At 58.9% G+C, this 112,416-nt stretch carries 108 protein-coding genes and 3 pseudogenes (2 of these 111 running past the window's edge); 50 read left to right on the forward strand and 61 right to left on the reverse strand.

What is annotated here, in order from left to right; translation table 11 throughout:
- Together ACYZTZ_RS16825 and ACYZTZ_RS16830 are read left to right on the forward strand one after the other, a co-directional pair.
- Positions 1-478: the 3' portion of a carbon-nitrogen hydrolase family protein gene (locus tag ACYZTZ_RS16825; RefSeq protein WP_461999056.1), read on the forward strand. Its footprint begins 464 nt before the window's first position; only the last 478 of its 942 coding nucleotides appear in the window; its start codon lies beyond the left edge, outside the window; the stop codon is at positions 476-478.
- Positions 479-520: 42 nt separating this feature from the next.
- The gene (locus ACYZTZ_RS16830; RefSeq protein WP_056743824.1) at positions 521-955 is read left to right on the forward strand and encodes a GFA family protein; all 435 of its coding nucleotides are present in this window, start codon (positions 521-523) and stop codon (positions 953-955) included.
- 50 nt (positions 956-1,005) lie between these two features.
- Here ACYZTZ_RS16830 and ACYZTZ_RS16835 read toward each other — a convergent pair whose 3' ends face one another.
- Both ACYZTZ_RS16835 and ACYZTZ_RS16840 read right to left on the reverse strand, forming a co-directional pair.
- Entirely contained in the window at positions 1,006-1,467 is a 462-nt protein-coding gene (locus ACYZTZ_RS16835) for an anti-virulence regulator CigR family protein (protein ID WP_461999057.1), read from the reverse strand.
- A gap of 114 nt (positions 1,468-1,581) precedes the next feature.
- Positions 1,582-1,731, reverse strand: a complete 150-nt coding sequence (locus tag ACYZTZ_RS16840; RefSeq protein ID WP_462000736.1) for a hypothetical protein — start codon at positions 1,729-1,731, stop codon at positions 1,582-1,584.
- Positions 1,732-2,061: 330 nt separating this feature from the next.
- On the opposite strand from ACYZTZ_RS16840, the gene ACYZTZ_RS16845 reads away from it, so the two are divergent.
- The 3 genes from ACYZTZ_RS16845 (at position 2,062) to ACYZTZ_RS16855 (ending at position 4,285) form a co-directional block, all read left to right on the forward strand.
- Positions 2,062-2,871, forward strand: coding sequence for a glycosyltransferase (locus ACYZTZ_RS16845; protein ID WP_461999058.1), 810 nt, complete (start codon positions 2,062-2,064; stop codon positions 2,869-2,871).
- Positions 2,872-2,954: 83 nt separating this feature from the next.
- On the forward strand, positions 2,955-3,758 hold the full coding sequence (locus ACYZTZ_RS16850; RefSeq protein WP_462000687.1) for a 2OG-Fe(II) oxygenase: 804 nt from the start codon (positions 2,955-2,957) through the stop codon (positions 3,756-3,758).
- Between the two features lie 41 nt (positions 3,759-3,799).
- Positions 3,800-4,285 (forward strand): GNAT family N-acetyltransferase, encoded by a 486-nt coding sequence (locus ACYZTZ_RS16855; RefSeq protein ID WP_461999059.1) that lies wholly within the window; start codon positions 3,800-3,802, stop codon positions 4,283-4,285.
- Positions 4,286-4,307: 22 nt separating this feature from the next.
- Here ACYZTZ_RS16855 and ACYZTZ_RS16860 read toward each other — a convergent pair whose 3' ends face one another.
- Positions 4,308-4,616, reverse strand: a complete 309-nt coding sequence (locus tag ACYZTZ_RS16860) for a panthothenate synthetase (RefSeq protein ID WP_461999060.1) — start codon at positions 4,614-4,616, stop codon at positions 4,308-4,310.
- A 291-nt stretch (positions 4,617-4,907) separates the two neighbouring features.
- On the opposite strand from ACYZTZ_RS16860, the gene ACYZTZ_RS16865 reads away from it, so the two are divergent.
- From ACYZTZ_RS16865 to phnE, 4 genes are read left to right on the forward strand one after another with little or no spacing between them, the layout of a single operon-like run.
- A complete protein-coding gene (locus ACYZTZ_RS16865; RefSeq protein ID WP_461999061.1) occupies positions 4,908-5,759 on the forward strand; it encodes a putative selenate ABC transporter substrate-binding protein in 852 nt (283 codons plus the stop codon).
- Complete coding sequence (locus ACYZTZ_RS16870) at positions 5,756-6,553, forward strand: phosphonate ABC transporter ATP-binding protein (RefSeq protein ID WP_461999062.1); 798 nt, start codon at positions 5,756-5,758, stop codon at positions 6,551-6,553. Before ACYZTZ_RS16865 ends, ACYZTZ_RS16870 begins: the two co-directional genes overlap by 4 nt.
- Positions 6,547-7,374 (forward strand): PhnE/PtxC family ABC transporter permease, encoded by an 828-nt coding sequence (locus ACYZTZ_RS16875; protein ID WP_461999063.1) that lies wholly within the window; start codon positions 6,547-6,549, stop codon positions 7,372-7,374. Before ACYZTZ_RS16870 ends, ACYZTZ_RS16875 begins: the two co-directional genes overlap by 7 nt.
- Positions 7,371-8,138 carry a phosphonate ABC transporter, permease protein PhnE gene (gene phnE, locus ACYZTZ_RS16880; RefSeq protein WP_461999064.1) on the forward strand — a complete coding sequence of 256 codons (768 nt, stop codon included), beginning with the start codon at positions 7,371-7,373 and terminating at the stop codon, positions 8,136-8,138. Before ACYZTZ_RS16875 ends, phnE begins: the two co-directional genes overlap by 4 nt.
- A gap of 38 nt (positions 8,139-8,176) precedes the next feature.
- On the opposite strand, the gene ACYZTZ_RS16885 is transcribed toward phnE, so the two are convergent.
- Genes ACYZTZ_RS16885 through ACYZTZ_RS16900 form a run of 4 tightly spaced genes read right to left on the reverse strand, consistent with a single transcriptional unit; the run spans position 8,177 to position 12,401 of the window.
- Positions 8,177-9,301 carry an agmatine deiminase family protein gene (locus tag ACYZTZ_RS16885; RefSeq protein ID WP_461999065.1) on the reverse strand — a complete coding sequence of 375 codons (1,125 nt, stop codon included), beginning with the start codon at positions 9,299-9,301 and terminating at the stop codon, positions 8,177-8,179.
- 29 nt (positions 9,302-9,330) lie between these two features.
- On the reverse strand, positions 9,331-10,434 hold the full coding sequence (locus ACYZTZ_RS16890; RefSeq protein ID WP_461999066.1) for an extracellular solute-binding protein: 1,104 nt from the start codon (positions 10,432-10,434) through the stop codon (positions 9,331-9,333).
- A gap of 1 nt (position 10,435) precedes the next feature.
- Entirely contained in the window at positions 10,436-11,344 is a 909-nt protein-coding gene (gene aguB, locus ACYZTZ_RS16895; RefSeq protein WP_461999067.1) for an N-carbamoylputrescine amidase, read from the reverse strand.
- 4 nt (positions 11,345-11,348) lie between these two features.
- Complete coding sequence (locus ACYZTZ_RS16900; RefSeq protein WP_461999068.1) at positions 11,349-12,401, reverse strand: agmatine deiminase family protein; 1,053 nt, start codon at positions 12,399-12,401, stop codon at positions 11,349-11,351.
- A gap of 147 nt (positions 12,402-12,548) precedes the next feature.
- Between ACYZTZ_RS16900 and ACYZTZ_RS16905 the strand changes: the two genes are divergently transcribed.
- Positions 12,549-13,427 (forward strand): LysR substrate-binding domain-containing protein, encoded by an 879-nt coding sequence (locus ACYZTZ_RS16905; protein ID WP_461999069.1) that lies wholly within the window; start codon positions 12,549-12,551, stop codon positions 13,425-13,427.
- Positions 13,428-13,688: 261 nt separating this feature from the next.
- Positions 13,689-13,970 (forward strand): annotated as a pseudogene (locus ACYZTZ_RS16910) (hypothetical protein); the annotation flags it as partial.
- Positions 13,971-14,060: 90 nt separating this feature from the next.
- Here ACYZTZ_RS16910 and ACYZTZ_RS16915 read toward each other — a convergent pair.
- Complete coding sequence (locus ACYZTZ_RS16915) at positions 14,061-14,945, reverse strand: pirin family protein (RefSeq protein ID WP_461999070.1); 885 nt, start codon at positions 14,943-14,945, stop codon at positions 14,061-14,063.
- Between the two features lie 146 nt (positions 14,946-15,091).
- Between ACYZTZ_RS16915 and ACYZTZ_RS16920 the strand changes: the two genes are divergently transcribed.
- On the forward strand, positions 15,092-16,003 hold the full coding sequence (locus ACYZTZ_RS16920; protein ID WP_461999071.1) for a LysR family transcriptional regulator: 912 nt from the start codon (positions 15,092-15,094) through the stop codon (positions 16,001-16,003).
- On the opposite strand, the gene ACYZTZ_RS16925 is transcribed toward ACYZTZ_RS16920, so the two are convergent.
- From ACYZTZ_RS16925 to ACYZTZ_RS16965, 9 genes are all read right to left on the reverse strand, one after another.
- Positions 15,933-17,447 (reverse strand): efflux transporter outer membrane subunit, encoded by a 1,515-nt coding sequence (locus ACYZTZ_RS16925; RefSeq protein WP_461999072.1) that lies wholly within the window; start codon positions 17,445-17,447, stop codon positions 15,933-15,935. The two genes, ACYZTZ_RS16920 and ACYZTZ_RS16925, sit on opposite strands and share 71 nt — an antisense overlap.
- The gene (locus tag ACYZTZ_RS16930) at positions 17,444-19,486 is read right to left on the reverse strand and encodes an FUSC family protein (RefSeq protein WP_461999073.1); all 2,043 of its coding nucleotides are present in this window, start codon (positions 19,484-19,486) and stop codon (positions 17,444-17,446) included. Before ACYZTZ_RS16930 ends, ACYZTZ_RS16925 begins: the two co-directional genes overlap by 4 nt.
- On the reverse strand, positions 19,483-20,535 hold the full coding sequence (gene mdtN / locus ACYZTZ_RS16935; RefSeq protein ID WP_461999074.1) for a multidrug transporter subunit MdtN: 1,053 nt from the start codon (positions 20,533-20,535) through the stop codon (positions 19,483-19,485). The genes ACYZTZ_RS16930 and mdtN overlap by 4 nt, the downstream gene beginning before the upstream one ends.
- 16 nt (positions 20,536-20,551) lie before the next feature.
- Positions 20,552-20,833, reverse strand: coding sequence for a YtcA family lipoprotein (locus ACYZTZ_RS16940; RefSeq protein WP_461999075.1), 282 nt, complete (start codon positions 20,831-20,833; stop codon positions 20,552-20,554).
- Between the two features lie 25 nt (positions 20,834-20,858).
- Entirely contained in the window at positions 20,859-21,290 is a 432-nt protein-coding gene (locus ACYZTZ_RS16945) for a DoxX family protein (protein WP_461999076.1), read from the reverse strand.
- A complete protein-coding gene (locus ACYZTZ_RS16950) occupies positions 21,277-21,504 on the reverse strand; it encodes a hypothetical protein (protein ID WP_461999077.1) in 228 nt (75 codons plus the stop codon). Before ACYZTZ_RS16950 ends, ACYZTZ_RS16945 begins: the two co-directional genes overlap by 14 nt.
- Positions 21,483-23,321, reverse strand: coding sequence for an amidohydrolase (locus ACYZTZ_RS16955; protein ID WP_461999078.1), 1,839 nt, complete (start codon positions 23,319-23,321; stop codon positions 21,483-21,485). The genes ACYZTZ_RS16950 and ACYZTZ_RS16955 overlap by 22 nt, the downstream gene beginning before the upstream one ends.
- 62 nt (positions 23,322-23,383) lie before the next feature.
- Positions 23,384-23,968 (reverse strand): antibiotic biosynthesis monooxygenase, encoded by a 585-nt coding sequence (locus ACYZTZ_RS16960; RefSeq protein ID WP_461999079.1) that lies wholly within the window; start codon positions 23,966-23,968, stop codon positions 23,384-23,386.
- A gap of 123 nt (positions 23,969-24,091) precedes the next feature.
- Positions 24,092-24,745: a hydrolase gene (locus tag ACYZTZ_RS16965; RefSeq protein ID WP_461999080.1), complete on the reverse strand. Its 654-nt coding sequence runs from the start codon at positions 24,743-24,745 to the stop codon at positions 24,092-24,094.
- Positions 24,746-24,992: 247 nt separating this feature from the next.
- Here ACYZTZ_RS16965 and ACYZTZ_RS16970 point away from each other — a divergent pair, with 247 nt between their 5' ends.
- A complete protein-coding gene (locus ACYZTZ_RS16970; RefSeq protein WP_461999081.1) occupies positions 24,993-25,583 on the forward strand; it encodes a helix-turn-helix domain-containing protein in 591 nt (196 codons plus the stop codon).
- Positions 25,584-25,608: 25 nt separating this feature from the next.
- Positions 25,609-26,478 carry a helix-turn-helix domain-containing protein gene (locus ACYZTZ_RS16975; RefSeq protein ID WP_461999082.1) on the forward strand — a complete coding sequence of 290 codons (870 nt, stop codon included), beginning with the start codon at positions 25,609-25,611 and terminating at the stop codon, positions 26,476-26,478.
- 75 nt (positions 26,479-26,553) lie between these two features.
- On the opposite strand, the gene ACYZTZ_RS16980 is transcribed toward ACYZTZ_RS16975, so the two are convergent.
- The 4 genes from ACYZTZ_RS16980 to ACYZTZ_RS16995 form a co-directional block, all read right to left on the reverse strand.
- Entirely contained in the window at positions 26,554-28,149 is a 1,596-nt protein-coding gene (locus ACYZTZ_RS16980; RefSeq protein ID WP_461999083.1) for an MFS transporter, read from the reverse strand.
- Positions 28,146-29,243 carry an HlyD family secretion protein gene (locus tag ACYZTZ_RS16985; RefSeq protein WP_461999084.1) on the reverse strand — a complete coding sequence of 366 codons (1,098 nt, stop codon included), beginning with the start codon at positions 29,241-29,243 and terminating at the stop codon, positions 28,146-28,148. Before ACYZTZ_RS16985 ends, ACYZTZ_RS16980 begins: the two co-directional genes overlap by 4 nt.
- A 95-nt stretch (positions 29,244-29,338) precedes the next feature.
- Positions 29,339-29,752, reverse strand: a complete 414-nt coding sequence (locus ACYZTZ_RS16990; RefSeq protein ID WP_461999085.1) for a cupin domain-containing protein — start codon at positions 29,750-29,752, stop codon at positions 29,339-29,341.
- Between the two features lie 42 nt (positions 29,753-29,794).
- Positions 29,795-30,547, reverse strand: a complete 753-nt coding sequence (locus ACYZTZ_RS16995) for an SDR family oxidoreductase (RefSeq protein ID WP_461999086.1) — start codon at positions 30,545-30,547, stop codon at positions 29,795-29,797.
- A gap of 259 nt (positions 30,548-30,806) precedes the next feature.
- On the opposite strand from ACYZTZ_RS16995, the gene ACYZTZ_RS17000 reads away from it, so the two are divergent.
- From ACYZTZ_RS17000 to ACYZTZ_RS17010, 3 genes are all read left to right on the forward strand, one after another.
- Positions 30,807-32,405, forward strand: a complete 1,599-nt coding sequence (locus ACYZTZ_RS17000) for a winged helix-turn-helix domain-containing tetratricopeptide repeat protein (protein ID WP_461999087.1) — start codon at positions 30,807-30,809, stop codon at positions 32,403-32,405.
- Positions 32,406-32,470: 65 nt separating this feature from the next.
- The gene (locus ACYZTZ_RS17005; RefSeq protein WP_461999088.1) at positions 32,471-32,965 is read left to right on the forward strand and encodes a PaaI family thioesterase; all 495 of its coding nucleotides are present in this window, start codon (positions 32,471-32,473) and stop codon (positions 32,963-32,965) included.
- Between the two features lie 56 nt (positions 32,966-33,021).
- Entirely contained in the window at positions 33,022-33,240 is a 219-nt protein-coding gene (locus ACYZTZ_RS17010; RefSeq protein WP_461999089.1) for a hypothetical protein, read from the forward strand.
- A gap of 224 nt (positions 33,241-33,464) precedes the next feature.
- On the opposite strand, the gene ACYZTZ_RS17015 is transcribed toward ACYZTZ_RS17010, so the two are convergent.
- From ACYZTZ_RS17015 to ACYZTZ_RS17030, 4 genes are all read right to left on the reverse strand, one after another.
- Positions 33,465-34,367 (reverse strand): pirin family protein, encoded by a 903-nt coding sequence (locus tag ACYZTZ_RS17015; protein ID WP_461999090.1) that lies wholly within the window; start codon positions 34,365-34,367, stop codon positions 33,465-33,467.
- Positions 34,368-34,386: 19 nt separating this feature from the next.
- Positions 34,387-34,665: a DoxX family protein gene (locus ACYZTZ_RS17020; protein ID WP_461999091.1), complete on the reverse strand. Its 279-nt coding sequence runs from the start codon at positions 34,663-34,665 to the stop codon at positions 34,387-34,389.
- Between the two features lie 125 nt (positions 34,666-34,790).
- A complete protein-coding gene (locus tag ACYZTZ_RS17025) occupies positions 34,791-35,660 on the reverse strand; it encodes an NmrA/HSCARG family protein (RefSeq protein WP_461999092.1) in 870 nt (289 codons plus the stop codon).
- Positions 35,661-35,694: 34 nt separating this feature from the next.
- Positions 35,695-36,630, reverse strand: a complete 936-nt coding sequence (locus ACYZTZ_RS17030) for an NADP-dependent oxidoreductase (RefSeq protein ID WP_461999093.1) — start codon at positions 36,628-36,630, stop codon at positions 35,695-35,697.
- Positions 36,631-36,732: 102 nt separating this feature from the next.
- Between ACYZTZ_RS17030 and ACYZTZ_RS17035 the strand changes: the two genes are divergently transcribed.
- Both ACYZTZ_RS17035 and ACYZTZ_RS17040 read left to right on the forward strand, forming a co-directional pair.
- Positions 36,733-37,608: a LysR family transcriptional regulator gene (locus tag ACYZTZ_RS17035; RefSeq protein ID WP_461999094.1), complete on the forward strand. Its 876-nt coding sequence runs from the start codon at positions 36,733-36,735 to the stop codon at positions 37,606-37,608.
- A gap of 86 nt (positions 37,609-37,694) precedes the next feature.
- Positions 37,695-38,015: a MerR family DNA-binding transcriptional regulator gene (locus tag ACYZTZ_RS17040; RefSeq protein WP_461999095.1), complete on the forward strand. Its 321-nt coding sequence runs from the start codon at positions 37,695-37,697 to the stop codon at positions 38,013-38,015.
- Here the strand turns inward: ACYZTZ_RS17040 and ACYZTZ_RS17045 are convergent.
- The 4 genes and pseudogenes from ACYZTZ_RS17045 to ACYZTZ_RS17060 form a co-directional block, all read right to left on the reverse strand.
- The gene (locus ACYZTZ_RS17045; protein ID WP_461999096.1) at positions 37,957-38,334 is read right to left on the reverse strand and encodes a c-type cytochrome; all 378 of its coding nucleotides are present in this window, start codon (positions 38,332-38,334) and stop codon (positions 37,957-37,959) included. The genes ACYZTZ_RS17040 and ACYZTZ_RS17045 overlap by 59 nt on opposite strands.
- 341 nt (positions 38,335-38,675) lie before the next feature.
- Entirely contained in the window at positions 38,676-39,116 is a 441-nt protein-coding gene (locus ACYZTZ_RS17050) for a hypothetical protein (protein WP_461999097.1), read from the reverse strand.
- A 205-nt stretch (positions 39,117-39,321) separates the two neighbouring features.
- Positions 39,322-39,480, reverse strand: a pseudogene (locus tag ACYZTZ_RS17055) (AraC family transcriptional regulator); the annotation flags it as partial.
- A 25-nt stretch (positions 39,481-39,505) separates the two neighbouring features.
- Positions 39,506-41,179: a tetratricopeptide repeat protein gene (locus ACYZTZ_RS17060; RefSeq protein ID WP_461999098.1), complete on the reverse strand. Its 1,674-nt coding sequence runs from the start codon at positions 41,177-41,179 to the stop codon at positions 39,506-39,508.
- A 184-nt stretch (positions 41,180-41,363) separates the two neighbouring features.
- Between ACYZTZ_RS17060 and ACYZTZ_RS17065 the strand changes: the two genes are divergently transcribed.
- From ACYZTZ_RS17065 to ACYZTZ_RS17075, 3 genes are all read left to right on the forward strand, one after another.
- Positions 41,364-41,765, forward strand: a complete 402-nt coding sequence (locus tag ACYZTZ_RS17065) for a hypothetical protein (RefSeq protein ID WP_461999099.1) — start codon at positions 41,364-41,366, stop codon at positions 41,763-41,765.
- Between the two features lie 153 nt (positions 41,766-41,918).
- Positions 41,919-42,491, forward strand: a complete 573-nt coding sequence (locus ACYZTZ_RS17070) for a chorismate mutase (RefSeq protein ID WP_461999100.1) — start codon at positions 41,919-41,921, stop codon at positions 42,489-42,491.
- Between the two features lie 36 nt (positions 42,492-42,527).
- The gene (locus tag ACYZTZ_RS17075; protein WP_046046737.1) at positions 42,528-42,956 is read left to right on the forward strand and encodes a nuclear transport factor 2 family protein; all 429 of its coding nucleotides are present in this window, start codon (positions 42,528-42,530) and stop codon (positions 42,954-42,956) included.
- A gap of 72 nt (positions 42,957-43,028) precedes the next feature.
- Here the strand turns inward: ACYZTZ_RS17075 and ACYZTZ_RS17080 are convergent, their stop codons facing one another.
- Positions 43,029-44,039: an MBL fold metallo-hydrolase gene (locus ACYZTZ_RS17080; RefSeq protein ID WP_461999101.1), complete on the reverse strand. Its 1,011-nt coding sequence runs from the start codon at positions 44,037-44,039 to the stop codon at positions 43,029-43,031.
- A 93-nt stretch (positions 44,040-44,132) separates the two neighbouring features.
- Between ACYZTZ_RS17080 and ACYZTZ_RS17085 the strand changes: the two genes are divergently transcribed.
- Together ACYZTZ_RS17085 and ACYZTZ_RS17090 are read left to right on the forward strand one after the other, a co-directional pair.
- Positions 44,133-45,068, forward strand: coding sequence for a LysR family transcriptional regulator (locus ACYZTZ_RS17085; protein WP_461999102.1), 936 nt, complete (start codon positions 44,133-44,135; stop codon positions 45,066-45,068).
- A gap of 171 nt (positions 45,069-45,239) precedes the next feature.
- A complete protein-coding gene (locus ACYZTZ_RS17090; RefSeq protein WP_461999103.1) occupies positions 45,240-46,955 on the forward strand; it encodes an amidase in 1,716 nt (571 codons plus the stop codon).
- Here the strand turns inward: ACYZTZ_RS17090 and ACYZTZ_RS17095 are convergent.
- The 3 genes from ACYZTZ_RS17095 to ACYZTZ_RS17105 form a co-directional block, all read right to left on the reverse strand.
- On the reverse strand, positions 46,850-47,992 hold the full coding sequence (locus ACYZTZ_RS17095; RefSeq protein ID WP_461999104.1) for a sterol desaturase family protein: 1,143 nt from the start codon (positions 47,990-47,992) through the stop codon (positions 46,850-46,852). The two genes, ACYZTZ_RS17090 and ACYZTZ_RS17095, sit on opposite strands and share 106 nt — an antisense overlap.
- A gap of 96 nt (positions 47,993-48,088) precedes the next feature.
- Positions 48,089-48,478 carry a c-type cytochrome gene (locus tag ACYZTZ_RS17100; protein ID WP_056743847.1) on the reverse strand — a complete coding sequence of 130 codons (390 nt, stop codon included), beginning with the start codon at positions 48,476-48,478 and terminating at the stop codon, positions 48,089-48,091.
- A gap of 38 nt (positions 48,479-48,516) precedes the next feature.
- The gene (locus ACYZTZ_RS17105; RefSeq protein ID WP_461999105.1) at positions 48,517-49,482 is read right to left on the reverse strand and encodes a GlxA family transcriptional regulator; all 966 of its coding nucleotides are present in this window, start codon (positions 49,480-49,482) and stop codon (positions 48,517-48,519) included.
- A gap of 105 nt (positions 49,483-49,587) precedes the next feature.
- On the opposite strand from ACYZTZ_RS17105, the gene ACYZTZ_RS17110 reads away from it, so the two are divergent.
- Together ACYZTZ_RS17110 and ACYZTZ_RS17115 are read left to right on the forward strand one after the other, a co-directional pair.
- Entirely contained in the window at positions 49,588-50,157 is a 570-nt protein-coding gene (locus ACYZTZ_RS17110) for an acyl-CoA thioesterase (RefSeq protein ID WP_461999106.1), read from the forward strand.
- Between the two features lie 95 nt (positions 50,158-50,252).
- Positions 50,253-50,555 (forward strand): DUF7693 family protein, encoded by a 303-nt coding sequence (locus ACYZTZ_RS17115; RefSeq protein WP_461999107.1) that lies wholly within the window; start codon positions 50,253-50,255, stop codon positions 50,553-50,555.
- On the opposite strand, the gene solA is transcribed toward ACYZTZ_RS17115, so the two are convergent.
- The 3 genes from solA to ACYZTZ_RS17130 form a co-directional block, all read right to left on the reverse strand.
- The gene (gene solA / locus ACYZTZ_RS17120; RefSeq protein ID WP_461999108.1) at positions 50,545-51,723 is read right to left on the reverse strand and encodes an N-methyl-L-tryptophan oxidase; all 1,179 of its coding nucleotides are present in this window, start codon (positions 51,721-51,723) and stop codon (positions 50,545-50,547) included. The two genes, ACYZTZ_RS17115 and solA, sit on opposite strands and share 11 nt — an antisense overlap.
- Positions 51,724-51,832: 109 nt before the next feature.
- A complete protein-coding gene (locus tag ACYZTZ_RS17125) occupies positions 51,833-53,107 on the reverse strand; it encodes a glucarate dehydratase family protein (RefSeq protein ID WP_461999109.1) in 1,275 nt (424 codons plus the stop codon).
- The gene (locus tag ACYZTZ_RS17130) at positions 53,104-54,501 is read right to left on the reverse strand and encodes an MFS transporter (RefSeq protein WP_461999110.1); all 1,398 of its coding nucleotides are present in this window, start codon (positions 54,499-54,501) and stop codon (positions 53,104-53,106) included. The genes ACYZTZ_RS17125 and ACYZTZ_RS17130 overlap by 4 nt, the downstream gene beginning before the upstream one ends.
- Positions 54,502-54,607: 106 nt before the next feature.
- On the opposite strand from ACYZTZ_RS17130, the gene ACYZTZ_RS17135 reads away from it, so the two are divergent.
- Positions 54,608-55,510: a LysR family transcriptional regulator gene (locus ACYZTZ_RS17135; RefSeq protein WP_461999111.1), complete on the forward strand. Its 903-nt coding sequence runs from the start codon at positions 54,608-54,610 to the stop codon at positions 55,508-55,510.
- Between the two features lie 157 nt (positions 55,511-55,667).
- On the opposite strand, the gene ACYZTZ_RS17140 is transcribed toward ACYZTZ_RS17135, so the two are convergent.
- Complete coding sequence (locus ACYZTZ_RS17140) at positions 55,668-56,093, reverse strand: ester cyclase (RefSeq protein ID WP_448722955.1); 426 nt, start codon at positions 56,091-56,093, stop codon at positions 55,668-55,670.
- Between the two features lie 238 nt (positions 56,094-56,331).
- Here ACYZTZ_RS17140 and ACYZTZ_RS17145 point away from each other — a divergent pair, with 238 nt between their 5' ends.
- Both ACYZTZ_RS17145 and ACYZTZ_RS17150 read left to right on the forward strand, forming a co-directional pair.
- Positions 56,332-57,282: a LysR family transcriptional regulator gene (locus ACYZTZ_RS17145; RefSeq protein ID WP_461999112.1), complete on the forward strand. Its 951-nt coding sequence runs from the start codon at positions 56,332-56,334 to the stop codon at positions 57,280-57,282.
- 189 nt (positions 57,283-57,471) lie between these two features.
- Positions 57,472-57,933 (forward strand): hypothetical protein, encoded by a 462-nt coding sequence (locus tag ACYZTZ_RS17150; RefSeq protein WP_461999113.1) that lies wholly within the window; start codon positions 57,472-57,474, stop codon positions 57,931-57,933.
- Positions 57,934-58,086: 153 nt separating this feature from the next.
- On the opposite strand, the gene yiaY is transcribed toward ACYZTZ_RS17150, so the two are convergent.
- Positions 58,087-59,235: an L-threonine dehydrogenase gene (yiaY, locus tag ACYZTZ_RS17155; RefSeq protein WP_046046748.1), complete on the reverse strand. Its 1,149-nt coding sequence runs from the start codon at positions 59,233-59,235 to the stop codon at positions 58,087-58,089.
- A gap of 584 nt (positions 59,236-59,819) precedes the next feature.
- Here yiaY and ACYZTZ_RS17160 point away from each other — a divergent pair.
- Positions 59,820-60,380: a lipid-binding SYLF domain-containing protein gene (locus tag ACYZTZ_RS17160; protein WP_461999114.1), complete on the forward strand. Its 561-nt coding sequence runs from the start codon at positions 59,820-59,822 to the stop codon at positions 60,378-60,380.
- A gap of 243 nt (positions 60,381-60,623) precedes the next feature.
- Here the strand turns inward: ACYZTZ_RS17160 and ACYZTZ_RS17165 are convergent.
- Both ACYZTZ_RS17165 and ACYZTZ_RS17170 read right to left on the reverse strand, forming a co-directional pair.
- Positions 60,624-60,965 (reverse strand): annotated as a pseudogene (locus tag ACYZTZ_RS17165) (cysteine hydrolase family protein); the annotation flags it as partial.
- Positions 60,966-61,177: 212 nt separating this feature from the next.
- Positions 61,178-61,537: a DUF6124 family protein gene (locus tag ACYZTZ_RS17170; RefSeq protein ID WP_461999115.1), complete on the reverse strand. Its 360-nt coding sequence runs from the start codon at positions 61,535-61,537 to the stop codon at positions 61,178-61,180.
- Between the two features lie 560 nt (positions 61,538-62,097).
- Here ACYZTZ_RS17170 and ACYZTZ_RS17175 point away from each other — a divergent pair.
- Positions 62,098-62,958 (forward strand): phosphotransferase, encoded by an 861-nt coding sequence (locus ACYZTZ_RS17175; protein WP_461999116.1) that lies wholly within the window; start codon positions 62,098-62,100, stop codon positions 62,956-62,958.
- A 15-nt stretch (positions 62,959-62,973) separates the two neighbouring features.
- Here the strand turns inward: ACYZTZ_RS17175 and ACYZTZ_RS17180 are convergent, their stop codons facing one another.
- From ACYZTZ_RS17180 to ACYZTZ_RS17205, 6 genes are all read right to left on the reverse strand, one after another.
- Positions 62,974-63,432 carry a GNAT family N-acetyltransferase gene (locus ACYZTZ_RS17180; protein WP_461999117.1) on the reverse strand — a complete coding sequence of 153 codons (459 nt, stop codon included), beginning with the start codon at positions 63,430-63,432 and terminating at the stop codon, positions 62,974-62,976.
- A gap of 126 nt (positions 63,433-63,558) precedes the next feature.
- Positions 63,559-64,962, reverse strand: a complete 1,404-nt coding sequence (locus ACYZTZ_RS17185; protein WP_150656228.1) for a purine-cytosine permease family protein — start codon at positions 64,960-64,962, stop codon at positions 63,559-63,561.
- A gap of 50 nt (positions 64,963-65,012) precedes the next feature.
- Positions 65,013-65,753 (reverse strand): TorF family putative porin, encoded by a 741-nt coding sequence (locus ACYZTZ_RS17190; protein WP_461999118.1) that lies wholly within the window; start codon positions 65,751-65,753, stop codon positions 65,013-65,015.
- Between the two features lie 111 nt (positions 65,754-65,864).
- Complete coding sequence (locus ACYZTZ_RS17195) at positions 65,865-67,607, reverse strand: amidohydrolase (RefSeq protein WP_461999119.1); 1,743 nt, start codon at positions 67,605-67,607, stop codon at positions 65,865-65,867.
- Between the two features lie 18 nt (positions 67,608-67,625).
- A complete protein-coding gene (locus tag ACYZTZ_RS17200; RefSeq protein WP_461999120.1) occupies positions 67,626-69,494 on the reverse strand; it encodes an amidohydrolase in 1,869 nt (622 codons plus the stop codon).
- Between the two features lie 149 nt (positions 69,495-69,643).
- Positions 69,644-70,666, reverse strand: a complete 1,023-nt coding sequence (locus ACYZTZ_RS17205; protein ID WP_461999121.1) for a helix-turn-helix transcriptional regulator — start codon at positions 70,664-70,666, stop codon at positions 69,644-69,646.
- Positions 70,667-70,857: 191 nt separating this feature from the next.
- On the opposite strand from ACYZTZ_RS17205, the gene ACYZTZ_RS17210 reads away from it, so the two are divergent.
- The 11 genes from ACYZTZ_RS17210 to ACYZTZ_RS17260 all read left to right on the forward strand — a co-directional run bounded on the left by ACYZTZ_RS17210 (position 70,858) and on the right by ACYZTZ_RS17260 (position 79,149).
- Positions 70,858-71,157, forward strand: coding sequence for a hypothetical protein (locus tag ACYZTZ_RS17210; protein WP_461999122.1), 300 nt, complete (start codon positions 70,858-70,860; stop codon positions 71,155-71,157).
- A gap of 154 nt (positions 71,158-71,311) precedes the next feature.
- A complete protein-coding gene (locus ACYZTZ_RS17215; RefSeq protein WP_461999123.1) occupies positions 71,312-71,659 on the forward strand; it encodes a metalloregulator ArsR/SmtB family transcription factor in 348 nt (115 codons plus the stop codon).
- Between the two features lie 23 nt (positions 71,660-71,682).
- Entirely contained in the window at positions 71,683-72,966 is a 1,284-nt protein-coding gene (locus ACYZTZ_RS17220) for an arsenic transporter (RefSeq protein ID WP_461999124.1), read from the forward strand.
- 29 nt (positions 72,967-72,995) lie between these two features.
- Positions 72,996-73,466, forward strand: coding sequence for an arsenate reductase ArsC (locus ACYZTZ_RS17225; protein WP_056744785.1), 471 nt, complete (start codon positions 72,996-72,998; stop codon positions 73,464-73,466).
- Between the two features lie 11 nt (positions 73,467-73,477).
- Entirely contained in the window at positions 73,478-74,170 is a 693-nt protein-coding gene (arsH, locus tag ACYZTZ_RS17230; RefSeq protein ID WP_461999125.1) for an arsenical resistance protein ArsH, read from the forward strand.
- 170 nt (positions 74,171-74,340) lie between these two features.
- Positions 74,341-74,508, forward strand: a complete 168-nt coding sequence (gene napE, locus ACYZTZ_RS17235) for a periplasmic nitrate reductase, NapE protein (protein WP_223430521.1) — start codon at positions 74,341-74,343, stop codon at positions 74,506-74,508.
- A gap of 37 nt (positions 74,509-74,545) precedes the next feature.
- A complete protein-coding gene (locus ACYZTZ_RS17240) occupies positions 74,546-74,806 on the forward strand; it encodes a chaperone NapD (RefSeq protein WP_033059994.1) in 261 nt (86 codons plus the stop codon).
- Positions 74,803-77,307: a nitrate reductase catalytic subunit NapA gene (napA, locus tag ACYZTZ_RS17245; RefSeq protein ID WP_461999126.1), complete on the forward strand. Its 2,505-nt coding sequence runs from the start codon at positions 74,803-74,805 to the stop codon at positions 77,305-77,307. Before ACYZTZ_RS17240 ends, napA begins: the two co-directional genes overlap by 4 nt.
- A gap of 11 nt (positions 77,308-77,318) precedes the next feature.
- Positions 77,319-77,804 (forward strand): nitrate reductase cytochrome c-type subunit, encoded by a 486-nt coding sequence (locus tag ACYZTZ_RS17250; RefSeq protein WP_461999127.1) that lies wholly within the window; start codon positions 77,319-77,321, stop codon positions 77,802-77,804.
- 9 nt (positions 77,805-77,813) lie between these two features.
- On the forward strand, positions 77,814-78,410 hold the full coding sequence (locus tag ACYZTZ_RS17255) for a cytochrome c3 family protein (RefSeq protein WP_033059988.1): 597 nt from the start codon (positions 77,814-77,816) through the stop codon (positions 78,408-78,410).
- A 64-nt stretch (positions 78,411-78,474) separates the two neighbouring features.
- A complete protein-coding gene (locus ACYZTZ_RS17260) occupies positions 78,475-79,149 on the forward strand; it encodes a class I SAM-dependent methyltransferase (protein ID WP_461999128.1) in 675 nt (224 codons plus the stop codon).
- Between the two features lie 4 nt (positions 79,150-79,153).
- On the opposite strand, the gene ACYZTZ_RS17265 is transcribed toward ACYZTZ_RS17260, so the two are convergent.
- From ACYZTZ_RS17265 to ACYZTZ_RS17300, 8 genes are all read right to left on the reverse strand, one after another.
- Positions 79,154-79,726: an eCIS core domain-containing protein gene (locus ACYZTZ_RS17265; RefSeq protein ID WP_461999129.1), complete on the reverse strand. Its 573-nt coding sequence runs from the start codon at positions 79,724-79,726 to the stop codon at positions 79,154-79,156.
- 96 nt (positions 79,727-79,822) lie between these two features.
- Positions 79,823-80,152, reverse strand: coding sequence for a DHCW motif cupin fold protein (locus tag ACYZTZ_RS17270; RefSeq protein WP_461999130.1), 330 nt, complete (start codon positions 80,150-80,152; stop codon positions 79,823-79,825).
- A 288-nt stretch (positions 80,153-80,440) separates the two neighbouring features.
- The gene (locus ACYZTZ_RS17275; RefSeq protein ID WP_461999131.1) at positions 80,441-81,763 is read right to left on the reverse strand and encodes a purine-cytosine permease family protein; all 1,323 of its coding nucleotides are present in this window, start codon (positions 81,761-81,763) and stop codon (positions 80,441-80,443) included.
- Between the two features lie 111 nt (positions 81,764-81,874).
- Positions 81,875-82,849, reverse strand: coding sequence for a 5-oxoprolinase subunit C family protein (locus ACYZTZ_RS17280; RefSeq protein ID WP_103315990.1), 975 nt, complete (start codon positions 82,847-82,849; stop codon positions 81,875-81,877).
- Positions 82,846-83,718: a 5-oxoprolinase subunit B family protein gene (locus ACYZTZ_RS17285; RefSeq protein ID WP_415757034.1), complete on the reverse strand. Its 873-nt coding sequence runs from the start codon at positions 83,716-83,718 to the stop codon at positions 82,846-82,848. Before ACYZTZ_RS17285 ends, ACYZTZ_RS17280 begins: the two co-directional genes overlap by 4 nt.
- A complete protein-coding gene (locus ACYZTZ_RS17290; protein ID WP_461999132.1) occupies positions 83,715-85,088 on the reverse strand; it encodes an acetyl-CoA carboxylase biotin carboxylase subunit in 1,374 nt (457 codons plus the stop codon). Before ACYZTZ_RS17290 ends, ACYZTZ_RS17285 begins: the two co-directional genes overlap by 4 nt.
- Before the next feature lie 10 nt (positions 85,089-85,098).
- The gene (locus tag ACYZTZ_RS17295; protein WP_095079351.1) at positions 85,099-85,344 is read right to left on the reverse strand and encodes an acetyl-CoA carboxylase; all 246 of its coding nucleotides are present in this window, start codon (positions 85,342-85,344) and stop codon (positions 85,099-85,101) included.
- Positions 85,345-85,438: 94 nt separating this feature from the next.
- Positions 85,439-86,197 carry a 5-oxoprolinase subunit PxpA gene (locus ACYZTZ_RS17300; RefSeq protein ID WP_461999133.1) on the reverse strand — a complete coding sequence of 253 codons (759 nt, stop codon included), beginning with the start codon at positions 86,195-86,197 and terminating at the stop codon, positions 85,439-85,441.
- Positions 86,198-86,322: 125 nt separating this feature from the next.
- On the opposite strand from ACYZTZ_RS17300, the gene ACYZTZ_RS17305 reads away from it, so the two are divergent.
- Positions 86,323-87,240, forward strand: coding sequence for a LysR family transcriptional regulator (locus ACYZTZ_RS17305; protein ID WP_047882404.1), 918 nt, complete (start codon positions 86,323-86,325; stop codon positions 87,238-87,240).
- 362 nt (positions 87,241-87,602) lie between these two features.
- Complete coding sequence (locus tag ACYZTZ_RS17310; RefSeq protein WP_082555888.1) at positions 87,603-87,998, forward strand: hypothetical protein; 396 nt, start codon at positions 87,603-87,605, stop codon at positions 87,996-87,998.
- A gap of 67 nt (positions 87,999-88,065) precedes the next feature.
- Here ACYZTZ_RS17310 and ACYZTZ_RS17315 read toward each other — a convergent pair whose 3' ends face one another.
- The gene (locus ACYZTZ_RS17315) at positions 88,066-88,842 is read right to left on the reverse strand and encodes a tetratricopeptide repeat protein (RefSeq protein WP_461999134.1); all 777 of its coding nucleotides are present in this window, start codon (positions 88,840-88,842) and stop codon (positions 88,066-88,068) included.
- A 195-nt stretch (positions 88,843-89,037) separates the two neighbouring features.
- Positions 89,038-89,496, reverse strand: coding sequence for a winged helix-turn-helix transcriptional regulator (locus ACYZTZ_RS17320; protein ID WP_461999135.1), 459 nt, complete (start codon positions 89,494-89,496; stop codon positions 89,038-89,040).
- Positions 89,497-89,634: 138 nt separating this feature from the next.
- Here ACYZTZ_RS17320 and ACYZTZ_RS17325 point away from each other — a divergent pair, with 138 nt between their 5' ends.
- Positions 89,635-90,918: an MFS transporter gene (locus ACYZTZ_RS17325; protein ID WP_461999136.1), complete on the forward strand. Its 1,284-nt coding sequence runs from the start codon at positions 89,635-89,637 to the stop codon at positions 90,916-90,918.
- 44 nt (positions 90,919-90,962) lie between these two features.
- Here the strand turns inward: ACYZTZ_RS17325 and ACYZTZ_RS17330 are convergent, their stop codons facing one another.
- Positions 90,963-91,919, reverse strand: coding sequence for an AraC family transcriptional regulator (locus ACYZTZ_RS17330; RefSeq protein WP_461999137.1), 957 nt, complete (start codon positions 91,917-91,919; stop codon positions 90,963-90,965).
- 199 nt (positions 91,920-92,118) lie between these two features.
- Here ACYZTZ_RS17330 and ACYZTZ_RS17335 point away from each other — a divergent pair, with 199 nt between their 5' ends.
- Both ACYZTZ_RS17335 and ACYZTZ_RS17340 read left to right on the forward strand, forming a co-directional pair.
- Positions 92,119-93,072 (forward strand): hypothetical protein, encoded by a 954-nt coding sequence (locus ACYZTZ_RS17335; RefSeq protein ID WP_461999138.1) that lies wholly within the window; start codon positions 92,119-92,121, stop codon positions 93,070-93,072.
- Positions 93,073-93,153: 81 nt separating this feature from the next.
- Positions 93,154-93,576, forward strand: a complete 423-nt coding sequence (locus tag ACYZTZ_RS17340) for an MAPEG family protein (protein WP_461999139.1) — start codon at positions 93,154-93,156, stop codon at positions 93,574-93,576.
- 46 nt (positions 93,577-93,622) lie between these two features.
- Here the strand turns inward: ACYZTZ_RS17340 and ACYZTZ_RS17345 are convergent, their stop codons facing one another.
- The 4 genes from ACYZTZ_RS17345 to ACYZTZ_RS17360 form a co-directional block, all read right to left on the reverse strand.
- The gene (locus tag ACYZTZ_RS17345; RefSeq protein ID WP_461999140.1) at positions 93,623-94,318 is read right to left on the reverse strand and encodes a tRNA (adenine(22)-N(1))-methyltransferase; all 696 of its coding nucleotides are present in this window, start codon (positions 94,316-94,318) and stop codon (positions 93,623-93,625) included.
- A gap of 474 nt (positions 94,319-94,792) precedes the next feature.
- A complete protein-coding gene (locus ACYZTZ_RS17350) occupies positions 94,793-95,125 on the reverse strand; it encodes a DUF3606 domain-containing protein (RefSeq protein WP_461999141.1) in 333 nt (110 codons plus the stop codon).
- A gap of 30 nt (positions 95,126-95,155) precedes the next feature.
- Positions 95,156-96,622, reverse strand: a complete 1,467-nt coding sequence (locus tag ACYZTZ_RS17355; RefSeq protein WP_461999142.1) for an ArnT family glycosyltransferase — start codon at positions 96,620-96,622, stop codon at positions 95,156-95,158.
- 345 nt (positions 96,623-96,967) lie between these two features.
- A complete protein-coding gene (locus ACYZTZ_RS17360; RefSeq protein WP_461999143.1) occupies positions 96,968-108,010 on the reverse strand; it encodes a peroxidase family protein in 11,043 nt (3,680 codons plus the stop codon).
- Positions 108,011-108,691: 681 nt separating this feature from the next.
- Between ACYZTZ_RS17360 and ACYZTZ_RS17365 the strand changes: the two genes are divergently transcribed.
- The 3 genes in view from ACYZTZ_RS17365 to ACYZTZ_RS17375 are tightly spaced (at most 6 nt apart) and all read left to right on the forward strand, a layout consistent with a single transcriptional unit that may run on beyond the window.
- A complete protein-coding gene (locus ACYZTZ_RS17365) occupies positions 108,692-110,428 on the forward strand; it encodes a type I secretion system permease/ATPase (RefSeq protein ID WP_461999144.1) in 1,737 nt (578 codons plus the stop codon).
- A 6-nt stretch (positions 110,429-110,434) separates the two neighbouring features.
- Complete coding sequence (locus tag ACYZTZ_RS17370) at positions 110,435-111,775, forward strand: HlyD family type I secretion periplasmic adaptor subunit (protein ID WP_461999145.1); 1,341 nt, start codon at positions 110,435-110,437, stop codon at positions 111,773-111,775.
- A 1-nt stretch (position 111,776) separates the two neighbouring features.
- A protein-coding gene (locus tag ACYZTZ_RS17375; RefSeq protein ID WP_461999146.1) for a TolC family outer membrane protein crosses the window boundary here: on the forward strand, positions 111,777-112,416 show its start. 689 nt of this gene lie beyond the right edge of the window; only the first 640 of its 1,329 coding nucleotides appear in the window; the start codon lies at positions 111,777-111,779; its stop codon lies off the right edge, out of view.

The raw sequence follows: 112,416 nt of genomic DNA on the forward strand, positions 1-112,416 counted from the left end.
TACACCCGTCGGCCGCGTGGGCACGCTCATCTGCTGGGAAAACTACATGCCGCTGGCACGCTATTCTCTGTATGCCCAAGGGGTGGAAATCTACGTCGCCCCCACGTACGACACGGGCGAAGGCTGGATCAGCACGATGCGTCACATTGCACTTGAAGGCCGCTGCTGGGTGCTCGGCAGCGGAACCGTGCTGCGCGGCAGCGACATCCCCGACGACTTCCCGGCGCGTGCGCAACTGTTTCCCGATCCGGAGGAATGGATCAACGACGGCGACTCGGTGGTGGTCAGTCCTCAAGGCCGGATCGTGGCCGGTCCGTTACACCGAGAGGCCGGCATTCTGTATGCGGACATCGACGTCGCACTCGTGGCGCCAGCGCGGCGGGCACTCGACGTCACTGGGCATTACGCGCGCCCGGACATTTTCGAACTGCAGGTGCGGCGCACGCCTGCGACTGCGGTGCACTACATTGACGAATGAGGTCCGGCGGTATCGCCTGGCAATTGATCAAGGAGTCATGCCATGAGCATTGAACGGTCTTACAAGGGCAGTTGTTTTTGCGGCGCAGTCGAGTTCACCGTCAGTGGCGAACCGGCCGCGATGGGCTATTGCCATTGCGAGTCGTGTCGGCATTGGTCTGCAGGGCCGGTCAATGCCTTCACGCTGTGGAAACCCGAGGCGGTACAAGTGACTCGGGGTGCTGACAACATCGGCACCTACAACAAGACACCGCGCAGTTACCGCAAGTGGTGCAAGACGTGCGGTGGACACATCTTCACTGAGCACCCGGGGATGGGGCTCATCGATGTGTATGCCGCGGTCATCCCGGATCTTGCGTATTCGCCAGGCGTTCACGTCCACTATCAGGAGACCGTGCTGCGCATCAAAGATGGAGTGCCCAAGCTGAAGGATGTCCCCAACGAATTAGGGGGATCGGGTATCAGCGTGGACGAATAGCGCTGTTTACGCCGGTTGCCACCTTCAAATGGGCATAGGGATCATGCCCATTAATCAAAAGCACCGTTGAGCACTTCGTAGATGAGCCCGGTTGCCAGCGCGACCAATATCAAGTCGGTGCCAACTTGCTGCCATTCATACCCATCATAATGAGGCAGCCTGCCGATCAACCGGCCGTCCAGTTTTTTGGCAATCCCGGGTGGAAGCGGCTTACCTCGCGCGAGGTTCTTTTGAATGCCGGGTGGCAATGCAGGTCCGGGGCTCCAGTAGTCTCGATACCCGCCAACGATCCCAAGAACGCTTCCGCGATTGATACTTGGGCCATTATCCCAATCACCACCCCCGGAATTTTTGCCCTTGCCCCCCTGGTTGCCATGATCCTGGCTGTTTTGCGGATGCCCCTTGCCGTTTCCCTGGCCTTTTCCATTACCAGGATCGGCCAATGCAGTCACTGAACCGGAAACCAGCGCAAGGCATGTAATAGTTGCAATCAATGAGCGAGATCTGAGCATGAGTCGTTCCTTCAGCGTGGCGGGACATCTCTCTGTAATTTAGACGCTATCGACGATGTGGGTTCCATGTTGCCCCATCGACACCCAAGGCGTGGAGCGCTGTGTCGAAGACAGTCAGCTGGCGGCCGCGAAGTGGTCGGGCGCTTGCAGTCTGTACAGGCCATCGCGCAAAACACCGCAGACGATGTCGAAACCCTTGCCCTGAGCAGCCAGCGCTTGCCACCCATCGCGGTTCGCCTGGATGCACTGGGCCGCACGTTTCATCAGTAATGCTCAATGCGCAGTAGCCGTTAGTGCCACGGTAACTACAGCAATGGCTGTACTTAGCCAGGCTGCGTGTACGGGAGATAGCTCGCGGGGGACGTGTAACAAATTAAGTCACGAACGTTTACCTACAGCGCAGATCCTTATACGATGAAGCCCGCATATACTGCTCTCCATCAGGCAGAGTAAGCTATGGTTATATTTGACAAAGCGGGCTTAACAAATTGTGTTTTTATAGTCAAGCAAATCTTGTGCAGACAAATTAGCGAAAGCTGTATACATGTTCAATTATTCCTACAACAAAATGCTATATCATTGGGCGTCTGAACGATGAATAACACTAACTTTCTGGCTGATAACTCTAAAACCTTCAGCATAGTTATAGTTAATTACAAAACACCAGAAATCACCAAGATATGCTTAGACTTATTGCACCAGCATGTGGCCAGCCACAACGTCCCAATATGGGTCGTTGACAACTATTCCGCCGATGAAAGCACTGAGTATTTACGAACGCTTGACTGGATCAATTTAATCGAACGTTCTGTTTCTGAACCAGAACCTGGGCATGTCGCGCATGGCAAAGCACTTGACCTGGTTTTGGAGCGAGTTGAAACTGATTATTTATTTCTAATGCACACCGATACATTTGTTTTCGATAAAAATGTTTTTCCGATGATGCTGAATAAATGCTTGAAAAACCAAAAAGTCGTAGCCGTCGGTTGTGTTGAGCAATTAAACCGCGGTACCACGAGAACGCTTTGGCGCTTTAGCTCACGACTATTCAAACACCATTTCAGGCACCTGAAAATTTCCATGGGATTACGCTCCAGAGAACCAAAACCGTACAGAGAAGTCTACTTGAAGAGTTTCTGTACATTGTGGAACTGCAAACTTATCAAACAGCACAACATGCATTTTTCGATGGATGATCGCGTGCCAGGCTACACCCTCCAGGACCGCATGACCGAACTTGGCTATGTCGTTGAAATGTTATCACCGCGTAAAATCTTCAGTTATCTGGATCACATGCAGTCTGGCACTGTCGCAGCGGCTGGCGGCTATGAAAAGACTCATAGGCGAACCAAAATGTACAACGATATCCTTAAGCGCCTGAAAAAAGAAGACAGCAAAAGTTAAGCGACGAAGAGACACAACGAGCAGTGCGCTGGACGCTGCTTGAAGTCACCAAAACGTCTTTATATCAAGTTATTGGAGCGGTAATGGCACCCATCACTCAAGCACTACCTATGACCCTCTCCCCGGAGCTTGATTTCGACCAGAACGCCGCCAGCGCCTTGGGTTCGTCATTGGCCAGTGGCTATATTCAGGCTACGCCATTTCCGCACATCGTCATCGATAATTTCCTGGATGAAGAGCTGATTGCGAGTATCTGCTCGCACTTCCCAACCGAACCCACCAACAACGAAATGCTCTATGAGCGCGGCTATAAAGGTCAACTAAAACGTCAAATCAGTCCCAACGAATGCCCCCCCTATTTGAAGACTGTTTTTAACGCCTTCAACTCAGCCCCCATGTTGCAGTTTCTTGAAAAGCTCACAGGCATTGAAGGCTTGATACCCGACCCCTACTTTGCTGGTGGCGGCTTGCATGAAACGAAAAGTGGCGGTTTCCTGGGGGTACACTCGGACTTCAGGCTCAACAAAAAGCTTAATGTTGAGCGCAGACTGAATATCATCATTTATCTGAATGAAGACTGGCGAGAGGAATACGGCGGCAACCTTGAACTTTGGGATGTCGGGATGAAGACCTGCCTTAAAAAAGTCCTGCCCATTTACAATCGATGTGTCATTTTCAACACAGACAAAGACAGCAATCATGGGCATCCAGAGCCTTTAACAACGCCAGAGCACATCACGCGCAGGTCTATAGCGCTTTATTACTACACCGCAGGAACCATGGTGATCGATCCTGCACAAAGAAATAAAACCCACTACAAGCCAAGGCCCAAAGATCGTTTAAGCCTAAAGTACTACCTGGCTAAACTAATCAAGAAAAAAAACTAGACTACGAAAGCAGCCATGGCGCGCCATCTTTAAGGAAGATCATGGACATTCGATTGACGGAAGCCAAAGACTGGATGTTTTTGAAGCAGGTCCGTCTCGCTGCGCTTTTGGACACGCCGACAGCGTTTGGTGTGAGTTACCAAACGGCCGCTCAATACAGTGACGAGCAGTGGAAAGAACGCGCTTCGTCAGCGGCCGGAGCGGAATTCTGGTTGGCCATCAAGGACGATAAACCGGTGGGGATGATCGGTGCCGGGGTCAGTCAAGCGAATCGCTACAACCTGATCGGAATGTGGGTAGAACCCGCTGCACGTGGTTCTGGTGTGGCAGCTCAGCTTGTTGAGGCGGTGAAATCTCGCGCGATCGGCAAAGGGCATGATCGCATTTTCCTGGATGTCTCCCCGGACAATGCAAGAGCCTCGAACTTCTATCTAAAGCAGGGTTTCTCTTTCATCGATGAATGGGAACCTTTGGTCAGTCATCCGCATATCAGGGTTCAGACCATGCTTTGGACTGTACGGAACTGACTAATCAGACGCGGCTGGCCTCTCAGCACGCCCACGTTTGCCCGAGCGTCTCCAGACCGGCCTTTTGCAGATCCTCTGGGCTCATCACAATACGGAACTTGCAGGTGGCGTTGAAGTTGAGAAAAAAGGGCTCCGCCAATGTGGGGATGTCGGAGGGGTCTTGCACGTCGACCACAAAAATCCCACCACGCTTGCCATCCTGCTCGGTAAAGTACGCCGCCTCCGGTTTGATGCTGGTCAGGATGCGTTCAATAACCTCGCCCACCTTCCCGGCTTTGACAAGGGTGTTGAAGGGTTCGTTAGGGCACTCGACCATCAGTAACATCTTCATCATTCAATCCTCTGTTCAACTTGCAACGCTGTAGTGTCATGAAGAATAGCCAAGCGTTAGCCAACCCTCGGGCCGGGTTACGAGCGGTCATGCAACATGGCGATTTCGGGCCGCTAAAAGCGCTAAACCACGTATCATCCTGGCCGGATCGACTTCAGACTTGTCGCACTAACAAGTGGGCCAAAAGCGGTCAATTTCGCTCCATTTCGTCTACCCTCACAAAGCGTCATGCAGCAACCAGCTTGCGCTTGGCGTATCGACATTTTTGCCTTAATGCACCGGAGAATTTTCATGCTCAACCGTACCCTGGCATTGGCTGTCGGCGTGACGCTGTCTTTTTGCACCTTGTTGACGCAGGCCGCCGACACCCTGAAAGTCAGTGCGATTCCCGATGAAGCCCCGACCGAACTGCTGCGCAAGTTCAAGCCGCTGGGCACCTACCTGGAACAACAATTGGGCATGAAGGTCGAGTTCGTTCCCGTGAGCGACTATCCGGCCGTGGTCGAGGCGCTGGCCACTGACCGAATCGATATGGCCTGGCTGGGCGGCTTCACGTTCGTGCAGGCACGCCTGAAAACCGGCAATGCCATTCCGCTGGTACAGCGCGAACAGGACGCCCAGTTCACCAGCAAATTCATCACCGCCGACCCGGCCGTCAAATCCCTCGCCGACCTCAAGGGCAAGACCTTCGCCTTCGGTTCGGTGTCCTCCACGTCGGGCAGTCTCATGCCGCGCTATTTCATGCTGAAGGACGGCATCAAGCCGGAAACCTACTTCAGTCGCGTGGGCTATTCCGGCGCCCATGACGCCACTGTCGCCTGGGTCCAGGCCGGCAAAGTGGACGCCGGGGTACTGAACGCCAGCGTGTGGGAAAAACTGGTCGCCGCCGGCAAGGTCGACACCACCAAGGTCCGAGTGTTTGCGACCACCCCGGCCTACTACGACTACAACTGGACGGTACGCGGGACCCTCGACCCGGCGCTGGCGGCCAAGATAAAGGCCGCCTTCCTGGCACTCGATCCGGCGAATCCGAAGGACAAGGAGATTCTGGATCTGCAGGCCGCCAGTCGATTCATCGAAACCAAACCCGAGAACTACAAGGGCATCGAGGAAGCCGCACGCGCCGCCGAACTGCTCAAATGACGTTGCATCTGACCCAGGTCAGCCTTACCCACGTTAACGGCGTCCAGGCGTTGCGTGGTGTGGACCTGCACATCGGTGTAAGCGAACAGGTTGCGATCATCGGTCCGTCCGGCGCGGGCAAGTCGAGCCTGCTCAACCTGCTGGCCACCGCCCTGCGACCGGACGACGGCGAGCTGCAGGTGCTCGGCGAGCGCGCCTGGCAGCTGTCTGCCCGTCAGCGCCAGCGTCTGCGCGCGCGCATCGGTCTGATCCATCAAGCGCCCCCGCTGCCACCGCGCCAACGCGTGGTCACTGCGGTTCTGGCTGGAAAGCTGGGTCAGTGGGGTCTGGGCAAAAGTCTGCTGAACTTGCTGCATCCGGTGGATATTCCGGGCGCACGCGCGGCATTGGCGAGGCTCGATCTCAGCGACAAGTTGTTCGCGCAATGTCAGCAACTGTCCGGTGGACAGCTACAGCGCGTGGGCATTGCCCGCGTGTTGTATCAAGCGCCCGAAGTATTGCTGGCCGATGAGCCGGTTTCGGCCATGGACCCGGTGTTGGCCGAGCACACGCTGTCGGTGCTCTGTCGCCATGCCCGGCGGCACAACGTCACACTGGTCGCCAGCCTGCATGCGGTGGAACTGGCCCTGGCGCACTTTTCGCGAATCATCGGCTTGCGTGATGGGCAGATCATGTTCGACCTTGCGGCCAGCGAAGTCGACCGCGAGCTGCTCGACAAGCTCTACGCCAACGAACAACTGCAATCCCCACCGATTACTCCGGCGCCCTTGAGTGTGCAGATTCCCCGATGCTGACCCGTGATACCCGAGATCCGGCCACCCGGCCCCGCCTGCTGCTCACCTTACTGGCCCTTGCCTTGCTGTGGCCGGGCATCCACTTCAGCGAATTGGACCTCAGTGTTCTGGTGGCGAGCGACAGTCAGAGCGAGATGGGCCGGTTTGTCTCAGCCTTCTGGCCACCGGCCCATGGCGAGGAATTCGTTGAGCTGTTAGTGCAAGCCACTCTGCAGACCCTGGCCATCGCCACGGCCGGCATGGCCCTGGCGTTGTTGTTGGCCGTCCCCGCCAGCCTGCTGGCCAGTCGGGCTCTGTCGCTGTCTGCTGCCTCCCGTGCCGGTCACCCGAGCTATTGGGGTCAACTGCTGCGTTGGCCGGTACGCGGTTTACTGATCTTCCTGCGCAGCGTGCCGGAAATCGTCTGGGCGCTTTTGTTTGTGCGCGCCGTCGGCCTCGGCCCGACTGCCGGGGTACTGGCCATCGCCATTACCTACAGCGGCATGCTGGGCAAGGTCTACGCGGAAATTTTCGAGTCAGTCGACCAGCGCACGGCCCACGCGCTATTGCAGGCCGGCAGCGGTCGGCTCGCAGCCTTTTTCTACGGCATCCTGCCCAATGTCGCTGCGGAGCTGCTGTCGTACACGGTGTACCGCTGGGAATGCGCAATCCGCGCCTCGGTGGTGATGGGCTTCGTCGGTGCCGGCGGTCTGGGCCAGCAAATGGACCTGTCGTTGCGCATGTTCGCCGGCGGTGAAGTGGCCAGTTTGTTACTGACGTTTCTCGTCCTGGTACTGCTCGCCGATCAACTCAGCCGCCTGCTGCGCTGGAGGCTGGCATGAATCGCCTGATCAACCTGATGCTGCTCCTGTGTATCGGCGCAGCGGTAGTCGCCTCGTTCATCTACTTGGGCATCGACCTTGGCGAGCTGGGTGGCAGCGGCAACCTGAAGCAGATGGGCGCTTATGCGCAGCGTTTTCTCAGCCCGGACCTGAGCGCGAGCCATCTGCAAGCCATCGGTCACGGCGCCCTGGAAACCATCGCCATGTCCGCCCTCGGCACCCTGCTCGCGGCGGTATTCGGCCTGCTGTTGGCATTGCCCGCGGCCGGGCACTTCGGCTGGCCTTTGCAGAGCGTGTCGCGTCTGGTGCTCAACGCCTTGCGCGCGGTTCCGGAACTGGTGTGGGCTGCGCTGATGGTCCTCGCCGCCGGGCTCGGCCCCAATGCCGGCACCCTGGCCCTGGCCTTGCACACCACCGGCGTGCTCGGTCGGCTGTTCGCCGAAGCGCTGGAAAACACCCCACCCGAACCGGCCGAAGCCATCCGCCTGCAGGGCGGCAATGCCCTATGGGCGTTCTGCTACGGATCACTGCCCAACCTGTTGCCGCAGCTACTGGCCTACATCCTGTACCGCTGGGAAAACAATATCCGCATGGCCAGTGTGCTCGGCTTCGTCGGCGCCGGTGGTTTGGGGCAAATGCTCTATGTCAGCCTCAGCCTGTTCCAGGAAGCTCAAGCCAGCACGGTCATTCTGGCCATGCTGTTGCTGGTATTTGCCGTCGACACATTGAGCAGCTGGAGCCGTCAACGCTGGGTCAAGGCCTGACGGCTTCGCAGAACCGGATGGCAAAACGTTGATCCAGACTAAGCCAACGGTTGGTGACTGGTCACGCAGTGGATACCGCCGCCACCGGCAGCAATGGCGTCGATGTTGAGCTGTACCACCTCACGGTCCGGGTAGAGCTCGGACAACAAATCGAATGCTTTGGAGTCTGCCGCCTTGTCACCAAACTCGGGCGCAATGACCGCCCCGTTGATCACGAAGTAGTTGATGTAGCCCGCCGCAAAGTCTGGATTGTTGCGGCTGAACTTGCTCTTACGGGGGTTGAACGGTGGCGACACGGTATGCACCTGCAGCTTGCGGCCATCGGCATCCGTGGCATTGTTGAGAATGTCCAAATGGGCACGCGTAACGCCGTAATCGTATGACTGAGGGTCGTTGTCGAGGTTGGCGATCACAACGCCAGGCTTGACGAAACGGGCGTAAAAATCGACGTGGGCATCCGTGATGTCCTTACCTTTGATCCCCGGCAGCCAGATGATCTTGCGCAAGCCCAAGCACGCTTTCAGCTCTTGCTCGATCTCGGCCTTGCTCCAATCGGGGTTGCGGTTGGCATTGATCCAGCTGCTTTCGGTCATGATCCCCGTGCCATGACCATCCACTTCGACACCACCGCCCTCACCCACCAACTCGCTGCGGATATGACTGGCTTCCACGGTGCTCGCAACCAGAGCGGCCAGTTGCGCATCCTCGCCGTGCTGCTGTTTGTTGCCCCAGCCGTTGAAGTTGAAATCCACGGCGCCGAGCCCGCCTTCCCCATCGATGACGAAGTTGGCGCCGATATCGCGCATCCAGATGTCGTCGAGTTCGCTGGTGACGTAGGTGATGTTAGCCGTGCCGCAATGTTCTTCGGCCAGCTCCCGTTCACGCTCACGACAGAACACAGTCACCGGTTCATATCGCGCGAGGGTGCGAGCGATCAGGCCAATGGCGGCTTGTACGTCGGGGGTGAAATCCTCCCAGATCGCTTCCTGTGCGCCAAAGGCGATGAAGGCCCGCTGATGCCTGTCGCCCTCATCCGGCATACGCCAACTGCCGGGGGTGGCCGCTTGCGCATGCAGGGGCGTCAGGCCAAGCCCGATAGACGCTGCCGCGCCCAAACCGGCGACTACCGATACCTGTTTGATGAACTCACGACGCGTCGACATGTATTGATCCCTGGAATGTTTGTCTGAAGTCATTTCGCGGTGGCCGTCTTGAACTTGGTCCAGGTGCGCATGCGCGCTCGCATATCGGGCTGCGGAATGTCCTTGCCCGGAATCAACCGTGCGTAAGTGGCCTCATCGAGGTAAATATCTGGGTTGTTGCGCATGGTCGCATCGACGCTCGCACGTGCCTTGGCATTGGAGGTGGGGTAGCCGGTGAAGTTACTGATGGCGGCCATGTTGTCCGGGCGCATGACGAAGTTGATGAACGCATAAGCGTACTCCGGATGTTTGGCGTCGACCGGAATCGCCATGGCGTCCATCCACACCGTGGTGCCTTCACGGGGAACACGGTATTGGAACATGGTGTTCTTGCCGGCGGAATCCGCCGTCCGTTGCGCCTGTGTCATGTCCCCGCTGTAACCGAGCGACAGGCACAGGTTGCCGTTCACCAAATCGGTGACCGGCTGCGACTGGAACTTGCGGATGTACGGCCGAAGTTTCAGCAGCAACTCACTCGCTGCGGCCAAATCTTCAGGCTTGGCGCTGCGTGGCTCCCGGCCCAGATAATTGAGCACGACTGCCAGCACTTCGTCCGGCGAGTCGATCATCGAAATGCCGCAGTCGGCAAATTTGGCAGCCAGCTCCGGTTTGAACAACATGTCGAGGCTGTTGACCGGAGCATCCGGCACACGCTGTTTGATCTGCTCGGCATTGTAGGTCAGGCCGATGGTGCCCCAGGTGTAAGGGACGGTGGCCTGGCGCGAATACTCGTAATGCGTTCGCAGCTTCTGCAAGCCGGGTTCGATGTCATCCAGGGCCGTGAGTTTTGACCGGTCCAGCGGTTGCAGGCTGCCGGCACGCATCAAGCGTTCGGCGACGGTGTCGCCCGGGAAGATCAGGTCATAACCGCTGCCACCGGCGAGCATTTTGGCTTCCAGCGTCTCACTGCCATCCATGACGTCGTAGATCACTTTGATCCCGGTTTCGGCGGTGAATTTGGCCAGCGTGTCCTCGGCAAAATAGTCGGCCCAGTTGTACAGCCGGAGGGTTTTCTCTTCCGCGTGCAGCGCCGGCAAGGCACAACCCAGCGCCAGGCCCAAGGCACCGCTCAACAGCATTTTGATCGTGTGCATATCAAACCTCCTGAGTCTTCCAGCGTGCATGGGTGTGACGACCGTCCTGAGTCAACAGAGCGCCGTACATGTCCGGACGGCGATCGCGGTAAATGCCCCAGCTCAAGCGCTCTTCGCGCATCGCGGCCAGGTCCAGGCTTTGCACCAGCACGCCGGTGCTGTCGCGGTCGGCCTCGGCGAGCAACTTGCCCTTGTGATTGCAGATAAACGACGAGCCGTAGAAGCTCATCTGCAAGGTCGGATCAGTGGTCGCCGCCTCTCGGCCGACGCGATTGGCCGCCACCACCGGCAACAGGTTGGCGGCGGCGTGGCCGCGCATGGTCATCTGCCAGTGGTCACGGGAATCCAGCGCCGCGCAGCCAGGCTCAGAACCGATGGCGGTGGGAAACAGCAAGACTTCAGCGCCCATCAACGCCAGGCAGCGCGCGGTCTCGGGGAACCACTGATCCCAGCAGATCCCCACACCCAGGCGCCCGAACGCCGTGTCCCAGACACGAAAACCGGTATCGCCGGGACTGAAGTATTCCTTCTCCTGATAGCCGATGGCGTTGGGAATGTGGGTCTTGCGATACACACCCAGCAGGCGCCCATCGGCATCGGCCACGCTCAAGGAATTGAAGTAGGCATTGCCGACCTTCTCGAACCAGCTCAGCGGCAGCACCACACCCAACTCTTTGGCCAGCGCGGCAAAGCGCTTGAGCACAGGGCTGTATCGATATTCTTCAGCCAGCTCCAGGTGCTTGTGGCTTTGCTCGATGCAGAAATACGGCGTGGCAAACAGCTCCTGCAACAGGATGACCTGAGCGCCTTTGGCCGCGGCTTCGCGCACCCGTTGCTCGGCCTGATCGAGGTTGTGTTGCAGGTCCCAGGTGCAGGGCATCTGGGTGGTGGCGATGGTCAGAAGCGTCATGGCATCAACCCTCCACCGGCCAGGCGGGCTGTTGCTGGGTGATGCAATGCACACCGCCACCGCCGTGGGCCAGGTGATTGATCCGCACCGGCACCACTTCGCGTCCCGGGAATGCCTGCTGCAGTACAGCGGCCGCCACGTTGTCGGCATCAATGCCGTAGGCCGGCATGATGATGGCGTCGTTGGCGATGTAGAAGTTGGTGTAGGAGGCGCAGAACACTTCAGCTTCGGTGTCCACGGCATCGCTGGCTTCATACAATTCGATCAGCTCGAACTGTCGGCCTCGGGCATCGGTGGCCAGCTCCAGAGCACGACGGTTCTCGCGGGCTACTTCGGCATACACCGAGTGCTGGTCGTGGGTGGCGTCCACCAGCAAAACCCCGGGGCGGGCGAACGCGCACACGCCATCGACGTGGCCGTCAGTCATGTCGCCGGTCACATAGTCCGGATCGCCTGGCAGCCAGATCGTTTTTTTCACACCCAGCAGACGCGTGAAGATTTCCTCCATCTCCGCCTTGTTCATGCCCGGGTTGCGATTGGGGTTGAGCAACACCGACTCGGTGGTGATCAATGTGCCCTCGCCGTCCACATGGATGGCCCCGCCTTCATTGCTCAGCGCAGTTCCAAAGCAATCCACGCCCAAGTGATTGAGTGCGCGACGAGCCAGGCTTTCGTCCAGATCATGGGCCGACTTGCCGCCCCACGCGTTGAAGCGCCAGCTCACCCCGGCCAGGCCATGTTGCGGATGGCAGACGAAACTCGGACCGGAGTCCCGGCACCAGCTGTCGTTCACCGCCAACTCGATCAATTCGATGTTCGGCCCACATAACGCTTTGGCACTGGCGATAGCAGAAGGGTCGACGACCAGTTTCACCGGTTCGAAACGGGCGATGGCGTTGGCGACGCGAGCGAAGTCCTCTTGCACCAGCGGCAATGTCACGCCCCAACCGGACTCCCAGAGTGCCGTGTTGTGCGGCCAGACCATCCAGGTGGCAGCGTGCCTGACCCACTCGGCCGGCATCATCCAACCGCTGTTTCGAATTTCATTCTGCTGCATGACATGCTGCATGATAAAAAGCCCTTTAAGTTAAGCCATTGTGTTCAACAAAACTGCTTGGGTGTTCCTGGCATGCATGCTACGGCCGTAAAATCAGGCAAACAAACGATGGATTTTTCAGACAAATGATTAGAGGAACTTATCAATATGCTCAAGCACTGGCCGCCACTCAGCACCCTTCGCGGCTTTGAAGCCGCCGCCCGGCTGGGCAGTTTCCACAAGGCGGCCGCCGAGTTGCACCTCACCCAATCGGCGATCAGCCAGCAGATCCGCAGCCTTGAGGCGTACCTCGAACAACCCTTGTTCTTTCGCAATGGACGCAGCGTCAGCCTGACCGATGCCGGGCACGACCTGCTCAGCACCACCCAGGCGTTGCTGCAACAACTGGCCGTCGGCATTCGCCGCCTGGGGCAATACCAGAAACCCAACCAACTGGTGCTCAACACCACCCCGGCGTTCGCCCGTCATTGGCTGCTGCCACGCTTGGGGGATTTTCGTCGCGAGCATCCGGACGTTGACCTGTGGATTTTCAGTACCGATGAAGTCCCGGACATGACCACCCAGACCATCGACCTCGCGGTGCGCGATGACATCAGCTCCCAAGCCGAGTGCAGCTTCAAGGTGCTGCACGCCGACCGCCTCTACCCGGCGTGTCACCCGAGCCTTTTGGCGTTGCCACAGGAACAGCGCACCACCCTTCACGGTGAGCGGGAAATGGATTGGAGTCACTGGGCGGTGGAAGCTGGCATCGATGTCGGCCAGAAAGATCAGGGGCTGAATTTCTCCGACCCCGGCCTGCTGCTGGACGCCGCGTGCGCGGGGCTCGGTATCGCCCTGGTCAGCCAGTTATTGAGTCGGCAGGCGCGTATCCAAGGATTGTTGCAACCCTTGGTGGAGCAAACCATTCGCGGCCCGAACTGGGCCATGCTGACCCATCGTGACAGTGAGAACAACGCGCTGGCACGAAGCTTCAGTGAGTGGCTGCTGGGTAACCTGGAAGATCGCCCAACAGAGTTGAACGGCTAATTATGAAACCTTTCGGCTCATCGACGTGCTGCGTGGCGCGCAATGGTAAAGGTGAACGAACTGGCAGAGCTTGCCGGAGAGCAGTTACAGACCTATCGACTGGTCAATTCAAAGGTCAGCGAAGCCTGATCGCGCCCACGCCGGACTTCCGCATCCATTGACTCCGTCAATAGTCACCATTAACTCAATGAAGTTCTCATAAAAAATCCGCGGCGTAACATCAGCTCCAGACCCAACAACTACACCCCGGAGCACACCCTCATGAAACGCCAAACTATCCTCAGCATCGTTTTCTCGGTTTTTGCAGTTAACGCTTTCGCCGCTACCTCTGCTCACCCGGTTGTCGCTGAAGGCGGCTCGGATCGTCTGATTGAAAGTCGTGTGGCTGAAGGTGGTTCGGATCGTCTGATCGAGAAACGTGTTGCCGAAGGTGGTTCCGACCGTCTGATCGAAAACCGTGTCGCTGAAGGTGGTTCCGACCGTCTGATCGAAAACCGTGTCGCTGAAGGTGGTTCCGACCGTCTGATCGAAAACCGCGCTGCTTGAATGAATGGCTTTACTGCGGAACCCAACAAGAAGCCCGGCCTGACAAACCGGGCTTTTTTACGATCTCTGAGCAACGGGCCGTCTGGATTACTTGAAAACCGGAACGGAAGCGGATTGGTTGGGCGCGCGCAAGTACTCTCGCAACCGGAGGCCAATCTCGGCAATCTTTGCCTCTCCCGCTTGCAATGCTTTTGGGTTGGTATGCACGGAGTAGTTTCCCAGCGCTAGATCATAGGGGTGAGGTGCTGCTGAACCGATCACGAAGACTGCATCTTTTTGCTCGGCCTTCAGCGTGACGGCATCGCTACCTGGCGCGAAGATAGCCATTTCTCCCGCGGTGACCAGGTCAGGCGCATAAAGGGATCCTCGGCTGACACTCAACCACAACGACTCATGCCCTTGTGGCGGCACATATGTCCAGGATTCCCCGGCTCGTAGGGTGACCAGCAAATAATTCATTCCATCCGGGGCGCGGACCGGGCTCTGGACACCCTCGTGCGTTCCAAGAATCACACGCGCAGGCCCCACTTCAGGCATCACGTCTGCCTCCAGGTACTGGCTATCGACACTCGCGTTTTCCAACTCGGGTGGTAGTGCAACCCAAAGTTGAAAACCTTGAATCCGCTTCGATGTGCCAACTGACATTTCCTTCCCATGCCACACCCCGCCTCCCGCACGCATCCATTCGACGCCACCGTAGTCAATAGTCCCCGAACCGGCTTCGGCATCGTCAAAGTGCAAATTACCTTCGGTAATGACTGTGACAGTGGCGATTCCCGAGTGCGGGTGCATTTGCATACCGTTAATGAATGAACTCTCACCTTCAAACAGATCAAGAAAAACGAACGGCTTGATCAGGTGGCCCAGATCTGAAGGACTCATCAGCCGGACAATCGGGCCATGCCGGCTCCCTGTGGTGCGGTAGATGATTTCGCGGTGAGCAATGGTTTCACCAAGCGTTGCAGTACGCATGTCTTTTTCCTCTAACCGTGAATGCCCTCGTCAAGCGCTTGAGCCAGGCTGCGGTGGCGATTGATGTGGGCTCATGTTAGGGATTGGGGATTCATTTGATTAGTAGCTATAGTTGCTTTTCACTCATCCATTTTTGGCGCAATCAAGTGTTTGACCTCAATGACGTGGCTCTTTTTGTTCAAATCGTCGACGCGGGGAGCTTTGCAGGAGCAGCCCGGCGCACAGGGGCGCCCTCCAACACACTCAGTCGGCGTATGAAGCTGCTGGAGGAAGCTATGGGGGTGCGTCTGCTGCATCGATCCACCCGCAAGTTGGTACTCACGGGCGCCGGTGAGGCCCTATATGAGCGAAGCGCCAGTCAAATCATGGAATTGATCGAGGTCAGTCGCCAGCTTGCGCAAGGCAGCCAGGAACCGACCGGAAGGATCAGGGTCGCGGCCCCCGCAGATTTTTTTGAGGTTTTCCAGATGGATTTTGTCGCTGACTTCCTCAGTCGATATCCAAAAGTGGAGCTGGACTTTGTGTTGAGCGATTTGCGAACTGACCTGATCGCCGAAGGCATCGACCTGGCATTCAGGTCGGGCGCGCTTCCTGACTCAAGTCTCGTTGCGCGAAAAGTCAGTACCGGTCGCCGCATTCTTGCCGCCAGCCAAAGGTATCTTGACCTTTACGGCACGCCAGAGGATGTCCCTGCGTTGGGCGAACACGCCTGTATCAGGCCATCCCATTCCTCCACGCAGACCCATTGGAATTTGATCGGCCCCCAAGGTGCGATCCAGGTCGGGGTCAGCGGACGATTTTGCGCGAACACTGCACAGTCCCAGTTGAAAGCCGCCATGGCGGGCCTGGGCATCTGCCTGCTGCCGGAACCCATTCTGCGCTCAACCTTGAACGCCGGACATCTTGTCCAATTGCTACCGGACTATAGCCAGCAAAACAGCGACTTATCCATTGTTTATCCCAGCCGAAAGCAGATTCCATTGGCGGTTAGCGTGTTCGTGACGCAAGCGGTTGCTCATCTACAGGAACAAGACCCTGACCTCTTCGATCCTGCGTAACGTTCTTCTTGTCGGCGCGATAGCCACCCCCCAAAGCCTTGATCAGCGCCACCTCGCTTTCCAGGCGCTGCCCCTGCAACAAGGCCAGGCCACTCTGTTCGGCCAGCAGCGGCAGGTTTGCTTCCAGTGCTGCCACCCGATTCAACAGGCCACGCTGGTAGTGCGCATTGGCACTGTCACGGTTGAAGCGCATGTTGCCGATGCGTGCCTGCTGTAACGTCTCCTGTGCTTCCAGCCCTTGCAGCTTGCTGCCGGCTACAGCGACGTCGCGCACTGCGTCAAGCACCGCTTGATTGTACTGTTGCACGAGGCCGTTGCTCAGGCTGCGGGCATTGGCCAGTTCGGCATTGAGGCGGCCACCGTCGAAGATTGGCAGGGTCATCCCGGGGATCAGATTGATCTGTCGGCTGCCATGGTCCCACAGGTCTCCCATGTGCAGTGCGTCGGCGCCGAAGAAGGCCTTGATGTCGAAACTCGGGTAGAAGGCGGCCTTGGCCGCATCGATGTTCGAATAGGATGATTGGACCAGCCAGCGCATGGCCTGTAGGTCCGGGCGTCGCGCCAGCAATTCATAGCCCAGACTCTGCGGCACCCCATAGGCATGTGTCGGCAGGGATCGCGGCGCCAGTGGCAGCGCAACCTCAGCACCAACGCCGAGCAACGCGCGCATGGCTTCACGCAGTTGTTGCGTCTGACTGCGCAGGGAGACGATCTGCCGCTCGATCAGTGCCTGGTTGCTCAGCGCCTGTTGCTTCAGTGGCTGCGCCTCCAGGCCACGCTCGATGAGCGCCTGATGCGCGGCCACCACTTCGGCAGCAATGGCCGACATGCGCTGCAAGTCGGCGAGTAGTTGTTGTGCGGTCTGGATCTGGAAATACAGCAGGGTCACGCCGCTGGCCACCTCCAGCTCGACCCAGGCCGCTTCCGCCTGACGCGCGTTGCGTATGCCCAAGGCACTGTCGATTTGCGCTCGCTGCCGTCCCCAGAGATCGATTTGGTACGCGCCACCGAGGCCCACCACACCCTCGGTGTACCAGGGCCCGGTGAGGCCGAGAGCCGGTTCGTTTTGGGCGAAAGGGCCAAGAAAACCATTGGCGGAAACGTGCTGGCGGTTGACCAGGGCGACCAGATCGACCTGCACGCCAGTCAGCGATTTCACCGAGGCTGCCTGGGCGCGGGCCTGGTCGATATGACTGCGAGCGATGGCGATGCTCGGAGCCTGAGCGAAGGCGATGTCGATCAACTGATTGAGCTGCGGGTCCCGATAGCGTGCCCACCAACGCGCGTCGGGCCAACCCTCGCGGGCCAGGTGCAGATCGTCGGCGAGGCGGATGCTGGCGGGGTCAAGCTGCGGCGCCAGGCGGCCCTCTTCGCGGATCAACGCGCATCCGCCCAAGGTCAGGCTCAGGCCGAGAACCGCGCACAATCGAATGTCGCCCCTCATGAGCGCAGCTCCACCAGCGACCCATTTTCGAAAGACTGCCAGTCTGGAAGCGAAACCAGCAGACGACGTAGTTCACGCAACTCCCGTAGCAGTCCGAAGTCGCCCCGACTTCCTTCCGCTGGCGGATCGAATGGCGGCAAGCCATCCAGCGCAACCGCCTGATCATTCAATCGCGCCGCGTAGCTGACCAGCCACGCACCCAACCCCGTCTGATGCTCGTCCAGCCAGGTGCGCAGCGGCATTGGCAATTCGGCTTCGAGCGCCGCACGGTTGCGCTGCAACTGGCCGGTCAATAGAAGGATCTCCCGGGCCTTGGCCAGCAGCGTCTGGGTAAACAGTGTCAGCACTTCATGCTCCCCCTGTTGCCAACCGGGTTCCAGGGCCACGCGCGCAAGCATCGCCTCGCATTCGGCGAGCTGTCCCCAGCTGCGCAAGCTCAGTTCGTGCAAGTGATCGACTGATGCATCATATTTGGGCGCACCCAATACTCCGGCGATGCTGTGCAGGATTGAAGACAGGCGCCGCCGCAAACCGTCACCTTCGCTTTCCGGCCACAGCAGACCATGCACCAGAGTGCTGACCAGAACGCCGAGAATGATACCCACCAGACGGTCGCGGATTTCGGTCATGTCGGTGCTCGGGCCAAACTGTTCGAGCAAAGCCAGGGCGAAGCAGAACATGATTTGCAAGCCGGCATAGCTGATGCGCTCGGAGCCCGCCGCAACCCACGCCCCGAGACCGATTACCGGCAGGCTCATGACCAACAGGCCGACCAGCGTCTCGATTTGCGGAATGACGAAGACCATGCACAGCAGTGCCAAGGCACTTCCCACCAGACAACCGCCGATGCGCAGCAGGCCTTTCTGGGTCGACGCACCGAGACTGGGCAAGGCGACGATCACGCAAGTCAGCATCACCGTGTGGATGCCCGGCCAGTCCACGGCGTTGTAGAACACATAGCACAACAGCGCGGCCAGCCAGCTCTTGAAGGCAAAAAGCAGGTAGTTGGGATTGCTGAAGGCGTCGCTTGCCAGCAGAGGCTCCTTCACCGGGATGTTGGCGGACGGGATCAAGGCCTCGCGGGGGGCCAGGGCGCGCAAAGCTTCACGCATCTCCTCCAGTGCCGCAGGCATCAGCGGCCGCATCAGCGCCTCGCTGTGCAATGGCGACGGCATGGGGCCGCCTTCGATGGCCTTGGCCAGCGCCGCACAATCCTGACGTAGAGCCGCCAGCGCTTCGACATCCGAGACAGGCGCGTTCAGGGATGCTACGGCGGCGTACAGTCGCGAGATGCACGTGATCAGCGCCAGATGCTGCACCTCGTGAGCTCGATAGCCGGTATCGCGCATGCTGGTGAACTTCAGCAGTTTATGCAGGCTGAGCACGCCCTGCTGGACATCGATCGGGCTGATTTCCAGGGGCTTTGTTCGCCCCTCTCCCACCTCCCCCAGACACGCCTCGACCTGAGCCAGTTGACGCTGCATCGCTTCGCGCAACAACTGCTGCGGTTCTTGCGGCAGCAGCAACGTGTTGACCAGCAGGGTGACCAGCGTCGGGTAAACCACAGCCATCCACACCCACAGGCAGCCACGTAACAGCAACTCGGGTTGCGCAACGAGATCCACCAGGCTCTGTACGTAGATGGTGACGATAGCCACCACGAAAAACAGCGGGCCGAGGCGCGTGGCGCGCATGCCGAACATACTGACCAGAAACACCACGCTTGCGCAGACGATACGCAGCAGCGGATAGCCGTAGGTGAACTTGAGCAGGAGGATAGCGATACCGATGGCGAGCGTGGCGCTGACGATGAACAGGATGCCGGCCATACGTGTCAGGACCACGTTGGTCTGGCTCACGAAGAACACCATGATCAGTGACAGCGCCAGTAATGGCACCTCCAGACTCATCGAGAGAATGATGACCAGCGTGCAAGCCACCCAATTGCGCAGCAGCGCGTTGCCGCGCCCGGGAAACGCCGCCAACTCCGCGACGACGAAGCGCCATAGACGCTCGGGCCAGCCTTCCACGGCCGTCATTGCGGCTTACCTTTGTCACTGTCGGCATGGATCACTGCTACCGCCGATGCGCCGATGCGGAACAGTTGCGGGTCGGGTTGATCGACGCGGATGCGTACCGGGAAGCGTTGCGCCACCCGCACCCAATTGATGGTCCGTGCGACCTTCGGCAGCCCGCTGACCTGGGCGCCGCCATCGTCAGGGAAGACACCGAAGCCAATGGAGTCCACGGTACCGCTGAAAGCACGCTGGCTGTCACTCATCAGGTACAGCGTGCTGCGGCTGCCGGTATGGATATGGTCCAGTTCGGTCTCGCGAAAGTTCGCCACCACGTACCAGCGCCGCGTATCGATCAGGCTGAACAGCGGATGCCCTGCTGCCGCGAACTGGCCGTCAGAAGTCGTCAGGCCAACGATACGTCCGTCGAAGGGTGCGCGCACAACACTGTGCTCCAGATCCAGCTCGGCGCGGGCGATCTGCGCCTGGATCACTGCGCGCTTGGCGACCAACGCGTCAACCCCGCTGACGGCAGCGGCGGCTTGCTTGACCTGTAGCTGCGCTGCATTCAATTCGGCACGGGCGCTTTTGGCGGCGGTGCGCGCCTGGTCCACCTGCTCCTCGGAAACATAGCCGCGCGACAGCAGTGGTTCCATGCGTCGCAAGGTGTCCGCCGTCTGCACGGCAGCCGCCTTGGCCCGTTCGATGCTGGCCTTTACGGCATCAGAGTTGAATTGTTGGGCATCGACCTGGCGCTGGCTGAGGATGATTTCCTGGTTCAGCGCTTGCAGTGACGCCAGGGTCTGATCCAGCACGTCCTGATACGGACGGGCATCAATACGCAGAAGCACATCCCCTTGCTGCACCTGCTGGTTCTCGCGCACTGGCAGCTCGACGATGCTGCCGCTCACCTCGGGGGTGACGTTGATGGTATCGGCATAGGCATAGGCGTCATCGGTACGCGGAGCGTTGTCGAGTCGCCAGACGACCCACAACAGCAATGCCAGAGTCAGCCCCAGCAACACCAGGATCAGGACGCGCCGGGGCAGTGTTTTCACAACATTTTCGCTCATGGTGGGCGACTCCCGGTCAGGTCTGGAAGAACAGCAACCAGGCACTCAAGGCGAACAACGCGGTCAGCACGGGGTAAGCCAGCGCCGGTGGCGTCAGCCAGGCACCCAAACCGCGCCGAGCCAAAAAAGTATGGACCAGCAACGCCAGCAGCACAGCGCCAAAGATGCAGAACAGCCAGTCGGGAAAATAAGCCCCCAGCACGGGCACTGATGGCGAGCGGGAACAGGCTGATAGCGTCAAAGTCAGCAGCAGAAGGCTTTTGCGCCAGACTCTCTCTCCCTCCTTCATGGAGCTCATCAAGTCCCCTCCACTAAAGGGACTACTATAGTTCACGCAAAAACGGCCAGCGACGCGCCAAGCGGGTTCCCAATGCCAATCGCCCGGGGCCCGCGACAAAAATCGTCGAGAAGACGATCAGTAACAGCCAGGCGAACTGCCCTTCGGCCAGGCTCCACTCCGGATGCACCCAGATCACCGATACCGCGAGCAAAAATAGAACCGGCAACGTCGCAAGGCGCGTCAGAACGCCCAATACGATGAATACCGGACACAGTACTTCGGCGAAAATCGCCAGCGACAAGGTCAACAAACTCCCCATGCCTAACGGGTCTTCGATCAATCCCAATTCGTGGTCAAAATGGAGCAGTTTCGGGATTCCATGCACTGACACCAGCATCAGACACCCGGTGATTCGTAGCCAGCACAGTGCGACATCGGCGGCGGTCGTTGTCGTCTCAATATCAGTCGTAGACATGTTCCCTGGCCTCCATAGGATTGAAATGAGCGTAGTCATGGGTGATTGAAATCAGCCGCTCACCCAGGTCCGCAAACAATTCACTGATCTGCGTATGCCCTGTCGCAATCCCCCACTTGGGAAAATAAACCTGTGCGTCTTCAGCGAACAACTCCAGGATATTGCGGCCATCCGGGGCGACACCGCCTGCCCCTAGAATGCAAAACAGGAACAACCAAAGGCTCCCCAAAAACCTGTGAAATCATTGACCGGCACTGACGACAACCGGGCCCTGTCGTGACTGTGTGAGTGGACGGCGCAAGGGCCGCTGCACTGATGCGTGCGGGCAGCGACCACCGCATTGGGTTTCCAGTGCCCGGGAACGTTAATGACAGGTGACCAATCCGGCATGATCGGAAGCGCGGGGGGAGCCAACTGATCGAATTCACCGGCGCCATAAACGACCTTGCCCCCCACCACCGTCAACACGGACTCGATCCACTTGATCGCCTCTTCATCGACGCTGAAAAAATCGGCGCTCAAGGCCACCACGTCAGCCAACTGACCGACCTTGATCTGCCCTTTCTTGCCCTGCTCCGATGAGAACCAGGCACTGCCATGGGTATACAGCTGCAACGCCGTATCCCGTGAAAGACCTTGTGGATAGAGCGTCATCCCGCCAACCGTTTTTCCACTGACCAGCCAGTACAACGATGTCCACGGGTTATAGCTGGAAACCCGGGTAGCATCGGTGCCCGCACCTACGGGCACGCCTTCGGACAGCATCCGCTGGATGGGCGGCGTCTGCTCGGCGGCCTTGTTGCCATAGCGCTCGACAAAATATTCCCCCTGGAACGCCATCCGGTCCTGAATGGCGATTCCGCCGCCCAACGCCCGAACGCGCTCAATATTTTCAGGGGTGATGGTTTCGGCGTGATCGAAAAACCAAGGGAGGCCATTGAAGGGAATATCTCTGTCGACCTTCTCAAAAACGTTGAGCATCCGCGTGATGGATTCGTTATAGGTCGCATGAAGCCGGAAAGGCCAACGATGCTCGACCAGATGACGAACCACGGGCTCCAGCTCTTGTTCCATGCTCTGGGAAAGATCAGGTCGCGGCTCGAGGAAGTCCTCGAAGTCGGCAGCAGAGAACACCAGCATTTCACCGGCACCGTTGTGACGGAAGAAGTCGTTGCCGTCGCCCGGCTTGACCATGCTTGTCCAGCTCTTGAAGTCCGACAGTTCCTGCGTTGGCTTTTGAGTGAACAGGTTGTAAGCGATGCGTACGCTCAATTGATTTTTATCGGCCAGTTCGCGAATGACCTCGTAGTCGTCGGGGTAGTTCTGGAAGCCGCCCCCCGCGTCAATGGCGCTGGTGACGCCCAACCGATTGAGCTCGCGCATGAACTGGCGTGTTGAGTTGACCTGATATTCCAGCGGCAACGTCGGGCCTTTGGCCAACGTCGAGTAAAGGATCATCGCGTTGGGGCGGGCGATCAGCATGCCGGTAGGATCGCCATTGGCATCGCGCTGAATTTCCCCACCAGGCGGATTGGGCGTATCGCGGGTGTAACCGACTACTTTCAACGCTGCCCGATTCAACAGCGCACGATCATACAAATGCAATACGAACACCGGCGTGTCGGGGGCGGCTTTGTTCAGTTCGTCCAGCGTAGGCATTCTCTTTTCGGCGAACTGGAACTCCGTCCAGCCGCCCACCACCCTCACCCACTGTGGCGCAGGCGTACGATCAGCTTGTGCCTTGAGCATACGCAGGGCATCCGCCAGCGAAGGTACGCCCTCCCAACGCAGTTCCAGATTGAAATTCAATCCACCTCGAATCAGATGGAGGTGGGAGTCGTTCAGCCCGGGAATCGCTGTGCGTTTGTTCAAGTCAATGACTTGAGTGGCACTGCCGCGCGTGGCCATGATTTCTTCGTCACTGCCAACCGCAATAAATTTCCCGTCCTTGATAGCCACGGCACTGGCCGTGGGTTTCTCGCGATCAACGGTGTGAAAGCGGCCATTGATCATGATCAAATCGGCGTTCATTGTGCCTCCTCGAATACTCGATGCTGATGAACCTGCTGATAGGGCAAACGGTAGAGTCTTTTTCATGGACGCTCCCCGCCTTTATCACCATTGAGCCAAGGTGCGAATAGCCGGGTCACAGGCGGCATGAACAGGTAAACCACCAACAATACGATGGTCAGCGTGATCACCACATTGCTCTGCAAGTACCCTCCCAGCCACGGCACCCGTGCGAACACCGGGCCCCAGCACAAAGGGACAGCCAATGACAGCGGCAGGATGACCAAAAAGGTGATGCAAGCCTGTTTCCACCGGGGCGGCGGTGACGCCTGGGATGTCTCGGGAGTGAACCAGAACTCGCGCCCCTGGCTGACCTCGAGTTGATCACCATCGGCCAGCAGGTCTTGCACCCCAGCCACCAGCAAACGACGGTCCTCGGAGTCCAGCCAGGCCTGAAGTTTCTCCGTGCAGGAGAAGCGCAGAACGCTGGTGAAGAGATGAATACCGTCACGGTGGCTGCGAAAAACATCCACGCCCAAGTGCCCCTCATAACCCTTGGCGGTATCGACTGTTTTTCGAAGCCAGGCTTCATAGGCGCTCTCACTGCCCTGTCGGGCTCGGTGCCGAACGACTAACGTGGCCACTTCATTGGCATTGTAAATGCTCATTGCGACCTCCTGGGCTGCCCGCCCCGCGAGTCAATACGGTCGTCAGGCAAGTTGGAAACTGCCCGTCCATCCGCACTCGCCTGAGAGCGCCTTATTCCCCTTCGGAATGAGGCGCAAAACAGATCAGTGACTTTCAGAGGCGTTGAACATCGTTTTGGCGTAAATCAAACCAAGACCATAAGCGCCACCATGGGCAATGGAGGTTTTGACCGTCTCGTTGTAGGTGTCGCTCCGGGCCCAGTCACGCTGCAGTTCCAGCAGGTACTGAAGCGAAGTCATTGGACGCACGCCTGCCTGGATCATACGGCTGATGGCGCGTTCGTGAGCCTCATCTGAAACGTCACCGCAGGCATCACAAATGATGTAGACCTCGAACCCTTGTTCGAGCGCCGAGATCGCAGGGCCCACGATGCAGACCGACGTCCAGAGACCGGCAAGAACGATTCTATTGCGGCCGATCTTGTTCACTTCGACGGCGATTCGCTCATCTTCCCAGGTATTCATGCTGGTTCGATCAATGAGTGCCTGACCAGCAAAAGTCGAGGTGATTTCTTCAAACATAGGGCCTGAAAAACTTTTCTCAGCGACCGTGGTAAGAATGGCCGGAACACCAAATTCCTTTGCTGCTTTGGAGATCAGTGCAGCGTTGTTTCGAAGGGTGACGGCGTCTATGGATTTGGTGGCAAATGACATCTGAGACTGGAAGTCGATCAGGATCAGAGCGTGGTTGGAAGGATCCAACAGGCCTTTACCGGGTGCTGCCTTTGCAGTTGCCATGACACTTCTCCAGATACGTTTGGGAGTGTGCATTCTCATGGTGTGCTGGAGCAGGCGATTGTATGGATGTGCGATTTTGGAAGGTTTGTGCTGAGATAATTGCTGTTTCCGGATCTGGATAGCGGCAGACCGCATGTCTGGACATACGCCTTTTTTACGCGATCCCGGATGTTTTCTGAGCGATTCGTCTGTAAAACGGCTTTGCTCCACGAAAAAGCCTGTACCCCGAAAATGAGGAAGCTCGAGCATGCGTCCGATGTCCGATAAAACCATGCCCTCTACCTATACACCGACCATTGATGAGTTCTTGCTCATCCATTTCAAACACAGTATCGAGGCGTCTGACCCCGTCATCTATCACTTGGCCTGTGCGGTGATGCCCATGCTCAACCAGCCTGATGAAGCCAATCGCTTTTTTATCGATCAAATCATGATGGCCATGCAGGCGCACCTTTCCCTCCATCAGGGTCAGAGAAGCGTTGCCGTGTCTTCGAAGGATCGAGGCCTGGCGCCCTGGCAGCAGAGACGAGCAAAGGAAATGTTATGCGCCCATATTGCCGATGGTGTATCTGTTGAAAAACTGGCCCGTGAGTGCTCCTTCTCTCGCTGCCATTTCAGCCGGGCGTTCAAGCTCAGTCTCGGATCGAGCCCTCATCAGTACCTTCTGCAACTACGCGTGGACAAAGCCAAAAAACTGCTCCTGAACCCCTTGTTGAAAATTACCGATGTCGCTATTGATTGCGGATTTTCCGATAGCTCGCATTTCACCAAGGTATTCAGTCGATGTACCGGATTCTCGCCTTCTTACTGGCGTCAGCTCAACACTGGCTATCGATAATCCCCTTAGCCCTGAGGGCTCCTCTATGACCACACCATGGGTCTCTCAACTCACCACCGATAAATTCACTGTGGTAAGGACACAGCAAAAAAATCCTGACGTAGAAAGGCTTGTGGACATACCGTGCCTTGACATGTTTTCAATCATTGTTCAGCTGGAGGACTTCGCTGATCATCGACTTTGGCGCGGGGGACGGCTTGCTTACTCCGGCGGTTACAAAAAAGCCAGTGCATCGTTACCCTTTATGGGAGACGAGTTGAGGTGCCAGCACCGGGCCCCCTATGACAATGTCCGCTTCAATATTCCACGCTCAATCTTTGATGATCTTCAGCAGGAAAATGGAATCAGGCGCTTTGACCGTTTCGAATACGATCAGGGTGGCAAGGACGAAACCCTCCATCATCTCGCCTGTGCCCTGTTGCCGACCCTCAACCAATCGAGCACACGGAACCAGCTGCTCCTTGACCACATTTTTTTCGCTACCTGTGATCATGTGCTGCGTCGTTACGTTCGTGGCGGGACGAACAGCGCTGATGCCAATTGCAAGCTGACAACCTGGCAGCTCGTGCTTGCAAAGGAAATCATCGCCACCCACTTGGCGGGTGATCTCTCGGTCGACACCATTGCCAGGGAATGCTCCCTGTCACGGAGCCACTTCTCCCGGGCATTCAAGCAGACCACAGGGATGACACCTCATGCCTGGTTGACGCAAATGCGCGTCGAAAAAGCCAAAGAACTGATACTGTCCCAACCCTCGAAACCCATTTCTTCTATCGCCCGCGAATGTGGATTTTCAGACCAATCCCACCTGACTCGCGTGTTCACCCGGTTGCTCGGGGTCCCTCCCGTAGCCTGGAGGCGGCAACGTGATGCAAGCGTCTTCCTGTATCGATGAAGTCGGGCCAAGCGAAGCGCCTGGTCGGATGTTGTTTGGCTGAGTATCCGCAGGGGCTCGCTGGCGTGAGCTGCCTCACCCCACGGTTCGCGCAGCGCGCACTTTCGCGTGTCGCGAGAATCCGATCTTGATGCCAACCAGCATGGGCGCGGCGACTACAAAAAGCAGGGCGACAGCAATGAACGCGGTGTCGAAGGCAATCACCGTGGCCTGACCTGACACGACCCGGCCCAAGAGGCTCACCGCTGCCCGGCCAGCGGCCGCTGCATCCATCCCTTTCACCGTCAGCATGGCTGTCGTGGTCGTCAGCCGTTCGATGACCGCGGCCCCTCCCGGGGTGACATTGGCGCCGAGGACCACGGCATTGGCGAAGACGTTATGGTCGATCAGTGTCTGGAGTCCTGCGACGCCCATCAGACCACCCAACTGGCGCCCCGTATTGAAGAGACCTATCCCGCAGGCGAGGTTTCGGCTGTTGAGGTCGCTGAAAGCGATCAGCGTGATCGATAGAAACAGGAAGCCAAGGCCCAGACCGCGCAACAGGATGGCTGCCATCATGTCGTCCGTGCCGCTTTCACTGGTCGAACCGGACAGCATCCACATCGCAACCATGATCATCAGGATTCCAAAGGGCACTGTGGCGACCGGCGGAACGCGGCGGACCTGCATGAGATAAGCCGATATGAGGAGTCCGCCGATAAAAAACCCGCCACTGGGCAACAGGAGCAGGCCGGCATCGGTAGGCGTGAACGCGAGGACCGACAGGGCAAATGCCGGGATCAGGAACGCGCTGCCGAACAAGGCGGCGCCGGCGACAAAACTGACGATAAAGGCGAAGGAAAAGTCGCTCGATTTGAACAGGGTGAAGTCGAGCAGACCTTGGCCTTTGGCCAACACTTGTTGGCCGAGAAATGCCAGCAGCGCGGCTGAGCCGATCACGCTCAGCCAAAGGATGCGAGGCTCTTCAAACCAGTCCCATCGGCTGCCCTGGCTGAGAACGTAGGTAAAGCAGAACAGCGTGGCAGCGATCAGCGCGAAGCCGACCCAGTCAAACGGACGGTGCCGGGTCTTGGCTGGCATCGGGCCGTCTGCGATCAGCAGAAATCCGGTCGCTGCCAGAGCCACCGGAACAACACAGAAGAAAATCCATGTCCAGGACTGGCTATCGATCAACCACCCTTGAAGGGCCGGGGCGAGCGTCGCGGACGCGACAACGGCGCCCATGGCAAACAGGGCTTGAAGGATGGGTTGGCGAGATCGCGCAAAGGCGCGAAATATGATCGCCTGACCTCCAACCAGCAGGGTGCCGCCAGCGAAGCCCTGAACAATTCGAAGCGCGATCAGCAGGTCCAGCCGAGCAGTGAGGGCGGCAATGCCGCATGCCATGCCCATGACCAGGGTTGAGCCGATGATCACATGACGTGGATTAAAACGCGTCAGCAGCCAAGGCGCGGTCATGAACCCGATCAGCTTGAGCGCGGTGTAGCCGATATCCAGCCAGGCGAACTCATCAGGCGTTGCATAGGTGTCGCCGATGATGTCGCCGCGTCCGAGCGACAGAACGGTGCTGGCGATCGCTTCCGTCAGCGTGGCAAGCACGATGCCCACCATGAGCAAGACACCGGTCGTAGCGCGGGTGTTGCTCCGCGTCGCGCTGGCATCCGCGTTCATGATCCCTCCCCGTGCGCAACTTCGACACGGGCGGACAGGCCCGGCACGATGCGGCCCGGCAACGGGTTGTGGACAAGCCGGATCTTCACCGGAACGCGCTGCACGACACGCACAAAGTTGCCGGTCGCGTTGTCGGTGGGGAGCAGGCTGAACGCCGACCCGCTACCCGGTGCAAAGCTGTCGACCACGCCTTCAAGTACCCCGTTGGGGTAGCCGTCGACCGTGACTCGCACACGCTGACCGGGGCGAATTTGTTCGAGCTGGGTTTCCTTGAAATTCGCCACAACCCATACGTCGTTGACCGGCACGATATCGAGCAAGGCAACGCCCGTCGTAACAAAGCGGCCGATGCGGACCTGACGGTTACCGACCACGCCATCAACCGGCGCGCGTACCACGGTGCTGTCGAGATCGATCTGGGCGAGATCGCGAGCGGCCTGCGCCTGTGTCACCGCAGCAACGGCAGCTTCGCGCTCGGCCACAAGGACGGCGATGTGTTGCTGTTGCGCCTCCACCGATGCCGAAGCGGCCGATACCGTCGCCTCGGCTCTGGATTGTGCCGCGCCGGTTTCATCGACCAGCGCTTGGCTGACCGCGTTGCTGACAATCAGTTTGCGGCTGCGATCGTGGGTTTTGGTCGCCAGATTCATCTCGGCCACGCCCGAGCGTCTCTGGGCTTCGGCCTGTCGAATCAGGGCACGCTGAAGCTGGGTTTCGGCATCGACATGGGTCAGGCGAGCCTGGGCAGCGCTGACATTGGCCACGGCTTGCGCCAGCCGTGCGCGATAGTCCCGATCATCGATACGGAACAGGACGGCACCGGCCCGGACGGTTTGGTTGTCCTCGACCTCGACCGCAGTGACATAGCCGGCAACCTTTGCGGCGAGCGACGTGACGTCGCCGCGCACGTAAGCGTTGTCGGTGGAAGTCGCACCGCTCGAAAGCGCTATCGCCCATCCGCCAGCCAAGACCACCACGGCACTGATGCACAGCAGGATGCCGATCTTCTTTCTCTTGCTTTGCCGCACCACCACGACAGGGATCTCGGCACTTGCGCCGGTGGCAATGGCGGCCTTGTCCTGAAGCGAGTTCATGTTGTCATTTCCTGTTCAATGCCTGGGACTACAGCAGCCACGGGCGGCAGTGGCCTGCCGCCCGGCTGTCGAGCATTCATGAGCGCGTCATCGGCTCACTTTTTGATCGGTGTAACGAGCGTCTTTTCATCGGTGTCGAGGACGAACACGGCCAACAGGCGTGCGGGTTGGGTGTCGCTGGCGTTGGCGCTGACTTCGTGCACGGAGCCCGGCTCCTCGACGAAGTTTTCGCCGACGTTGTAGATCTTTTCCGGTTGGCCTTTGACTTTGATGCGAAACGAGCCCTCCAGGACCGTTGCATAAATGAAAGCCGTTTTCGGATGGGTGTGAGACGGCGACGCGGCGCCCGGCCCATACTCGACGACTACGCCCTTCATGCTCTTGCCAGGGATGTTGGGAATGGGACGGTCAAACACGACCGTCACCTTGCCGGCGGGCGGCTCAGCGGCCGACACTGCGCTGATCGAGAGCGCTGCGAAGGCAGCGGCCAAGAGGTATCGGGTAAACATGGCAATTCTCCTTCGTGGTGTGAGTTGTGACGTCGCGGCCTGTTACCCGGCCGTCGACTGAGCGAGCCAGTCTTCGAAGCGGATCGCGCCCAGGCGAGGGTTCTTGCCGGGGGTCAGCGATTGATCGTCAAGCACGGCGCCGTAGTAGCGCGCGTGTACGTCCGGTATGACCTGGCGAGTATCCCGAGTGGCCCGCAGAAAGCGCCTGATCAGCTCGTCTAGCGGCATGGCCTCAGGCCCCGCGACTTCGACCGTGCCATTGACCGGCGCTGCCAGCACGACGTCGGTGAGCGCCGCCACCACGTCGTCGGACGCCAACGGCTGGATCAGCGCCGGCGAAACGCAAAGCTCTTCGCCGACGGTAAACGAATGGGCAATGCCGCCGACAAATTCGAAGAACTGCGTCGCACGCAAAATGGAGTAAGGAATGCCGGACGCCTTGATGAGGTTTTCCTGCGCGACCTTGGCCCGGAAATAGCCATTCTCGGGAAGCCGTTCGCTCCCGACAATCGACAGGGCAACGTGATGCCGAACCCCGGCGGCCGCTTCGGCGGCGAGCAGGTTACGGCTCGACGTTTCGAAGAAATCGAGGACGGCCTGGTCCTCCCACGACGGCGCGTTCGCCACGTCGACGACGATGTCAGCACCATCCATCGCCTGGGCCAAACCCTCGCGGGTGATGCTGTTTACGCCCGTGCTGGGGCTGGCTGCGAGCACGTCATGGCCGCGCTCGCGGAGGTTGTTCACAAGTTTCGATCCGATGAGGCCGGAGCCTCCGATGACGACGATTTTCATGGGCTTTCTCCACGTGTCGACTGCAACCATTGCGTCGGTGTAAAGGGAGATTGCCTGCGCGCGTCAGCGAAGTCCTTGTGCCTGCTGTGGGTTTCCCTCCATGAACGCTTGGTTTTACGTCCAAAGAGGCCGCTGCCCGACGTCGTCATCGCTGCGGACGGTGCGGCGGGTTTAGCGCTGCCGTATCATCAATTTCAAATACTAATCGCCAGTCGCCTGGAACACGGAGTTGAGGGCGCTTCGCCAGGGGAACCTCACTTTGCCATTCGTGTTTGAAGACTACGTGCTCGATCAGGAGCGCCGGGAACTCACCTTGCGCGGACACGTCGTGGACATCGGGCCGCAAGTCTTCGACTTATTACTGCAGCTCGTCAGCAACTGCGATCGCGTCGTCAGCAAGGACGACCTGCTCAAGACGGTCTGGTGCGGTCGGATCGTTTCGGAATCGACGATCACCAGCCACATCAATGCGGTGCGCAAGGCCATCGGCGATAGCGGCGAAGAACAACGACTGGTGCGCACGGTCGCCCGCAAGGGCTACCGCTTCGTCGGCGAGATCAAGGTCGGCGAGATCGGCGGAGCACGACAGCCTGACGGGCCAGGCACCGGCGAAATTGCGCCCGTGGACCCGAAGCAAACACCGCCCTCCTCGCTCGTCCTCCCGGACAAGCCCTCCATTACCGTCCTGCCCTTCCACAACCTGAGCGGCGACCCGGAGCAGGAGTATTTCGCCGACGGCATGGTCGAGGACATCATCGCCGCCCTGTCGCGAATCCGCTGGCTGTTCGTCATCGCGCGCAACTCGAGCTTCACCTACAAGGGCCGCGCGGTGGACATCAAGGGCATCGGCCAGGAGCTCGGCGTGCGCTACGTGCTCGAAGGTAGCGTGCGCAAGTCCGGAAACAAGGTACGCATCACCGGGCAGCTCATCGACGCAACAAACGGGACGCATATCTGGGCGGAACGCTTCGAAGGCACGCTCGACGACATCTTTGAACTGCAGGATCAAATTGCCGGAAGTGTCGTCGGCGCCATCGCGCCGCAGCTGGAGCGTGCGGAAATCGAACGCGCCAAGCGTAAACCGACGGAAAGCCTGGACGCCTACGACTATTACCTGCGCGGCATGGCAAAACTGCACAGCGGCACCCGGGAAGCCATCGAGGTGGCGCTGCCGTTGTTCTACAAGGCCATCGAGCTCGACCCGGAATTTGCATCGGCCTATGGCATGGCATCCTGGTGCCATTTCTGGCGCAAGTTGAATGGCTGGATGATCGATCGGACTCGAGAGATCGCCGAAGGCGTACGGCTTGCGCGGCTGGCGGTGGCACTCGGCCGGGATGATGCGGTGGCGCTGACGCGAGGCGGACATGCGCTTGCCCATCTCGCTGGTGATGTCGATGGCGGCATTGCCCTGCTCGACAGGGCACGCCTGCTCAATCCCAACCTCGCCCCCGCCTGGTTCCTGGGCGGTATCCTGCGCGCACTGCGCGGTGAAACAGACGAAGCGATTGAGCATTTGACCCATGCCGTTCGCTTGAGTCCGCTGGACCCGGAAATGTTTCGGATGCAGGTGGGAATGGCGCTCGCGTATTTCTTCGCCGGGCGCTTCGACGCCGCTTCGGCCTGGGCAGAGAAGGCGCTGGGGAACCTGCCCACCCTCCTGCCCTCGGTTGCCCTGATGGCGGCCAGTCATGCGCTCACCGGGCAAATGGACAAAGCGAAGCAGGCGATACAGCGCCTGCACGAGCTGGAACCCTCGTTGCGCGTCTCCAACCTGAAAGACTGGCTGCCCATCCAACGGCCCGAGGATCTCGCGCAGTTCGCGGATGGACTGCGGCTGGCCGGGTTGCCCGAGTGACCGAAGCCCGATTGCAGCGTTAAAATTCGACAGATTTGGTTCACATTTTTGAGGATGACCACGGTATGTCCAGGCTCGACACCTCCCTGCAAGACACCGCCGCACCTGAAGGCGTTTGTTACGGCTGCGGCAGCAGTAATCCGCACGGGCTTCACATCAAGAGCTTCTGGCATGAGGACGGCGTGCATGTCATGGCCGAACACGTGCCTGATGCCAAGTATTGCGGCTGGCCGGATCTGGTTTACGGCGGGCTGATAGCGATGCTGGTTGACTGCCATTCAAACTGGACGGCGATGGCTTATCACTACCGTATGGAACACCGCGAAGTCGCAAGCCTCCCCCGCATCAATTGCGTCACTGGCAACCTTGGCATCAAGTTCATCAAACCGACACCGATGGGTGTCCCGCTGACCCTGCGTGCGAAAGTCGAAGGTGAAGTCGGGCGCAAAACTCGCGTCATCTGTGAGGTCTACGCGGGGGATGTGCTGACGGCTATTGGAGATTCCGTTTTTGTTCGCGTAGACACCGAGCAACTGGCAGCCGTTGCTCATAGTCGGTAGGTTGCCTTCCATCCAAGCACCACCCATTGGGGGTTTCACCATCAAGTGAGGTTCAAATGGACAGCACACCGAGGCTCGAAATCGAGGAGGCTGCCTATAACGAATTTTTCTGCCTTTGGAACCAGGGAGTGTTCGAGAAGCAGCGCCTGGGTCAAGCCTTCTATCACTATTTCCGCCTGCATCGCCTCACCGACCAAGCGTCCTTGTTTGGCCTCTATGAGGCTGACGGGGAGAAAGCTCTGGTCACGATTTCACGCCTGTTTCAGATCAAATAGCCGCTCTTTCTGAAGGGCTGAAATCAGCCGATTTCTGCCTGTCGCCACCAGCACCTATCGGCCAAAAGCGAACGCTGGAAAGAACTAGCCGATCAATCAAGATCTTTTAATGCACCGTGAGATCAAAGACGTTGTAGACAAGTAATGACCAGGTAAATCCGTTTGGGGATGCCGGCAGTGTTTAGCTGACATAAGCCCGGTAACCGCCGAAGGGTTGCAAACCGTCATCGGAATACCGGAATCGTCCCTGACTCTGTACGACGGTCTCCGGCCGCCTTCAACTTCTTACCCAACTCAGCTATGCGACGCTCGCCCGCCTCAAGCGCCTGCGCACTTGTATGCACAGAATAGTATCCAAGGTGTAGCGGGTGCGGATGGGGTACAGCCGAACCCAAGACGAACACTGCATCCTCTTGGCCTGATGCCTGCAAGGCAATAGGTGCCTCGCTGGAGTCGAAACTAACCATCTCACCAGCCTGGACAACGCCTCCGGCATTCAGCGCCCCCTTGGCGAGCGCGAGCCATCCTACACTGTGCCCGGCAGGTGGCTGATACACCCAACGCTCTTCTGGTTTTAAAGTGACCAGCAAATAATTGACGTCCTTCGGCGCAGGGACAGGGCTTTGCACGCCTTGGTAGTTGCCGAGTATCACATGAGCAGGTTGGCTCTCACTGGCGCCCAATGACTGGATGTAGCGACTTTCAGGATCACCGTTTTCGAGCTCAGCCGGCAAGGCGATCCACAGTTGAAATCCCTGAATGCGAGGAACCTCCTCGGCAGTCAGCTCTTTGCCATGCCAGATACCTCCGCCGGCCCGCATCCATTCGACACCACCGTAACCGATCGTCCCTTCCCCATTATCCGAATCGTTATAGCGCACACGGCCTTCTGTAAAAACCGTCACGGTGGCTATGCCCGAATGGGGATGCAAAGGCATGCTCTCCATCGCATGGATAGCATCCCCACTGACGTCAAAGATGTCGAGGAACACGAAGGGCTTGAGAGTCTGACCCATATCAGAAGGACTCATCAGGCGTGTAATAGGTCCATGACCTACCGTTCCTCGCGTGTACTGTGCAATACGCCGGAACAGACTCGTATCAAGGTTGGTTGAGGAGGTAGTCATGGTTTCGATTCCCGTAAAGTCAGGCTTGCATTGGACGGATGAGGTTCAAGATGCCGACGCGGTGGAGCCAGGCGATACTCGCCGTGATCAGCAGCAGCGCGATTGCCGGTACGGGGCTACCGCCAATAACGGACAGATGGGTGAAAATAGCAAAGCACATGGTGATCGCGAGCAGCAGACCGCCCAGTCCGGCGGTGACGGGTATCAGTAGGGCGATAGCACCCGTTACTTCGACCAATCCCGTCACGGTCCGGAACCACTGACCCAAGCCAATATGTTCGAAGATCTCGACCATCATTGGCACGCGGAAGCATGGTTGCTCATAGTAGTGTTCTCTTTAGAGGGGTCAGAGCCGAACGAGGACAGAGTTAGTATGGGGGACAGCGCACTGGCCAAAAATAAATCCCCCCTTGCCCTGACTGTTTAAACCCCGGCAATGGCTTCGCGCACGAAGTCTTCATAGGTGCGCAGCGGGTGCCCAATGATGGCCTCTAGCCGGTCCACTGTTCCGTCAGCCGCTTGCATGCCGAACTTCTGGATACCTGCCATCATCAGGCGCATGTCATAAGCCAACCAGGTGGGACCGTACGAAGCTAGCTGTCCTTCGAAGGCCGCTACATCGTCACCACCGTAGGCAATGTCGCGACCCAGGGCGGAGCTCCAGATCTTCGCCACGGACGCACCGGTAAGTACCTGCGGGCCGACCAACTCCAGCGTTACACGATCAAGAGCTGAAGATGCCTTGTCGCGTCGCAGCAGCTCTGCCACGGCGACATCAGCAATATCGCGCGCATCAATCATCGAGACGCCCGCCGCGCCGATTGGCATCGGGTATACCGAGTAGTTCTGAATCGTCTGCTGGACCATGCGTTCGTTTTGCATGAAGTAAGCCGGACGCAGAATGGTTGCGGGGATGTCGAGGCTTTCGATCATGCGTTCAACCGTATGTTTGCCGGTGAAGTGCGGAACATTGGTGAACTTGTCGGCGTGAATCACCGACAGGTAAACGATACGCTCGATGCCAGCCTCCTGAGCGAGGTTCAGCGTGATGAGGGCTTGCGTCACCTCATCGGGCGTAACGGCGTTGAGCAGGAACAGCGTCCGCACCGACGACAGCGCGACGCGCATCGACGGTACATCGGTGAGGTCTGCGACAACTTCAGTGACGCCAGCCGGGAAGTCCCGCTTACCAGGTTGGCGCACTAGGGCTTTGACCTCGGCGCCCGCGTTGGCAAGGCCCTGAGTGATGAGTGAACCAATAGTGCCCGTGGCACCAATAACGAGAATGCTCATTTTTGAATCTCCTACAGTGGATATTTTGGGTGGATCAGCGAGAGAAGTCCGCAACGACCTTGCCAGTCCGTGAAGCGCTGCGATTACGTTCGATGGCCTCAGGGATGTCAGTGAAGCCGACGACCTTGCCGATCCTGGACTGCAGCGTGCCGGTGGCGATTTCCTGGGCCAGCGTCTCCAGAAGTTCGGGGTCAGGTTTGTTCATGAACCAAAGGCCTCGGCGATTCGCCGGCGTGCGCGCCAAGATATCGGGTGATGACGTGCCGACAACGACGCCGTTTTCCGCCAACACCTGCCACGAGCGATCCAGTACCTCCCCCCCGACGTAGTCGAGCACCAGGTCAATGTCCTGGATGACGTCCTCGAAACGTTGGGATTGATAGTCGATGACATGATCCGCGCCAAGGCTGCGCACATAATCCAGGTCAGCAGTGCCCGCAGTTGCGAATACCTCGGCGGCGGACCGCTTGGCGTACTGCACGGCATAGGCGCCCAGCCCACCGGCAGCGCCGTGAATAAGGATTCGCTGGCCTGGATGAATCGGCCCCGCATGATGGAGGCTCTTCCAGGCCGCCACGGCTGCGACTGGTACAGCGGCAGCATGGATGTCATCAAGATTTGATGGCGTAAGGGAGAGGCTCGCTTCACTGACGGTCACGAAATCAGCGTACGCGCCCAGCCCTCCCACCGCGCCCATGACGCGATCGCCAACACGAAAGCGAGAGGCGCCGGGACCGACAGCCTCGACAACCCCCGCCATTTCGGCGCCCAGCACTATTGGCAATGGAAGCGGGAAAGCATTTCGCACATGGCCTTCGCGAACCTTCCAATCGATGCCGTTCACGCCGGCGGCTCGAACTCGAACCAGAACCTGGCCGTGCCCTGGTTCCTGCTTTTCGATCTCGGCCACTTGCGCGGCGTCAGCGCCGCCGTATGCCCGGATCAGTACAGCGCGTTGCATGGTGCTCATTGCAGTTCCTCGTATCGAGTTCCGATGACGAGAAGATATGCTGTTGCGCAGATAAAGCGGAGACACCAAAATACAGACACTTCGTTTCAAAAGTGGAACACCATGAATCTGAACGCTCTGATCGATTTCACGCTCGTCGCAACGAATGAGGGGCTCGGAAAGGCGAGCCGAGCGAGCGGCATATCCAAAGCAACCTTATCGCGCCGAATCTCCGACCTTGAGGAACAACTGGGCGTGAGGCTGATCGAGCGCAGCGCTCGCGGCCTGAAGCTCACCGAAGCCGGCGAAATGCTGATGGCTCGAACAGAAGGTCCGTTGGGCGAGGTGGCTGAAGCCATGACGGCGGCCCGTGAGGGCGTTTCGACGCCGCGCGGACGCTTGCGTGTCGCTGCCCCAGTCCTGTTCTCCCAGCTTGCAATGGGCCGCATTGGAGCCGAATTCTGTGCCGCCTACCCGGAGGTCGAAATCGAAGTCGTGGCGGAAGATCGCCTGGTCGACCTGGTCGAGGAACACTATGACGTCGCCATTCGGATCAACCCGAGCCCAGACAGCAGTTTGGTCGGCCGCTGCTTCGCCAAGGACCGGCTGGTAGTTGTGGCTGCGCCGGAAGTACCAAAGCCCATGCCCGGAGCAGTTAGACCAGTGCCCAGCATCGTAACGTCGAGTTTCCAGCCCACCCACTGGAGTCTCGACGGAGGACAGTTGGTCCTTGAGCCCATCCCAAAGATGCGATTCTCTTCGTTACTGATGGTTCGCGATGCGGCTATCGCGGGCGGCGGTGTGGCCCTTATCCCACAGTCCATCGCATGGAACCAGCTTGCCCGTGGCGAGTTGGTCCAGTGGGGCACGGTATCGGGTGTAGAACCCGAGCTCTGGGTCTTGCACACGTCCAGGCGTCTGGCTGCTCCGAAGGTTCGCGCATTTGTCGATTTCATGTGCGCTAAATACCCGGACTTGTCTCTGGTCCTAAAGGGATAGAGGACAGCTCACTAGTCTCAGGTATTGATTCGAACGTCCGGTTATGGCCGCTTTCTGCCTGTCGCGGTGCCGCTGAGCGACTCTGCATGAACACCGTGTGCACCAGGACGACATCCGGTCACAGCCAGCAAACAGCGGGCCGGCGCTGGATCAGGGAGGAGCGTCATTTGTACATAGGTGAACTTGCCAAGTTGTCGGGGTGCACTCCAAAAGCCATTCGTTTGTATGAGCAACCGGGCCTGCTGAGCGCTCAGCGCCATGGCAGTTACGGGTTGCCCCAAGGGACAGAGTCAAGCGCTGGCGTCATGTCAATCGAAGGTGACAGCACAGGACCAGGCACTTCAAAGGTCATCGGTTTTGTGAAATCACACCACCCATGTATTGATTTAAATCGCGCAAATCCTTAACGCTCCATGAGTGCGGCGATAGCTTTACTCCATTCTCACGCAAGGTTCTTGGAATTAAGTCGCCATTTGGGCGAAGTATTATCGAAGATACAATCACGCCCGGATAATCAGTTAATCGTTTTTTGAAAGCGGACGTTGTTAGATCAGGTGTAGGCGGATTGCTTTTATTAGCCAGCGGTCCTGTTGCTTTGAGATCCATTCCGTGGCACATGCTGCATCGCTGTAGATAGAGATTTTTTCCATTAGCATTATCCGCGAAGGATAGTGATGTTTGAGTCAGCGATAAAATTCCTAGCGAAGCGATGAATAATATTTTCATTGTTTTTATCTTCCTTGATGGGATCGGCGTCGATTGGACGCGATTTGCAGCGTGGGAAAGATATCAGCCATCGCGTCGGCACACACAGTCATTCCTGATGCCCATTAAATCAACACGTTTTCCCGGCGCATCCCGGTGACCATTCTTGGCCGATTTCTTCCTGTCACGATGGGCAGAAATCGTTTTCTGCCCATCGCGACGGGCAGAAATCGGCCAGAAGCGGATGTTCAATACGGATTAAGACAGGGGGTGACGACTCGTTCTCAGCTTCAGGGCGCGTGCTGTATCAACACAAAATTCGTTCCCGCGTACTCGTCGATAGATCGAATGCTCCGGATCGATTATTCGGGAATCCCCGTCACCGTATGCACTACACGCATCGCACAAGGAGGTCGCGCTCCTTCAGGGTTAAGCTGTTCGCATTTCTTTAGCAGCGGGTAAGCATCGGCAAACTTCATCGCCGCCACCTTTTCAGCGTGTTGCTGCGAAACGAAACAGTGTTCGAACCGATAGGCGGCATACACCTCGGGCTGTAGAGCCGGATGATCGTAAACCTCGTCGACGATACTCTTCAGCATCCGGGACATCTGCACGTTGGCCTCGGGGGAAATCCTGGTGAGTAGATCGTCCTTAGCGACGCCCGCCTGCCTCGCCCCAATAACCTGCTTCGATGCGCCGATCGACGCCTGCATCCCCTCCGGAAACGGGCAACCAGAAGCACCCAATACCGATGTCGAAGTCATGCAACTCAGTAAAATGAAAACTGCGGCCATCCTTGTCATGAAACTCCTTCGTTTGAAGTCGGCATTGTCGAAAAGACGATGCGGATTTTAATCGATGCCAATTGAGTTCGCTTTACATAATCCTTGTCCGCTATGGGGTTGAAAGCCGCCCCTCTTCTGCCCGGCCCCACTGCGCATTCTCACCGCCCAGCATCCTCAAAGAGCCACAGCAGTTTTACCGGGATTGCGATGGAGCGCACCAATAGCGATCAGCCCCCTGCAACGTGACGCTACCTGCCTGCAGCAGGTGAATATGACCGCGCGGGTCAGCGCCATCGTATGACGCCATGCCGCAAAGATTGCCGTTGTAAAACAGAATTGCGCACACGCCGAACCGCGACAACAACGTAGACAAGCGATCCATAGGCAATCTCCAGCGCTTTCGTGCATCACTGACAACACCCCGCCCCAACCCGACAAAAACACGAGGCCCTGATCTCCACATCCGCCCGGGCCATGGCCAGAGCAAGGCGCGTCTGGGCGGCAGCAGCTTCGGCATCCAGGCCCAGTCGTTTCAGGCATTCCACATAGCCGTGCAGGCTCCACACATTGTCCAGATGCCAGGACGCACGACTCAGTATGTTGTCCAGTCCCAGATCGGCTCGATAGGCCTGCAACGCTTCTTCTACCCTGCCCTGCTCCAGAAGCAACGCGCCCAGTGCATGCCTGACCGGTTGCATCCAGCCCCATGGTTCGTCGTAAGGCAGGTTGTCGTCCAGAGACAGTGCCTGGCGCAAGTGGGCGAAGGCTTCGTCGTAATTGCCCTTACGGTACTCGGTTTCCCCGCGCAGCATGCCTGCGGCAACCGCCAGAATGTCGGTGCATTTATTGTTGAAGAGGTAGCGGGTGTCCGGCACTCGGGTCCAGGCTTCGAGGAATAGTCGCTGTTCGGCTTCTGCGGCGGCGATATACCCGGTGGCCGCGTGCGCCACGCCTCTGGCGTAATGCAGCATCGCCGTGGTCACGCAGTACAGCGTCTGGTCGTTCGGCAGCGGCGTGGCGAGGATGTCCTGCCATTTGCCGAAGCGAATCTGCACGTGGACCTTCATCGACACGAAGCCTTCCAGCCAGTCGGCCATGGGCGGTTGCTCCACGCGCAGCAGTTCTTCCCTGATGGTCGACATCAACTGATCGGCGGCTTCCAGGGCCGGTTGGTACTGCCCGAGGAACATCGCCGAATAGAGTTTGAAGTGGTAGTTGTGGCATCGATACAGGGTGTAGAAATTGATTGGTCCTTCCTGTTCCAGGTACTTGCTGTCGGCCAGAATCGCCCGGCTATTGGTGACCATGGCCCCACGGTAATCACCGCAGAGCACGTCGATGTGCGACGGCATATGGCGCAAATGTCCCGCATCCGGCACCAGGTCACGCAGGACATCGCCGGCGCGCAATGCCCGTTCCGGGTAGGGCGACATTTCCAGGGTGTGGACGTACATGTGCAGCACGCCGGGGTGCGGCACATCGCCGTGCTGCTCCATCCGCTGTAGCGCCCGTTCCAGCACGGCCACTGTTTCAAGCGTGTCGGCGCCCGGCGCCGGTTTACCGGTTTTCAGGTCCCACAATTGCCAGGGTGTGCGGTCGATCAACGCTTCGGCAAACAGCGCAACGACATCGGGATCTTCGGGAAAGGCTTTATAGACATCACGCATGGACGCCGCATAGGCATCGTTCCAGGCGAAGAGTTGGTCGAGGCTGGTGGCCTGGTCGGCTTGGTAGCGTTGTTCCAGCGTGCGGATCAGCGCTTGTTCCACCGGTGTTGCGCCGTCGATATGCGCCAGCGCGGTTTGCGTCGCCCGCCGGGCCTGGGCCACGGCCTCCTTCAACTCCTGTTCGATGAAGGCATCCCAACGCTTGTTGTAGTTGGGGCCCGAAGCGTAAGCGATGCCCCAGTAAGCCATCGCGCAATCGCGGTCGTGTTCGATCGCCTTGTGGAAACAGCGTATGGATTCGTCGTGGTTGTAGCCGTAGCACCAAACCAAGCCACGATCGAACCAGCGCTGGGCCTGGGACGAGTGGGTCGTCACCGGGCGGCTGTAGGTGCCCAAATCGTAATAGTCGTGCATCGATTTATCCTCTCGACCAGAGAGGTCCAGCATACCCCCGCGGTTCTGGCTGAGCGGTAGAGCCGACGACAGGAGGATCATTGCCGGCATCGATAGTCACCATCACCTCAATGAAGTTCTCATAAAAAATCCGCGGCGTAACATCAGCCCCATACCAAACAACTACACCCCGGAGCACACCATCATGAAACGCCAAATCCTTCTCAGCATCGCTTTCTCGGTTTTTGCAGTAAACGCTTTCGCCGCTACCTCTGCTCACCCGGTTGTCGCTGAAGGCGGCTCGGATCGTCTGATTGAAAGTCGTGTGGCTGAGGGTGGTTCCGATCGTTTGATCGAAAATCGTGTGGCTGAAGGTGGTTCCGACCGTCTGATCGAGAAACGTGTTGCCGAAGGTGGTTCGGATCGTCTGATCGAAAACCGCGTCGCTGAAGGTGGTTCCGACCGTCTGATCGAGAACCGCGTCGCTGAAGGTGGCTCGGATCGTCTGATCGAAAACCGCGTTGCCGAAGGCGGTTCGGATCGCCTGATCGAAAACCGCGTCGCTGAAGGTGGCTCCGATCGTCTGATCGAAAACCGCGCGGCATAAATGAATGGCTTTACCGAAGCACTCAACGAAAAGCCCGGCCTGACAAGCCGGGCTTTTTCGTGCACAAAATAAATCGATCCCTGCTTAATGCCTCCGCCGCACCTGTGATACATAACACCTGATTGTGAGTCCCGTACCCAATGAGGTTTGCCCATGCTCCACTCCCCACGCTTACCGCAACTGCTGACCTGCGCCGTCCTCGGTTTACTCGCCTGCAGCGCGCAGGCCGGTGCGCCATCCCCGGCACCCGATAGCTTGCAACCGCTGCTGGTAACGTTGAACGAACGCCTGAGCATTGCTGATCTTGTGGCGCTGACCAAGTGGGACAGTGGCAAACCGATCCAGGACAGTGCCCGGGAAGCACAAGTCATCGCCAACGCCAGGAAGCTGGCCGTTGAGCGCAAACTGGACCCGGACGAAGTAGCCGAATTGATCGCCGCACAGATCGAAGCCAACAAGCTGGTGCAGTACGGGCTGGTGGCTCAATGGCGAGCGGTTGGCAAGGCGCCTGACACGCCGCGGCCAGACCTCGCCAATCAAATCCGGCCACAGCTCGATGAGCTGCAAAACCGCCTGTTGCAGCAATACGCCGCCTTCGCGCCTTATCGCAATGACCCGCAATGCGCGAACTGGCTAGCCAAAGAACGATCCAGCCTGATCAAGGACGGTCTGCATGGCCAGGCACTGATCCGCGCCACCGGGGAACTGTGCGTCGCTGATCGATGACAAGGTAACCAAACAACAAAAATACAGGAGTTGAAAATGTCTGAACTGAAACTGCATCCCAACGCCGCAGAATCCCTGAACCAGTGGCACGACATGATCAGCAAGGGTGACTTGAGCGCCTTGCCCGGTTTGTTGGACCCACAGGCGATATTCCGCTCTCCGATGGCGCACACGCCTTACCCGGGTGCGGCCGTGGTATCGATGATTCTCAACACGGTCATCGAGGTATTTGAGGATTTTGTCTACCACCGGGAACTGTCGACCGCAGACGGGTTGAGCGTCGTCCTGGAGTTCAGCGCCAACGTCGGCGGGAAAGCGTTAAAGGGCATCGACATGATCCGGTTCAATGAACAAGGAAAAATCGTCGAGTTTGAAGTGATGGTCCGTCCCTTGAGTGGCCTGCAAGCCTTGGGCGAGCAAATGGGACAACGCCTTGGCGCCTACCTGGCGGCCAGCAAAGCCTGATGACAATACCTCGCCTTGCGTGGGGTGCTGCAGGTGGCCGACAGGAAGCTCGGCCACCCTCGCAGAAGAAACTCAGCGTCCATCACGATCGCGATAATCGACCGGCACAAACGTGAAACCACCGTCGCTTTCAGCCCGAATATGACCCAAGCCTGGGAAAGGCAAGTGAGCGCCCGCCACCAGTTCACGCTGAGAAGCGGCAATAGCGAACTGTTTCTCGCGCTGGGCCGCTGCTTCTTTGGGGGATACGTCGTAAACAATAGTGATCTTCGGTTTAGGGAACTGAACCGACGCGACATGAACAATGTCACCGATGAACTCGATCGACTCACCCTTGCTCTCGAACTGATAGAAGCTATGGCCAGGCGTATGCCCAGGCGTTGGAATCGCCTTAACGCCCGGGAACAGCTGGGTCACGCCGGTGAACGCAACGACTTTGCCCGCTTTAACGTAGGGCTCGACAGTCTTCACCGCTTGCTCGAAGTACTTCTTGTCGTAGCCGTTGACGCCGTGGATGTTCGCCGGATCAAGGAACAGGTCCACGTCAGGCTTGCCCACATGAACGGTGGCATTCGGGAAGACCCGCTGCCCCTCGTTCACCAGGCCACCGCTATGGTCACTGTGGATATGGGTGAGCAAGATGTCGTCAATCTGCTCAGGCGCATAGCCCGCCGATTTCAAACTACCGAGCAGCTTGCCGCCATTGCCTGGACCGAAGAGTGCACCGGAGCCGGTATCGACCAACACAAGTCTGCTGCCGGTATCGATCAGGAAGACATTGATCGATACCTCAACCGGACTGGCCAGGAATGCATGCTTGAGCAAGCCGTCCGTTTCAGCCGGGGTTGTGTTGGTCAGCAGCGCATGCAGATCCTGTGGCACCGTACCATCGGACAGAGCGGTCACCTGAAAATCGCCTACTCGGTAACGATAGACACCAGGGGCTTGAGCATGAATTTGTGCGGCAGCCACCGCGGGCGTCGCCTGAGCATCAGTTGCCGCATGGGCGTGCGAAGAAAAAGCGCCAGCGAGCGCTATCGAAGCCGCCAGCGCACTCGAAATAAAAAAACTGTTCACTCGCATAGGTCTCTCCTTGCCGAAATCGGTACAGTCCAGACTCTAAAGCTTCATCGTCGCGGCAGTGAGTTACCTTTCCCTATACGAGGTATATCGAATATGGATATCCGGCGTTCGGATCTCCCGTTGCTCATTTCCCTGGACGCACTCCTTGAAGAGCGAAACGTCACACGCGCAGCCAAACGGCTGAACATCAGCCAGCCAGCGCTATCAACGCAGCTAAGTCGGTTAAGAGACATGTTTAATGATCCGCTGCTGGTCCCCTCGCAAGCGGGTCGGGGCATGGCACCCACTGACCGCGCACTGGCGATTCAGTCACGCCTGCATCAGGCGTTGCTGGATCTTCAGGGCGCAGTGGCGTCGAGTGAAGACTTCAAGCCGCTCACTGCCAGGCGCGATTTTGTCGTTGCCGTGAACGACAATATCTTCACGCTGGTGGGACTGTCCGTCGCGCAGTCGGTGTTGGCGCATCAGGCGCCAGGCATACGCCTGAGCTTTATTACGCCGATAGAAGCGAACCTGACGTACAGGATGGAACGAGGTGAGATTGATCTGTATGTCGGCCTTGCGCGACAAGTGCCTGAGGCATTGAAATCCAGATTCTTGCTCAAAGACGAATTTCGATTGGCGCAACGCAAGGGGCATCCCCGAGGCACAGAAAATCCTGGCCTCGAGGAATACTGCAAGCTTGCTCACGTCATGGTTTCCCAGGAGGGTAAATTCAAAAGCAGTGTGGACAACGCGCTGGAAGGTTTGGGGCATCAACGCCACGTGGCGTTGACCGTCTCTGGCTACAACCAGATAGCCCTTGTACTGGGCGATACCGACTGTGTAGCGACGCTGCCCAGTCGACTGCTGCAACGTTATGCTGGCGGTCTGGATATTTTGCCCCTGCCTTTTCATCTGCCCGCCTTTGACGTTGCCATGGCCTGGCATCCCAGGTCGCATGAAGACCCAGCGCATCAATGGCTTCGCGAGCATTTCATTCGTGCGGCCGGGCAACCTGCTGCTGTGCGGCCACCGGAGAACGGGTGAACCGTTACACCGATGCCTCGGCTCCCGGCTTGGTGTTAAATAGAACGCGTAAAGCAGCGCAACGAGAACATCTATGAATACCCATTTTGAGATAAGTGATGCCCTTGATCCAAAGACCCAGCGAGATGGAAACATTCACCCCCTCCCCCATCAGCCGTCGGTGGTAACAGCATGATCGAGGTCACCGAAGTTTCCATTGCCGAACTGCGTGCTGCGCTCGAGTCAGGCCGAACCACTGCGGTTGAACTGGTCCAGGCCTATCTCGCCAGGATCGATGCCTACGACGGCCCCGACACGCCCACCGCCCTCAACGCGGTGGTGGTTCGAAACCCCGAGGCGCTGAACGAGGCGCAGGCGTCCGATGCCCGTCGGGCCAAGGGCGAGACGCTGGGTCCGCTCGATGGCATTCCCTATACGGCCAAGGACAGTTATCTGGTGAAAGGGCTCACTGCCGCCTCTGGCAGTCCGGCCTTCGCGAACCTGATTGCTTATCGCGATGCGTTCACGATCGAACGACTTCGCGCTGCTGGTGCGATCTGCCTGGGCAAGACCAATATGCCACCGATGGCAAACGGCGGCATGCAGCGCGGGGTCTATGGCCGCGCGGAGAGCCCGTACAACGCTGACTATCTCACCGCTCCCTTCGCCTCGGGCTCATCGAACGGCGCCGGTACCGCAACTGCCTCCAGCTTCGCGGCATTCGGCCTCGCGGAAGAAACCTGGTCGAGCGGACGCGGCCCTGCATCGAACAATGGTCTGTGCGCCTACACCCCTTCGCGCGGGGTGATTTCGGTGCGCGGCAACTGGCCGTTGACGCCGACGATGGACGTTGTCGTGCCGTTTGCCAGAACCATGGCCGACTTGCTCGAGGTGCTCGACGTGGTGGTGGCGGAAGATCCCGACACCCGTGGCGATTTGTGGCGGATGCAACCGTGGGTGCCGATTCCGAGTGTCGCCTCGGTGCGCCCCGCTTCCTATGCCGAGTTGGCCGTGAAGTCCGATGCACTGGCAGGAAAGCGCTTTGGTGTTCCGCGCATGTACATCAACGCGGATCCCGATGCGGGCACGAGCGATGCGCCAGGCATCGGTGGTCCGACAGGGCAGCGAATCATCACCCGTCCTTCCGTGATCGGGCTCTGGGAAGTGGCACGCAAAGCACTCGAAGCCGCTGGCGCCGAAGTCATCGAAGTCGATTTCCCGCTGGTCTCCAATTGCGAGGGTGATCGCCCGGGTGCACCGACCGTATTTACGCGAGGCCTGGTGTCCAAAGAGTTCTTGCATCATGAGTTGTGGGACCTGTCGGCCTGGGCGTTCGATGATTTTCTGCGGGCCAATGGCGATCCCAAGTTGAACCGCTTGGCCGATGTCGACGGACCGCTGATTTTCCCCCACGACCCGGGCACTCTCCCCAATCGGGAGGACGACCTTGCCGCAGGCATGGACGAGTACGTGAAGATGGCCAAGCGCGGCATCACACCGTGGGACCAGATCACCACAGTGCCTGACGGACTGCGCGGACTTGAACAGACGCGTCGAATCGATCTTGAGCACTGGATGGATCGGCTGGGGCTCGATGCGGTGCTGTTCCCTACGGTTGCCGACGTGGGTCCGGCGAATGCCGATGTCGATCCGAAGTCTGCGGATATCGCGTGGAGTAACGGCGTCTGGGTCGCCAACGGCAATCTTGCCATCCGGCACCTGGGCGTTCCCACGGTCACGGTGCCGATGGGCGTCATGCCCGACATCGGCATGCCCGTCGGGCTGACATTCGCCGGTCGTGCCTATGACGATTCGACGCTGCTGCGCCTGGCTTCGGCGTTCGAATCGATCGGGTCAAAACGATTGATCCCGCCTCGAACCCCACCCTTGCCGGTTGGCCAACAATAGAAAGGGCGGGATTGGAGCTTTACACGCTCCAATCCCGTCCACTGGTTGAACGTGGAGATCTTGCGGGCGATGTCCACAAAGGGCGTGACGATCAGGCTATAGAGCGTCAGGTAACGGTCGTGGTCCTGTTTGCCGGTGCCGAACTGAATAGGCTCGGGCGTCGAGTGTGTGACGTAGAGCGTGCCGAACATCCAGTCCCAGAGTGACAGGTTGATACCGAAGTTCTTGTTGAAATGTCGGGGCGCGTCACTGTGATGAATCTGGTGTTGCGCCGGGCTGTTCAGTACATGCTCGACCACAGGCCCGAAAGACAGCCAGACATGGCTGTGACGCAGATTGGCAGCCAAGGCATTGAGGATCAGGACCATATAAGTCACGCCGAACAAGGTGTACCGGCTGATCTCCCCGCCACAGGCGTACCAGAAGACACCGGCAAAAGCGCCGAGGAAGACGGTGTCAGTCAGTCTCTCGACCATTTTTTCCACAAAGTGAATCCGGCTAGCCGTCGCCGGCACCAGGACGGACGCAGAATGATGGACTTTGTGGAACGCCCACAGATACCGGGAATGAAAGGCGCGATGGCCCCAGTAATGGATGAAGTCTTGCACCAGAAACACGCCCAGCCCGTAGAGCAAGGAAAGTAAGAGGTTCTCCCCCACCTGCACGCGCGCGCCCCAAAGATTGTTGAAAAACGAGAGGTAGTCGCCGGAACGCAGGACGTACGGATCGACCAGGCCAACAATGGGCAGCACCAGCGCGACCTTCAGGATGGCCCGCACGAAGTAGTACCGGTAATCCAGCAACGCCGAGGGATGAAAATGAACCCGGTGCCCGCCGATGAACTGCCAGAAAGAACGTGCGTCGGTCAGCCCGCGATATTTTCTGAAGCGGTACAGGGTGTAGGCGATGCTGTAGGACACGCAGAGAAACACGACGCTGAAGCGGCCGTTCAGATCGAAAATGCCAAGGAACTGATCCGTGACAGGCTCGATCACCCACTTGATCAGGCCGTCATACAGAAGCGCGAAAACATCCATTAACGGCTCCCCCCCGTCAAAAGGGGGGGATTGTAAATCAGATCAGAACCACCGGGTGCTCCGCGCCTGGCGAATGCCCTCGAAAGTCGCGAAGTCCTACTGCGGCTGAAACGTCTGAAGGTACGCCAACAGGTTGTCGATCTTTTCCGGGTCACTGAGCCCCCAGAAAATCATGCGGGTGCCGGGCACCACTTCTTTTGGAGCTTCCAGGTACGCGGTCAGTGTTTCGCGGGTCCAGACGATACCGGCGGATTTCATCGCATCGGAATACTGGTAATCCGTGGTGCTGCCCGAAGGGCGTCCAAAAATGCCATTGAGCTGCGGCCCGAATGAACCGCGCGCGGACTCCCCGACCTGATGGCAGCCACCGCATATCCGCTTGAACAGTGTCGCACCCGCTTCAGCATCGCCGGCCGCGTGTGCTTGCGCGCCGAATAATCCAGCATTGAGCACCAGGGCCAAGGTGAGTACGGCGGTTTTCTGCATGTTCTGCTCCCAATCATCTGTGGCTTGGCGCAAGTGAATCAACTCGCACCCGGTTGAAACTTCTTCCTGTACGCCGCTGGCAGCAAACCCACTCGCTGGCGGAACAGTCTACGGAACGAATTACCGTCTTCGTAGCCCACGGCGTAAGTGATGCTGTCGAGTGTCATGCGGGTGGACTCAAGAAGCTGCTTTGCCTTCTCCAGACGCAAGGTTTGCAGGTAGGTAATAGGCGTGTAACCGGTGGCCTCCTTGAAACGCCGTTTGAAGTTCCTGACGCCAAACCCGAATTGCTGGGCGACGTCATCAATCAACAGCGGCTGTTCGAAGTGTTCCTCCAGCCAGTGTTGAACCCGCAGGATGTCGCCATCCCCATGGTTCTTCGGCAATGACCACATGACATACACCGATTGCTCGCTGCGCACAGCGTCGACCAGCAAGTACTTGCTGCACTTTTGCGCCAGTTCCAGTGAAGCGAACCGGCGCACGAGGTGCAGCAAAAGATCCATGGCGGCACTCGCGCCCCCGCACGTGATCACGCGATTGTCCTCGCAGAGGATCTGCGTCTCCTCCAGACGGACCTCGGCATACCGACGACGAAACAGGTCTGCAAAGGCCCAGTGCGTGGTAGCACGAACGCCATCCAGCAGGCCCGTTTCGGCCAGCATGAACGCCGCCGTGCACATCGACGCCACCACGGCACCCTGCGCATGCTGTTGACGCAGCCACGGCCCATAAGCTGAAAAGGCCGGCAAGGCATCCTTCAAGGTGAAGAGGAATCCGGGGATCAGCACCAGGTCGGTTCGCGGGATCTCGGCGGTGGACAGGTCCACGCGCAACATCTGCCCTCCCCACGCGGCGACATCACCACCCTCAAGCGAGGCGATGACCACTTCAAAAGGCGCGCCGGCAGTGTCTGCAAACAGGTTGGCGGCGCTGAGCACTTCCACGGCCATCGTGGCGCTGGCGGCGGAACATTGATCCGCCAGTAAAAGCGTGACGTGCATATATGATCCTATTGCGCTTTTCGCATGAAAAAAGTCATTTGCGCACCTACCTTACCCGATCCTTCCGCCCTAAAGTGCACCGGTCATTCAATCATCGGCGTACTTATGAATCTCTGGTTCCGACTTTTCCTCATGCTGTTTCGTCGTCCATGGCGCAAGCCCGTTGACGCCTTGGCCACCACCATCGTCCACATGCGCGTCTGGCCGCTTGATCTCGACCTCAACCGACACGTTACCAACGGCCGGTATTTCACCCTGGCCGATATCGGACGCATGGACTACGTGCTGCGTTGCGGTGCATTCCGGGTGGCGCTGCGCAATAAGGCCGTGCCTATCGTTGGCGACACCTGGGGCAAGTTCCGGCGTGAGCTGAAATTGTTCGAAGCGTTCGAGATTCACACCAGGATGCTTGGCTGGGACGATAAGTGGAGCTTTATGGAGCACCGCTTCGTGAGCAAGGGACGCGTGGTCGGTGTGGTGGTGATGCGGGGTCTGTTCCGCTCTGCCAAAGGCACCGTTCCACCTGGCGAGTACGCCCGGGAACTGGGCTTGGCTGAACAGTCGCCGCCGATGCCGACGTGGCTGACCGACTGGTCGCAAAGCTGCAACGACATGAGCCGTGAGCTTCGAGAGGAAGAAGGACAGCCTGCACGGCGCCCGCAGACCGTCGAATAAATTCGGCGCGCCCGCTATCCGCTGACAGGCTCAAGCGCACACTCTATTCTGTGCCCCCCGAATCTACGCTTGCCACGATTTCACCGGAGACACCCGTGCTGCCCCTGACCGCCCGCGAGGTTTACCAGCAATTGCGCGACGCCGCGCTGGAAGTTCGGCTTCTGAAGCGCCTCGACGAACAACCCGAGCCGGGCCAGGTACAAGTCGATATCGAGGGCTGGCGTCTGACCCTCGACTTCGACGGCACTCGCCTGCGCCACTGCCAGCGTTGCCAAAGCCCGGACGGTCGCGAGGGCGTGCTCGACAGTTGGCAACGTTACGGCACCGACCCGGTCAGTTTGCTCAGCACCTGGGAGCTGGCGCAGATCCAGCGCCTGTGCACTGCACTCACTCAATAACGCCCTCAAACCGCTTCAACGAAAACGCCGACAAGTCCAGGTCACTGCTGCCCCGCGCGCACCACTGTGCCAGCGCTTCCCCCAGCGCAGCGGAATGCTTGAAGCCATGCCCCGAACAGGCGGACACCACCAAGGTGTTTTTCAGTGACGGATGCGCGTCGATGATGAAGTGATTGTCCGGTGTGACGGTGTAAGCACACACCGCCGATTTGACGACCCGCGAGCTGACGCCCGCAATCTTGCCGCGCACATGGGTGTCGAACATCTCGCGTGCTTCGGCGTCGCTGACGGTTCTGTCCAGCGTGTCGGGTGAAGTCTCTTCGCTGTATTGCTCGGTGCCGACCTTCAGGCTGCCCTCGCCGGGCAACGGTGGGAAACCATAGACAGAGTCTTCATCGCCTGGCCCGTGAGTACAAATAAAGGTCGGTGACAGCGGTGCGAATCGGGCGTTCTCCTCCAGTTCGAACCAGAACAGTTTCTGACGACACACCCTCAACAACCGGTCGAAAGGCTCGCCGAGCAAGCCCTTGGACCACATGCCGGCGCTGATCACGACCTTGTCGGCGAGGAGGGTTCGCTGATCGGTAATGACGGTGACGCCCTGCTCGTCCGAGGTGATTTGCATGACGGTTTCGCCCTTCAGCAGCGTCGCGCCCAGTTCCTCGGCGAGCCTGAGTTGTACCGCGATGCAGCGTTCGGGCCGGAGATAACCGCCGCCCGGTTCGAAATAGCCGACTGCCGTGTCCAGCACCGGTGAAAACTGCGGAAATCGCTGACGAATCTGTCCCGCCGACAACACCTCATGCTCGATGTCATAGGTGTTCGCGAGATGAAGGGTGCTGTGAGTGAAGTCACGTTCATCGTCAGCGTCATACGTGGGACTGGTGGTCATGACCAGCACGCCACACTGCTCGAACAGCGACTCACCAGACAGCGCTTCGAGCTCGCGCCAGATTTTGTGGGAATTGCGGACGATGGGCAGATACTCGGCGCCTTCCCCGACCGAGAGCCGGGTGATGCGCGTATCGCCATGGCTTGATCCTTGATCGTGGGGAGGATGATGGCGGTCGACGCCAATCACCTTGACGCCGGATTTCGCCAGTTGATAAAGAGTGGCGGCGCCCATTGCGCCCATGCCGAGAACCGCTACTTCACACCGAAGATCCATCTATGCCCCCGCCGAAACCGACTCGTTGAAAAGCCATCAGCATAGGCCAAGGATCGCTCCTTTGGGTTGCCAGGGCTTTTCAGTATTCTCGGGGACACAGCTCAGGTGATCAAAAACGCGGTTTGACCGCCTTCCACTCCGGTTTGTAACGCTGCATCTGTTTCACGTCATCGCGCTGACGAATGCCGCAAGTCAGGTACTGGTCATGCAGCTTGCCCAGTTGATCGTGATCCAGCTCCAGACCCAATCCGGGCGCACGGGTGATTTTCACGCAGCCATCGACGATGGGTATTTTGCCGCCCTTGATCACCTCTTCATCCGGTTCCTGCCACGGGTAATGCGTGTCGCAGGCGTAATCCAGATTGGGCACCGCGGCGGCGACATGCGCCATCGCCATCAGGCTGATGCCCAAGTGCGAGTTGGAGTGCATCGACACGCCAAGGCCAAAGGTGTCACACATTTTCGCCAGCGCCTGGGTGTCGCGCAGGCCGCCCCAGTAATGGTGATCGGCGAGGACGATCTGCACGCTGTTCAACGCCACGCTGCGGCGGAACTCATCGAAATCGGTGACCACCATGTTGGTCGCCAGCGGCAGGCCGGTGCGCTTGTGCAGCTCGGACATGCCGTCGAGGCCCGGCGTCGGGTCTTCGTAATATTGCAGGTCATCGCCCAGCAGTTCGGCCATGCGAATCGAGGTTTCCAGCGACCAGTTGCCGTTCGGGTCGATGCGCAACGGGTAACCGGGGAAAGCCTTTTTCAGCGCCTTGATGCACGACACTTCATGCTCCGGTGGCAGCGTGCCGGCCTTGAGCTTGATGCTCTTGAAACCGTTGGCCACGATCATGCGCCGCGCCTGGGCGACGATCTGTTCCTCGTTCAGCGCTTCGCCCCAACTGTCGGGTTTGTAGGGTGAATCGACATGCTGCGCGTACTTGAAGAACAGGTAGGCGCTGAACGGAATCTCGTCGCGAATCGCCCCGCCCAGCAAGTCCACCAATGGCACGTTCAACGAGTGCGCCTGCAAATCCAGGAACGCCACTTCGAACGCCGAATACGCATTGCTCACCGCTTTGCTGGCATGGGAGCCCGGCGCCAGTTCCGCACCGGCAATGCTCGCGGGTTTGTTCGCCGCCACCGTGGTCTGCACGATGCGGCGCAGCTGATTGAGATTGAACGGGTCGAGGCCGATCAACTGGTCTTGCAGTTGCTGCTGGATCAGCAGCGCCGGGGCATCGCCGTAGCTTTCACCCAGGCCAATGTAGCCGTTGTCGCTTTCAATCTCGATGATCGAGCGCAGCGCAAAAGGTTCGTGGATACCACTGGCGTTGAGCAGCGGCGGATCACGGAAAGCGATTGGGGTGACGGTGACTCGTTTGATTTTCAAGAAGCTGCTCCCTTTGAACCTGAACTCAAGGCTTGATGACTGATGGATTTTTTGGCTGCCGCGTCGGCGGCAGGTTTGTCGGCCAGCGCGCGGAGCGCATCGCCACGCGGTGCGGTGCGGGCGAAAAAGATCACCACGGCCGCGACCAGTGACGTGGCCGCCAAACCGTAGAGGCCGCCTTCGATGGAGCCGGTTTTTTGCTCCAGGAAACCGAACGCTGTCGGGGCAACGAAACCGCCGAGGTTGCCGATGGAGTTGATCAAGGCGATCACCGCGGCGGCGATGCGAGCATCCAGATAGCCTTGCGGAATCGGCCAGAACAATGCCGAGGCAGCCTTGAAACCAATGGCGGCAAAACAGATGGCGACGAAGGCAAAGATCGGCCCACCGATGGTGGACATGAACATGCCGAACGCGGCGATCACCAGGGTCAAGGCCACCCAGGCTTGCTGGTGTTTCCATTTGCTGGCCATGGCGGCGAAGCCATACATCGCGATGATCGAAATGATCCACGGAATCGAGTTGAACAGGCCCACCTGGAAGTCGCCGAGGTTGCCCATTTTCTTGATCATGCTCGGCAGCCAGAACGTGGCGCCGTAGATGGTCAGGGCGATGGAAAAGTAGATGAAGCAGAATAGCGCGATTTGCTTGTCGGCCAGCAGCTTGAACATCGACGGCTTGACTGTCTGCGTGGCTTCGCGGGCCTGTTGTTCCAGCGCGATGGCGTCAACCAGTGCGTCCTTTTCTTCGGCGCTCAGCCATTTCGCCTCGCGCGGATGGGATTGCAGCCAGAACCAGACAAATCCACAGAGCACGATCGAGGCAAAGCCTTCGATCAAGAACATCCACTGCCAGCCATGCAGGCTGAAACCACTGACGTTCAGCAACGCGCCGGAGACAGGACCGGAGATCACCGAGGCAATGGCCGAACCGCTGAGGAAAATCGCCATGGCCTTGCCGCGCTCGGTCGACGGCAGCCATTGGGTGAAGTAGTAAATGATGCCGGGAAAGAAGCCTGCTTCGGCGGCACCGAGGACAAAACGCAGCACATAGAAGCTGGTTTCGCCGCGCACAAACGCCATGGCCATCGCCGCCGCGCCCCAGGTGAACATGATGCGCGTCAGCCAGGCGCGAGCACCGTAGCGTTGCAGCAGCATGTTGGAGGGGACTTCGAAGATTGCGTAGCCGATAAAGAACAACCCGGCGCCCAAGCCGTAGGCTGCGGCGCCGATGCCAAGGTCGGTTTCCATGTGGCTGCGCACGAAGCCGATATTGACGCGGTCGATGTAGTTGACGATGAACATCACCACAAACAGCGGCAGCACATGGCGTTTCACCTTGGCCGCGGCGCGGGCGAGTACATTCGGGTCCGGCGGACTCTGGACGGTATTCAAGGGGCAACTCCCAATCATTGTTTTTTTAGGGACAGGCCGATGATGGACGCCGGTATTGATACCGTCTAATCTAACTTGGCATTCGATTGATACCGGAATTAGATCAATGTTCGAACTGACTCAACTGCGCTGTTTCACCACCGTGGCGACCGAACTGAATTTCCGCCGGGCCGCCGAACGGTTGAACATGACTCAACCGCCCCTCAGTCGACAGATTCAACTGCTGGAACATCACCTGGGTGTCGAGCTGTTCACCCGCACCACCCGCAGTGTCGCCCTGACCGCCGCCGGCCGCGCCTTCTTCATCGAAGCGCAGAACCTGCTGGAGCGCGCCCAACAAGCCGCCGTCACCGCCCGCCGTTTTGCCGAGGGCGACATCGGCTCGGTCAACATCAGTTTCGTCGGCAGCGCGGTGTACGAGTTTCTGCCCAAGGTCATCGCTGAAGCACGGCTCAAACAGCCGCATGTGAAAATCGACCTGACGGAGATGAACACCTACCAGCAGCATGAAGCCCTGTGCGCGCGGCGTATCGATCTGGGCATCGTTCGAGCACCGTTGCTGGAACCGGGATACGCCACCGAATGCCTGGTGCGTGAACCGTTTGTATTGGCGGTGCCGAGCCGTCATCGGCTAGCGAGCGCAGAAACCGTGTCGGTCAAAGACCTCGATGCGCAACCGTTCCTGATGTACTCCCACGCCGCCTACCCGCCGTTCAACGAACTGCTGACCGGCATGCTCCGCTCTGCCCGCGTCGCCCCGGAATACGTGCAATGGCTGGGCTCATCGTTGACCATCCTGGCGCTGGTCAACGCCGGAATGGGCCTGGCCCTGGTGCCTCGCTGCGCCACCAGCGTGGTGTTCAAGAACGTGGTGTTTCGCGATATCGATTTGGGCGAAGGTGTGCAGAGCGAGCTGCATCTGATCTGGCGCGAGAACAATGACAACCCGGCATTTGCGATGTTGCTGGAGGGGATTCGGGGGGCTGTGCGGGAGGGATGGGGCGTTTGAGTTTTACGTTGCCTGGCGTTTCTTTGGGGGCATCGACCACGTTGGTCAGTAGCGGCCCTTCGTGACCTACAACTATCGGCCAATAGCGGCCTCTGACCACCGTAGAGAAAATAATTTCACCACGGTGGATTTAGCTCTTTTGAGAATTAACTAAGTGTTACTCGTAACTGATGATTCCGAGTTGCTTTGCCATGAACAGTTCGTTCCGTTCAACGATCTCCTCGATCACTTTACCCTCTTTGTTGAAACGGAAATACGTCAGGGCCGTCCACGTCAAGCTCTTGCCTTCTACGTTAAAGCCGTGCCATGTATTGGAGCCAGTTGCACAGTGTGTCAACGCGACTACAACAACGTCATCTGTGACAACTTCCTTGCTGAACGTAGTTTTAATTGTCTTATATCGTTCAAGAACATTTGCGCTCAAGGCTCGCTTAAAATTTTCCAAACCACCTATCGGAGCATCGCAGTCCGGCCGATGCACGACCACGTCGACATCGAAATACTCGGAAACTCGCTCAACATCCTTACCATCCACACAGTATTTAAAGTAGCTCTTCACCGCTTCTAGATTTTTGACGTTCATATAAACCTTACTCCTCTCACATTGATAACAGGCAATAAATTCAAAGATTTTATAACAGGCCGCCCCGCTTAAAAGGAGTCGTATCCCAGAGTTGTTAAATCAATACGGACAAGACCTTTTGTACACTTCGCAAGTGTTTAATTGGAACGACCCAGCGCGTCAGGCACATTCTAGGTGGGCTTATGGTATTCGTAAATCTATAATATAGTAGGTGTGATATCGATTATAGGAATACCACATGAGTCTGGAACGGTTGGAAAAATGGGCGACAGTCAGGCATTTCCGCTTGGCGATTGCATTGTTCGAATATGGCAGTGTTTTGCACGCTGCACGCTCGCTGAACCTCTCACAGCCTACAGCGAGCAAGCTGCTACAAGATCTGGAAGAGGCTGTAGAGGCTCAGCTCTACACTCGGAATCGCAGGGGGGTTACGCCTACAGAGCTTGGTCGGGACTTTGTGCAGCGCAGCCGGATGATCCTTGCCCAGCTGGATCATGTATCCCAAGCAATCGACGCTCTTGGAAAAGGGCATGCCGGGCGTGTTGCCATAGGAAGCGTGTTAACAGGGTCAAGTTATCTTGTGCCCGCAGCCATCGCGCGACTCTGGGCAAGCCGACCAAGCATCCGCATCAAAATCGTCGATGGTGTGAGCGGAGAACTGATACCTCGGCTTATCTCAGGCGAATTGGACTTCTTGATTGGGAGACTTTCCGATGTCAGCTCAAGCGTCGTTGTCGCTCAGGAGGCGCTCTTTAGCGAAAACGCCATCATCGTTGCTCGCCGTGACCACCCTCTTGCTCAGCAACCTGGGGTTAAACTGGAAGAGCTCGCGCGCGAAGCATGGATTCTGCCGCCAATAGAAACTACTTTACGGAAGCAGTTCGATAACATCTTTCATCGAAAGGACATTGACCCACCACATGCAACTATAGAAACAGCATCATTCTTTAATATACTTTGGTTATTAAAACAGACCGATCTTCTTGGAATATTACCTCAATCAGTTATTTCTGACCCAGCACATAGTGATGAGCTAGTTCGCCTCCCGGCTTTCGAACCTCTAATTCTGGAGCAAATCGGTGTTTCCCGACTAGGAGACGCTACATTGTCGCCTGCCGCTTCCGCTTTATTGGACGCACTAAGAGAGGTTATGCACAGCCCCCCAAAAACGGGGGAGCACCTTGTGTAAGAGAAGGAGTTCTAATCTTTGCAATAGCCCATCGTATGAATGGATAGCCTTGAGAACAGGAAGCAATCGGCCAATAGTTGGGAGCACTGAAGGTCTGCTTGGGGTCGATCGCTGCCCTTCGCCACAGACGGCAATCAGCCTGAAGCGGACGTTCAAACCCAAGGTAATGCGATGAAGAGAAAAGCAAGCATGACTGCACTTCTGGCCAGTAAAGCAGCCTCCCAGCCTGTGCCTGACTGGACGTTTGATTCTGATCGCATGATCCGAATACTCGGTTGTAATTCGATCATCGAAGTACTTCGCCGCATCAAAAACGGTGGGCCGGAATGGGTGCATCGTAACGTCACCATTTGGTTTCCCGGACCATCAAATGCTTGGGCTCTGGTGTACTCGCTTCAGGATGCCAGTGCCCCGTACTTTGACTTCATGTACACCCGCAAAGAGCCACCTCAGGAAGCCCTGTCCGCACTGCTAGGGAAGTACCCACAGTGCACCGTTATCGATTGGTCGCCCGGACGCTTGGCCTGCATCAGGGCTGAGGGTGTGGATGTTGAGACGCTAGCGGAAATTATCCGCGATGTCGCTGAAACTGCTTGGGATGAGCGCATCACGGTCGTCGATGCTTCGTACGAGGAAATGGGTAGTGCGTGACCCAAGAGTGGACGGTCGACATTAGCTCCAAGGAATGGCGAGCTACCAGGGCTTGCCGGGGTTCAAAGTCGAGTAACCCGTGACGAACCAAAAAAGCCCCGCACTTCAGCCGAAGACGGGGCTTTTGATCTGGCTGGCGTCACTTCACATCGGTTACATCGCGGTATGGAAAATCTGCTCGATCTCGTCCTGATTGGCAGGACGCGGATTGGTGAAGCCGCAAGCATCCTTCATGGCATTGGTTGCCAGGATCGGGATGTCGTCGGCCTTGGCGCCCAGTTCGGCGAGGCCGCTCGGAATACCGACATCCGAAGACAGTTTACGGATGGCGGTGATGGCCGCGGCGGCGCCTTTTTCCGCATCCAGATGCTGGGTGTCGACCCCCATTGCGTTGGCGATGTCTTTAAACCGGGCCGGGCATACGCTGGCGTTGAAGCTGGCGACATGGGGCAGCAGGATCGCATTACAGACGCCGTGTGGCAGGTCGTAGAACCCACCCAGTTGGTGCGCCATGGCGTGGACATAGCCCAGAGACGCATTGTTGAAGGCCATGCCGGCAAGAAATTGCGCGTAGGCCATATTTTCCCGGGCGGTCATGTCGTCACCCTGGGCAACGGCAGTGCGCAGGTTGGCCGAGATCAATTCCACGGCCTTGAGTGCACAGGCGTCGGTGATCGGCGTTGCCGCAGTCGACACGTAGGCTTCGATAGCGTGGGTCAGCGCGTCCATACCGGTGGCGGCGGTCAGGCCTTTGGGCATGCCTGCCATCAGCGAAGGATCGTTGACCGACAACAGTGGGGTGACGTTACGGTCGACGATGGCCATTTTCACGTGCCGGACTTCGTCGGTAATGATGCAGAAACGGGTCATTTCACTCGCCGTGCCGGCGGTGGTATTGATCGCGATCAACGGCATCTGTGGTTTGGCGGATTGATCCACGCCTTCGTAATCACTGATGTGCCCGCCGTTGGTGGCGCACAGGGCAATGCCCTTGGCGCAGTCATGGGGTGAACCGCCGCCCAGGGAAATAATGAAATCACAGTCGCTACGGCCAAGCAGCTCGAGGCCTTTCTCGACATTGCTGACCGTCGGATTCGGTTTGGCACCATCAAACAGGGTGGAGTTGATGTCCTGCTGGGCCAGAAGGCTGGCTACCTTGGCAGCCACGCCGGCTTTGGCCAGGCCTGCATCAGTGACGATCAAGGCTTTACGGAAACCATATTTGCGGATGGCGAGCATCGCTTCGTCGAGACTGCCAATGCCCATCATGTTCACGGATGGAATGAAGAAGGTGCTGCTCATGATAAATCCTCTTTTATTCTGGAAACCCGGAAATCAGGTGAGGTCTTCTACTCATATCGCAGGCTGTGAGGCGGGTCTGATTGTCATCATTGACGAAGTTCAGCGGGAGACGTGCTGCATCAAGTGTTCAGGCGAACAGTGTTTTAAGATGCAGAGGTGGATGGGCCATCGCAGCCGGTATCTATTGATCATGGGATTGAGCCTAAACCTATGACGCCAGACTGGAATGGTCCTTTAGCTTTCATTGGCACCTCCTTTAGTACTGGGAGGTAATGCGCCGCGACAAGGCCGGCGCGAGACCTGTGGGAGCCGGGCAGAACTGGCCGAACGCATACGGATCAATCGACCGATTGAATCCACAGCCAAAAGCAGCTTCTGACGACGAACCCGGCCGTTGCACAGCGGTCCAAACTTCTGATGGCATCGCGACTGTTCAAAGGCCTTGGGCCTGGTTCATTCAAAAGCGACGCTTTGCAATTCACACACATCAGGGTGCGCCGGATAACGTTCAGTAGGTTCGGATCCTGTCTGGTGCAGGCGCTGACTACTGCTCCCATCCCCTGCTCCCTTACCGGAGTACGAAAATGACTCAGTCAATGCGCTTCCTCCTATCGTTCTTCCTCGCGACAGCCTCATTGGCATCAGCGAGCCTCCTGAACAATGCAGGTGCGGCAACCGCCGAGGACCTGAATGCCGACTCCCGGCAAGCGTTGCAAACGCTTTACAAGACCACGCCATCTGCCAAAACCATTTCGCAGACTGCCAAAGCGGTGCTGGTCTTCCCGAAAATCATCAAGGCCGGCCTTGTGTTTGGTGGCAGCTATGGCGAAGGCGTGCTGATGAAAGGCTCGAAAGTGGAGAATTATTACAACTCCGTAACCGGGTCCTGGGGACTACAAGCAGGCGCCCAGTCGTATGGCTATGCGGTTTTCCTGATGACTGACAAAGCCGTGAACTATGTCCGTGAGACCAAGGGCTGGGAAGTCGGCGTAGGGCCCACCGTTGTATTGGTTGATGAAGGGGTCGCGAAGAATCTGTCCAGCACGACAGTGAAGGACGATGCCTACGCGTTCATCTTCGACCAGCAAGGGTTAATGGCCGGGGTCAGCATCGAGGGAACCAAGATTTCCCTGATCAAGCGCTGAAAACCTGCCCTTCAAGGGCTTTGATCTTTTGAAGCGTGGCGTGTCTGCGCCGTTTAAAAACGCTCCAACGCGTGGGATTCAAATTGAGAGGTGAAATTCATGAACAACATCATCTATATCGTCGGGTTAGTTGTGATTGTCGTGGTTATCCTGTCGTTTCTCGGGCTTGCATAGAGTCGAAGAGCGTCTCGTGTTGGCAAGGCTGTACCCCGTATCGCGAGGTACAGCCTGCTCTTGCTTGACCTATTTGGCCTTTAGCAACTCAACCGTTTGCGCCGTGCTCCACAGGGCATTGGCGATGTAGCGATAGTTGATCAGTGCGGCCAGGTAGCCATCACCTTCGGGGGTCGTCGGGCCGGCGGTCGCGCCCCGAACCACCGCCACTTCAAAGCCAAGCTCCAGCAGTTCGCGCAGATGCGACTCGACGCACAGGTTCGCCGCCATGCCCGCCAGTATGATTTGCGACACACCGTGCTTGCGCAGCTGCAGCGCCAGGTCATTGGTTTCCGGGCCGTAAACCTTATGCGGTGAAGCAATGATGGTTTTGCCGTCGAGGATGTAGGGCTTGTATTCGGGCATGTAGTCGCCGCAATACCTGTGGGAGCGAGCTTGCTCGCGATGAACGATGACGCGGAATCCCGGACCTGACACAAAAACCAACCACCGGCCAGCAGCGGCAACAAACACCGGGAACCTGTGGCGAAGGACCGTACTTCCGCTGGGCCGCGCAGCGGCCCCCAAAAGGGGACAACTGCCCAACCCAACGTCAGTTACCCACTCACCACAGCAGACCGCACTTACGCAGGTGGATCAATTTTATCCAGCAATCGGTTTGCCGTGATTTCAGCCAGCATGACGTTATTGGCAATGCCCAACAGGGAATAGCGCGAGCCACCATCCAGGCGGTCCACCAACTCGTGGACCATCACATCAACCGAGGCCAGGGTTTCGACCAGATGCACCGCTAGGGTCTCGGTCGTGGCCTCTGCGTTCACGGAAAACAGGGTGCTGATAGTGCGCGGGGTGGCTTTGATGTCGGCAATCGACGGGAAGTGGAAGTTCAGAGCCCGCTCGGCGGCCTCGTTGAGCTTCTTTGAATCGGGTTCGTACGGGGAGACCGGATCGGTGTCCGGCGGATTGGGGGTGACCTTGAACATAGTGAAACTCCTAGAGAAATGGAGCTGCCACCATTCGCTGCGAAACGAAAAAAAGGTGGCAACTGTACGCGGGTTCGCAGACCAGGACTCTAGGAACCCGGCAGACCCTAAGGCCTCCCACGCACAGCCGCCATGACATGAATGACAGACCTAATGAAGCGTCTGCTCACGGACGGTAGACGTTGTGCGTCTAGAGTTTACCCAGGCTGCGAAACCCGATCACTGATGGGCAGTGACACGAATCAAGTTACCGAGTGACCCCAAGGCGCACAAGCCGGCGGATTCTGGCGCAGCCGTAGGCAACGGCGCAAGGTCTTGTGGCTTTCAGGAAGTAACCTTGATAGATCTTAAACAAGCACCCTGTGGAGATGTTTAGAAATCTGACACACGCTTCTTACACGAGGTGAAACCTTGTTCCATGTCTCGACGACGGATAGCCAACCCAACGATAAAAAATCAACTCTGTGAGTAAGGGTCTGCAGCGTCCTGCCGATAACGACAAGGCGTCGCGCTCGATTGCCGGCGTTTTATGGACCGCAAAGCATTAGCAGGGACTTTACATGCGTCACCTCAGACACCTTACTTCCCCTCTGAATCAGCAAAAGATTGCTGGCGTCACCTTCCATTTCGATCCGTCTGATCAGAACGAACTGGTGACGGTGCTTCAGCGTTTTTTTGCCGAGCCGGATCAACATGCGTTGCTGGATATTCCCGAGGAAACCCGCCGCGTGTTCCTGCTCGAAGGTGAGCGCAAATGGGTGTTGAAACACAACCGCCTGACCCACTGGAAAAAGCAGCTGCAGAATTTCCTGGGCCTCAAGCGTGTGTTCGGGCTGCATGACCTGACCAACGAATTCATCAACCTGTCCGTTGTGTCCGCCAAGTCGGAGTCATCGCCCAGAGTGGCTGCATTCGGCCACGTCGGACGTTTTCCTTTCCTCAAGGAAGAGTATTTGCTGGTCAGTTTTTTCGACAATCACTGCAGTGTCGATGATCGACTGATCGTCCAACCCGAGCAGGCGCAAACGCTGCTGTTGGACATTTTCCAACTGTTTGGGCAGACGCTGGTCGAGGGGTTTGTGCACATGGACCCGCACCCCAAGAACATCCTGATCGGCCCCGATGGCAGGCTGCGCCTGATCGATTTCGAATGCTGCGCGCATTCGGTGCTGGATCACGACTTCAGCCTGGGTTTTCTGCTGGGTTACTTCTATCGCTACTGGTTCAACAGGTTCATATCGGTTGAACTCTACAACGCGTGCTGTGAGCGCTACCTGAAGCATCAGCACCCAGCATTGAACCGTGAAGTTTTCCAGGCGGTGTATGAACGCTTTCGAGACCGTGGTGTTTCCCGTAGCACCCGTTACCGCATCCTCACGTGCCCCAAGGCCCAAGCTGCATTCCTGCACGAGTTGAGGTAACTGGCAGCGGTTGGCTCAGCCTTGTTTCAAATCGAGGCAGTAGGTGTAGTAACCCGTATCGCGCACATAACCCAAGGATTCATACAACCGTTGCGCGCCGACATTGTCCGTGGCCGTTTCCAGCAGCATGCCTTTGGCACCGGTCAACAACGCAAAGGCTCGCGCGGTGTTCATCAGCAACGTGCCGACCCCTTGCCCACGGGCGGCGGGTGTTGTGAAGAGGTCGCCCAGCAGCCAGGTGCGGTGCGCGTCGATGGAAGAAAACGTCGGGAACAACTGCACGAAACCCAGCGCCTCGCCGCTGGGGGCCTGGGCGAAGAAGATCGCGGATTCGTCCCGGGCAATGCGCTCGGCGATGAAGTCGCGAGACTGCGACAGGTTCGATGGCTGACCGTAGAAGCCTCGATAGGCGTCGAACAGGCCGGCGATTTTATCGAGGTGGGATGCGTCGGCGCGCTGGGCCTGGATGTCCATGTTGATCGTCTCCTTGCGGATTGATGTGATGAGCGGGAAAAGGGAAATGTAGATCAAAAGATCGCAGCCGGACGGCGTATACCTGTAGGAGCTGCCGCAGGCTGCGATCTTTTGGGGTTCACCCAATCAGTTCCGCGCAGGGGCCACCGCCGGCATTGATGTCCTGGCCAGCCCGTAATACAAAATCCCCGGCACCACCAGACCAACGATCCAGGAAATATCGACACCGCCGAGTTGCGCGACCATCGGCCCGGAATAGAAGTGAGTATCGACGAAGGGCAGCTGGATCAATACACCCACGACATACACGCTGATCCCGCGCATGTTCCAGCGGCCATAACGGCCCGCCGGGTCGGACAATGCCGGGATGTCATAGCGCTCTTTGTTGATGAAGTAGTAATCCACCAGATTGATCGCGCTCCACGGTGTGAAGAAGGTCAGCAAAAACAGGATGAAGTACTTGAAGGTGTTGAGAAACGAGTACTGGCCCAGCAGCGCGAGCGTGGTGGACGCCGCGACAATCAACAACACAAACACCATGCGCTGGCGGGCGGAAATCTCCAGACGACTGCGGAAACCACTGATGATGGTGGCCACGCACATGAAGCTGCCATAAGCGTTGAGCGTGGACACCGTGACCTTGCCGAACACCACGCTCAAGTACAGCAGGGACGCCATCACACCGGTGCTGCCCAACCCGACGATCGTCGCCACCTCGTGACCGCGGAAGTTCGCACCGGCCAACGCCGCGGCGAACACCCCCAGGACCATGGACGCCTGAGCGCCCAGCACCGTTCCAAGGCCGACGGCAGCGAACGTCTTCCACGACGAGGTCTTGCTCGGCAGGTAGCGTGAGTAGTCCGCCACATAAGGGCCAAAGGCGATCTGCCAGGACGCGGACAACGACACCGCCAGCAGGAAAGTACTCCAGCCGAAGTGACGGTTTTCCAGCAACAGACCGATATCGTTGAGGGTCATCAACCGGGTAAACAGATAGACGAAGGCGATGATGCCCAGCACGCTGGCCACCCGGCCGACCAAGTGGATGACCCGGTAACCGAAGATCGTCAGAAACGCGATGCACGAGGCGAAAATCAGGATGCCCGCGCTGTCGCTGACATGGATCAACTGGGCAATCGCCTGCCCCGACAACACCGCACCGGTGGCGCTGAAACCGAGGTACATCAGGCACACCAGGACAATCGGGATAGCCGCCCCATAGACCCCGAACTGCACACGACTGGAGATCATCTGCGGCAGCCCAAGCTTCGGTCCTTGCGCCGCGTGCAGGGCAACCACTGCCCCGCCCAGCACTTGGCCGATCAACAAGCCGATGAGCGACCAGAACACATCGCCGCCCAGCACCACGGCCAGGGCGCCGGTGACGATCGCCGTGATCTGCAGGTTGGCGCCAAGCCACAGGGTGAACTGGCTGTAGAGGCTGCCATGACGCTCGGCCTCGGGGATGTAATCGATCGAACGTGTCTCGATCAGGGGACTTCGCTGCTGACTATCGCTGACCTTGGTCATTACGTTGTTTTCCTTTGAGGCGCTTGTTTTTATTGTGTGGGCTCGAACGCTTAGAACGCCTTACTGGCACTGGCAACCACCGTGGCGGAGCACAAATCACCATAGCCGTACCAGCTCGTGCACTCGCTTTTCGACAGGTCGGTATCAATGTAGCTAAGGCCCCAGGTCACACCCACGAAGTCACGGGTCAACTTGGCTTCCCACTCGGTGTAGGCATCGCGGCTTTCACCGTTGGCGGACCAGAAAGCCGGGTCTTTGACATCGTTGCGACCCACGCGCAGGTCCAGACCGATCTCGGCCGGCAATTCGATTTTGTAGCTGAGGTAGGTGTAAAGGGTGTCCTGGTCCTCGCCAAAGAAGTTCGGCGTATCGTTTGAGTAGTTGGCGCCGAGCTTCACGCCATAAACGTCAAGGACCGCGTAGACCTCACTCAGGTTGAATTGGCCCTCTTTTGGATAGTCGTACTTGATGTACCCCAGATCGAGGCTGATGGCCTCGGTCGCCTGCCAGTAGTAGCCCGCGTAATACTCGAGTTCCTGCCGCGTCTTGAACTCGCCGCCGAAATCGACGTTCGAGGTCCAGGCGCCGATGTACAAGCCGCTGCTGTGCATCAGCGTGGCGCCGGCCTGAGCCGCCGGATCACCCAGGGTTTGCGAAATGCCACGGGTGCGGTAGTCGCTGAAGACTCCCAGGGTCATGTCCAGGCTGAAGTCATCGTTGAGTGGCAGTGCCTGGGTGGTCAGGGGTGCCAATACAAGCGTGGCAAGGGTCAATACTGAGCGTGCGTTCATACAAGTCTCTTATTGTTATGGAGGTGCGGGTTATTTCGGGCATGACGATGCCGAGCCCCTCGTCATACGAGGAGCCAGGCAGTCTTTTGCGTGGTGCGGGTGAACGGAGGGTCAGGACGCGGGCGCGTACACCTCTTTGCCAGCGAAGAAGGTCTTCAGGACCTTGGTGTCGAACAGTTCGTCATCGCTGACCTTGAAGACATCGCGGTCGAGGATGATCAGATCGGCCTGTTTGCCGGGTGTCAGCGAACCAATCTGCTGCTCCAGGCGCAGGGCCTTGGCGGCATTGAGCGTGTAGGCGTAGAACATGGTCTGGCGATCGATGCTTTCCTTGGCATTCAACACGCCCAGTGGCCCTTTGCGCGTGCTGGCCTGAGCGATGGCGTTCCATGGATTGGGGCTGGACACCGGCCAGTCACTGCCACCGGCGATGACCGCACCGGCGTTATGCAGGGACTTGGCGGGATACTGATAACCGTAAGCAAACGCGCTGATATAGGGTTTGACGAGCTCGACGGTGTAACTCTCGCCGGTGGCCCACAGCAATTGCATGGAAGCGATCACGCCAAGTTGCTTGAAGCGCGGAAACTCTTTGGGGTTGACCAGTTGCAGGTGGCTGATGCTATGAGCCACCGGTGTCGGGTTGAGTTTGCGCGCGTAGGCAAAACCATTGAGTGACTCACGCACCGCACGGTCCCCGACCGCATGCATGTGCACAATCCAGTCGCGCTTCTCCGCTGCCACGACCAACTCACCGAAGTGCGCGGGGTCGATCAGCAGTTGACCGTTTTTGTGGCTGTTCTTGAAGGGAACGATGACCGCGGCGGTCTGCCCCGGAAACTCCAGAACGCCATCGGCGAATACCTTGATGCCAGGAAAACTCAGGTTGGGTACGCCCTCGAATTTCTTCATGACCTTGGCCAGCACTTCCAGGTCGGCCGGCCGACTTTTCGGGTTGGTCAACAGCAGCGCGGCGACGTGGGCACTGAGCTCGCCCTTCTCTGCCAATTCGCGGTAAAGCGGCAGCACGCCGTAACTCTGCTCGGTTGCTTTGAAATCGAACAACGAATCGCCGCTGCCGGCATTCGCCGCCGCGTCCATCCAGGCAGTGACGCCGTATTGATTATTGACCTTCACGGCCTCGCGGGCGGCTTTCAACATGGTCTCGTCGCTGGGCGCGGGGATCTGGCTGCGTACCAGGTCCCAGCGAGACTCGGCAAAATAACCATTGGGGGTGAAATCCCCGTCGTGCCCCACATAGCTGCGATCCTGTTCCGAGAGTCCTTTTACCAGTGTCGCGTCGATCTTCAGGCGCTTGAGCATGGCGTTGTTGGCCCAGCCGGTGTGCCCGTCGATCCCGCTGAGGACCACCGGTTGGTCCGCCCAGCGTCCCTGATTGAAGCGCTGGCCCAGCTCACGGCTCTTGTCCCAATAGGCCGAACTGATCCCGGCGATGCTGATCACGTCACCGGCCCGCGCAATACCCGCCTGATCCTGTTCGATAATCCACTGTTCAAGCTCCGGCAACGGTTTGACTTCATCCAGCAGGTTGGCCCCCATGCTGTCGAAGGCCGCAACCACCGGGTGGCTGTGGGTATCAATCATTCCCGGCATCAGCACCTTGCCCGCCAGATCGATCCGTTGCGTGCGGGTGTCGGCCAGGGCGTTGATCTCGGCATTGCTGCCCACCTTGAGAATCTTGCCATCTTGCACGGCCACTGCCTGGACCAGTCCCTGACCGGGTTCGGCGGTGAAGACCTTGCCGTTGAACAACACCAGGTCAGCGGCGGCCATGGCTTGCACCGAAGAAAAGGCCAGGGCTGCGGCCAACAGGTTTGGAATAAATCGCTGCATCGGAACACTCTCTTGTTTTTATTGGGCTGGGCGGGCGGCTGATGCCTGGGACAATGCCTTCGGATCAAGGCCAACGAACGGCGCCTTGGCCCACACGATCTGGCCACCCACGACCGTCAGCAGCACGTTGTTTCGAGCCAACTCTTCCTCGGGAACCTGCATAAAGTTCTTGTCCAGAACGATCAGGTCCGCAAACTTGCCGACCTCGACCGAACCGGCGACAGCGTCCAGTTTCAGCTGCTCGGCGGCGTTGATGGTGATGGTGCGCAACACTTCACTGCGCGACAGCGCCGGGTCGGCATTCAGCCTGCCCGCATATTTGGGGCCATAGCTGTGCGGGTTCAGCGGATCACCTGAGCGGGTGACACCGATCTTCAGCGCCAGGAACTCGTCGAGCGGGTCGACCGGCCAGTCGCTGCCATACGCCACACGGCCGCCGGCACGAGCGATGCTGCCGGAGGGTTCCATGCGGGCAAATCGCGCCGCCCCCAGATGCTCGTTGGTGCCGTCAACCGTAGAGGGTGCCTGCTGGGCCCACTGGAAGGACATGTTGGCGGTCACGTCGAGCGCCTTGAAGCGCGCATAGTCGGCAGGGTCCACCGACTCGTTGTGAGTAATGGCCGGGCGGAAGCCATTGCCGGGCAGTTGCTGGCGCACGTATTCGATGGCGTTCAGTGAGTCGCGCACCGCGCGGTCTCCGGTGGCGTGAAGGTGCGGATCGAGGCCGGCCTGAACGGCCTTCAGCAGCAGCGGGTTGAGTACTTGCGGCGGGAAGTACAGCTCACCGGTGTTCTTGCCGGGTGTCCACTTCGGCGCTGTATCGGTGCCGGCGTTGCGCAGGTACGGCGTCAACATGGCACCCGTGTCCGCCGGCGCGTTGATGATGCCGTCCATGAACAGTTTGACGTGACGCATGCTCACGCCCGGCGCCGGTTTCGCTTCGCCCTGATCGTAGGTGGTGGCCATTGCCTTGGCCTCGGCGATGGTTTTGTCCGGGTCGGCAGCCGCGGCGGCAGGGTCAAGTTTGATCGCCAGCAAGGCCCGGGCCGTCAGCTCACCCGACTGTTGCAGGGTAGTAAACGCTTTGCCGTTTTCCGGCCCCGACAAGGCATCGAAGAAACTGGTGATGCCTTGCTGGCGCATGGCGTCGAGCGCCGCGCGGGTCTGATTGAGTTTCTCGGCGTCGGTGGCGGGCGGCACCACGGCGGCCATGGCTTCGGCGGCTCCGTCTTCGCAGATGCCGTTCGGGTTGCCGGCGCTGTCGCGCATGTACTTGCCATCACCGGGATTGGCCGTGTGCTTGTTGATGCCGGCAACCGCCAGGCCGCGCGAGTTGGTCAGCACCGTATGGAAGTCGGTGGAACGGACTTGAATCGGACGGTTGGTCTTGAGCGAGTCCAGCGTCGATTTGTCGGGGTCGCCGTCGAGCCCGGTCATGCCAATGCGGTCCCAGCTGCCCACTTCGAGCCAGACGTCGGGGCCTTTGTCCTTGTCAGCATCCAGGCACGCCTGAATGGTTTCCTGGAAAGCCTTGCGGGTCATCGTCTGGTATTTCAGGTCGCACAAGGTCATGGCGCGGCCGCCATCCCCCGGATGCATGTGCGCATCAATGAAGCCCGGCATCAGCATGCGGCCGGCCAGATCGATCAGCTGTGTCTGCGTGCCGATGTACGAGGCAACCCCTGCATCGCTGCCGACATAAACGATCTTCCCGCCCGTGACGGCGATTGCCTGCTGCACGGAGTTCTTGCCGTCGACGGTGTAGACATAGCCGTTGCGCATGACCATGTCGGCGCCTGTCGAAGCGTGTGTCTGACACCCCACCAGCGCCACACAGGAAAATGCTGTTGTCGCGGCAACGGCGATAAATAGCCTGGAGAATTTCAACTGCCTCACCCCTATTTTTATAGTTTTGGAAGTGGCCCGAACGGACGGTCGCAAGCCCCTGATATGCAGGGCATACCCTATAGAGCGCGGCGGTCGGATGGACCTCCACAAATGAGGAGGGGTAAGGCAATTAGTTGAAATACAGGGGGTTAATCGCGGCGCGTTGCCTCCGTAAGCGAGGTCGATGACCGCAGGACAGCACCCAGCTCCACTTTGCTCTTCACGCCGAGCTGCAAGTAGCAGTTGCGCAGATAGGTGCGCACTGTGGCCGGACTCAGTGCAAGGATTTTGGCAATTTCCTTATAGGAATGGCCGGCGGCGAACAGCATCGCCGCCGTGCGCTCGCGTGGTGCCAGCACCGCCCCGCGCGACTGTGTTTCGAGTGACAGGATGACGTGCTCGGCGTTGGGGCTAAGTGTCATTGCAGTGCGACCCAGGCGAATCACGCAGGGCGCCTTTTGCAGTTGCGCGATCACATCAACGGGAAGCATTGAACCACTCCAGCCGGGCAACTCGCGTTGAATGGCGGCGCACAGACTTGCGCCGACGTACAGCAGACTGCCGTCCATCCGGGCGACCCCGAAGTCACTCGCCCCGTTGCCCGTGTCGCAGCGAATCATGTCCTGCACCTGAAAGCGCCACAACTGCAACAGATGGTCGCAGAACGCCGAAAACAACCCGTCCTCACTGTCGTTGAAAGCCGGTGCATGAAGGCCACGGTAGAGACAGACGAAGAACATCAAGCCGCTTTCAGGGAGCTCGAACGTGATGCACATCAGGTGGTAGAGGTCGTGCCGCCGTGCGAAATCGTTCACCTCTTCGCAGGGATCGGTGAACCCACTGTCGCGCACAACTTCCCCGGGTTGACTTAAGGTCTCCTGGGAAAATCGGTCGCTGACCGCCACTTTGTGCCATTCGACGGCAAACGACTCGGGCAGATTGATCCGCCCGTGCATCCAGCTTTGAGGGGGAGTACTGGCGTCTGACGTCGACATCTCGCCCCACCATGCCGAAGCGAAGGGCACCAGTTGGCGGAAGGCCTGCAAGCCGTCTGCGATGAATTGGGATGCGCCGCGATCTCGAGCAAGCCGACCCAGGTGCAACACGCAACGATTGAACGCGGTCAGCGTGGCCATCGACGCCTTGGCGCCGATCTCATCACCCTCCTCCATTGTTTTTATCCTGTTTACTACATGGCGTATTTTTTCGACGATGCCATAGGCGCGGTTATGGCGTCCAGCGAGCGGTGTTGTTGCGGGAGAATTCTGGCTTAAACAGACCCAAGGGCAGGCGCAACACCGTCTAATCTGAAGAGAGTACGACCACAAACATGCCTCTAGCCTCTTGATACAGGGGAAACGGGATGACCGGAAAAACAGCGCGCCAATGCTCGTCATGGATCCTGCCCTCCCTGCTCGCCATCAACCTGGCGCTGACAGCGGGATGTGCAGGCAAAGCTGCGACAGCTCGCTATACGGCCTCAAACATAGGTGACAGCTGCTATGCAAAAGCGCTGCCCACTGCCGGCGAGGGCGGCCTGGCTTGGGGCTCCACCTTGAACATGGCTCGCAAAAAATCCGTGGATAATTGCATACGCTTTGCCGGCCGATCCGGTGGCACGCCGGATACCTGCAAAGTGGTGTTGGCGGAGTGCAAAAATTGAAGCTTTAGGCCCGGAAGCAGCCATTCACTGATACAAGCCCCTTTGCAAAGTCACGTCCGACAGGTCGTCTTATCGACGTCGATCTGATTTTGGCTTGCTCGATACATATGGATAACCGTATATTCGGATAACCATATGTATTGAAGACGCCTCCATGCTGAACCCTGCCGCCGTATTCAAATGCCTGTCCGACGAAACTCGCACACGGGCCACCTTACTGATCACCCGTGAGGGAGAGTTATGCGTCTGCGAACTGGTCTGCGCCCTGGACGACAGTCAGCCGAAAATCTCCCGTCACCTCGCGCAGCTCCGAGCATGTGGCCTGCTGCTGGACCGCCGCCAGGGTCAGTGGGTGTATTACCGGCTCAACCCCGAACTGCCAAAGTGGGTTCGCACCATTCTTGAGACAACCCTGGAAGCCAACGCCGGCTGGCTTGAGGAAAACAACACTCGACTCAAAGCGATGGGCGACCGCCCTATCAACACTGCCGCCTGCTGCTGACCCATCACCCGTCGAGACTGCTCATGTTTACTGCGTTCGCCATTTTTCTCGTCACCATTGTGTTGGTCATCTGGCAGCCCAAGGGATTGGGTGTCGGCTGGAGCGCCTCCTTGGGGGCCGTTCTGGCACTGATTGCAGGCGTCGTGACGCTGGACGATATTCCATTGGTGTGGGGCATTGTCTGGAACGCCACCGCTACGTTTATCGCGGTCATCATCATTAGCTTGTTGCTTGATGAGGCAGGCTTCTTTCAGTGGGCCGCCCTGCATGTGGCACGCTGGGCCAAGGGCGATGGTCGTCGCCTGTTCGCTTTCACGGTGCTACTGGGCGCAGCCGTTTCCGCCCTGTTTGCCAATGACGGTGCGGCGCTGATACTGACCCCCATCGTAATTTCGATTTTGCTCGCCCTGCGCTTTTCCTCAGCGTCCACCCTGGCGTTTGTCATGGCGGCGGGCTTTATTGCCGACACCGCCAGCCTGCCCCTGGTGGTGTCGAATCTCGTCAATATCGTTTCAGCCGACTACTTCGGCCTGGGTTTCAGCGAGTACGCGTCGGTCATGGTCCCGGTCAATTTCGTTGCCGTGGGCTCCACTCTCGGGGTGCTGTACTGGTTTTTCCGTCGTGACATACCCGAACGCTATTCACTGGATGACCTACAAGATCCACGACGTGCCGTGCGAGACCCACTGACCTTTCGCGTCGGCTGGATTGTCCTGGGTTTGTTGTTGATCGGGTTGTTTGCGCTGGAGCCTCTGGGCATTCCGATCAGTGTCATTGCGGCGGTCTGCGCCGCGATGCTGTTCGCCGTTGCGGCGCGTGGGCATGTGATTTCAACCCGACGTGTGTTGCGTGAAGCGCCATGGCAGGTCGTGACCTTTTCGCTGGGTATGTACCTGGTGGTTTATGGGCTGAAAAACGCCGGCCTGACAACCTATCTGACAGTCGCCCTGAACTACTTTGCCGAATTCGGCATCTGGGGCGCCGCGTTGGGGACCGGTTTTCTCACCGCGTTGCTGTCATCCGGCATGAACAACATGCCTACGGTGTTGGTGGGTGCGCTGTCGATCCAGGCCAGTGACGCCACCGGCGTGGTGCGTGAGGCAATGATCTACGCCAATGTCATCGGCTCTGATCTGGGCCCGAAAATCACGCCTATCGGTAGCCTGGCAACACTGCTCTGGCTGCATGTTCTGGAGCGCAAGGGCATCCGCATCACCTGGGGTTACTACTTCAAGGTGGGTGTCGTTCTGACGCTGCCGATTCTGTTCATCACCTTATCTGCCCTGGCCTTGCGCCTGGGCGTTTAGCACCTGCCCGTCTGGAAAGAGGAGTCGCCATGCGCGTTCTGTTCATGTGTACCGCCAATAGCTGTCGCAGCATTCTGTCCGAAGCGATGTTCAATCATCTCGCACCGCAAGGTTTCCAGGCGATCAGCGCCGGCAGCTTCCCCAAAGGACAGGTTCTGCCGCGCAGCCTGACCACGTTGCAAGAGGCCGGGATTGCGATCGACGGGTTAAGCAGCAAAGGCAACGACGCCTTCGAGGTCAACCCGCCGGACATTGTCATCACCGTCTGCGACAAGGCCGCCGGTGAGGCGTGCCCGGTCTACTTCGGACCGGCCCTCAAGGCCCACTGGGGACTGGAAGATCCATCTGAGGTGAAGGGTGATGAGACCGTCGTCGCCGCTGCATTCCACTCGACGCTTGCACGCATCGAAACGCGCTGCCGGGCGTTCCTCGCCCTGCCCTTCGCCCAACTTGATCGCGATGCACTGAAGCGCGAACTCGACCGCATCAGCACGCTGTAACCGGAGCCCCCATGACCAACCCTCTGCCTAATCTCGACGCGTCATTGATTCAGCCCATTGCCAGTGACGACGGCCAACACAAGCCACGAATCCTGTTGCTGTACGGGTCGGCCCGCGCACGGTCATTCAGTCGGCTGCTGGTCGAAGAAGCGGCCCGTCTGCTCGAACACTTCGGTGCAGAGACGCGGATCTTCAATCCATCGGGACTACCGCTACCGGATGACGCCCCCGGCGATCACCCGAAAGTTCAGGAGTTGCTTGAACTGATGCAATGGTCTGAAGGGCAGGTCTGGTGCTCACCCGAGCGCCACGGTTCCATGTCTGCCGTATTCAAGGCCCAGATTGACTGGGTGCCGCTGGCCTTGGGCGCCGTTCGCCCGACCCAAGGGAAAACGCTCGCCGTCATGCAGGTCAGCGGCGGTTCCCAATCCTTTAACGTGGTGAATCAGCTTCGCGTGCTGGGACGCTGGATGCGGATGTTCACGATCCCTAATCAATCGTCCGTGCCGAAGGCTTTTCTGGAGTTTGACGAAGGCAACCGCATGAAACCGTCCTCGCTGTATGACCGGGTGGTCGACGTCATGGAAGAACTGGTGAAGTTCACGTTGCTGCTGCGCGAGCGCCCGGATCTGGTTGACCGCTACTCCGAACGCAAGGAGTCAGCGGAAGAACTGACTCAGCGTGTGAATCAACGCTCGATTTGAAAACAGGGTGTCCGCACCTTGGTAACTAAATGAAGTAATGAATTAAAGCGTTATAACCCGTTGCGACACCGGAGCACGGGTTAACAACCGTCGGTCTATAAAACCCCTGCCAGAAAACCTGCGAAAACTTCGTGATCTAGTCTGACTGCACGTTCGGCAGGAGATTACTCATGTCATTGGCTGAAGAACGAAAACCTCAGCGCCGCAAGGAAACCCGGCTCTTTCTCTTTCTTGTCGTCTGCCTCTTTCCGCTGCTGTCGGTCGCTTTCGTCGGCGGTTACGGTTTTATCGTCTGGTTTTTCCAGATGCTGTACGGCCCACCAGGACCACCCAACTAACTAATAGCCTTTTCTGAAAGCCTATTGGAGCCAGCGCATGGACGAAGCATTGCATATTGCCAGTCTTGTCGTACTTGCCCGACCTGAATTGTTCGATGCCGTTAAAGCCAACCTGCGTCTGTTGGACGGCCTGGAACTGCATCAGGAAAGTGCGGCGGGAAAACTGGTGGTGGTCCTTGAAGCCGTACACGAAAGCCAGATCCTTCAACGCATCGAACAGATCAACAACTTGCCCGGCGTACTCAACGCGGCGTTGATCTATCACGAACTCCTCGAACCCGAAGGAGATATCGAATGAGCATGTCGCGCCGAGCGTTCGTCAAGGCCCAGGCCGCCGCCATTGCAGCCGCCGCTGCTGGCCTGCCGATTATTACCGACGCCAGTAATCTGGTGACCGAAGCGGACATGGTCACCCTGGACTGGAACAAGGCGCCCTGCCGTTTCTGCGGCACCGGGTGCAGCGTGATGGTCGCGACCAAGGACAACCGGGTGGTCGCCACCCACGGCGACGTCAAGGCAGAGGTCAATCGCGGACTGAACTGCGTGAAGGGCTATTTCCTTTCGAAGATCATGTACGGCGTTGATCGCCTGACCCAACCGCTTTTGCGCATGACGAATGGCCAGTACGACAAGCAAGGCGAATTCCAGCCGATCAGCTGGGAGAAGGCCTTCGACATCATGGAGCTGAAGTTCAAGGAGGCCTTGAAAAGCAAAGGTCCCGGGTCGGTCGGCATGTTCGGCTCCGGGCAATGGACCGTGTGGGAAGGCTATGCCGCCAACAAGCTGATGAAAGCAGGCTTTCGCAGCAACAACATCGACCCCAACGCCCGCCATTGCATGGCCTCGGCGGTGATGGGTTTTATGCGCACCTTTGGCATGGATGAGCCGATGGGGTGCTACGACGACATCGAAGCCACCGACGCTTTCGTGCTCTGGGGCTCGAACATGGCCGAGATGCACCCGGTGCTCTGGAGCCGGGTCACCGACCGCCGCCTGAGCCAGCCTCACGTGAAAGTGGCCGTGCTGTCGACCTTCGAACATCGCAGTTTCGAGCTCGCCGACATCCCCATGGTGTTCAAGCCGCAAACCGACCTGATGATCCTTAACTACATCGCCAACCACATCATTGAAAGCGGCGCAGTGAACCAGGACTTCATTACTAAACACACCCGATTTGCCAAAGGTGCGGACGACATCGGATACGGCCTGCGCCCTGACGATCCTCGGGAAATGAAGGCAAAAAATGCCGACAAGGCCAACACCTGGACGGATATTTCCTTCGAACAATACGCAGCGTTCGTCAAACCTTACACGCTGGAAAAAACTGCCAAGGAGACGGGCGTTCCGACTGAAAGGCTCAAGGCTTTGGCCGAGTTGTATGCCGACCCCAAACGCAAGGTCGTGTCGTTCTGGACCATGGGTTTCAACCAGCACACTCGCGGTGTCTGGGCCAACAACCTGATCTACAACATCCATTTGCTCACCGGCAAAATCAGCGAACCGGGCAACAGCCCCTTCTCGTTGACCGGCCAGCCGTCGGCCTGTGGTACGGCGCGCGAAGTGGGGACCTTCTCCCACCGCTTGCCCGCCGATCTGGTCGTCACCAACCCCAAGCATCGCGCCATCGCCGAAAAAATCTGGAAGCTGCCCGCCGGCACCATTCAGGAAAAGCCTGGTTTTCACGCGGTGGAACAGAGCCGCATGCTCAAGGACGGCGTACTCAACGTTTACTGGACCCAGGCCAGCAACAACATGCACGCCGGGCCGAACATCATGCAGGAAGTTCTGCCGGGCTGGCGCAACCCGGAAAATTTCGTGATTGTCTCCGATGTCTACCCCACGGTTTCCGCGCAAGCCGCCGACCTGATCCTGCCCAGCGCCATGTGGGTGGAAAAGGAAGGTGCCTTCGGCAACGCTGAACGGCGTACGCAATTCTGGCATCAGTTGGTGACTGCGCCCGGGGACGCCAAGTCGGACCTGTGGCAGTTGCTGGAGTTTTCCAAGCGTTTCACCACCGATGAAACCTGGCCCGCCGAGTTACTGGCCAAGTCTCCTGAGCACAAGGGCAAAACCCTGTTTGAAGTGCTTTACAAGAATGGCCAGGTAGACCAGTTCCCGGTCGAGCAAATGGAAGCCGGATACAAAAATGATGAAGCCAAAGCGTTTGGCTTCTACCTGCAAAAAGGTTTGTTCGAGGAGTACGCCCAGTTCGGTCGCGGCCACGGGCATGACCTTGCCACGTTCGACCGCTACCACAGCGAGCGAGGCCTGCGCTGGCCAGTAGTCGACGGCAAGGAAACCCGCTGGCGTTACCGCGAGGGGCTCGACCCCTATGTGGAAAAAGGCAGCGAGGTGCAGTTCTACGGCTACCCGGACAAGAAGGCGATCATCTTCGCCCTCCCCTACGAACCGCCAGCCGAAGCCCCGGATGCCGATTACCCATTCTGGCTGAGCACCGGACGCGTCCTCGAACACTGGCACACCGGCACCATGACCCAACGCGTCGAGGAACTGTACAAAGCGGTGCCGGACGCGTTGGTCTACATGCACCCCGACGATGCCAAGGCCTTGAAGGCGCGGCGTGGCAGTGAAGTGAAGTTGATCAGCCGACGCGGTGAAATCCGTGCGCGCATCGAGACCCGCGGGCGTAACAAGCCGCCTCAAGGATTGGTGTTCGTGCCGTTTTTCGATGCCAACAAGCTGATCAACAAAGTCACGCTCGATGCCACCGACCCGATCTCCAAGCAGACCGACTACAAAAAATGCGCGATACGAATCGAGTTGATCAGCGTGGCCTGAGGAGAACCGTCATGCCTTTGCGAATCCTGCCGTTGCTCCTGCTCGCTGCGATTGGCGTGGTGATGGCTGCAGAAGTCAATTACCCCCTCGATGCACCGGGGCCGGATGGGCGCCGGCCCGGTGGTACCTTGACCCAGAGCATGCCGGCCCCGCCCATTGCCAATGAAGAAAACAAGGACCTGAAGCGCGAACGCAATTACCCGGACCAGCCTCCCACCATCCCCCATACCATTCGCGGTTATCAGATCGACCAAAACGGCAACAAGTGCCTGTCCTGTCACAGCCGTGCCAACAGCGCGCGGACCCAGGCAACGATGATCAGCATCACCCACTACATGGACCGCGACGGCCAGGCGCTGGCGGCAGTGTCACCGCGCCGGTACTTCTGTAACCAATGCCACGTGCCGCAAACAGAAGTGCAACCCCTCGTGGGCAACAGTTTTGAGACGATCGACAAGATATTGCAAGACGACGCCAACGCCGCGCAGAAACCCTGAGGAGGCAACATGAAAGCACTGTTCGCCCTGCTTAAGGATTACTGGGGCATTCTGCGCCGTCCGAGCCTCTACTACAGCCTGGGCTTTCTGACGCTGGGGGGCTTTATCGCCGGGATCATTTTCTGGGGTGGCTTCAACACCGCGCTGGAGCTGAGCAATACCGAAAAATTCTGCATCTCCTGTCATGAGATGCGTGACAACGTTTTCGTCGAGCTCAAGGACACGATTCACTACACCAACCGATCCGGCGTGCGCGCCAGTTGCCCGGACTGCCACGTGCCCCACGAATGGACACACAAAATCGCGCGCAAGATGCAGGCTTCAAAGGAGGTGTGGGGCAAGATTTTCGGCACCATCGATACACGCGACAAATTCCTCACGCTACGGCGCGAACTGGCCGAACATGAATGGGCAAGGCTCAAGGCCAACGACTCTCGCGAATGCCGTAATTGCCACAACTTCGAGTTCATGGATTTTACCCGCCAGAGCAAGCGCGCTTCGGCCATGCACTCAACTTCTCTGGCCAACGGTGAGGCTACCTGTATCGACTGCCACAAGGGCATCGCTCACAAGCTGCCCGATATGAGCGGAGTGAAAGGCTGGTAAGGATTTTTCGATCCGCACGCGCTTGTCCTATCCTTTTATCCAACCAACAACGCCGGTCACCGACATGCCCACCCCCGAATCCACCCTCCTCGACAGCTGGCACCACAACGCCCAATCCTGGATCGAAGCCATCCGCACCGGCGCCATCGAAAGTCGCCTCAAGGTCACCGACCAGGCAATCCTGCTGGCGGTGCTGGGCCGCCAGCCCGAGCGCGTGCTCGACCTGGGCTGCGGCGAGGGCTGGCTGTTGCGCGCGCTGGCTGAACGGGGCATCACGGCGGTCGGTGTAGATGGCGATGCGACGCTGGTCGAGGCGGCGCGGGCTGCGGGCTCTTCGCCGGTGCATCTGGCGAGCTATGAAGCGTTGGTGGAGGCAAAGGTGGACATCGGCCGCGACTACGACCTGATCTGCGCCAACTTCGCCCTGCTGCACCAGGACATCATCCCGCTGCTCGCCGCCATGAACGCCCTGCTCGCCCCTGGCGGCGCGCTGGTGATCCAGACGCTGCATCCATGGACCGCGGCGGCGGGCGACTATCAGGATGGTTGGCGGGAAGAGACCTTCACCGGGTTCAAGGGGCAATGGCAACCCATGCCGTGGTATTTCCGCTCCTTGTCCAGTTGGCTCAATGCGCTGGACATGGCCGGTTTTCAGCTGGCCGTCCTGCAGGAACCGCAGCACCCGCAAAGTCCTGTGCCGCAGTCATTGCTGTTGGTGGCCGAGCAGCGGGGTTCGTGACTCTTCAGTAAGTCCCTTCCCGCACCCACCGCCTGACCTCAGCCTGTATGGCATAAGCCGGCGCCTCCACAGCATTGAAATCCTGTGTATACCGCTGGGCAAATCCTTCTACCCCCCACTCCTGATACTGCTGCACATGCTTTAATTCGTGCGCCCATAGCGCGATGTCCTGTTCTGCGGATTGAGCGTCCCGGAAGAGGATGATGTCGATCAGCGTCACGGCACCGACATCGGGGTTTTGCAGCATGGCCGTGGCGGCGCTGAATTGGCCGTTGTCGCTCACTTTGTAGCGCGCGGTATCGAGGACGCTGGGGTCGTACCAGCGCAGCAGTTGTTCCCGGATGTGCGGTGGAATGGGTTGGATGTCGGCGGTGGCTGCTTCAGCGCGGGCCTGGGTCAGCCACAGCGCCAGGGCCGGTGCCGCGATCTGGTAGATGCCATCAGGCACTGGCAGGCAGATGCAGCCGTCAAGGCACACTTGTGTCTCGCCAGCTGGGCAGGCGTTGGTCTGGGCTGGCACGTCAAGCGTCAGGCAAAGAACCAACAGCGCCACCAGGCGCGTGATGATGGACGGCATTGGGCGCTCCAGGGACGGACGCAGCGCGAACAGTGGGTCACCATTGATCGACGATCCGCATGGCTTTAGCGTAGTCCCGAACCAAACGCCCCAGCGTTAATCCACGATGAACAACTTGGCACCGGTGGTGCTGAAAGATCGATGCCCCTCAGCGTTGCTGCCCACCTGATAGCTCATCCCGGCGGTGAGCGTGAACTGACGACCATCCTCCAGCTCCGTGTGCAACTCGCCTTCCAGACACAACAGGATATGACCTCTCCAGCACCAGTGATCGGCCAGATACCCGGGACTGTATTCAACCATCCGCACACGCGTTGAACCAAACTGGCAGGTTCGCCAATAGGCGGTACCCGTCTGTCCAGCATACTGAACAGGTTCGACAGTCGACCAATCGGTCGTACCAAAGGGAACCGCCGTCAGATCCATCGTTGCCTCATCAATGAAGGAGTGTCTGTGGACCGTAACCATCCACTACTACTTTCGATAGACACAGATGCCCCGTATTTATGAGATACAGGCGACCCACTCAAGCATGATAGTCAGAGGCAGCTTTCGGCCGAGGCTGTGTAAAAACGTTTTTCAGCGCGACAGGTACTCAAAACCGGACTGGAAATCGCGCTTCTATGCGAAATCCACATCTGCTGACGGGCCAATAAATTTCAGATTGAACGTAGACGCAGAGCAGGCGGGTACGGGATGAGTGACTGCAAAACTCTACTCTGCCAACCGTAACCGCAACCGGCTTCGATGGGATAAGCCTCCTTGCAAGGCAAATGCAACTATCACGGTAGATGGCGCGGAAAAGCTGCTCAGGCCGCCGCCGGAAAACATCAACGCAAGACCCAATGCGGTGGCGCCAAACCAGGCCGTCAAGCCCACCAGGTTAAACGCGACCACCCGTTCGAGCGCTGCCACGTCACTGCGTCCGTAGACAATCTGCGCCAACGCCACACCCACCCAGGCCACCACGAAAATCCCCTGATAGGCCAACGCCTTGAGGATGTAGGCAAACACGTCCGCGAGCATCAAGCCGTAGACGATCACCCCCACCGCCACTGCCCACATCAGGTACGAACCGCGAAGGCCAAATCGACCAAAGAACGCCTGCATGTTCAGGGTCGCCAAGTAATAGTTGGCGGTGTTGATCCGGGTTTGCGTGGCCCAGACAAACAGCAATCCCCACAGGCCCATTAACTGCAAAATCGCCATCACCACCGAGACTTCGTTCAGCGCGCCTTCGTGGGGAATGCTGCTGACCAGGTAAATGCCTGCCGCGCCGTTGAGCAGAAACGTCACCGCGTAGAACGGCATGCCGAAGTTCCAGCGACCGTGGTACTCGGCGTCTTCAGGCTTGCCGAAACGCGCATAGTCGAAGGTGAACAGCATCAACACCCAGACACCCATGTAGGCGACAAAACAATCCCACCAGCCGAATGCACTAGGCGTTGCCGGGCCGAAATCCAGCCATTGCGGCTGGTAGCCATAACGGCTGATCGATAGCCCCACCGCCACCAGCAAACCACCGAGGTACACCGGCAGCAATACGCCGTTGAGCTTGTCCAGCCAGTGCTGCACGCTGCCCAGGATCATCGGCACGCTGTAGAGCACCACCGCCAATGCCGCCAGCGGATAGACCAGTTCCGGGTACAGGTGATTGAGCGCGACGGCGATCACCGAACCTTCGAACACCGCGTAATAGATCGCGGTCGAGAAGAAAATCAACGTCGCCAGGCACGCCCCGGTGCTGCCGAACAACAGCCGTGAAAACAACGCCACCGACAAACCGCTGCGAATCGCAAAGCGGCTGAGCACGCTGTTGACCAGTCCATAACTGATCACCGACAGGACCATGCCGATCAGCGCATTGCGCGCACCGAACGACAACGCCAATGAAGCACCCACCACGATGTAAAACATCGCACTGCACACCGCCCACCAGGCCATGGTCAGGGACAGTCGACCCATGCGCGCTTCGGTGGGAACAGGATGATGCGCCGGGTCTTGCCCGGTTTGACTCGATTGCGATAAAGCAGCCATATGCGTGAACTCCAAAACCAGTCAAAGGTTGAAGCGCGGGCAGCCGTCACCGCACCGAAGTGCGGCGTTGGCGTACCGTTTGGCATGGCCCGCGCTAGACGGCGGGCAGAATCAGGAAGGGAACAGCTTGCTCAGGCAGCTGAGTTTTTTCTTATAGGAACGTCGCGCTTCCAGCGCCTCTTCGAGGGTTACCGCGACAAAGCGGGCCTTCTGGTTGGGTTGCATCTGGCCGATCAAATCGAGGTCGGCGCTGATCACCGTACCAATCATCGCGTAGCCGCCACCGGACACCGCATCACGGTGCAGCACGATGGGTTCGAGCCCGGCGGGCACCTGGATCGAGCCGATCGGGTAGCAACTGTCGACGATGTTCGACGGATCGGAACCGGCGCCGAACGGCTGCTCCCGGGGCTGAAAGCTCAGCGCGCTGCCGCCCTTGAAGCGATAGCCGATGCGATCGGCTTCCGAACCGACCGTCCACGGCTCGGCGAAAAAGCTCTTCGCCGCCGATTCGGTCAAGCGGTGGTAGTACAAACCGGGCACCACCCGCAGGGTGATTTCGCCACCCAATGATTGCCGTAACGCCATGGGCAAACTGGCCCCTGCGCGGCTCTTGCCACTGGCGATGCCCACCGGCAATTCGTCGCCTGCAATCAGGCGTCGCCCCTGAAAACCGCCGAGCGCGCCCAGCGCATAGGTGGAGCGACTGCCGAGCACCACCGGCACATCAATGCCGCCGGCCACCGCCACATAAGCGCGGGCACCAGCCTTGGGAAAGTCAAAGCGCAGCACTTGCCCGGCCTTCACGGTGAACGCGGTGTCGTGGTGCATTTCCACGCCATCGACCCGTGGCGTCATGTGCGCGCCGCTGACCGCCACTAATGCATCCTGCTGAAACTCCAACTCAGGCCCGAGCAGCGTGCATTCCAGCGCCGCCAAACCTGCCGGGTTGCCGACCAATTGATTGGCCGCGCTCAAGGCGTATTGATCAAGCGCGCCGGACGGCGGAATGCCCAAGTGGTAATACCCTTCGCGGCCCAGGTCTTGTACCGAAGTGGCGAGGCCGGGTTTGAGGACCTTGATCATGCCAACACCTCCTGCAACGACTTGGGATAGCCAACGGGATCGGCGAGGAACGCGTCCAGCGAAAACTCCACTGGCCGAATCCGCAGATCAAAGCAACCGGCTTCCACTTCGGCCACCGCGTGGTCGTAGGCTTCACGGTCCATCGGTTTGAACTGCACGATGTCGCCTGGACGGAAAAACACCATGTGTTCTTTCAGGTACGCGAGGTTCTGTTGCGGGTCGTAGATCGGCGCGGGGGTGACGCCAAACATCTGATAACCGCCAGCGCCGCGCACCGAGTAAATGCAACCAAAGCAACCGCCGTGACCAAGGGTCAATTTCGGTGTGTCGGTGCGCGGGCGAAGGTACTTGGGCACCTGCAACTGACGCTCGCGCTCGACCATCTGGAACATGAACGGCAGCCCGGCAACGAAGCCGACCATCGAGACAAACCACGGCGCGCCACTGTGGGCCGCGATGAATGCATCGACGTCGGCCAGACCGTTGATTCGTGCGGCGTATTCCAGGTCTGTGGCGCTCGGGTCTTGATGGCGGTCGCGAAAACGCATCAGGGTTTCGTGGGTCCAGGGATCGTTGTAGAGCACCGGAATCTCGATAATCCGCGTCTGCAACGTGCGCTCGGCGACGGCTCCGGCCTCGGCGATTTTTACCGCTTCGAGCAAGGTGTGAGGGGCGATGCGATCCGGGTCGAAACGAATCTGGAATGACGCGTTGGCCAGGCAGATATCGAGCACGCCATCCAGCGCCAGCCGTTCCACGGCGCGGGTGACGGCCAGGCCTTTGAAGAACGCGTCCAGGGACATGCTGTCGCTGACTTCGGCAAATAAATGCTCATCGGCGCCAAAGCTGTAGCGGATGGGAGTACTCATACTTCACCTCCGCTGCGGCGCTCGGCCAGCCAGGTTTCCAGGGTGCCGGTGTGAAAGTCGGCGCGGTGCAGCCACGGTTGTTCCAGCAATTCACCGTGCAACGCCAAGGTGTTGGCCATGCCGGTGAGCGTGGTGTGAGCCACCGCCATTCGCGCTCGGGCCAGGGCTTCGGCGCGATCCGCACCGTGAATAATCAGTTTGGCCAGCAGCGAGTCATAGTACGGCGGCACACGGTAGCCTTGATACAGATGCGTATCGACGCGAATGCCCTCGCCGTTCGGCCAGATCAGTTCCTCGACCAGGCCTGGACACGGGAAGAAATCCCGCGCTGGGTCTTCAGCGTTCAGGCGCATTTGCAGGGCGGCGCCGTTGAGTCGGATGTCACTTTGCTTGAAGCCCAGCGGCTCGCCGCCAGCGATGCGCAACATGGCCTGGACCAGGTCGATGCCGGTGATCAGTTCGCTGACCGGGTGCTCCACCTGAATCCGCGTGTTCATCTCGATAAAGAAGAACTCGCCAGTGGCGTCGTCATACAGGTATTCCAGGGTGCCGGCGCCCTTGTAGCCCAAAGATTCGGTCAGGCGCACGGCGCTTTCGCAGAGGGTTTCCCGTTGCTGTTGGCTGAGGACCGGCGACGGCGCTTCTTCGAAGATTTTCTGCCGGCGCCGTTGCAGCGAACATTCGCGCTCAAACAAATGCACCGCGTGCTGACCGTCGCCCAACACCTGCACTTCAATATGCCGGGCCCGGCTGATAAACCGCTCCAGATACACCGCGCCATTGCCAAACGCCGCTTGGGCTTCGCGCTGGGAGCGGGGAAATTCTTCGCTCAGTTGCTCGGCGTTTTCCGCCAGCCGAATACCGCGCCCGCCACCACCGGCCGAAGCTTTGATCAACAACGGGAAGCCAACGGATTCAGCAGCCTTGAGCGCCGACTCGACGTCGAACAGTTCACCCGGCGAACCCGGCACCACCGGCACGCCAGCGGCTTGTGCGGTACGCCGTGCCTCGGCTTTATCGCCCATGCGCCGGATCGTCTCCGCGCTCGGGCCGACGAAAATGGAGCCGGCAGCCACCACCGCTTCGGCGAAATCGGCGTTCTCCGACAGAAAGCCGTAACCGGGATGCACCGCGTTGGCGCCTGTGGCTTTCAAGGCGCCGAGCAAGGCCTCGACGTTCAGGTAACTTTTGTCGGCACGGGCCGGGCCAAGAATGTGCACCTCATCGGCCATGCGCGCGGCCTGGGAATCGACGTCCGCCTCGCTGCACGCAGCAACGGTGGGAATGCCCAGTTCTTTGGCGGCGCGGATAATCCGCACGGCGATCTCGCCACGGTTGGCGACCAGCAGTTTATGAATGGCTTGGGTCATGATCGCGCCCTCACTCGTCGTCGAGTGTTGCGACGACTTGACCCGGCTCCACCGGATCACCGTCTTCTACCAAAAAGGCACTGAGGCGACCAGCCGTCCCGGCGGTCAGTTCGGAGAACTGCTTCATGACCTCGATCAGGCCAATTACCGTGTCGGCGCTGACCTGCGCGCCGACCTCGACGAAGTTCGCCGATTCCGGGGTGGCTTTGCGGTAGAAGGTCCCCGGCAACGGGGTGATTACAGTGTGTTCAGCCATGTCTGTTCCTCTTGGAATAGTTGTAGAAAGGCAGGCAAAAAGTGAATCGGTGGGCAAACCCTGGCGTCTGTGTGCCAGGTGTTTTCGTTCGGTCTCAGCGCGGTGCTCGGACCTCTATGCCCGCGCCATCAAGTGCATGACGCGTGGCTTCGACCAACGCCAGGGCACCCGGCGTGTCGCTGTGCAAACAGACGGAATCGAATTCAATCGCCAGGTCTTCGCCCTCGACGGTGCGCACCACGCCTTGTTGGCAAGCACGGAGCACTCGCTCGGCGACGTGGGCCGGGTCGTAAGCCCGCACGTTGCGGGTGAAGACGATGGAGCCGCTGAGGTCGTATTCGCGGTCAGCGTAGAACTCGCGGATCACCGGATGGCCGAGTTCCGTGGCAACCCGCCAGATCACCGAATCGGGCATGCAATACAACAGCAACTCCGGCTCCAGGCGCTGGAGGTTTTCCACCAGCAAACGGGCGGCCTCTTCGTCTCGGGCCAGGTGCATGTAGAGCGCGCCGTGGGGTTTGATGTGTTGCAGGGCCACGCCTTGAACCCGGGCAAGTTCACGCAGGGCGCCCAACTGATAGAGCATGTCGTCGACCAGTTCCTGGGCCGGCGCATTGATGTGCCGACGGCCAAAACCAACCAGGTCGCGAAACCCCGGATGCGCGCCGATGGCCACGCCCAGGCGCTTGGCCTGCTCGACGGTGCGGCGCATGGTGCTAGGGTCGCCGGCATGAAAACCGGTGGCGATGTTGGCCGAACTGATAAAGCCCATCAGCTCATTGTCGACGCCATCGCCGATGGTCCAGGGGCCAAAGCCTTCGCCCATGTCCGAGTTGAAATCTACTGCCTGCATGACGCTTGCTCCCGACGCTTGTGACTTCATGCAGGCCAAGTTAGATTCCCCCCAACCCCTTGGGAAGATCTATTATCAGATAGGCCATCTTCTGAAAAACAGATACCTCGTCGCCCGGAGTGCTCATGTCCCTGACCCTGCGCCAAGTCCGCTATTTCGTCGCCACCGCCGAGATCGGGCAAATCTCTCAAGCCGCGATTCATCTGAATATTTCCCAGTCGGCGGTGACCACGGCGATCAAGGAACTGGAAGGCATCCTCGGCACGCTGTTGTTCCAGCGCTCGGCCCAGGGCATGAGCCTGACCGACGCCGGGCGGCACTTTTTGAATCGGGCCTACGTGATTTTGCGCAGCGTCGATGACGCGTTGAACAGCCCGTTGCCGGACATCCGCGCCAGTGGCGTGTTGCGCTTGGCGGCGAGCTACACGGTGATCGGTTATTTCCTGCCGCACCATTTGCAGCGCCTGGAACACTGGCATCCGGACGTGGCCATTGAAGTCCATGAACAGGAACGCCAAGCGATTGAACAAGGCTTGTTGGAAGGTCGTTTTGATATGGCCGTGGTGCTCACCGCCAACCTCACGCACCCGGACATCGTTTCAGAGATTCTCTTCAACTCCGAACGGCGGTTATGGCTGCCCAGCCACCATCCGTTGTGCGAACGCTCGGCGGTCAGCCTCGCCGACGTCGCAAAAGAACCCTACATCCTGCTGACCGTCGACGAAGCCGAACAAAGCGCCATGCGCTACTGGGAACATGCTCATCAGCAGCCAAACGTGCGGGTGCGTACCAGTTCAGTCGAAGCGGTGCGCAGCATGGTCGCCAATGGCAGCGGCGTGGCAATCCTCTCGGACTTGGTGCACCGCCCCTGGTCACTGGAAGGAAAACGCATCGAAACCCTGACAGTCACCGACAAGGTGACGCCGATGAGTGTCGGACTGGCGTGGCATCGCGAGCGCGAATTCAGCCCGGCGATGCAGGCGTTTCGTAACTATTTCCACGATGCATTTTTGGCGCCGCAACAGCTGTCTGCGCGACGCTGAAAACAGCGAAAACCATGTCCTCCTTTTGTGGATTTACGATGAGAGCTTTGGGCCATTTCCGGTCTGTTGTGACGGGAAGATTTTGGCCGTTTTCCGCCCGTCACGAATGACCGGTTGAATCCACAGTCGATTGCTGCCCTTCGCCACAGACGGCAATCGGCCCGGAAGCGGAGATCGAGATAGCAAACTTCAAAGGGGCCAAACACTGAGACCGTTGGCTATTTAAGCAGCGGCTCCTTAGAACTTTTCCCTATTTATCTGTCTATGTGGATAGGCACATCCGCTCGGTAAGCGCGAACCCGCAGGCTTCCCGCACCCAGATGGCCACACGCCCAATTGTCAATCAGAGGTTGACTTCGCTCATGAAATTCCATGACCCACGGATGCTGCTCATCGGCCTGTTCGCGTTCGCGGCAGTGGGCTCGGCATCAGCAACACAGATGAAGACCTCAACCCCTGATTTCGCAACTGAAGTCACAGCCGTTCAGGCTCCTGTCCAGGCCGCCGGCAACCCTTGGCCGACCTTGGCCAGTATGGCCGGCAAGCAGCCAGGGCCGTTGCTTGCCCATGACGACCGATATTGGCATGACGGCCGTTGGCACGATCGTAGAGACGATTGGCGCCGAGACGACTGGCGTAGAGATCAGTGGCGTAGAGAGCAAGCCCGCCGAGAAGCTGAACGTCGTGATTGGGAGCGCCACCACGATCGGGCCATGCGGCACGGCTACGAGGACGATCGCCGCTACTATCGTCGCTAGTGCGAAGCCACGGGATTATCCGCCTGCAACACCTGCGACTTATCCGGCCAGAAGGACACTCAAAAACTCAACCGCGTATCAGGTAGGCTCCTGACGGAACCCGATGTCGCAGCTTCTTGCACTTGCCGGGTGCGGGCTGATGCCCGGGCGGGCGATCAGGAAACCAGATTCGGCATTTACCCGGTGGCGGCCAATGGCCGCGGGGGATCTGAACCTCATCGTACGCGGGCTCTGGCTCGACGGAAGCCACTGGCAATTCTCCTTCAGGCAGTGACCTGCCAGCCGTCGGCGAATCCGATACTGTCTCTGCGTTTGCGTTTGCGTTTGCGTTTGCGTTTGCGTTTGCGTTTGCGAAGTTGCCAGCGTTGGATTGTTCAGCAGCGGCCATTTCTGCTTCGCGGCGCCTTTTGGCCTCTTCTTCGAGCCCTTTCTGTACGGCGACCAGGTCCTCTTTGGCGTTGGGTGAGGTATTCGAAGCCTTGGCCTGCTGCGCCGCCTGAATCAATTGGAAGTTGCGGTTGCGTAACTCGACGTTAGGGCCAACCCGCATGTTCGAGCGCGCCGCCAACGTTTCTGCCTGCTGGTACTGCCCCTGCTGAAGACGCAACACACCAAGGTAATGCAGCGTCGCGGGATTGTTCGGCTGGATATGCAGGGCACGCTCCAGCGTGGCAGCGGCTTGGTCCAACTGGCCATTTTCGTACTGCCGCGAGGCAGTTTCGATTAGCGTGGTTGATGCGCTGTTACTTTGCGAGGGCGCTCTTCGCTCGGCAGCAACCGAGCAAAGCGACGCGACGGCGCAGAACGCCAGGAGGAGACCCGGCAGAAAACTCTTGGTTGGCATCAGGGGGCGGACTCGGATGATCTCGGACGGCTCTGCCGTAAAACAGGCCACCAGCGCTGCTCGGCATCGCCGATACAGGGCCCCTGTTGACCTGGCCAGTACCCTGAAGTTCCCGCTGCAACTGTCATTGCGGATGGCGTGGAATTCGCAGGCCACCGCAACCCGTCTGATTTTTTACCACCCCACCCTGTCGACTCACGACTCGCCGTCAACAAGTCTCACTCTGTGGCAGTCAGACGGTCCAAGTTTTTGACCGCTTGATGAGCGAACATCAATCGGCATCAGGGGCTGGCCGGACTCGTTGTCTATCAGCATAGAACGCGTCTCCTGCGGCTCGAACAGAAAACGTTCGCCCCACTGCCTCATGCTGACCACAACCGGAAAGATCTCCCGTCCTTTGTCCGTAAGGACGTACTCCTTGTAGGCGCTTCCATCTGACGCCGGTCGAACGTCGAATACCCCGACCTCGACCAACGTTTTCAGCCGCGATGCCAGAATATTTTTGGCCACGCCCAAGCTCTTTTGAAATTCGCTGAATCGGCGAATGTCATCAAAAGCGTCGCGGATGATCATGAGCGACCATCGATCCCCAATTGCCTCCAGTGTCCTTGCTACCGGGCATTCGCTGCGTTGCGGTGAAGCATCTTCGACCATCTTTTTTGACCTTCCGGAATGTGGATTTGCCAAGTATGCCCACCAGCCTGGCGCAATGTGGTTGCAATTTAAAACCTGATTAGGCAACAATTGAATCTAGTCCTTAATTGAAACCAGTTTAACGCCATGGAGGTGTACATGACAGCAGATGCCGACTCAGCCACCAAACGGTTCTCCAGGCAGCCTTCGGAATTGCTGCATTCGGATACCGGGGAAAGCAGCAGGACCGACCGGCCTCCGGGGCTTTCCCCGTCGCTCACGTTATTGTTTTCTGTCACCTGCGCACTTGCAGTAGCCAACGTTTACTTCGCGCAACCGTTACTCGATTCAATGGCTCAGAGCCTGGGCGTGGCCTCATCAATGATTGGAATTGTCGTGACTGCTACTCAGGTTGGTTACGCGCTGGGGTTGCTGTTCATCGTCCCACTGGGCGATTTGGTAAACCGTAAACGGCTGATTTTGACTCAGGTAGTGCTGTCTGCGGTTGCACTCGCGGCGGTCGGCGCAGCACAGCAATGGCTGGCCCTGTTGGGTGCCATGATCGTGATGGGCTTACTGGCAGTGGTTGTTCAAGTACTTGTGGCATACACCGCCGTGTTGGCAACGCCATCACAACGGGGGCAGACAGTGGGAACCGTCACCAGTGGAATTGTCCTGGGCATTCTTCTGGCGCGGTTTACCTCTGGCCTGATTGCGGACATCGCGGGCTGGCGCGCCGTTTACTTCGTGTCCTCAGGATTGATGCTGACCATCGCGGCGGTGCTGTGGAAAGTGGTTCCTGTCACAGCGCCGCCAAGGCACCAAGACTCCTACCTGGCGCTCATAAAGTCGGTCTTCAAACTCTTCATCAGCGAACGCACTTTACGCGCCAGGGGCCTTCTGGCCTTACTGATCTTTGCCGCTTTTTCCGTGCTGTGGACATCCATGGTGCTGCCGTTGAGCGCCCCGCCACTGTCGCTTTCACACACGGCCATCGGCATGTTTGGATTGGCCGGCGTCGCCGGTGCCCTTGCTGCCAGAAGAGCCGGTCGCTGGGCCGATCAAGGCCTGGGACAACGAGTTACCGGCATTTCGCTGGGGCTCCTGACGCTTTCCTGGTTGCCCATCACTTTTGCCGAGACGTCCTTGATCGCGCTGGTCTGCGGAGTGGTCTTGCTCGACTTCGCGGTGCAAGCAGTACACGTCACCAACCAGAGCCTCATTTTTGCTGCACGACCCGACGCCCAAAGTCGCATGGTCGGCGCATACATGTGCTTCTACTCGGTCGGTAGTGCGCTGGGGGCGGCAGCCGCGACCCAGGTTTATGCGCTTTGGGGCTGGATAGCAGTAAGCCTGCTGGGCGCCTTGATCAGCGCTACTGCCTTGGTTCTGTGGTTTCTCACGCTTCATTTTTCAACGACCCATCAAGGAAGATCAGCATGAAAGCCTGGCACCTCCTACTTTCAGTACGCGGGCACCGGGCCTTCTCATGCTGATTGTCTGCGCCAGGTGCCGGGTGATGTGCCGAACTGGCGTTTGAATGCGCGACTGAATGCAGCTTCGGATTCGTAGCCAACTGCAAAGCCGATTTGCGCCACATTACCGCGACCTTCGCGCAGGTGTTGAGCCGCCACGTGCATACGCCAGAGCGTGAGGTATTGCATCGGTGGCTGTCCGACCAATGCCGTGAATCGCTCCGCGAATACCGAGCGCGACATGCCCACTTCAAGCGCCAGGGCTTCTGCCGTCCAGCCTTCGGTTGGACGGGCATGGAGCAGCGCCAGTGCGCGCCCGATATGCGGATCCCGCAAACCCGCCAGCCACCCGCGCCGTTCAGCGGGGAGGTTCGCGACATACTGGCTGACGGCTTCGACGAACAGCAATTCGGATAACTTGGCGATGACCGTTGTCGAGCCGACGCGCCCCGCCGCGATCTCACTGACAGCGAAACGGAATGAGCTTTCAATCCAGGCCCCCGAAGCCGTCGCGCGCACGTCTAACTTCAATAAGGATGGCAGCGACGAAAGCAACGGACTGAACGGAGTTTCAGAGCCGAGGAATCCGCACAATAACTGTGTGGCCTCGCCGTCCCCGCCGTACTTGATTCGTGAAATGCCGCCGACTTCCGGCGGCTGAATAACCTCGCGCGCCGACATGGGCGCAATGCTTAGATCACTGCCAAAAGTGTGAACGTCATTGCGAGGAAGCAGAATGAGTTCGCCTGCCCGTACGTCGAGGGTGGCGCCATCGTCGATTCGCAATTGCATGTGCCCCGCCGCGACAAAATGCGACGCAATGATATGTCGAGGTGCCGCCAGGAACGGTTTGCAATCGTCCGCTGAGATTCTTCCACTGATGCACCAGGGCGCAGTGAACTCCGCCTCGAGGAAGACCCCTCCAGACAGCCGAATCACACGCAATACATCAGATAGCGCATCCAGCAATTGCCAGCCCTCCTTTCCGGAGTCCGGAGCATGTAATCAGGGGCACTGGTCATTCACCGCCTGAACTGCGAGGCCCAGATTAGCACCAACGCGGACACTGTGATCGAGGCGATCCCCAGATGCTTCACCACTGGTCATTGACTCCCGCGTTAACCGTAATTGGCCCACTCCAACTCGACCACGGAAGCCGGAGATCAATATGAACACCGCAGCGACCCTACCCAGCTCAGATTCGGGCAACGCCGCCCGTTATGCTCAACTTGTCAGATCATCGAAGAAAGCGGAATGGCAGATCGATCGCGATTTGCTACAGGACCGCAGCTTCGACTTCTCGCGCAAATTCTTGCCCGATGGACTATCGCGGATCGACCGCCTGACCTTTCTCGCCGCGGACGAGGCGCGCCTGCTCAGCCAGATTCAGGGTCGAACCTATGCGTATATCTTTGGCCTGGTCGAGCGTTTTATCAGTGCCAAAATGCTCGATCAAGGTCGGGCCCACGTATTTGACGATCAGCTCGCACTCGAAGCGCTGGTGCGCTTTTCCAACGACGAGATCAAGCATCAGGAGCTGTTCCGGCGCATTGAGACGATGATGGGTACGCAATTGCCAGCGGGATATCGTCAAGTTGCTGATCCAAACGATGTGGCGCGCGCGGTACTGGCGGCCAGCACCTGGTCGGTTCTGGCGCTGACCTGTCATATCGAGCTGTTTGTTCAGACGCACTACGTGCAAAGCATCGCCCCGCACGAGGAGTTGTGCCCACTCTTCAAGGATGTCTTCAAATTTCACTGGAAGGATGAAAGCCGGCACGTCGTACTCGATGAACTCGAGTGGGAGGCGGAGCACGCGAAACTCTCGCTAACCGAGCGCGACCAGGCAGTGAACGATCTGATTGCGCTGGTGGCGGCCGTCGACGCAATCCTGCAGGCACAATCGGCATCCGATGCCGACTACTTCATTCGAAATGTTTCACGATCGTTCAGTGTCGATGAGACAGCGCAAATCAAAGCCTCCGTGCTGAGCGCCTACCGCTGGCAATACATTAACTCGGGCGTGCAGCATCCACACTTTGGCCGGCTGCTGACGCGCATGACAACTCCTGCACAGCTGTCCAGGATTCAGACCGCACTGGCACCCATCATGAGCAATTGATCGACAGGGGGCGACCGACCGCGCGTCGGTCGCGCTACGGTGCGATGACGTGCTGAAAATGATTGATTGAGGAAGGCAGCCATGACGATTCCGATGTGGATGCTGCTTGGATTTGCGACCTGGACTTTGCTGCTGTTGATGGCAACCGTCGGGGTGTATCGCTGGGTCAGAATCCTGTTCTCGAATGTTCCGATTGCTTCTTTCCGAAGCGATCAGCTCGAAGGCGAGGATTGGTATCGGCGCGGGACAAGAGCACACGCGAACTGTGTGGAAAACCTGCCTGTTTTTGGCGTCATCGTGTTGGTGATTTCAGCCCTTGGTGTCGACGGCCCTGCAGTGAGCTACTTGTCGATAATCGTCCTGATCGCTCGCGTGTGTCAGTCTCTGGTTCACGTATCCCATGTGCAAACCGATACGTTCGTGGCGGTTCGGTTTACCTTCTTTTGCGTGCAGTTGGTCTGCTTTCTCGCACTCATTGTTATAGCCGCTTGTTACGGCGTATGAAGACACAAACCAGGGGCGATTTTTTCGTACAAACCCTGGACCGTGCTCAAGCCAGAAGTTCGGTGATCCACCGGGCCTGTCGGGCGATGTCTTGCACCTTCTCCTCGGGCACGGCCTGCCGCGCACGGGCAAAGTGGGTCAGGGTCTTCTGCTTCTCGCGCAGTATGCGCCGCCACTTGATCAGGAACGCCGGGCTGCGTGCCTGCATCTGCAGCGGGCCGAAGTACAGCTCCTCGGCGGTGTACGTCACCGGCCCGGCGCGCTCGGCGACGATGATTTCATAGTCGAAGCGATTTTCCCGCAACAGTTCCTCGCAGAGGATGCGGTAGCCATTTTCCATCAGCCATTGGCGCAGTGGCTGCTCGCCGCCGTTGGGCTGCAGAATCAGGCGCTCCTGGCCGCTCAGGCGTGCCTTGCCGCTGTCGAGGATGTCGCGGATCGTCTCACCGCCCATGCCGCAGATGCTGATCGCCGTGATCCCGTCTCCCGGCTCGATCGCCGCCAGACCATTGGCCAGGCGCACGGTGATCCGCTGGTCCAGGTCGTTCTCGCGCACGGTGCGTTCGGCCGAGTGGAACGGCGTCAATGCCACCTCGCCGGCCACCGCCGCCGCGATCGCGCCACGGCGCATCAACGCCACCGGCAGGTAGCCGTGATCCGAGCCGATATCGGCCAGGCGCGCATCTGCTGGCACATGCGCCGCCACGCGCTCCAGGCGCTGGGACAATGTCTGTTCGTTCAACCGCCGTTCCTTTTTCAGTGTCCGCGTCAGGTCGATATCAGCAGGTAGCGAAAGGCGCAAGCACCTGTGGTATTGCCATACCCACGTTGAGAGAAATTCCCCATAAATGGGCTGTATTACCCGCATCCAGTTTCAACTTTTTCGATGGAGAACTGACCACAGAATCAGGCTGCCCCGTCGGCGGGGGATTATAGGCTGTTAATTTTTTTGGCACAGAGAATGCTGTGTGTTCACTAGTTGCCTTGAAAAACACCTGCGCCGCAGATCAGGCGAGCAATGCCAGCCCTTCCGAGGAGTCACTTTCATGCGCATCGAGCCGCTAATCCTCACGCTGGTACTCATTCTTTTCATTTTTACGATAGGAACAGCCTGGAGTCTTATCAACTTATTCAGCAGTTAAGAGTCAGTGGGAAGCATTCATGGACAGGCGGGGGACAGAAACGACAAGCCCCGCAATGTGCAGGGCCTGTCTGCTTAAGCGTGTTGCATGTGTTTGATATGTCGCTTGACTGCGGTTAGCGAATCACCGGCCTCTTTGACAGCTGATCTGATCTCATCCTTGGAAGCCCCAAATTTTTCAGCCCAATACTTGAGTTCTGTGCTGTCTTGTATGTTGATTCTGATCGCGTCGGTGCCGCGTATAGGCTTTCGCTTTTCCATCGGACTCTCCATGTCATGTTTAGGGTGCAAAACCAGAATAGCCGGTTGAGTAAGGCCGCGTTGGCTTTTGTGAAAATTCCGTGAATTATGCGAACAGCGATATGCGGTTGCCGATCCGTTGGGCACAAGATCACGCCGGGCCGACATCCAGTCATGCAGAGCTTCAATGTCGCAGTTTCAAGGCTTGATCTGGCCCTGATTGGCGCACAAAGAGCCCAGCCCGAGCAGCAGGGCCGAACGCTTGGGTTTCAGGTACGACTCGATCCGCGTCAGTGTGCAAGGCGCCAGGGCTTGCAATGCCGCTGGAAGCGGTTCCTGGACAAACAGCAGGCCCGGCGTATCGGCTACGCTGCCGGCCTGCGACTCGGTGATCGAACTGACGGGCCGCCCCATGTAATAGACCAGGCGAATGTCCGCAGCTCCCAAGCTATAGGTCGGGAAGTTTGGGTACGCGTCGGTGGCGGCCTTTATCTGCGCAAATCCGTCGATCCGATGGGCGAACACCCGCCCTTCAAGACCCAAGTAGAACAGCGTGTATCCCGCCAGTACCACGGCCGGAACAATGCGCAGACTCCAGCGCTGCCAAGGGTGCCGGGCCTGGGTCAGCAGTTGGCTCCAGTGCCAGGCCAACAGCAGGGCGATGGCCGGGTAGATAGGCAACAGGTACTTGGCGTGCTTTTCGGTGAACAGCGAGAACAGCAGCAGCGGCACCAGAATGCAGCACAGCAACAGGGTCAGCTGCGGGCTCAGGCGGATGGCGTGCCAGAGTTGCCGCGGCCGTACCAGCAATATCAGCCAGAAGGGAAAGAAATCCCCAGCCAGATACAACAGATAGGCATACCAGGCTTCTGCCCCCTGGCCATTGATTTTCTTGACGATGTCTTCGTTGAGGATGGCCGACCAGACGCCCCAGCCCTCCTGCATCGACACCGCCAGATACCAGGAAATCCCGACCAGCACCGCAAGTATCCAGCCCCAGCCGTCACACAGAAAAGCTCGGGCCAGACGATCGCGGCTGATCAACGCATAGACCAGTATCGGTGCGGTCACCCACAACAGACAGACCGGCCCCTTGGTCAGCAAGGCACAGCCGAGCAGCCCATAACTGAGCCAGACCCAGCTGCGACCGCCTTGCGCGAACAGAAAGCGCCCTGCACAAAACAGCGCCAGCAGACACAGGCTGGTCAAAGGCATTTCGATTTCTGCCCGGCGGGCAAACAGGCTGAACCCGGCATTCGCCGCCAGGAACACCACAGCCAGCAGCGCCACTTGTCGCCCGGCGAATGCACTCGCCTGGCGATACAAGGTCAGACAACACAGCGTCGCAAACAGCGCCGAAGGCAGGCGCACGCTCCATTCGGAGAGGCTGCCCAACAGTGACGTGCTGACCAGGGCCAGCCAATAGAACAGCGGCGGTTTGGACAGGTACAGCTCGCCGTTCATGTACGGCAACAGCCATTGGCCAGCCTCGTGCATTTCCCGTGTCGTAACGGCGCGCCGGGCTTCATTGACGCTCATGAACGGCAAACTCCCCAGCCCCCAATAAAACAGCAGCAGGAGCAACACCGCCACACCCAGGGTTGGCCAGTCCAGCGCGCGCCGCGCGGTTTGCATCGGCAGGAATGCCACGCCTTCTCTACTCATACACGCCTTACTCCTTCCCCAAGATGCACGAAAATACGTGAGTCTGCCCAACAGGTCAGCTCATCGTGTTTTCGTGAACTAATAACAACGTATTGCGCCTTCACGTAAGTTCCCGCTGGTTTCCAACGGGACACGAAGTGTAGCCAAGGCTGTAGAAAAGTTAGCGTGCGCTAATCACACTTTTCAGCCCGGGAATATCAATTTTCCTTGTTCTACCCGACTATGGCTGAGTGCGATGCAGGCAATCGAAGTAAAAAACGGCCAGTTTTATTAAAAAGAAAAAGGGAGGGCATCCATGCCCTCCCCTCCGCTTTTCACGCGTCTGCGACAGTACTGATCAGGACCTCAAGTGGCGAGAATGAAGTCTGCGGCAGTGACGGTTGTTGCATCGGCCACACCGACCAGGCGGATGGAGTCAGCTATTCCTGCGGAGCTGATCAAGGTATCCGCACCGACATCGGTGATGATGACGCTGCCGGCAAAGGTCGCAGCAGTGACACCGAACGCGGAAATATCGAGCAGGTCCTGGCCGCCCACCGCGTTGGCATCGAAGCCGATGATCTGATCGGCCCCGAAGCCCGATGCGAACATGAAGATATCGTTGCCACTGCTGGCAACCATCACGTCGTTGCCGGCACCGCCGGTGACCGTATTGTTGCCAGTACCGCCATCGATAAAGTCATTGCCGGTACCACCCAACAATGTGTCGTTACCGTCACCACCGAGCAGCGTGTCGTTGCCTGTTCCACCATTCAAGACATCCGCCCCATCACCGCCATCGAGGCTGTCATCGCCAGTGCCGCCGTTCAGGGTATCCGTGCCAATGCCACCGAACAGTTGGTCGTTACCGGCGTCGCCATTCAGTGTGTCGTTGCCGCCGTTGCCGGTGAGGATGTCGTTGCCGCCGCCACCATTGAGGGTGTCATTACCCACCCCGCCGGTGATGACGTTATTCAACCCGTTACCGTTGCCGACGAAGTTGCCGACTCCGGTGTAGGTCAGATTCTCGACATCAGCGCCCAGCGTGTAGCTGGCCAGCGAAGTCTGCACGGTGTCCACACCGCCACCCGCCACCTCGACCACCACGTCCAAGGCTGCATCGACGACGTAGGTATCGTTGCCGGCTCCCCCCACCAACCGGTCAGCACCTGCACCGCCATTGAGGAAGTCGTTACCCACCCCACCGGTGATGGTGTTGGCTAGCGCGTTACCGGTACCGGTGAAGTTACCGGCGCCCGTATAGGTCAGGTTCTCGACGTTGGCACCGAGCAGGTAGTTCGTCAGACTGGTTTGCACCAGATCGGTACCACCACCCAGCGCCTCGGTGACAACGTCACCGACGTTGTCGACCACAAACGTGTCGTTGCCAGCACCGCCGTTCATGGCATCCGCGCCGAGCCCACCGTTGAGGACGTCGTTGCCGTCCTCGCCATTGAGGACGTCGTTGTCGTCTCCGCCGTTGAGGATGTCGTTGCCAGTGCCACCAAACAACTGGTCGATACCGGCGAGGCCATTCAGCGTATCGTTCCCGCCCAGGCCAAGCAGCACATCGTTACCCGCGGTGCCGGTGAGGGTGTTCGCCAAAGCATTGCCCTGCAGTACCACGCCCTGTACCACAACCGCCGCCGTCGCCGCCGAGGTCACCGACTCCAGCGTGCCGAAGCCATCGGTGTAGCGCACGATCACTCGCAGTTGCAGATTGACCTGCGCCGCACCAGGGGTGAAGGTCGCAGCCGTCGCGCCGTTGATGTTAGTGAAGGACGCGCCGACACCTTGCTGCCACTGGAAGCTGAAGGTGCCCAGCCCATCCGGATCGGCAATCCCACCCGTCAGCGCGGTCAGCACCTGCCCTTGATCCGGTGTCGTATCGCTGATCAGCAACACGCCTGTCGGTGCATCGTTGACGTTGGCCACCGGCCCCAGGATGTTGGACGAAGCGCTTTCGGCCGCACCGAAGTCATCCACGTAACCGACCACCACGCGCACTGCCTGGCCGACCTGAGCCTGGCCAAGCGCGAACGTGCTACCGGTAGCGCCGGCGATGTTGACGAAGCCAGGCCCGTTGTTCGCCTGCCATTGGTAGGTGAACTGCGGATTGCTGAGGCCATCAATGTCGATGATGCTCGCCGGGTTAGCGGTCAACACCTGGTTCTGCACTGCAAGCCCGGTTACAGTCGGCCCTGCAGTCGGTGCATCGTTGACGTTGTCCACCGGCCCCAGGATGTTGGACGAAACGCTTTCGGCCACACCGAAGTCATCCACGTAACCCATCACCACGCGCACTTCCTGGCCGACCTGAGTCTGGCCAAGCGCGAACGTGCTACCGGTAGCGCCGGCGATGTTGACGAAGCCAAGCCCGTCGTTCGCCTGCCACTGGTAGGTGAACTGCGGATTGCTCAGGCCATCGAGGTCGATGATGCTCGACGGGTCAGCGGTCAACACCTGGTTCTGCACGGCAAGCCCGATAACGGTCGGCCCTTCGGTCGGAGTACTGTTCCCGGACGAGTCGACGATCTCCAGCGTGCCCTTGGCATCCTGGTACACCGCCCGGACGCGGATGTTCAGGCCCGCCACATCGTCCGCCACCCGGTAGGTGGCGCCGATCGCCCGCGATACCTCGCCAGCGGCGACAAAGGTGATGTCTTCATAAACACCCGTACCGGGAATGTTTTCGACCTGCCAGTAGTAAGCCACCCCACCGGTCACAGCGCCGGTCGGGTTGGCCACACTCTGGTTGTCCGCGTCGTGTACCCCCCGATCACTGACGCGCAGCAACTGGCCGGCGACAGGCGTTTCATCACGCACACCGGTGGCAGCATCGATGATTGCCAGATGACCCAATGGGTCGCTGTTTTGGGCGGTGCCCACTCCGGACGATTGCGACACGTCAGCGAACTGCAGACGCTCGATACCCGTCAAGCGATCGACACCATCACGCCCCGCCACCGAGTCGGTCACAATGACAGTGTCGCCATCGATCTCGATACCGTATTCCCCCAAATTACCGGAGAACAACGCAGTGTCGAAGCTGTTATCGCCGGTCAGAATCTCCCGCACGATGACCAACTGACCTGGGTTGTAAGTACCGTTCAGCATCAGCTGCACCATCGGCTCCATGCTGTTGAACGTGGCGATTTCCGGGCCAGTGCCATCAGCGTTCGCCCGTACGCTGATGCGTACGTTCAGCCACTTGTCACCATCGATGATGTCGTCACCACCGCGACCTTCGATCAGGTCGCTACCACTACCGCCGAGGATGATGTTGCCGCCGTCGTAGAACGTCGCTCCGGCTGCCAGCAGATCGGACAGGCCGTTGATCAGGCTGATGTTGGTCAGCACGCTGCCGGTTGCACCCGCGGTAGGCAGCGAAGTTGCATCTTCGTTATCACCACGCAGGAAGTCACCGTGCGATGAACCCGACAGACCTTCCACGATGTCGAAACGCACCAGCGCCGAAGCACCCGAACCCGGCACCGGTGGAACATCGAAAAAGCGGTCGCTGTAATCGATGGTCACGCCCTGGGCGAGGTCCTTGAAGGTTGCCCAGTCATAGCCGGAGCCGCCGATATAGCGGTCACCCATGCCAAGACTGCCGACCATGATGTCGTCGCCGCCTTCGGCATTGAACTTATCGTTCTCGTTACCGCCGATGAATACATCGTTGCCGATCACCGGGTCATTGCCAGCCGGGTCGAAGTTGTCGCCAGGTGCACCGTCCGAAGTGCCCTTCTCGATCCAGTCGTCGCCTTCGTTACCCATGTCCTGTTCGTTGGCTTTGCTGCCCAGGATGAAGTCGTTGCCCTGGCCACCAATGGCCTCGGAAGCGTCCTCACCGGTCACGATGAAGTCATTGCCGAACCCGCCAATGATCAGGTTGATGCCGTTGCCTCCGTGCAGCACGTCGTTGCCGTCGCCCCCCTGGATGTTATCGTCGCCACCGAGGTCGGTGATGATGTCGTCGCCGGCGCCACCGCGCAGTTGGTCGTTGCCGTTACCGCCTTCGATGCGATCGTTGCCGGCATCACCCCAGACAGTGTCATCGCCACCACCCGAAACGAGGATGTCTGCGCCGTTGGTACCGCCCAGCACGATGTGCTCGTCACCCGAGTACCGGATGTAGTTGGCGTCCGGCCCCGCCGTCAGCGGGTTGTCGCGGAACACCACCTGCTGGTTGTTGTCGCTAAGCGGATCGGCGTTGCCCAGGCCATCGTTGTACTGCTTGCTCTGGTCCCTTTCCAGATAGAACGCAGGGTCCGAGAACACCAGGCCCGGCAAGTGCGTGACCGAGGTGTTAGCCATGATCAGCTTGGCGAACGAGTTGCTTTCCAGTTCGGCGTTCATCGACAGGCCAGCGGTACGCTCCAGGTAGTAGAAGCGGTCACCGTCCTGCAGTTTTTCCAGCTGGTTCTCGAACACGAAGTTGAAGGTCGTGCCGAGCATGCCGCCGAACGGAGTTTTCTCTTCGGCCAGGCCGCCGATCCAGAGGTCGATGGCATCGACGCCCGTGATGGTCACTCCCCTCAGATCGTCGGCAGTCCCCAGCACCCCATCCTTGCCGGCCAGCGTCACGTTGGCCCAGTCACCGCTGCCGTTGAGGAAGGCCAAGCGGTCAGACGGCGCATCAGCACCACCAAATACCAGCGCCATAGCTGCAGCGCGTTTTTCTGCCAGCGTGTCCGCCGCCATGATCGTCTCATGCGTGCCATAGGCCGCGATGAAGTTGATCAATGACTCCGGATGTTTGAGGTGCTGCACCAGGTCGACCCAGCTGCTGTACGGCTTGAGTTGGGTATCACCGGTTTGGCTGAAGATGTCGCGGCGGATCGCATTGAGCGAGGGAATCCCTACGTCGCGGCCACGGGCGAGGTTGAGCGCCGGCAGGTCGAGCGGCAGACCGAGCAGGTTATTGCGCAGCGCCTCGGTGACGAACTCATCGATTTCGTTACCGGCCTGGCGAGTCACCCCACGAATGATCGCACTGGTCGCATCCTCTGGCGTCACACCACTGGCGGCGTACTCCAACGGGTTGAGGAACGCCGCGATCAAGCCGATTTGCTGATTCGGATCAGCGCTGTTCGGATCGCCCACCACGTTGAAATTAACGTCGAAGCGATCGACGGTCTCGGTCAGCATCGAGTGGCCAAACCGGTACACGGTGTGGGCGAACTCGGCGACGATCGAGGCATCGAGGTCAACGTCATAGACCTGGGTCGGTGCAAAAAACAGGTCGACCCTTGGCTGGATGGTCCGCGCAAACTCCTCAAACACCAGATGCTGATACTGCATCTCGGTGCCGAACTTGGCAGCCTGGAACAAGCGCTCGCCATTCCACACCAGCGCATCGATCTCAGCCTGGTTGGCTGGCAACGCGTTCACCGGATTGAGCAGCCACTCATTGAGGAAGGCCACGTCACCCGAATCGAGCACGGTGTCCTTGGTCTGCGCGACCAGCCGATTGTGCTCGGAGTGGAAGATCGCATGCACCGTGGTCAGGCCGATGTTCTCGTTGACCCGGCCGTCGCCAGCGATGTAGTGCGCATCCAACAGTTCGTTGTCGTAGGCCAGGTTGGCCCCGGTCTGCGGATTGAACGGCACTGCGTTGCCAATGTCGGTATCCGCGTCAGGCACGAGCACGCCACCGCTGAACACCGGCGCTGCATTGTTGTTAATGTCGACGAGGAACTGGTGACCGGTGCGCACAGCATTGGTCAGGCTAATGGGGGAAAGCGGATTGCCTTCGACAAGGACGTCATCAGCCGTGCCACCAAGACCGTCAGCACCCTTCATCACGACCATCGGGAAGCCGTTCGGCCCCTTGATGAAATTGCCATAGGCGTCAGTCGCCAACAACGGCGCGTTATCGACGTCGGCATCGGTAAGGTGGATACCCAGAATGTCGTTGGCCTGCGCCTTGACCACTTTCCAGGTCGCCATACCACCGATTTCGGTGTCGTCCGAGGTACCATACTTGCCATCCGCCCCCAGGTCACGGTTAGTGATCAGCCTGCCGGTCGCGATGGGGCCGTTGTCTGTCAGCTCATAACCGCGCAGGAACACCTGATGCGAGGGGTGCGAGCTGTAGGTCTGGTTTTGGTCCACGAACGGCGAGGTGGTGTTGGTGTGCTCATGGATATCGTCGGCCGTGCCGAGAACGCCATCCGCCCCTGGCAGGTTGGTCGCGCGGGTCAGCACCATGAAGTTAGTGTGGCCACCAGGCACATACAGCGGATCATCCGGTTGCAGAGGGATGTAGACGGTGCCCGAACCGCCTTTGGTAACCAGGTCCAGACCGTGATCGAAGAACTGCCCGAAGAAGGTCATCCAGGCGTTGAACGGCGCGGACAACCCCGCATCCGCTGTGGTGTTCTCGAACAGGTACACATCGTGGTCGTCGGCAGTACCGAACTGACCATCCATGCCGGGGCTGGCGACTATCCGTACGCCATCCTTGAGCACGTCGTCGTTACCCACCGTGCCGAAGTTGAGCACACCGTCCGCACCCGGGTCGTAAGCCGTGGCGTAGGCCGCCGGGTTGTTCGACGTCTGGTCGACGATCAGATTACTGATGGTGCGCGGCTGCGAGTCAAACACATTGCCGCTGTTCTGCTGGTACGACGATCCCGGGATGGCCGGCGAGCCGGGGCCAAAGAACCCGGCAGGTGCACCTTCCGCCGGATTGAAGACCGGATCGGTCAAGCGCGGAAAGGTGTTATCGGCGGCACCAAACTCGGTGTTGTTAATGCCGTTGAGGTTCATCAGGTTGTTGTTCGAACCATCGACCGCACGCAGGCCCAATGGCGCGCGGATATTCGGGATCAGCGAGAGGATGTCCTGACCGGCCGCGTCGGCCTCGGCAATCTTGATTTGATCAAGAATGAAGTTGAGGTCGGAGCGGACCATGTGAAGGCCTTCGCCACCCGCAGTGGCATCGACTACAGGTGTCGGCGCCGTCGGCACAACCGGCGCGCCGGGAACCACCACGGCCGTCGGCTGCGAGAACACTATTTCAGTCGTGCCATGACCATCCTGGTAGATCGCCTTGACCCGCAGTGACAGCCCGGCAAGGTCCGGTGAGACCTTGAACGAGGTGCCGTCGGCACTTTGGAACGCCAGGTCGCCGGCCGGCAACAGGATGATGTCCTCGAATACGCCGGTGCCTGGATTGGCTTCGAACTGCCAATAGTAGGACACCGAGGTGTTGTTGACAGTACCCTGCAGATTACCCACCGCGATGTTGTTGGCATCGCGTACACCGGCCATGCTCACCGTCAGTGTGTCGCCCACTGTTATCGCGCCGCCGTTTCCGTCCGTGACGGTCGGCCTGCCCACCGGTTGTGCGTTCAGCCCCGTCACCAGCACTCGCTGGCTATCGGCGAACTGCAGGCGTTCGATATGCAGCAGGGTATCGGTGCCGTCGCGAGCCACTACGGTATCCGTCACCGTCCAGACATCGTCCGCCAGATCGGCCGTGCCGCGGGTGTTCTGAGTCACCACATACTCGGACTGAAGCCCGGAGTAAATGGCGGTGTCAAAGGCCGCCCCGCCCGTCGAGGTACCGGGCATGATTTCCCGCACGGCCTTGAGCTGACCCGGGTTATAGGTGCGGTCCAGCATGAGCGGAATCATATCGACCATGCTGTCGAAGGAGGCGATCTCGGGACCGGTATGGTTGACGTCGTCGGCGGCATACACCGCAATTCTGACGTTGATCCATTTGTCGCCATCGATCAGATCATCGCCACCGCGCCCCTCGATCAGGTCACTGCCATTGCCACCGAGGATGATGTTGCCAGTGGCAAAGCCGGTGGTCGGCAAACCGGCATCGGCCAGGAACTGCTCCAGTCCGTGGATCAACGCCACATTGGTCAGCGCACCGCCCGTGGCACCACCGTGGTTGATGAGAGTGACCGCATCAACATCATCGCCTTTGAGCACATCGCCGTATTTCGAACCGGACAAGCCTTCGACCTCGGCAAAACGGTCAAGAATCGAGGCCGGCGAGGCGCCGACCGGATTGAACACCCCGGCGTTCTGGTTTGGCGCGTTGCCGTGTGGTTGTGCCAGCGCGGCCAAGGACAGGTCAACGGTCACGCCGACCCTGTCATTTTTGTAGGTCACCCAGTCGAAACCGGACATGCCGTCCATCTTGTCCTGGGCATCGCTGCCGACAAAGATGTCATCGCCACCCTCGCCGATCATTTCGTCGAAGCCACCGCCACCGACAAAGATGTCGTTGCCGACCACATCGTCAGTGAGCAACGGCGCGAAGTTATCGCCAGGCGCACCGTCCTGGGTGCCCTTCTCGATCCAGTCATCCCCTTCGTTGCCGGTAGGCGGCAGGTTGGTCTTGGCACCGAGGATGAAGTCGTCACCCTGACCGCCGAAGGTCGTGGTGATGTCTTCGGTGGTAACGATAAAGTCCTGCCCATCGCCACCCAGGATCAGGTTGCCTGCAGCCAGCATGCTACCGGCCACGATCACGTCGTTACCGGCATTACCTTCCAGACGGTTGTCGCCGAACGAGTCGGTGATGATGTCATCGCCCGCGCCGCCAAGCACCGCATCGTTGCCGGCGCCACCTTCGAGGCGGTCGTTGCCTGCGTCGCCATAAACAGTGTCATCGCCGTCACCGGAGATGATGATGTCATTACCGGCGGTACCGCCCAGGACGACATGGTCTTCACCGGTGTACTGCAGATAATTACTGTCCAGACCAGGGGTGTCGGGGTTGTCGCGGATCACCAGCGGCACGATTTCCACGCCGTTGATCATGATGCCGCCTGTTGGATCGGCTTTGCCGTCCACGCCAAGGTTAGTGAATTGATTGGCCTGATTCACTTCGAGGCTGAACGTTGGCGTCAGGAACACGGTGTTCGACAGGTGGGTGACATCGGTGTTGAGCATGATCAGCTTGGCAAAGGAGTTGTTCTCCAACTCGGTGCCGAAGTGCAGGCCCGCGGTACGCGACAGGTAGTAGAAGCGGTCGCCGTTCTGCAACGCCTCCAACTGGGTTTCAAACACGAAGTTGAACGTCGAGCCGAGCATGCCGCCGAACGGCATTTTCTTTTCGGCGAGGCCACCGACCCAGAAGTCGATGTCGTCGAGACCCGTGATCGTCACACCCGTCACGTCGTCGGCAGTCCCCATCAGCCCATCCTTGCCGGCCAGCGTTACGTTGGCATAGTCACCGGTGCTGTTGAGGAAGGCCAGGCGGTCAGCCGGTGAACCCGCACCGCCGAATACCAGCGCCAAGGCTGCAGCGCGTTTGTCTGCCAGTGTGGTCGCCGCCGTAATCGTGTCATGCGTGCCAAAGGCAGCGATGAAGTTGACCAACGACTCGGGGTGCTTGAGGTGGTCGGCAAAGTCAGCCCAACTGATGTACGGCTTGAGTTGGCTGTCGCCGGTCGATGCGTACATCTCACGGCGCGCTTCATTCAACGTGGGGATGCCCGTGTCGCGACCACGCGCCATGTTCAGGGCCGGCAAATCGAGCGGCAGGCCGAGCAGATTGTTGCGCAACGCTTCGGTGACGAACTCGTCGATCTCGTTGCCGAGCTGACGGGTCACACCACGAATGATCGCCCCTGCCGCTTCGTCCGCCGTCGCCCCGCTGCCGGCAAACGCCAGCGGGTTGAGGAAGGCCGCGATCAGACCCATTTGCGAGTCCGGGTTGTTCGGGTCAGTGAGGAGCGGATTGAACTCGGGGTCGAAGCGATCGACGGTCTCGGTCAACATCGAGTGACCGAAGCGGTACACCACGTGGGCGAACTCGGCGAGGATTGCCGGGTTGATCGAAGTGTCATACCCGTTGGGGGCAAGGAATCCATCTATCTGCGGCTGAACGGTCCGCGCGAATTCCTCGAACACCAGGTGCTGGTACTGCATCTCGGTGCCGAACTTGGCGGCCTGGAACAGGCGTTCGCCGTCCCACACCAACGCCGCGATTTCGGCGGGTGTAGTCGGTATCGCGGCCACGTCGTCCACCAGCCACTCATTGAGGAAGGCCAGATCGCCGGCGGCAAGGAGGGTGTCCTTGGTTTGCTGGACCAGGCGGTTGTGCTCGGAGTGGAACACATGGTGCACGGTGGTCAGGCCGATGTTCTCGTTCACCCGGCCGTCGCCGGCAATGTAGTGAGCGTCGAGCAGTTCGTTGTCGTAGGTCAGGTTGTTGCCGCCCGCGCCAACCGGCTGCGCATTACCGATATCAGTGTCAGCATCCGCCTGCAGAACCCCGCCGACGACTACCGGCGCGGCATTGTGGGCGATGTCGTCGAGGAAGCCATGCCCGGCGCTCACGGCGTTGGCCAGGCTGATCGGAGTATCCCGGTTGCCTTCGACCAGTTGAGTGACGTCATCAGCTGTCCCGGCGATCCCGTCAGCACCGTTACTGACGCGCATCACCACCTGCGGCATGCCGCTCGCCCCCCGGATGAAGTTGCCATACGCATCGGTTGCCAGCAGCGGCACGCTGTGCACATCGGCGTCGGTCAGGTTGATACCGAGAATGTCACGGGCCTGGGCCTTGACCACTGCCCAGGTCGCCATGCCGCCATTTTCGCCGTCGCCATCATCGGCCGTGCCGAACTTGCCATCGCCGCCGAGATCGCGGTTGGTAATCAAGCGTCCCGTTGCAACAGGGTCACCTGCCGCGTTGAGGACATACTCGCGCAGGAACACCTGATGCGAGGGGTGCGAGCTGTAAGTCTGGCTTTGGTCCACGAACGGCGAGGTGGTGTTGGGCTGGCCATCATCGGCAGTGCCGAGTATTCCGTCCGCGCCGGGGGTATGCACTGCACGTGGCAGCACCATGAAGTTGGTCGGGCTGCCCAGTACGTACAACGGATCGTCCGGCTGCAGCGGAATAAACACGAAGTCGGTACTGCTCTTGGTGACCAGGTCGAGACCGTGGTCGAAGAACTGGCCAAAGAAGGTCATCCACGAGTTGAAGCCGGCGGTCAGACCAACGTCCGGCGACACGTTGGGGATGAAGAACACTTCCTTGTCGTCGGCCGTGCCGAACACGCCATCCAGACCGGGGCTGATCACCGGGTCTGCACCGCCGTTCGCCGCTACTGCGGCCGGGTTGTTGGCGGTCTGGTCGACGATCAGGTTACTGATAATCCGTGGCTGCGGGTCGGTCACATTCCCTGACGCGGCATAGGCCGCTCGATACTGGGCATCAAGCAGGCGCAGGAAGGAATTGTCCGCAGCGCCAAACTCGCTTTGCCCGGCGACCAGGTTGTTGTAGCTGCCATCGACGGTTCGCAGGCCGAATGGCACCTGACTGTTGGGTAGCAAATCACTGAGGCTGGCGCCGTCGGCATGCGCTTCTGCGATGAAGATTTGTTTGAGGATGAATTCCAGGTCCGACTTGTTGAAATTGGCCATTTTGATTGCCCTCGATCTCTTTGGGGAAAGGACACGGGACGATAAGAATCCTCCCACGCCCAGTCCGGTGCTGGCTTGCGGAGTGTGTTGGTTCTTTTTTTTGGCGAGCGCTGGCGCGGGATGGCAGAGCCGTTACACGGCCCCCCGGGATGCGCGCCTGGAATTCGCGAAAGAATGGCTCGCTGAGCGATTAGGCAGAGCGAGTCCTAGCCCTGGGTGGGCCATGGAAACTTGAAGTAACGGCGAATTTCTTGAATAGCCCCTTCACTCCGCAGAACGAAATCATCGACATGGTGCGCTCCCTCGGGAAAATCACCACGTCTTGCGTTGCCAAAAAGTTGACAGGCTTCAGGCGGGCGGCTCCCTCAATTGAGTGAGACTAAAGTTGCAGAGTAAAAAATTGTCAATTTTACGACACACAAAACAGACGATTGGTAGCAGACCTTTCAACTAGCTGTTTTTATAGGACTTATAGAAAGTTCATTGCGACATTAGAGCGAAATGTTATTTCAGATTGTTTCGACGACACCTACGCTGCTAGCCATGAGAGCGACGCAGTGATTTGCAGGTGATGCGCCCCTAGAGCGACCAACCTGCGTATCAACCAGCTGCCTGCGGAACTGCATTTGTTAGTTGTTGCGCCGCAAGGGCAAACGGCTTTTTGAAGAGGGGTCACCCAAAATGCACAAACAATCGAGCACTCGATCAGAACTGGCTGACGCGCTTTTTCGACTTCGCCGTAGTTTTTACTCGCTGGCAGGGTTCAGCGGCGTCATCAACGTCATGATGTTGACGCCAGCTATTTATATGCTGCAGGTCTACGATCGGGCCTTGGTCAGTCGCAACGTCACAACGTTGACGATGTTGACCATTCTGGTGATAGGCCTGTTCTTGCTGATGGCCACGCTGGAAATGTTCCGCACCCGCGTGCTGATCCGGGTCGGCAACAACCTCGACATGGACCTCAATCGACGCATTTTCACCGCAGCATTCGAGCGCAACCTGAGCCGCGCCGGAGGTAATCCGGCCCAGGCCCTGCAGGATCTCGCGCAGGTGCGACAGTTCCTCACCGGCAATGGCCTGTTCGCTTTCTTTGATGCGCCATGGACGCCGATCTACCTGCTGGTCGCCTATCTGATCCACCCGCTGCTCGGACTGGTCACGCTGATCGGCTCGCTGATTCTGGTGGGCCTGGCTTATCTCACCGAGAAGGCGACGCAAAAGCCACTGGCCGAAGCCAATCAGGCCGCCCTCTCCTCCGCCAGCTACGCCAACAACAACCTGCGCAACGCCGAGGTCATCGAGGCCATGGGCATGCTGCCTTCGATCGGAAAGCGCTGGTACCAAAGCCATTTGCGCATACTGGAAATGCAGACCTTGGCCTCCGACCGTGCCGCCCTGATCAGCAGCACCGGGCGCTTCGTGCGGATCACTTTGCAGTCGCTGATCCTCGGCGCCGGCGCGCTGCTGGCGATCGAAGGCAAGATCACCCCCGGGATGATGATTGCTTGCTCGATCCTCACCGGCCGCGCGCTGGGCCCGGTGGAACAAGTCATCGCGTCGTGGAAGCAGCTGCTTGGCTGCCGTTCGGCTTGGGGGCGGTTGAACGAGATGCTGAACGACTATCCGCGCCGGCCACCGAGCATGTCGCTGCAGCGGCCGCTGGGCATGCTGGCGGTGGAGAATGTGTTTGCCGGTGCCCCCGGCACCGGCAACACGATTCTGCGCGGAGTGAGCTTCAACCTTTCCCCCGGCGAAAGCCTTGGCATTATCGGTCCATCCGCCTCGGGCAAATCCACCCTCGCCCGCCTGTTGGTCGGCGTGTGGCCGGCACAGGCCGGCAAAGTGCGCCTGGACGGCGCGGACATATTCACCTGGAACAAGGGCGAACTTGGCCCCTGGCTCGGTTACCTGCCACAGGACGTGGAGCTGTTCGAGGGCACCATCGCCGACAACATTGCGCGCTTTGGCGAAGTGGACAGCGACGCAGTCATCCGCGCCGCCAGGACTACTGGGGTGCACGAGATGATCCTGCGTTTGGCACAGGGTTATGAGACCCGTCTTGGCACCGATGGCAGCCCGCTTTCCGGTGGTCAGAAGCAACGCATCGCCTTGGCCCGCGCGCTGTATGGAGAACCCAATCTGATTGTGCTGGACGAGCCGAACGCCAACCTCGACGACGTCGGTGAAAAGGCCTTGGTCGATGCGCTGGCCCAACTCAAAAACCGCGGCGCCACCGTCATTCTGATTTCCCACCGTCCCAATGTGCTCTGCGCCGTCGATAAGGTGCTGATGCTGCGCGACGGCGGCGTGCAGATGCTCGGCACTCGCGACGAAGTATTCGCAGCGCTGCGCAAGGCCAGTGTGATGCCTGCAGGCGCGTCAACTCCGCTGGCCTCCGTCAAAGCACGGGAGTAACCGATCATGCAAATGAGCCAACACACCGACATGATTCTCACCGATTCCAGGAACGTGGTGGATCTGGACGTCGGTAAACCCGTGCGCTGGGGCATGTTGCTGATGCTCGCCGGCTTCGGCGGCTTCCTCCTGTGGTCCTGGCTGGCGCCGCTGGATGCCGGCGTGGTAGCGACAGGCACGGTAAAAATCACCAGCAATCGCAAAGCCGTGCAGCATCTGAGCGGCGGTACCGTGGAGGCCATTCTTGTTCGCGAAGGCGATGCAGTGAAAAAAGGCCAGGAAGTGGTCCGCCTCGATTCGCTGCGTGCCGTTGCCGAACAGGGTGCGGTCAGCGCCCAGTACATCGTCAGCAAGACGGTGGAAAACCGCCTGGAAGCGGAACGTGACGGCCGCGATGTGGTGAACTACGATCCCGAATTGCTCAAGCGCTTCGGGAATGACCACCGCCTGGTGGCCGCCATGGATCTGCAACAACGCCTGCTGGACACCCGACGCGCCGGCCTCGCTGGCGAAATTAGCATCCTGCAGGAGAACCTCGCGGCGTCGGCGGTGCAGCTCAAGGGACTGCAGCAGGTCTTTGGCGCCCGCGCCTCGCAGATCAACTTCCTCGACCAGGAACTGAAAGGCACCCGCACGCTGGCGGCCGAAGGCTATGTCCCGCGCAACCGTCTGCTTGAGCTGGAACGCAGCAATGCCGACCTCTCCGCCGGCCAGGCCGAGAACCTCAACAACATCGCTCGCGTGCGTAGCCAGACCACCGAAATCAAACTGCGCATCCTGCAGCGCCAGCACGATTACCTGAAGGAAATCGAATCGCAGCTCACCGATACTGCCAAGGAAAACACCACCCTGGCCGACCGTTTGCGTGCGCTGGATTATGAAGTGACCCACACGGTGATTCGGTCGCCCATCGATGGCATGGTCCAGTCCCTGAGCATTGCTACGATCGGCGGGATCATTCAGCCCGGCTTCAAGATCATGGAAGTCGTTCCGGACAACGAACCGCTGCAGGTCGACGCGATGATTCCCGTGCAGGCCATCGACAAGATGGTCCCCGGCCTGGCCGTGGACATCGCCTTCCCGGCCTTCAACCATGCCCGGACGCCCAACATACCCGGCCGCGTGAAGACCATCTCCGCCGACCGCCTGCTCGACGAGGAAAGCAAGCAACCGTTCTATCTGGCTCAGGTGGAAGTTACGCCCGATGGCATGAGCCTTCTTGGACGCAATCACATTCGTCCCGGTATGCCCGCCAGCGTCACCATCAAGACTGGCGAGCGCAACATGATGAGCTATCTTCTCAAACCAATGCTTGAGCGTGTTGACAGCTCCTTCAAGGAACAATGAAATGGACCGTCATTGCCTGTTCTTCAGCCTGCTGGCGCTGTCCCTCCCGACCTGCGCCATGGACCTCAAACAAGCCTGGGATCTGTTGCAATACCAAGGCCCCGTCTATCGCGCCGCCGTGCATGAAAAAGAGGCCGGTGCGCAAAACCGCGACATCGGCTTGGCCGGCCTGCTACCGCAGATCAATGCCTCGGCCTACGACAACAAGGTCAATGGCACCCAACGCCAGAGCGGCGTCGAAAGAGATCTCGACTACACCTCCAAGGGCGCTAACGTGCGCCTGCGCCAGCCGCTGTTCAACAAACAGAAGATGGCCGAGTACCGCCAAGGCAAGCAGCGTGTCGACTACAGCATCGCGGTGTTCGATGCCAAGAGTCAGGACGCCGCAGTACGCCTGGCTGAAAGCTATTTCGACGTGCTCCTGGCCAGCGAAACCATCACCCTTGCCAAGTCCAAACTGAACGCCTTCGACGAGCAACTCGCCTCGGCGAAACGGCGCATGGAGTTGGGGGCCGGCACCGTCACCGACATCGACGAGTCAGCCGCTCGCCGCGACCTCGCCGAGGTTGAGCTGATCGAAGCGCAGGACAACCAGGTCAACGCGCGCCGCAAGCTTGAGGAATTTATCGGTGAAACCCCCG

It is taken from the genome of Pseudomonas sp. LB3P58, from assembly GCF_054897895.1.

Coding starts and splice junctions, on each gene's coding strand:
- ACYZTZ_RS16830 (WP_056743824.1), top strand. CDS start 521: ATGAGCATTGAACGGTCTTACAAGGGCAGTTGTTTTTGCGGCGCAGTC.
- ACYZTZ_RS16835 (WP_461999057.1), bottom strand. CDS start 1,467: ATGCTCAGATCTCGCTCATTGATTGCAACTATTACATGCCTTGCGCTG.
- ACYZTZ_RS16840 (WP_462000736.1), bottom strand. CDS start 1,731: ATGAAACGTGCGGCCCAGTGCATCCAGGCGAACCGCGATGGGTGGCAA.
- ACYZTZ_RS16845 (WP_461999058.1), top strand. CDS start 2,062: ATGAATAACACTAACTTTCTGGCTGATAACTCTAAAACCTTCAGCATA.
- ACYZTZ_RS16850 (WP_462000687.1), top strand. CDS start 2,955: ATGGCACCCATCACTCAAGCACTACCTATGACCCTCTCCCCGGAGCTT.
- ACYZTZ_RS16855 (WP_461999059.1), top strand. CDS start 3,800: ATGGACATTCGATTGACGGAAGCCAAAGACTGGATGTTTTTGAAGCAG.
- ACYZTZ_RS16860 (WP_461999060.1), bottom strand. CDS start 4,616: ATGAAGATGTTACTGATGGTCGAGTGCCCTAACGAACCCTTCAACACC.
- ACYZTZ_RS16865 (WP_461999061.1), top strand. CDS start 4,908: ATGCTCAACCGTACCCTGGCATTGGCTGTCGGCGTGACGCTGTCTTTT.
- ACYZTZ_RS16870 (WP_461999062.1), top strand. CDS start 5,756: ATGACGTTGCATCTGACCCAGGTCAGCCTTACCCACGTTAACGGCGTC.
- ACYZTZ_RS16875 (WP_461999063.1), top strand. CDS start 6,547: ATGCTGACCCGTGATACCCGAGATCCGGCCACCCGGCCCCGCCTGCTG.
- phnE (WP_461999064.1), top strand. CDS start 7,371: ATGAATCGCCTGATCAACCTGATGCTGCTCCTGTGTATCGGCGCAGCG.
- ACYZTZ_RS16885 (WP_461999065.1), bottom strand. CDS start 9,301: ATGTCGACGCGTCGTGAGTTCATCAAACAGGTATCGGTAGTCGCCGGT.
- ACYZTZ_RS16890 (WP_461999066.1), bottom strand. CDS start 10,434: ATGCACACGATCAAAATGCTGTTGAGCGGTGCCTTGGGCCTGGCGCTG.
- aguB (WP_461999067.1), bottom strand. CDS start 11,344: ATGACGCTTCTGACCATCGCCACCACCCAGATGCCCTGCACCTGGGAC.
- ACYZTZ_RS16900 (WP_461999068.1), bottom strand. CDS start 12,401: ATGCAGCAGAATGAAATTCGAAACAGCGGTTGGATGATGCCGGCCGAG.
- ACYZTZ_RS16905 (WP_461999069.1), top strand. CDS start 12,549: ATGCTCAAGCACTGGCCGCCACTCAGCACCCTTCGCGGCTTTGAAGCC.
- ACYZTZ_RS16915 (WP_461999070.1), bottom strand. CDS start 14,945: ATGCGTACTGCAACGCTTGGTGAAACCATTGCTCACCGCGAAATCATC.
- ACYZTZ_RS16925 (WP_461999072.1), bottom strand. CDS start 17,447: ATGAGGGGCGACATTCGATTGTGCGCGGTTCTCGGCCTGAGCCTGACC.
- ACYZTZ_RS16930 (WP_461999073.1), bottom strand. CDS start 19,486: ATGACGGCCGTGGAAGGCTGGCCCGAGCGTCTATGGCGCTTCGTCGTC.
- mdtN (WP_461999074.1), bottom strand. CDS start 20,535: ATGAGCGAAAATGTTGTGAAAACACTGCCCCGGCGCGTCCTGATCCTG.
- ACYZTZ_RS16940 (WP_461999075.1), bottom strand. CDS start 20,833: ATGAGCTCCATGAAGGAGGGAGAGAGAGTCTGGCGCAAAAGCCTTCTG.
- ACYZTZ_RS16945 (WP_461999076.1), bottom strand. CDS start 21,290: ATGTCTACGACTGATATTGAGACGACAACGACCGCCGCCGATGTCGCA.
- ACYZTZ_RS16955 (WP_461999078.1), bottom strand. CDS start 23,321: ATGAACGCCGATTTGATCATGATCAATGGCCGCTTTCACACCGTTGAT.
- ACYZTZ_RS16960 (WP_461999079.1), bottom strand. CDS start 23,968: ATGAGCATTTACAATGCCAATGAAGTGGCCACGTTAGTCGTTCGGCAC.
- ACYZTZ_RS16965 (WP_461999080.1), bottom strand. CDS start 24,745: ATGGCAACTGCAAAGGCAGCACCCGGTAAAGGCCTGTTGGATCCTTCC.
- ACYZTZ_RS16970 (WP_461999081.1), top strand. CDS start 24,993: ATGCGTCCGATGTCCGATAAAACCATGCCCTCTACCTATACACCGACC.
- ACYZTZ_RS16975 (WP_461999082.1), top strand. CDS start 25,609: ATGACCACACCATGGGTCTCTCAACTCACCACCGATAAATTCACTGTG.
- ACYZTZ_RS16980 (WP_461999083.1), bottom strand. CDS start 28,149: ATGAACGCGGATGCCAGCGCGACGCGGAGCAACACCCGCGCTACGACC.
- ACYZTZ_RS16985 (WP_461999084.1), bottom strand. CDS start 29,243: ATGAACTCGCTTCAGGACAAGGCCGCCATTGCCACCGGCGCAAGTGCC.
- ACYZTZ_RS16990 (WP_461999085.1), bottom strand. CDS start 29,752: ATGTTTACCCGATACCTCTTGGCCGCTGCCTTCGCAGCGCTCTCGATC.
- ACYZTZ_RS16995 (WP_461999086.1), bottom strand. CDS start 30,547: ATGAAAATCGTCGTCATCGGAGGCTCCGGCCTCATCGGATCGAAACTT.
- ACYZTZ_RS17005 (WP_461999088.1), top strand. CDS start 32,471: ATGTCCAGGCTCGACACCTCCCTGCAAGACACCGCCGCACCTGAAGGC.
- ACYZTZ_RS17010 (WP_461999089.1), top strand. CDS start 33,022: ATGGACAGCACACCGAGGCTCGAAATCGAGGAGGCTGCCTATAACGAA.
- ACYZTZ_RS17015 (WP_461999090.1), bottom strand. CDS start 34,367: ATGACTACCTCCTCAACCAACCTTGATACGAGTCTGTTCCGGCGTATT.
- ACYZTZ_RS17020 (WP_461999091.1), bottom strand. CDS start 34,665: ATGATGGTCGAGATCTTCGAACATATTGGCTTGGGTCAGTGGTTCCGG.
- ACYZTZ_RS17025 (WP_461999092.1), bottom strand. CDS start 35,660: ATGAGCATTCTCGTTATTGGTGCCACGGGCACTATTGGTTCACTCATC.
- ACYZTZ_RS17030 (WP_461999093.1), bottom strand. CDS start 36,630: ATGAGCACCATGCAACGCGCTGTACTGATCCGGGCATACGGCGGCGCT.
- ACYZTZ_RS17035 (WP_461999094.1), top strand. CDS start 36,733: ATGAATCTGAACGCTCTGATCGATTTCACGCTCGTCGCAACGAATGAG.
- ACYZTZ_RS17040 (WP_461999095.1), top strand. CDS start 37,695: ATGAACACCGTGTGCACCAGGACGACATCCGGTCACAGCCAGCAAACA.
- ACYZTZ_RS17045 (WP_461999096.1), bottom strand. CDS start 38,334: ATGAAAATATTATTCATCGCTTCGCTAGGAATTTTATCGCTGACTCAA.
- ACYZTZ_RS17050 (WP_461999097.1), bottom strand. CDS start 39,116: ATGACAAGGATGGCCGCAGTTTTCATTTTACTGAGTTGCATGACTTCG.
- ACYZTZ_RS17060 (WP_461999098.1), bottom strand. CDS start 41,179: ATGCACGACTATTACGATTTGGGCACCTACAGCCGCCCGGTGACGACC.
- ACYZTZ_RS17065 (WP_461999099.1), top strand. CDS start 41,364: ATGAAACGCCAAATCCTTCTCAGCATCGCTTTCTCGGTTTTTGCAGTA.
- ACYZTZ_RS17070 (WP_461999100.1), top strand. CDS start 41,919: ATGCTCCACTCCCCACGCTTACCGCAACTGCTGACCTGCGCCGTCCTC.
- ACYZTZ_RS17075 (WP_046046737.1), top strand. CDS start 42,528: ATGTCTGAACTGAAACTGCATCCCAACGCCGCAGAATCCCTGAACCAG.
- ACYZTZ_RS17080 (WP_461999101.1), bottom strand. CDS start 44,039: ATGCGAGTGAACAGTTTTTTTATTTCGAGTGCGCTGGCGGCTTCGATA.
- ACYZTZ_RS17085 (WP_461999102.1), top strand. CDS start 44,133: ATGGATATCCGGCGTTCGGATCTCCCGTTGCTCATTTCCCTGGACGCA.
- ACYZTZ_RS17090 (WP_461999103.1), top strand. CDS start 45,240: ATGATCGAGGTCACCGAAGTTTCCATTGCCGAACTGCGTGCTGCGCTC.
- ACYZTZ_RS17095 (WP_461999104.1), bottom strand. CDS start 47,992: ATGGATGTTTTCGCGCTTCTGTATGACGGCCTGATCAAGTGGGTGATC.
- ACYZTZ_RS17100 (WP_056743847.1), bottom strand. CDS start 48,478: ATGCAGAAAACCGCCGTACTCACCTTGGCCCTGGTGCTCAATGCTGGA.
- ACYZTZ_RS17105 (WP_461999105.1), bottom strand. CDS start 49,482: ATGCACGTCACGCTTTTACTGGCGGATCAATGTTCCGCCGCCAGCGCC.
- ACYZTZ_RS17110 (WP_461999106.1), top strand. CDS start 49,588: ATGAATCTCTGGTTCCGACTTTTCCTCATGCTGTTTCGTCGTCCATGG.
- solA (WP_461999108.1), bottom strand. CDS start 51,723: ATGGATCTTCGGTGTGAAGTAGCGGTTCTCGGCATGGGCGCAATGGGC.
- ACYZTZ_RS17135 (WP_461999111.1), top strand. CDS start 54,608: ATGTTCGAACTGACTCAACTGCGCTGTTTCACCACCGTGGCGACCGAA.
- ACYZTZ_RS17140 (WP_448722955.1), bottom strand. CDS start 56,093: ATGAACGTCAAAAATCTAGAAGCGGTGAAGAGCTACTTTAAATACTGT.
- ACYZTZ_RS17145 (WP_461999112.1), top strand. CDS start 56,332: ATGAGTCTGGAACGGTTGGAAAAATGGGCGACAGTCAGGCATTTCCGC.
- ACYZTZ_RS17150 (WP_461999113.1), top strand. CDS start 57,472: ATGACTGCACTTCTGGCCAGTAAAGCAGCCTCCCAGCCTGTGCCTGAC.
- yiaY (WP_046046748.1), bottom strand. CDS start 59,235: ATGAGCAGCACCTTCTTCATTCCATCCGTGAACATGATGGGCATTGGC.
- ACYZTZ_RS17160 (WP_461999114.1), top strand. CDS start 59,820: ATGACTCAGTCAATGCGCTTCCTCCTATCGTTCTTCCTCGCGACAGCC.
- ACYZTZ_RS17170 (WP_461999115.1), bottom strand. CDS start 61,537: ATGTTCAAGGTCACCCCCAATCCGCCGGACACCGATCCGGTCTCCCCG.
- ACYZTZ_RS17175 (WP_461999116.1), top strand. CDS start 62,098: ATGCGTCACCTCAGACACCTTACTTCCCCTCTGAATCAGCAAAAGATT.
- ACYZTZ_RS17180 (WP_461999117.1), bottom strand. CDS start 63,432: ATGGACATCCAGGCCCAGCGCGCCGACGCATCCCACCTCGATAAAATC.
- ACYZTZ_RS17185 (WP_150656228.1), bottom strand. CDS start 64,962: ATGACCAAGGTCAGCGATAGTCAGCAGCGAAGTCCCCTGATCGAGACA.
- ACYZTZ_RS17190 (WP_461999118.1), bottom strand. CDS start 65,753: ATGAACGCACGCTCAGTATTGACCCTTGCCACGCTTGTATTGGCACCC.
- ACYZTZ_RS17195 (WP_461999119.1), bottom strand. CDS start 67,607: ATGCAGCGATTTATTCCAAACCTGTTGGCCGCAGCCCTGGCCTTTTCT.
- ACYZTZ_RS17205 (WP_461999121.1), bottom strand. CDS start 70,666: ATGGAGGAGGGTGATGAGATCGGCGCCAAGGCGTCGATGGCCACGCTG.
- ACYZTZ_RS17210 (WP_461999122.1), top strand. CDS start 70,858: ATGACCGGAAAAACAGCGCGCCAATGCTCGTCATGGATCCTGCCCTCC.
- ACYZTZ_RS17215 (WP_461999123.1), top strand. CDS start 71,312: ATGCTGAACCCTGCCGCCGTATTCAAATGCCTGTCCGACGAAACTCGC.
- ACYZTZ_RS17220 (WP_461999124.1), top strand. CDS start 71,683: ATGTTTACTGCGTTCGCCATTTTTCTCGTCACCATTGTGTTGGTCATC.
- ACYZTZ_RS17225 (WP_056744785.1), top strand. CDS start 72,996: ATGCGCGTTCTGTTCATGTGTACCGCCAATAGCTGTCGCAGCATTCTG.
- arsH (WP_461999125.1), top strand. CDS start 73,478: ATGACCAACCCTCTGCCTAATCTCGACGCGTCATTGATTCAGCCCATT.
- napE (WP_223430521.1), top strand. CDS start 74,341: ATGTCATTGGCTGAAGAACGAAAACCTCAGCGCCGCAAGGAAACCCGG.
- ACYZTZ_RS17240 (WP_033059994.1), top strand. CDS start 74,546: ATGGACGAAGCATTGCATATTGCCAGTCTTGTCGTACTTGCCCGACCT.
- napA (WP_461999126.1), top strand. CDS start 74,803: ATGAGCATGTCGCGCCGAGCGTTCGTCAAGGCCCAGGCCGCCGCCATT.
- ACYZTZ_RS17250 (WP_461999127.1), top strand. CDS start 77,319: ATGCCTTTGCGAATCCTGCCGTTGCTCCTGCTCGCTGCGATTGGCGTG.
- ACYZTZ_RS17255 (WP_033059988.1), top strand. CDS start 77,814: ATGAAAGCACTGTTCGCCCTGCTTAAGGATTACTGGGGCATTCTGCGC.
- ACYZTZ_RS17260 (WP_461999128.1), top strand. CDS start 78,475: ATGCCCACCCCCGAATCCACCCTCCTCGACAGCTGGCACCACAACGCC.
- ACYZTZ_RS17265 (WP_461999129.1), bottom strand. CDS start 79,726: ATGCCGTCCATCATCACGCGCCTGGTGGCGCTGTTGGTTCTTTGCCTG.
- ACYZTZ_RS17270 (WP_461999130.1), bottom strand. CDS start 80,152: ATGGATCTGACGGCGGTTCCCTTTGGTACGACCGATTGGTCGACTGTC.
- ACYZTZ_RS17275 (WP_461999131.1), bottom strand. CDS start 81,763: ATGGCTGCTTTATCGCAATCGAGTCAAACCGGGCAAGACCCGGCGCAT.
- ACYZTZ_RS17280 (WP_103315990.1), bottom strand. CDS start 82,849: ATGATCAAGGTCCTCAAACCCGGCCTCGCCACTTCGGTACAAGACCTG.
- ACYZTZ_RS17285 (WP_415757034.1), bottom strand. CDS start 83,718: ATGAGTACTCCCATCCGCTACAGCTTTGGCGCCGATGAGCATTTATTT.
- ACYZTZ_RS17290 (WP_461999132.1), bottom strand. CDS start 85,088: ATGACCCAAGCCATTCATAAACTGCTGGTCGCCAACCGTGGCGAGATC.
- ACYZTZ_RS17295 (WP_095079351.1), bottom strand. CDS start 85,344: ATGGCTGAACACACTGTAATCACCCCGTTGCCGGGGACCTTCTACCGC.
- ACYZTZ_RS17300 (WP_461999133.1), bottom strand. CDS start 86,197: ATGCAGGCAGTAGATTTCAACTCGGACATGGGCGAAGGCTTTGGCCCC.
- ACYZTZ_RS17305 (WP_047882404.1), top strand. CDS start 86,323: ATGTCCCTGACCCTGCGCCAAGTCCGCTATTTCGTCGCCACCGCCGAG.
- ACYZTZ_RS17310 (WP_082555888.1), top strand. CDS start 87,603: ATGAAATTCCATGACCCACGGATGCTGCTCATCGGCCTGTTCGCGTTC.
- ACYZTZ_RS17315 (WP_461999134.1), bottom strand. CDS start 88,842: ATGCCAACCAAGAGTTTTCTGCCGGGTCTCCTCCTGGCGTTCTGCGCC.
- ACYZTZ_RS17320 (WP_461999135.1), bottom strand. CDS start 89,496: ATGGTCGAAGATGCTTCACCGCAACGCAGCGAATGCCCGGTAGCAAGG.
- ACYZTZ_RS17325 (WP_461999136.1), top strand. CDS start 89,635: ATGACAGCAGATGCCGACTCAGCCACCAAACGGTTCTCCAGGCAGCCT.
- ACYZTZ_RS17335 (WP_461999138.1), top strand. CDS start 92,119: ATGAACACCGCAGCGACCCTACCCAGCTCAGATTCGGGCAACGCCGCC.
- ACYZTZ_RS17340 (WP_461999139.1), top strand. CDS start 93,154: ATGACGATTCCGATGTGGATGCTGCTTGGATTTGCGACCTGGACTTTG.
- ACYZTZ_RS17350 (WP_461999141.1), bottom strand. CDS start 95,125: ATGTCGGCCCGGCGTGATCTTGTGCCCAACGGATCGGCAACCGCATAT.
- ACYZTZ_RS17355 (WP_461999142.1), bottom strand. CDS start 96,622: ATGAGTAGAGAAGGCGTGGCATTCCTGCCGATGCAAACCGCGCGGCGC.
- ACYZTZ_RS17360 (WP_461999143.1), bottom strand. CDS start 108,010: ATGGCCAATTTCAACAAGTCGGACCTGGAATTCATCCTCAAACAAATC.
- ACYZTZ_RS17365 (WP_461999144.1), top strand. CDS start 108,692: ATGCACAAACAATCGAGCACTCGATCAGAACTGGCTGACGCGCTTTTT.
- ACYZTZ_RS17370 (WP_461999145.1), top strand. CDS start 110,435: ATGCAAATGAGCCAACACACCGACATGATTCTCACCGATTCCAGGAAC.